At 59.9% G+C, this 107618-nt stretch carries 143 protein-coding genes, 7 tRNA genes and 1 riboswitch (2 of these 151 only partly in view); of the genes, 122 read left to right on the forward strand and 28 right to left on the reverse strand.

What is annotated here, in order from left to right; genetic code table 11:
- The 6 genes from ACT7DV_RS13145 to ACT7DV_RS13170 all read left to right on the forward strand — a co-directional run.
- Positions 1 to 555: the 3' portion of a phosphotransferase gene (locus ACT7DV_RS13145; RefSeq protein WP_444663164.1), read on the forward strand. Its footprint begins 303 nt before the window's first position; only the last 555 of its 858 coding nucleotides appear in the window; its start codon lies off the left edge, out of view; the stop codon is at positions 553 to 555.
- Between the two features lie 164 nt (positions 556 to 719).
- Positions 720 to 2687, forward strand: a complete 1968-nt coding sequence (gene dxs, locus ACT7DV_RS13150) for a 1-deoxy-D-xylulose-5-phosphate synthase (protein WP_444663166.1) — start codon at positions 720 to 722, stop codon at positions 2685 to 2687.
- A complete protein-coding gene (locus ACT7DV_RS13155; protein WP_444663167.1) occupies positions 2684 to 3274 on the forward strand; it encodes a DUF402 domain-containing protein in 591 nt (196 codons plus the stop codon). The genes dxs and ACT7DV_RS13155 overlap by 4 nt, the downstream gene beginning before the upstream one ends.
- A gap of 44 nt (positions 3275 to 3318) precedes the next feature.
- Entirely contained in the window at positions 3319 to 3888 is a 570-nt protein-coding gene (locus ACT7DV_RS13160) for a hypothetical protein (protein ID WP_444663169.1), read from the forward strand.
- Positions 3889 to 3894: 6 nt separating this feature from the next.
- Positions 3895 to 4374 (forward strand): GNAT family N-acetyltransferase, encoded by a 480-nt coding sequence (locus ACT7DV_RS13165; protein ID WP_444663171.1) that lies wholly within the window; start codon positions 3895 to 3897, stop codon positions 4372 to 4374.
- Positions 4375 to 4396: 22 nt separating this feature from the next.
- Positions 4397 to 4732: a hypothetical protein gene (locus ACT7DV_RS13170; RefSeq protein WP_444663172.1), complete on the forward strand. Its 336-nt coding sequence runs from the start codon at positions 4397 to 4399 to the stop codon at positions 4730 to 4732.
- Positions 4733 to 5084: 352 nt separating this feature from the next.
- On the opposite strand, the gene argG is transcribed toward ACT7DV_RS13170, so the two are convergent.
- Positions 5085 to 6512 carry an argininosuccinate synthase gene (gene argG / locus ACT7DV_RS13175; RefSeq protein WP_444663173.1) on the reverse strand — a complete coding sequence of 476 codons (1428 nt, stop codon included), beginning with the start codon at positions 6510 to 6512 and terminating at the stop codon, positions 5085 to 5087.
- Between the two features lie 132 nt (positions 6513 to 6644).
- On the opposite strand from argG, the gene ACT7DV_RS13180 reads away from it, so the two are divergent.
- Entirely contained in the window at positions 6645 to 7619 is a 975-nt protein-coding gene (locus ACT7DV_RS13180) for an aldo/keto reductase (protein WP_444663174.1), read from the forward strand.
- Positions 7620 to 7697: 78 nt separating this feature from the next.
- On the opposite strand, the gene ACT7DV_RS13185 is transcribed toward ACT7DV_RS13180, so the two are convergent.
- The 9 genes from ACT7DV_RS13185 to msrB all read right to left on the reverse strand — a co-directional run bounded on the left by ACT7DV_RS13185 (position 7698) and on the right by msrB (position 17741).
- Positions 7698 to 8171 carry a QcrA and Rieske domain-containing protein gene (locus ACT7DV_RS13185; protein WP_444663176.1) on the reverse strand — a complete coding sequence of 158 codons (474 nt, stop codon included), beginning with the start codon at positions 8169 to 8171 and terminating at the stop codon, positions 7698 to 7700.
- Positions 8172 to 8357: 186 nt separating this feature from the next.
- On the reverse strand, positions 8358 to 10481 hold the full coding sequence (locus ACT7DV_RS13190) for a 3-hydroxyacyl-CoA dehydrogenase NAD-binding domain-containing protein (protein WP_444663178.1): 2124 nt from the start codon (positions 10479 to 10481) through the stop codon (positions 8358 to 8360).
- Positions 10482 to 10491: 10 nt separating this feature from the next.
- Positions 10492 to 11742: a thiolase family protein gene (locus ACT7DV_RS13195; protein WP_444663180.1), complete on the reverse strand. Its 1251-nt coding sequence runs from the start codon at positions 11740 to 11742 to the stop codon at positions 10492 to 10494.
- 157 nt (positions 11743 to 11899) lie between these two features.
- Complete coding sequence (locus tag ACT7DV_RS13200; protein ID WP_444663182.1) at positions 11900 to 13150, reverse strand: HRDC domain-containing protein; 1251 nt, start codon at positions 13148 to 13150, stop codon at positions 11900 to 11902.
- Positions 13151 to 13199: 49 nt separating this feature from the next.
- Positions 13200 to 13838, reverse strand: coding sequence for a DUF3000 domain-containing protein (locus tag ACT7DV_RS13205; RefSeq protein ID WP_444663183.1), 639 nt, complete (start codon positions 13836 to 13838; stop codon positions 13200 to 13202).
- A 61-nt stretch (positions 13839 to 13899) separates the two neighbouring features.
- The gene (locus tag ACT7DV_RS13210; protein ID WP_444663185.1) at positions 13900 to 14961 is read right to left on the reverse strand and encodes a threonine aldolase family protein; all 1062 of its coding nucleotides are present in this window, start codon (positions 14959 to 14961) and stop codon (positions 13900 to 13902) included.
- Positions 14962 to 15034: 73 nt separating this feature from the next.
- Positions 15035 to 15739, reverse strand: a complete 705-nt coding sequence (locus ACT7DV_RS13215; protein WP_444663187.1) for an SDR family NAD(P)-dependent oxidoreductase — start codon at positions 15737 to 15739, stop codon at positions 15035 to 15037.
- A gap of 24 nt (positions 15740 to 15763) precedes the next feature.
- Complete coding sequence (locus tag ACT7DV_RS13220; protein WP_444663189.1) at positions 15764 to 17149, reverse strand: DUF6421 family protein; 1386 nt, start codon at positions 17147 to 17149, stop codon at positions 15764 to 15766.
- A gap of 148 nt (positions 17150 to 17297) precedes the next feature.
- A complete protein-coding gene (gene msrB / locus ACT7DV_RS13225; protein ID WP_444663191.1) occupies positions 17298 to 17741 on the reverse strand; it encodes a peptide-methionine (R)-S-oxide reductase MsrB in 444 nt (147 codons plus the stop codon).
- 62 nt (positions 17742 to 17803) lie between these two features.
- Here msrB and ACT7DV_RS13230 point away from each other — a divergent pair, with 62 nt between their 5' ends.
- A complete protein-coding gene (locus ACT7DV_RS13230) occupies positions 17804 to 19036 on the forward strand; it encodes an alpha/beta hydrolase family protein (protein WP_444663193.1) in 1233 nt (410 codons plus the stop codon).
- A 49-nt stretch (positions 19037 to 19085) separates the two neighbouring features.
- On the opposite strand, the gene ybaK is transcribed toward ACT7DV_RS13230, so the two are convergent.
- From ybaK to ACT7DV_RS13245, 3 genes are read right to left on the reverse strand one after another with little or no spacing between them, the layout of a single operon-like run.
- Positions 19086 to 19586, reverse strand: coding sequence for a Cys-tRNA(Pro) deacylase (gene ybaK / locus ACT7DV_RS13235; protein ID WP_444663195.1), 501 nt, complete (start codon positions 19584 to 19586; stop codon positions 19086 to 19088).
- Positions 19587 to 19634: 48 nt separating this feature from the next.
- Complete coding sequence (locus ACT7DV_RS13240) at positions 19635 to 20075, reverse strand: SufE family protein (protein WP_444663197.1); 441 nt, start codon at positions 20073 to 20075, stop codon at positions 19635 to 19637.
- Complete coding sequence (locus tag ACT7DV_RS13245; protein ID WP_444663199.1) at positions 20072 to 20986, reverse strand: sulfurtransferase; 915 nt, start codon at positions 20984 to 20986, stop codon at positions 20072 to 20074. Before ACT7DV_RS13245 ends, ACT7DV_RS13240 begins: the two co-directional genes overlap by 4 nt.
- 214 nt (positions 20987 to 21200) lie before the next feature.
- Between ACT7DV_RS13245 and zapE the strand changes: the two genes are divergently transcribed.
- Positions 21201 to 22241: a cell division protein ZapE gene (zapE, locus tag ACT7DV_RS13250; protein WP_444663201.1), complete on the forward strand. Its 1041-nt coding sequence runs from the start codon at positions 21201 to 21203 to the stop codon at positions 22239 to 22241.
- A 24-nt stretch (positions 22242 to 22265) separates the two neighbouring features.
- Here zapE and ACT7DV_RS13255 read toward each other — a convergent pair whose 3' ends face one another.
- From ACT7DV_RS13255 to ACT7DV_RS13295, 9 genes are all read right to left on the reverse strand, one after another.
- A complete protein-coding gene (locus tag ACT7DV_RS13255) occupies positions 22266 to 23450 on the reverse strand; it encodes a benzoate/H(+) symporter BenE family transporter (protein WP_444663202.1) in 1185 nt (394 codons plus the stop codon).
- 133 nt (positions 23451 to 23583) lie between these two features.
- Complete coding sequence (locus ACT7DV_RS13260) at positions 23584 to 23805, reverse strand: antitoxin (RefSeq protein ID WP_146275339.1); 222 nt, start codon at positions 23803 to 23805, stop codon at positions 23584 to 23586.
- 162 nt (positions 23806 to 23967) lie between these two features.
- Positions 23968 to 24043: transfer RNA gene (locus tag ACT7DV_RS13265), tRNA-Gly, on the reverse strand.
- Between the two features lie 18 nt (positions 24044 to 24061).
- Positions 24062 to 24137 (reverse strand) — tRNA-Gly (locus ACT7DV_RS13270).
- Between the two features lie 23 nt (positions 24138 to 24160).
- A tRNA-Val gene (locus ACT7DV_RS13275) sits at positions 24161 to 24232 on the reverse strand.
- 53 nt (positions 24233 to 24285) lie between these two features.
- Positions 24286 to 24358 (reverse strand) — tRNA-Gly (locus ACT7DV_RS13280).
- Positions 24359 to 24406: 48 nt separating this feature from the next.
- Positions 24407 to 24478: transfer RNA gene (locus tag ACT7DV_RS13285), tRNA-Val, on the reverse strand.
- A gap of 26 nt (positions 24479 to 24504) precedes the next feature.
- Positions 24505 to 24575, reverse strand: a tRNA-Cys gene (locus ACT7DV_RS13290).
- A gap of 54 nt (positions 24576 to 24629) precedes the next feature.
- A tRNA-Gly gene (locus tag ACT7DV_RS13295) sits at positions 24630 to 24702 on the reverse strand.
- A gap of 192 nt (positions 24703 to 24894) precedes the next feature.
- On the opposite strand from ACT7DV_RS13295, the gene ACT7DV_RS13300 reads away from it, so the two are divergent.
- The 13 genes from ACT7DV_RS13300 (at position 24895) to hisF (ending at position 36136) form a co-directional block, all read left to right on the forward strand.
- Positions 24895 to 25737: a PD-(D/E)XK nuclease family protein gene (locus tag ACT7DV_RS13300; protein WP_444663204.1), complete on the forward strand. Its 843-nt coding sequence runs from the start codon at positions 24895 to 24897 to the stop codon at positions 25735 to 25737.
- Between the two features lie 94 nt (positions 25738 to 25831).
- Entirely contained in the window at positions 25832 to 26395 is a 564-nt protein-coding gene (gene def / locus ACT7DV_RS13305) for a peptide deformylase (RefSeq protein WP_444663206.1), read from the forward strand.
- A gap of 3 nt (positions 26396 to 26398) precedes the next feature.
- The gene (gene fmt / locus ACT7DV_RS13310) at positions 26399 to 27331 is read left to right on the forward strand and encodes a methionyl-tRNA formyltransferase (RefSeq protein WP_444663207.1); all 933 of its coding nucleotides are present in this window, start codon (positions 26399 to 26401) and stop codon (positions 27329 to 27331) included.
- Positions 27328 to 28854, forward strand: coding sequence for an RsmB/NOP family class I SAM-dependent RNA methyltransferase (locus ACT7DV_RS13315; RefSeq protein ID WP_444663209.1), 1527 nt, complete (start codon positions 27328 to 27330; stop codon positions 28852 to 28854). Before fmt ends, ACT7DV_RS13315 begins: the two co-directional genes overlap by 4 nt.
- A 28-nt stretch (positions 28855 to 28882) precedes the next feature.
- Positions 28883 to 29545 (forward strand): ribulose-phosphate 3-epimerase, encoded by a 663-nt coding sequence (gene rpe / locus ACT7DV_RS13320; protein ID WP_444663210.1) that lies wholly within the window; start codon positions 28883 to 28885, stop codon positions 29543 to 29545.
- Positions 29546 to 29587: 42 nt separating this feature from the next.
- A riboswitch (FMN riboswitch) is annotated at positions 29588 to 29725 on the forward strand.
- A gap of 115 nt (positions 29726 to 29840) precedes the next feature.
- On the forward strand, positions 29841 to 30542 hold the full coding sequence (gene pnuC / locus ACT7DV_RS13325) for a nicotinamide riboside transporter PnuC (protein WP_444664857.1): 702 nt from the start codon (positions 29841 to 29843) through the stop codon (positions 30540 to 30542).
- 14 nt (positions 30543 to 30556) lie between these two features.
- Complete coding sequence (gene ribD, locus ACT7DV_RS13330) at positions 30557 to 31594, forward strand: bifunctional diaminohydroxyphosphoribosylaminopyrimidine deaminase/5-amino-6-(5-phosphoribosylamino)uracil reductase RibD (RefSeq protein WP_444663212.1); 1038 nt, start codon at positions 30557 to 30559, stop codon at positions 31592 to 31594.
- 34 nt (positions 31595 to 31628) lie between these two features.
- The gene (locus ACT7DV_RS13335; RefSeq protein WP_444663214.1) at positions 31629 to 32252 is read left to right on the forward strand and encodes a riboflavin synthase; all 624 of its coding nucleotides are present in this window, start codon (positions 31629 to 31631) and stop codon (positions 32250 to 32252) included.
- The gene (ribB, locus tag ACT7DV_RS13340; RefSeq protein ID WP_444663215.1) at positions 32252 to 33502 is read left to right on the forward strand and encodes a 3,4-dihydroxy-2-butanone-4-phosphate synthase; all 1251 of its coding nucleotides are present in this window, start codon (positions 32252 to 32254) and stop codon (positions 33500 to 33502) included. The genes ACT7DV_RS13335 and ribB overlap by 1 nt, the downstream gene beginning before the upstream one ends.
- A gap of 27 nt (positions 33503 to 33529) precedes the next feature.
- A complete protein-coding gene (ribH, locus tag ACT7DV_RS13345; protein WP_444663217.1) occupies positions 33530 to 34021 on the forward strand; it encodes a 6,7-dimethyl-8-ribityllumazine synthase in 492 nt (163 codons plus the stop codon).
- 72 nt (positions 34022 to 34093) lie between these two features.
- Complete coding sequence (locus ACT7DV_RS13350) at positions 34094 to 34357, forward strand: phosphoribosyl-ATP diphosphatase (protein WP_058254586.1); 264 nt, start codon at positions 34094 to 34096, stop codon at positions 34355 to 34357.
- Positions 34358 to 34495: 138 nt separating this feature from the next.
- Positions 34496 to 35344, forward strand: coding sequence for an ATP phosphoribosyltransferase (gene hisG, locus ACT7DV_RS13355; protein ID WP_444663219.1), 849 nt, complete (start codon positions 34496 to 34498; stop codon positions 35342 to 35344).
- Positions 35345 to 35365: 21 nt separating this feature from the next.
- Positions 35366 to 36136: an imidazole glycerol phosphate synthase subunit HisF gene (gene hisF / locus ACT7DV_RS13360; protein WP_444663221.1), complete on the forward strand. Its 771-nt coding sequence runs from the start codon at positions 35366 to 35368 to the stop codon at positions 36134 to 36136.
- Positions 36137 to 36188: 52 nt separating this feature from the next.
- Here hisF and ACT7DV_RS13365 read toward each other — a convergent pair whose 3' ends face one another.
- From ACT7DV_RS13365 to ACT7DV_RS13375, 3 genes are all read right to left on the reverse strand, one after another.
- Entirely contained in the window at positions 36189 to 37118 is a 930-nt protein-coding gene (locus tag ACT7DV_RS13365; RefSeq protein WP_444663223.1) for a hypothetical protein, read from the reverse strand.
- A gap of 2 nt (positions 37119 to 37120) precedes the next feature.
- Positions 37121 to 37750 carry a DUF6318 family protein gene (locus ACT7DV_RS13370; protein WP_444663225.1) on the reverse strand — a complete coding sequence of 210 codons (630 nt, stop codon included), beginning with the start codon at positions 37748 to 37750 and terminating at the stop codon, positions 37121 to 37123.
- A 215-nt stretch (positions 37751 to 37965) separates the two neighbouring features.
- Positions 37966 to 38607: a TIGR03085 family metal-binding protein gene (locus ACT7DV_RS13375; protein WP_075972476.1), complete on the reverse strand. Its 642-nt coding sequence runs from the start codon at positions 38605 to 38607 to the stop codon at positions 37966 to 37968.
- A 134-nt stretch (positions 38608 to 38741) separates the two neighbouring features.
- Between ACT7DV_RS13375 and hisI the strand changes: the two genes are divergently transcribed.
- The 11 genes from hisI (at position 38742) to pyk (ending at position 54110) form a co-directional block, all read left to right on the forward strand.
- A complete protein-coding gene (gene hisI, locus ACT7DV_RS13380; protein WP_444663227.1) occupies positions 38742 to 39143 on the forward strand; it encodes a phosphoribosyl-AMP cyclohydrolase in 402 nt (133 codons plus the stop codon).
- 100 nt (positions 39144 to 39243) lie between these two features.
- Positions 39244 to 40815, forward strand: coding sequence for an anthranilate synthase component I (locus ACT7DV_RS13385; RefSeq protein ID WP_444663229.1), 1572 nt, complete (start codon positions 39244 to 39246; stop codon positions 40813 to 40815).
- Positions 40812 to 41402 carry a Trp biosynthesis-associated membrane protein gene (locus ACT7DV_RS13390; protein ID WP_444663231.1) on the forward strand — a complete coding sequence of 197 codons (591 nt, stop codon included), beginning with the start codon at positions 40812 to 40814 and terminating at the stop codon, positions 41400 to 41402. Before ACT7DV_RS13385 ends, ACT7DV_RS13390 begins: the two co-directional genes overlap by 4 nt.
- A gap of 156 nt (positions 41403 to 41558) precedes the next feature.
- Positions 41559 to 41807: an HGxxPAAW family protein gene (locus tag ACT7DV_RS13395; RefSeq protein ID WP_444663233.1), complete on the forward strand. Its 249-nt coding sequence runs from the start codon at positions 41559 to 41561 to the stop codon at positions 41805 to 41807.
- Position 41808: 1 nt separating this feature from the next.
- On the forward strand, positions 41809 to 42633 hold the full coding sequence (gene trpC, locus ACT7DV_RS13400; protein ID WP_444663234.1) for an indole-3-glycerol phosphate synthase TrpC: 825 nt from the start codon (positions 41809 to 41811) through the stop codon (positions 42631 to 42633).
- Between the two features lie 111 nt (positions 42634 to 42744).
- The gene (gene trpB / locus ACT7DV_RS13405; RefSeq protein WP_171919220.1) at positions 42745 to 44061 is read left to right on the forward strand and encodes a tryptophan synthase subunit beta; all 1317 of its coding nucleotides are present in this window, start codon (positions 42745 to 42747) and stop codon (positions 44059 to 44061) included.
- Entirely contained in the window at positions 44062 to 44844 is a 783-nt protein-coding gene (gene trpA, locus ACT7DV_RS13410; protein WP_444663237.1) for a tryptophan synthase subunit alpha, read from the forward strand.
- Entirely contained in the window at positions 44844 to 45833 is a 990-nt protein-coding gene (gene lgt, locus ACT7DV_RS13415) for a prolipoprotein diacylglyceryl transferase (RefSeq protein ID WP_444663239.1), read from the forward strand. The genes trpA and lgt overlap by 1 nt, the downstream gene beginning before the upstream one ends.
- Positions 45834 to 46430: 597 nt before the next feature.
- Positions 46431 to 51050: a glutamate synthase large subunit gene (gene gltB, locus ACT7DV_RS13420; protein ID WP_444663241.1), complete on the forward strand. Its 4620-nt coding sequence runs from the start codon at positions 46431 to 46433 to the stop codon at positions 51048 to 51050.
- The gene (locus ACT7DV_RS13425) at positions 51043 to 52512 is read left to right on the forward strand and encodes a glutamate synthase subunit beta (RefSeq protein WP_444663242.1); all 1470 of its coding nucleotides are present in this window, start codon (positions 51043 to 51045) and stop codon (positions 52510 to 52512) included. The genes gltB and ACT7DV_RS13425 overlap by 8 nt, the downstream gene beginning before the upstream one ends.
- An 86-nt stretch (positions 52513 to 52598) precedes the next feature.
- Positions 52599 to 54110 carry a pyruvate kinase gene (gene pyk, locus ACT7DV_RS13430; protein ID WP_444663244.1) on the forward strand — a complete coding sequence of 504 codons (1512 nt, stop codon included), beginning with the start codon at positions 52599 to 52601 and terminating at the stop codon, positions 54108 to 54110.
- A 344-nt stretch (positions 54111 to 54454) separates the two neighbouring features.
- On the opposite strand, the gene ACT7DV_RS13435 is transcribed toward pyk, so the two are convergent.
- Together ACT7DV_RS13435 and ACT7DV_RS13440 are read right to left on the reverse strand one after the other, a co-directional pair.
- On the reverse strand, positions 54455 to 54856 hold the full coding sequence (locus ACT7DV_RS13435) for a hypothetical protein (protein ID WP_444663246.1): 402 nt from the start codon (positions 54854 to 54856) through the stop codon (positions 54455 to 54457).
- Positions 54857 to 54858: 2 nt separating this feature from the next.
- On the reverse strand, positions 54859 to 55212 hold the full coding sequence (locus ACT7DV_RS13440; RefSeq protein WP_444663247.1) for a hypothetical protein: 354 nt from the start codon (positions 55210 to 55212) through the stop codon (positions 54859 to 54861).
- A 271-nt stretch (positions 55213 to 55483) separates the two neighbouring features.
- On the opposite strand from ACT7DV_RS13440, the gene ACT7DV_RS13445 reads away from it, so the two are divergent.
- From ACT7DV_RS13445 to ACT7DV_RS13665, 45 genes are all read left to right on the forward strand, one after another.
- Complete coding sequence (locus ACT7DV_RS13445; RefSeq protein WP_444663249.1) at positions 55484 to 55726, forward strand: helix-turn-helix domain-containing protein; 243 nt, start codon at positions 55484 to 55486, stop codon at positions 55724 to 55726.
- A gap of 652 nt (positions 55727 to 56378) precedes the next feature.
- Positions 56379 to 56519, forward strand: a complete 141-nt coding sequence (locus tag ACT7DV_RS13450) for a hypothetical protein (protein WP_444663251.1) — start codon at positions 56379 to 56381, stop codon at positions 56517 to 56519.
- Positions 56519 to 57574: a YqaJ viral recombinase family nuclease gene (locus ACT7DV_RS13455; protein WP_444663252.1), complete on the forward strand. Its 1056-nt coding sequence runs from the start codon at positions 56519 to 56521 to the stop codon at positions 57572 to 57574. The genes ACT7DV_RS13450 and ACT7DV_RS13455 overlap by 1 nt, the downstream gene beginning before the upstream one ends.
- 2 nt (positions 57575 to 57576) lie before the next feature.
- On the forward strand, positions 57577 to 58530 hold the full coding sequence (locus tag ACT7DV_RS13460; RefSeq protein ID WP_444663254.1) for a recombinase RecT: 954 nt from the start codon (positions 57577 to 57579) through the stop codon (positions 58528 to 58530).
- A gap of 6 nt (positions 58531 to 58536) precedes the next feature.
- Complete coding sequence (locus ACT7DV_RS13465) at positions 58537 to 58761, forward strand: hypothetical protein (protein ID WP_444663255.1); 225 nt, start codon at positions 58537 to 58539, stop codon at positions 58759 to 58761.
- A gap of 212 nt (positions 58762 to 58973) precedes the next feature.
- Positions 58974 to 59348: a phage antirepressor N-terminal domain-containing protein gene (locus ACT7DV_RS13470; RefSeq protein ID WP_444663257.1), complete on the forward strand. Its 375-nt coding sequence runs from the start codon at positions 58974 to 58976 to the stop codon at positions 59346 to 59348.
- A 35-nt stretch (positions 59349 to 59383) separates the two neighbouring features.
- The gene (locus tag ACT7DV_RS13475; protein ID WP_444663259.1) at positions 59384 to 60289 is read left to right on the forward strand and encodes a Rha family transcriptional regulator; all 906 of its coding nucleotides are present in this window, start codon (positions 59384 to 59386) and stop codon (positions 60287 to 60289) included.
- A gap of 69 nt (positions 60290 to 60358) precedes the next feature.
- Positions 60359 to 60757: a hypothetical protein gene (locus ACT7DV_RS13480; RefSeq protein ID WP_444663261.1), complete on the forward strand. Its 399-nt coding sequence runs from the start codon at positions 60359 to 60361 to the stop codon at positions 60755 to 60757.
- A gap of 3 nt (positions 60758 to 60760) precedes the next feature.
- Positions 60761 to 61276, forward strand: coding sequence for a single-stranded DNA-binding protein (locus ACT7DV_RS13485; RefSeq protein ID WP_444663263.1), 516 nt, complete (start codon positions 60761 to 60763; stop codon positions 61274 to 61276).
- 80 nt (positions 61277 to 61356) lie between these two features.
- A complete protein-coding gene (locus ACT7DV_RS13490; protein ID WP_444663265.1) occupies positions 61357 to 61515 on the forward strand; it encodes a hypothetical protein in 159 nt (52 codons plus the stop codon).
- Between the two features lie 259 nt (positions 61516 to 61774).
- Positions 61775 to 61969, forward strand: a complete 195-nt coding sequence (locus ACT7DV_RS13495; protein WP_444663266.1) for a hypothetical protein — start codon at positions 61775 to 61777, stop codon at positions 61967 to 61969.
- 123 nt (positions 61970 to 62092) lie between these two features.
- On the forward strand, positions 62093 to 62533 hold the full coding sequence (locus ACT7DV_RS13500; RefSeq protein WP_444663268.1) for a hypothetical protein: 441 nt from the start codon (positions 62093 to 62095) through the stop codon (positions 62531 to 62533).
- 289 nt (positions 62534 to 62822) lie between these two features.
- Positions 62823 to 63347 (forward strand): hypothetical protein, encoded by a 525-nt coding sequence (locus ACT7DV_RS13505; protein WP_444663270.1) that lies wholly within the window; start codon positions 62823 to 62825, stop codon positions 63345 to 63347.
- A gap of 154 nt (positions 63348 to 63501) precedes the next feature.
- The gene (locus ACT7DV_RS13510) at positions 63502 to 63945 is read left to right on the forward strand and encodes a hypothetical protein (protein ID WP_444663271.1); all 444 of its coding nucleotides are present in this window, start codon (positions 63502 to 63504) and stop codon (positions 63943 to 63945) included.
- On the forward strand, positions 63938 to 64333 hold the full coding sequence (locus ACT7DV_RS13515; RefSeq protein ID WP_444663272.1) for a hypothetical protein: 396 nt from the start codon (positions 63938 to 63940) through the stop codon (positions 64331 to 64333). The genes ACT7DV_RS13510 and ACT7DV_RS13515 overlap by 8 nt, the downstream gene beginning before the upstream one ends.
- A 105-nt stretch (positions 64334 to 64438) precedes the next feature.
- Positions 64439 to 64870 (forward strand): hypothetical protein, encoded by a 432-nt coding sequence (locus ACT7DV_RS13520; protein ID WP_444663274.1) that lies wholly within the window; start codon positions 64439 to 64441, stop codon positions 64868 to 64870.
- A 66-nt stretch (positions 64871 to 64936) separates the two neighbouring features.
- Positions 64937 to 65857 carry a hypothetical protein gene (locus tag ACT7DV_RS13525; protein WP_444663276.1) on the forward strand — a complete coding sequence of 307 codons (921 nt, stop codon included), beginning with the start codon at positions 64937 to 64939 and terminating at the stop codon, positions 65855 to 65857.
- A 9-nt stretch (positions 65858 to 65866) separates the two neighbouring features.
- Complete coding sequence (locus tag ACT7DV_RS13530; protein ID WP_444663278.1) at positions 65867 to 66151, forward strand: hypothetical protein; 285 nt, start codon at positions 65867 to 65869, stop codon at positions 66149 to 66151.
- Entirely contained in the window at positions 66138 to 66806 is a 669-nt protein-coding gene (locus tag ACT7DV_RS13535; protein WP_444663280.1) for a hypothetical protein, read from the forward strand. The genes ACT7DV_RS13530 and ACT7DV_RS13535 overlap by 14 nt, the downstream gene beginning before the upstream one ends.
- A gap of 124 nt (positions 66807 to 66930) precedes the next feature.
- The gene (locus ACT7DV_RS13540) at positions 66931 to 67239 is read left to right on the forward strand and encodes a hypothetical protein (RefSeq protein ID WP_444663282.1); all 309 of its coding nucleotides are present in this window, start codon (positions 66931 to 66933) and stop codon (positions 67237 to 67239) included.
- Between the two features lie 3 nt (positions 67240 to 67242).
- Positions 67243 to 67692, forward strand: coding sequence for a hypothetical protein (locus ACT7DV_RS13545; RefSeq protein ID WP_444663284.1), 450 nt, complete (start codon positions 67243 to 67245; stop codon positions 67690 to 67692).
- Positions 67685 to 67978, forward strand: coding sequence for a hypothetical protein (locus tag ACT7DV_RS13550; RefSeq protein WP_444663286.1), 294 nt, complete (start codon positions 67685 to 67687; stop codon positions 67976 to 67978). Before ACT7DV_RS13545 ends, ACT7DV_RS13550 begins: the two co-directional genes overlap by 8 nt.
- Positions 67975 to 68259: a hypothetical protein gene (locus ACT7DV_RS13555; protein ID WP_444663287.1), complete on the forward strand. Its 285-nt coding sequence runs from the start codon at positions 67975 to 67977 to the stop codon at positions 68257 to 68259. Before ACT7DV_RS13550 ends, ACT7DV_RS13555 begins: the two co-directional genes overlap by 4 nt.
- Before the next feature lie 2 nt (positions 68260 to 68261).
- Positions 68262 to 68627 carry a hypothetical protein gene (locus tag ACT7DV_RS13560; RefSeq protein WP_444663289.1) on the forward strand — a complete coding sequence of 122 codons (366 nt, stop codon included), beginning with the start codon at positions 68262 to 68264 and terminating at the stop codon, positions 68625 to 68627.
- 33 nt (positions 68628 to 68660) lie between these two features.
- Positions 68661 to 68933 carry a hypothetical protein gene (locus ACT7DV_RS13565; RefSeq protein WP_444663291.1) on the forward strand — a complete coding sequence of 91 codons (273 nt, stop codon included), beginning with the start codon at positions 68661 to 68663 and terminating at the stop codon, positions 68931 to 68933.
- Positions 68930 to 69256, forward strand: a complete 327-nt coding sequence (locus ACT7DV_RS13570; protein WP_444663293.1) for a hypothetical protein — start codon at positions 68930 to 68932, stop codon at positions 69254 to 69256. Before ACT7DV_RS13565 ends, ACT7DV_RS13570 begins: the two co-directional genes overlap by 4 nt.
- Entirely contained in the window at positions 69246 to 69455 is a 210-nt protein-coding gene (locus tag ACT7DV_RS13575) for a hypothetical protein (protein ID WP_444663294.1), read from the forward strand. The genes ACT7DV_RS13570 and ACT7DV_RS13575 overlap by 11 nt, the downstream gene beginning before the upstream one ends.
- Positions 69456 to 69633: 178 nt before the next feature.
- The gene (locus ACT7DV_RS13580; protein ID WP_444663296.1) at positions 69634 to 69972 is read left to right on the forward strand and encodes a hypothetical protein; all 339 of its coding nucleotides are present in this window, start codon (positions 69634 to 69636) and stop codon (positions 69970 to 69972) included.
- Complete coding sequence (locus ACT7DV_RS13585; protein WP_444663298.1) at positions 69972 to 70190, forward strand: hypothetical protein; 219 nt, start codon at positions 69972 to 69974, stop codon at positions 70188 to 70190. The genes ACT7DV_RS13580 and ACT7DV_RS13585 overlap by 1 nt, the downstream gene beginning before the upstream one ends.
- Complete coding sequence (locus ACT7DV_RS13590) at positions 70183 to 70587, forward strand: hypothetical protein (protein WP_444663300.1); 405 nt, start codon at positions 70183 to 70185, stop codon at positions 70585 to 70587. The genes ACT7DV_RS13585 and ACT7DV_RS13590 overlap by 8 nt, the downstream gene beginning before the upstream one ends.
- Complete coding sequence (locus tag ACT7DV_RS13595; RefSeq protein ID WP_444663302.1) at positions 70587 to 70967, forward strand: hypothetical protein; 381 nt, start codon at positions 70587 to 70589, stop codon at positions 70965 to 70967. The genes ACT7DV_RS13590 and ACT7DV_RS13595 overlap by 1 nt, the downstream gene beginning before the upstream one ends.
- A 124-nt stretch (positions 70968 to 71091) precedes the next feature.
- On the forward strand, positions 71092 to 71214 hold the full coding sequence (locus ACT7DV_RS13600) for a hypothetical protein (protein WP_444663303.1): 123 nt from the start codon (positions 71092 to 71094) through the stop codon (positions 71212 to 71214).
- A gap of 196 nt (positions 71215 to 71410) precedes the next feature.
- Entirely contained in the window at positions 71411 to 71752 is a 342-nt protein-coding gene (locus ACT7DV_RS13605) for a hypothetical protein (protein WP_444663305.1), read from the forward strand.
- A complete protein-coding gene (locus tag ACT7DV_RS13610) occupies positions 71749 to 72171 on the forward strand; it encodes a hypothetical protein (protein ID WP_444663306.1) in 423 nt (140 codons plus the stop codon). The genes ACT7DV_RS13605 and ACT7DV_RS13610 overlap by 4 nt, the downstream gene beginning before the upstream one ends.
- Positions 72164 to 73081 carry a hypothetical protein gene (locus ACT7DV_RS13615; protein ID WP_444663307.1) on the forward strand — a complete coding sequence of 306 codons (918 nt, stop codon included), beginning with the start codon at positions 72164 to 72166 and terminating at the stop codon, positions 73079 to 73081. The genes ACT7DV_RS13610 and ACT7DV_RS13615 overlap by 8 nt, the downstream gene beginning before the upstream one ends.
- Positions 73082 to 73146: 65 nt before the next feature.
- Positions 73147 to 73449, forward strand: a complete 303-nt coding sequence (locus tag ACT7DV_RS13620) for a hypothetical protein (protein WP_444663309.1) — start codon at positions 73147 to 73149, stop codon at positions 73447 to 73449.
- Positions 73446 to 73859 carry a hypothetical protein gene (locus tag ACT7DV_RS13625; protein ID WP_444663311.1) on the forward strand — a complete coding sequence of 138 codons (414 nt, stop codon included), beginning with the start codon at positions 73446 to 73448 and terminating at the stop codon, positions 73857 to 73859. Before ACT7DV_RS13620 ends, ACT7DV_RS13625 begins: the two co-directional genes overlap by 4 nt.
- A 38-nt stretch (positions 73860 to 73897) precedes the next feature.
- Positions 73898 to 74077, forward strand: coding sequence for a hypothetical protein (locus ACT7DV_RS13630; protein WP_444663313.1), 180 nt, complete (start codon positions 73898 to 73900; stop codon positions 74075 to 74077).
- Positions 74074 to 74301 (forward strand): hypothetical protein, encoded by a 228-nt coding sequence (locus ACT7DV_RS13635; protein ID WP_444663314.1) that lies wholly within the window; start codon positions 74074 to 74076, stop codon positions 74299 to 74301. Before ACT7DV_RS13630 ends, ACT7DV_RS13635 begins: the two co-directional genes overlap by 4 nt.
- A complete protein-coding gene (locus tag ACT7DV_RS13640; protein ID WP_444663316.1) occupies positions 74298 to 74690 on the forward strand; it encodes a hypothetical protein in 393 nt (130 codons plus the stop codon). Before ACT7DV_RS13635 ends, ACT7DV_RS13640 begins: the two co-directional genes overlap by 4 nt.
- Positions 74691 to 74748: 58 nt before the next feature.
- The gene (locus ACT7DV_RS13645; RefSeq protein WP_444663318.1) at positions 74749 to 75060 is read left to right on the forward strand and encodes a hypothetical protein; all 312 of its coding nucleotides are present in this window, start codon (positions 74749 to 74751) and stop codon (positions 75058 to 75060) included.
- A 4-nt stretch (positions 75061 to 75064) separates the two neighbouring features.
- Entirely contained in the window at positions 75065 to 75208 is a 144-nt protein-coding gene (locus ACT7DV_RS13650; protein WP_444663320.1) for a hypothetical protein, read from the forward strand.
- Between the two features lie 83 nt (positions 75209 to 75291).
- Complete coding sequence (locus ACT7DV_RS13655; protein WP_444663321.1) at positions 75292 to 75966, forward strand: hypothetical protein; 675 nt, start codon at positions 75292 to 75294, stop codon at positions 75964 to 75966.
- Between the two features lie 152 nt (positions 75967 to 76118).
- Complete coding sequence (locus ACT7DV_RS13660) at positions 76119 to 76523, forward strand: hypothetical protein (protein ID WP_444663323.1); 405 nt, start codon at positions 76119 to 76121, stop codon at positions 76521 to 76523.
- A 74-nt stretch (positions 76524 to 76597) separates the two neighbouring features.
- Positions 76598 to 77854, forward strand: coding sequence for a DNA methyltransferase (locus tag ACT7DV_RS13665; protein ID WP_444663325.1), 1257 nt, complete (start codon positions 76598 to 76600; stop codon positions 77852 to 77854).
- On the opposite strand, the gene ACT7DV_RS13670 is transcribed toward ACT7DV_RS13665, so the two are convergent.
- Positions 77851 to 78117 (reverse strand): hypothetical protein, encoded by a 267-nt coding sequence (locus ACT7DV_RS13670; RefSeq protein WP_444663327.1) that lies wholly within the window; start codon positions 78115 to 78117, stop codon positions 77851 to 77853. The two genes, ACT7DV_RS13665 and ACT7DV_RS13670, sit on opposite strands and share 4 nt — an antisense overlap.
- 146 nt (positions 78118 to 78263) lie before the next feature.
- On the opposite strand from ACT7DV_RS13670, the gene ACT7DV_RS13675 reads away from it, so the two are divergent.
- The 44 genes from ACT7DV_RS13675 to ACT7DV_RS13890 all read left to right on the forward strand — a co-directional run.
- Complete coding sequence (locus tag ACT7DV_RS13675; protein WP_444663329.1) at positions 78264 to 78698, forward strand: hypothetical protein; 435 nt, start codon at positions 78264 to 78266, stop codon at positions 78696 to 78698.
- Positions 78695 to 80143, forward strand: coding sequence for a terminase large subunit domain-containing protein (locus tag ACT7DV_RS13680; protein WP_444663330.1), 1449 nt, complete (start codon positions 78695 to 78697; stop codon positions 80141 to 80143). Before ACT7DV_RS13675 ends, ACT7DV_RS13680 begins: the two co-directional genes overlap by 4 nt.
- Before the next feature lie 104 nt (positions 80144 to 80247).
- Positions 80248 to 80568, forward strand: a complete 321-nt coding sequence (locus ACT7DV_RS13685; protein WP_444663332.1) for a hypothetical protein — start codon at positions 80248 to 80250, stop codon at positions 80566 to 80568.
- A gap of 52 nt (positions 80569 to 80620) precedes the next feature.
- Entirely contained in the window at positions 80621 to 80914 is a 294-nt protein-coding gene (locus tag ACT7DV_RS13690) for a hypothetical protein (RefSeq protein WP_444663333.1), read from the forward strand.
- Positions 80915 to 81103: 189 nt separating this feature from the next.
- Positions 81104 to 81292 (forward strand): hypothetical protein, encoded by a 189-nt coding sequence (locus tag ACT7DV_RS13695; RefSeq protein ID WP_444663335.1) that lies wholly within the window; start codon positions 81104 to 81106, stop codon positions 81290 to 81292.
- Complete coding sequence (locus ACT7DV_RS13700; protein WP_444663337.1) at positions 81289 to 82221, forward strand: hypothetical protein; 933 nt, start codon at positions 81289 to 81291, stop codon at positions 82219 to 82221. The genes ACT7DV_RS13695 and ACT7DV_RS13700 overlap by 4 nt, the downstream gene beginning before the upstream one ends.
- A complete protein-coding gene (locus tag ACT7DV_RS13705; RefSeq protein WP_444663339.1) occupies positions 82218 to 82757 on the forward strand; it encodes a hypothetical protein in 540 nt (179 codons plus the stop codon). Before ACT7DV_RS13700 ends, ACT7DV_RS13705 begins: the two co-directional genes overlap by 4 nt.
- A gap of 237 nt (positions 82758 to 82994) precedes the next feature.
- Positions 82995 to 83342, forward strand: a complete 348-nt coding sequence (locus ACT7DV_RS13710) for a hypothetical protein (RefSeq protein WP_444663341.1) — start codon at positions 82995 to 82997, stop codon at positions 83340 to 83342.
- Between the two features lie 33 nt (positions 83343 to 83375).
- The gene (locus ACT7DV_RS13715; protein ID WP_444663342.1) at positions 83376 to 83645 is read left to right on the forward strand and encodes a hypothetical protein; all 270 of its coding nucleotides are present in this window, start codon (positions 83376 to 83378) and stop codon (positions 83643 to 83645) included.
- Positions 83646 to 84034: 389 nt separating this feature from the next.
- Positions 84035 to 84280: a hypothetical protein gene (locus ACT7DV_RS13720; RefSeq protein WP_444663344.1), complete on the forward strand. Its 246-nt coding sequence runs from the start codon at positions 84035 to 84037 to the stop codon at positions 84278 to 84280.
- A gap of 260 nt (positions 84281 to 84540) precedes the next feature.
- On the forward strand, positions 84541 to 84726 hold the full coding sequence (locus ACT7DV_RS13725) for a hypothetical protein (RefSeq protein WP_444663346.1): 186 nt from the start codon (positions 84541 to 84543) through the stop codon (positions 84724 to 84726).
- Entirely contained in the window at positions 84713 to 85048 is a 336-nt protein-coding gene (locus ACT7DV_RS13730; RefSeq protein WP_444663348.1) for a hypothetical protein, read from the forward strand. Before ACT7DV_RS13725 ends, ACT7DV_RS13730 begins: the two co-directional genes overlap by 14 nt.
- On the forward strand, positions 85041 to 85346 hold the full coding sequence (locus tag ACT7DV_RS13735; protein WP_444663350.1) for a DUF4326 domain-containing protein: 306 nt from the start codon (positions 85041 to 85043) through the stop codon (positions 85344 to 85346). Before ACT7DV_RS13730 ends, ACT7DV_RS13735 begins: the two co-directional genes overlap by 8 nt.
- 593 nt (positions 85347 to 85939) lie before the next feature.
- A complete protein-coding gene (locus tag ACT7DV_RS13740) occupies positions 85940 to 86185 on the forward strand; it encodes a hypothetical protein (protein ID WP_444663352.1) in 246 nt (81 codons plus the stop codon).
- Positions 86182 to 86403, forward strand: a complete 222-nt coding sequence (locus ACT7DV_RS13745; RefSeq protein ID WP_444663354.1) for a hypothetical protein — start codon at positions 86182 to 86184, stop codon at positions 86401 to 86403. Before ACT7DV_RS13740 ends, ACT7DV_RS13745 begins: the two co-directional genes overlap by 4 nt.
- The gene (locus tag ACT7DV_RS13750) at positions 86400 to 87083 is read left to right on the forward strand and encodes a hypothetical protein (RefSeq protein WP_444663356.1); all 684 of its coding nucleotides are present in this window, start codon (positions 86400 to 86402) and stop codon (positions 87081 to 87083) included. Before ACT7DV_RS13745 ends, ACT7DV_RS13750 begins: the two co-directional genes overlap by 4 nt.
- Positions 87080 to 87286, forward strand: coding sequence for a hypothetical protein (locus ACT7DV_RS13755; protein WP_444663360.1), 207 nt, complete (start codon positions 87080 to 87082; stop codon positions 87284 to 87286). Before ACT7DV_RS13750 ends, ACT7DV_RS13755 begins: the two co-directional genes overlap by 4 nt.
- The gene (locus ACT7DV_RS13760) at positions 87283 to 87621 is read left to right on the forward strand and encodes a hypothetical protein (RefSeq protein ID WP_444663362.1); all 339 of its coding nucleotides are present in this window, start codon (positions 87283 to 87285) and stop codon (positions 87619 to 87621) included. Before ACT7DV_RS13755 ends, ACT7DV_RS13760 begins: the two co-directional genes overlap by 4 nt.
- A complete protein-coding gene (locus ACT7DV_RS13765; RefSeq protein WP_444663363.1) occupies positions 87618 to 87830 on the forward strand; it encodes a hypothetical protein in 213 nt (70 codons plus the stop codon). Before ACT7DV_RS13760 ends, ACT7DV_RS13765 begins: the two co-directional genes overlap by 4 nt.
- On the forward strand, positions 87823 to 88203 hold the full coding sequence (locus ACT7DV_RS13770) for a hypothetical protein (RefSeq protein ID WP_444663365.1): 381 nt from the start codon (positions 87823 to 87825) through the stop codon (positions 88201 to 88203). Before ACT7DV_RS13765 ends, ACT7DV_RS13770 begins: the two co-directional genes overlap by 8 nt.
- Before the next feature lie 194 nt (positions 88204 to 88397).
- Positions 88398 to 88604: a hypothetical protein gene (locus tag ACT7DV_RS13775; RefSeq protein ID WP_444663366.1), complete on the forward strand. Its 207-nt coding sequence runs from the start codon at positions 88398 to 88400 to the stop codon at positions 88602 to 88604.
- Positions 88595 to 88912 (forward strand): hypothetical protein, encoded by a 318-nt coding sequence (locus ACT7DV_RS13780; protein WP_444663368.1) that lies wholly within the window; start codon positions 88595 to 88597, stop codon positions 88910 to 88912. The genes ACT7DV_RS13775 and ACT7DV_RS13780 overlap by 10 nt, the downstream gene beginning before the upstream one ends.
- A complete protein-coding gene (locus ACT7DV_RS13785; RefSeq protein WP_444663370.1) occupies positions 88905 to 89162 on the forward strand; it encodes a hypothetical protein in 258 nt (85 codons plus the stop codon). The genes ACT7DV_RS13780 and ACT7DV_RS13785 overlap by 8 nt, the downstream gene beginning before the upstream one ends.
- A gap of 216 nt (positions 89163 to 89378) precedes the next feature.
- Positions 89379 to 89633: a hypothetical protein gene (locus ACT7DV_RS13790; protein ID WP_444663372.1), complete on the forward strand. Its 255-nt coding sequence runs from the start codon at positions 89379 to 89381 to the stop codon at positions 89631 to 89633.
- Between the two features lie 363 nt (positions 89634 to 89996).
- A complete protein-coding gene (locus tag ACT7DV_RS13795; protein WP_444663374.1) occupies positions 89997 to 90500 on the forward strand; it encodes an HAD domain-containing protein in 504 nt (167 codons plus the stop codon).
- Between the two features lie 300 nt (positions 90501 to 90800).
- On the forward strand, positions 90801 to 91508 hold the full coding sequence (locus ACT7DV_RS13800; protein ID WP_444663376.1) for a hypothetical protein: 708 nt from the start codon (positions 90801 to 90803) through the stop codon (positions 91506 to 91508).
- 15 nt (positions 91509 to 91523) lie between these two features.
- Positions 91524 to 92906 (forward strand): phage portal protein family protein, encoded by a 1383-nt coding sequence (locus tag ACT7DV_RS13805; protein WP_444663378.1) that lies wholly within the window; start codon positions 91524 to 91526, stop codon positions 92904 to 92906.
- Positions 92890 to 94254, forward strand: a complete 1365-nt coding sequence (locus ACT7DV_RS13810; protein WP_444663380.1) for a hypothetical protein — start codon at positions 92890 to 92892, stop codon at positions 94252 to 94254. Before ACT7DV_RS13805 ends, ACT7DV_RS13810 begins: the two co-directional genes overlap by 17 nt.
- 2 nt (positions 94255 to 94256) lie before the next feature.
- Positions 94257 to 94562, forward strand: coding sequence for a hypothetical protein (locus ACT7DV_RS13815; protein ID WP_444663382.1), 306 nt, complete (start codon positions 94257 to 94259; stop codon positions 94560 to 94562).
- A complete protein-coding gene (locus tag ACT7DV_RS13820; RefSeq protein ID WP_444663384.1) occupies positions 94559 to 95239 on the forward strand; it encodes a hypothetical protein in 681 nt (226 codons plus the stop codon). The genes ACT7DV_RS13815 and ACT7DV_RS13820 overlap by 4 nt, the downstream gene beginning before the upstream one ends.
- A gap of 86 nt (positions 95240 to 95325) precedes the next feature.
- The gene (locus tag ACT7DV_RS13825; protein ID WP_444663385.1) at positions 95326 to 96810 is read left to right on the forward strand and encodes a hypothetical protein; all 1485 of its coding nucleotides are present in this window, start codon (positions 95326 to 95328) and stop codon (positions 96808 to 96810) included.
- Complete coding sequence (locus ACT7DV_RS13830) at positions 96810 to 97181, forward strand: hypothetical protein (RefSeq protein ID WP_444663387.1); 372 nt, start codon at positions 96810 to 96812, stop codon at positions 97179 to 97181. Before ACT7DV_RS13825 ends, ACT7DV_RS13830 begins: the two co-directional genes overlap by 1 nt.
- A gap of 20 nt (positions 97182 to 97201) precedes the next feature.
- On the forward strand, positions 97202 to 98080 hold the full coding sequence (locus ACT7DV_RS13835; RefSeq protein ID WP_444663389.1) for a hypothetical protein: 879 nt from the start codon (positions 97202 to 97204) through the stop codon (positions 98078 to 98080).
- Between the two features lie 8 nt (positions 98081 to 98088).
- Positions 98089 to 98556, forward strand: coding sequence for a hypothetical protein (locus tag ACT7DV_RS13840; RefSeq protein WP_444663391.1), 468 nt, complete (start codon positions 98089 to 98091; stop codon positions 98554 to 98556).
- A gap of 38 nt (positions 98557 to 98594) precedes the next feature.
- Positions 98595 to 99077, forward strand: a complete 483-nt coding sequence (locus ACT7DV_RS13845; protein WP_444663393.1) for a hypothetical protein — start codon at positions 98595 to 98597, stop codon at positions 99075 to 99077.
- A 3-nt stretch (positions 99078 to 99080) separates the two neighbouring features.
- Positions 99081 to 99539, forward strand: coding sequence for a phage virion morphogenesis protein (locus tag ACT7DV_RS13850; RefSeq protein WP_444663395.1), 459 nt, complete (start codon positions 99081 to 99083; stop codon positions 99537 to 99539).
- Positions 99540 to 100178 (forward strand): hypothetical protein, encoded by a 639-nt coding sequence (locus ACT7DV_RS13855; RefSeq protein ID WP_444663397.1) that lies wholly within the window; start codon positions 99540 to 99542, stop codon positions 100176 to 100178. It begins immediately after the preceding gene.
- 4 nt (positions 100179 to 100182) lie between these two features.
- The gene (locus tag ACT7DV_RS13860; protein ID WP_444663399.1) at positions 100183 to 100416 is read left to right on the forward strand and encodes a hypothetical protein; all 234 of its coding nucleotides are present in this window, start codon (positions 100183 to 100185) and stop codon (positions 100414 to 100416) included.
- On the forward strand, positions 100409 to 101866 hold the full coding sequence (locus ACT7DV_RS13865; protein ID WP_444663401.1) for a hypothetical protein: 1458 nt from the start codon (positions 100409 to 100411) through the stop codon (positions 101864 to 101866). The genes ACT7DV_RS13860 and ACT7DV_RS13865 overlap by 8 nt, the downstream gene beginning before the upstream one ends.
- Positions 101867 to 101889: 23 nt before the next feature.
- On the forward strand, positions 101890 to 102297 hold the full coding sequence (locus ACT7DV_RS13870) for a hypothetical protein (RefSeq protein WP_444663403.1): 408 nt from the start codon (positions 101890 to 101892) through the stop codon (positions 102295 to 102297).
- Positions 102298 to 102383: 86 nt separating this feature from the next.
- The gene (locus ACT7DV_RS13875) at positions 102384 to 102959 is read left to right on the forward strand and encodes a hypothetical protein (RefSeq protein ID WP_444663405.1); all 576 of its coding nucleotides are present in this window, start codon (positions 102384 to 102386) and stop codon (positions 102957 to 102959) included.
- Positions 102960 to 103157: 198 nt separating this feature from the next.
- Positions 103158 to 106724: a phage tail tape measure protein gene (locus tag ACT7DV_RS13880; protein ID WP_444663407.1), complete on the forward strand. Its 3567-nt coding sequence runs from the start codon at positions 103158 to 103160 to the stop codon at positions 106722 to 106724.
- Positions 106724 to 107419, forward strand: a complete 696-nt coding sequence (locus ACT7DV_RS13885) for a LysM peptidoglycan-binding domain-containing protein (protein WP_444663409.1) — start codon at positions 106724 to 106726, stop codon at positions 107417 to 107419. Before ACT7DV_RS13880 ends, ACT7DV_RS13885 begins: the two co-directional genes overlap by 1 nt.
- A 12-nt stretch (positions 107420 to 107431) precedes the next feature.
- A protein-coding gene (locus ACT7DV_RS13890; RefSeq protein WP_444663411.1) for a CHAP domain-containing protein crosses the window boundary here: on the forward strand, positions 107432 to 107618 show its beginning. The gene runs 1229 nt beyond the window's last position; 187 of the gene's 1416 nt are visible here — the first part of the coding sequence; its start codon is at positions 107432 to 107434; its stop codon lies off the right edge, out of view.

The raw sequence follows: 107618 nt of genomic DNA on the forward strand, positions 1-107618 counted from the left end.
GGCACGCTCTGCGCGGGAACGGGCGACGAATTTAGTCCAGATATCCACCGTCAGGCCGGTGCCGCGCTAAAGGCCTTCCATTCCCAGGCTCACCGGCTTGACCCGGACTACGAATCCCGATTGCTCGTAAAGTTCCGTCGATTATTGTCCTCGGAACATCGAATCAGCGTGGGCCAATGCAAGGAGATCGAACGGATCTTGACCGCGCAAGAGCCCCGAGATGCGGTGCTTGTTCCAACTCATGGTGACTGGCAGCCACGCAATTGGCTGGTGGATCAAGGCCAATTGCGAGCCATAGATTTTGGCAGGTTCGAGTTTCGACCAGCTGCCAGCGATCTGGCCAGATTGGGCAGCCAGCAATTCAAAGGGCACCCGGAGCTGGAGTCCGCCTTCATCGAAGGCTACGGTGAGGATCCCCGCCACGAGCCATCATGGCGTCTCATGCTCCTGCGAGAAGCCATCGGAACGGCCATCTGGGCATATCAAGTGGGCGACGCCGAATTTGAGGCGCAAGGACACCGGATGATTCAGGACGCGCTGGCGAGGTTCGAATAAGCATCCGCTGTTCACCATTGCAGGACGAGGTATTGAACGTCATTGCCTGGAAATTCGCGCTATCCGGAGCAGTGGCGGATAATAGGAGAAGCTTCCAACGCGGTAGACTAAGTATTTCGCATGGGCTCACGGCCACCACGGGCGAATTTGTAAAGGGGACGAGCGTGTCTTTGCTGAAGACCATCAAGAAACCAAGCGATCTGCGGGCGCTGACCCTGGAACAACTTCACGAGCTCGCGGATGAAATTCGTACTTTTCTCATCGATAACGTTGCTCGCACCGGCGGCCACTTGGGCCCTAACCTCGGCGTCGTCGAACTGACTCTGGGCATCCACCGAGTCTTTGACTCGCCACAAGACTCCGTCGTCTTTGACACCGGACACCAGTCGTATGTTCATAAGCTCGTGACCGGGCGCCAGAACTTTGAGACCTTGCGCCAGCAGGGCGGCTTGTCCGGCTACCCCGACCGGGCCGAATCAGAACATGACGTGGTCGAGTCCTCCCACGCTTCCTCCTCGCTTTCGTGGATTGATGGCATTTCCCGTGCCAATAAGCTGATGCGCAACAATGAGCGCTATGCCGTGGCCCTCGTCGGCGACGGTGCCTTGACCGGTGGCATGGCCTGGGAAGCTGTAAATAACATCGCGGCCGATAAGGACCGCAAAGCCGTGATTGTGGTCAACGATAACGGCCGTTCGTACGCCCCGACTATTGGCGGCTTGGCTAATCAGCTCTCGGGACTTCGGCAGCAACTGGATAAGTTCCGCACCCATCCCGCGTACGAAACCGCGATGGAAAAGCTCAAGGACAAGCTCAAGGGCGCAGGACCCGTAGGTGGATTCACCTACAAGTCCCTTCACGCAACCAAAAAGGGAATCAAGGACTGGTGGGCTCCGCAGGGGCTTTTTGAAGATCTCGGGCTGAAATACATTGGCCCGATTGATGGGCACAACCAGCGCGCAGTCGAAGAAGCGCTGCAGCAGGCCAAGCAATATTCCGGTCCAGTGCTTGTCCATGCCTTGACCGAAAAGGGGCACGGCTACGCGCCAGCCCGCGCCGATGAAGCTGACCAGTTCCATGCGGTGGGCATCATCGACCCGGTGACCGGCCTGCCCGTATCCAAGTCCAGCGCGCAAAGCTGGACCAGCGTCTTCGGCGAAGAAATCGCCAAGGTGGCCAAGGAACGCGACGATATTGTCGCGATCACCGGCGCAATGCTGCAACCGGTGGGCCTCAAGAAAATGGCTCAGGAGCATCCCGAGCGCGTGATCGATGTCGGCATCGCAGAACAGCATGCCATGACCACCGCAGCCGGATTGGCTTTCGGCGGACTGCACCCAGTGGTCTGCGTTTATGCGACATTCCTGAACCGTGCCTTCGACCAATTGCTCATGGACGTCGCCTTGCACAAGGCCGGGGTCACCATCGTTCTTGACCGTGCCGGCGTTACAGGCCCGGATGGTGCAAGCCACCATGGCATGTGGGACATGGCGCTGACCCAAATTGTCCCGAACCTGCATTTGGCAGCACCACGCGACGCATCCCGCCTGCGTGAAGAACTGCGTGAGGCATTGGACATCAACGATGCACCGAGCGTTGTTCGCTTCTCCAAGGGCTCCGTTGGCGAACCCATTGAAGCAATCGACCGCTTGCCAGATGGCGTAGATGTATTGGCCCGCCTGGGTGACAAGGCTGCGCCAGACGTCCTGATCGTTTCGGTCGGCGCCATGAGCGAGTTGTCCCTTGACGTTGCCCAGCGGCTCAATAGCCAAGGTGTCTCGGTTACCGTGGTGGATCCTCGTTGGGTCCTGCCGATGCCGAAGTCGGTAATTTCATTGGCTGCTCGCCACCGCATCGTGGTGTGCATCGAAGATGGAGTCCGGGCTGGCGGTGTTGGCTCCCGTCTGCGTACCGAAATGCGTGCAGCTGGTGTCGACACTGCACTGAACGAAGTCGGCTTGCCTACCGAATTTCTTGCCCACGGTTCACGAGCCGAAGTTCTTGATCGGGTCGGCTTGACCGCCCAGCAGGTGGCAAGGGACACGCTCGCCCAAGTGCTTGGCACCAAGGTTCCGTTTGCCCGTCCACTGCCAGGCCAGGATCTGCCCACAGGACAGATTCCCAAGCTATGAGTGCACTGCACAGCTTCCCCGTTGATTTGCCGCGCAACCCTGAAAGCATCGATTTCGGCGCCTTGGTGGTAGCCCGCGCCTGGAAATACAACGGCCAGCCGCATTGGGTGGTTCCGGGGTTCTACCTCGGAAAAGATGCGCACGGGCACTGGTTGTTCCAACCCGCTGGCTCACTGGTCGCAAGGCCTGGCGCCGCCCACTTGGCTCAAACAAATGCTCTGTGCCTGATTCCTCACGCGGGGTCATGGATCGCCACGCTGTATGCGGATCCTGCCGAGGATTTTGATGTCTACATCGATCTCTCCGATGCCATCGGATGGCGTCCGCTGCAGCATGGCGGCTGGGAAGTGAATTCGGTGGACCTTGACCTCGACGTCATCCGGTCGCGAAGCCGCGGTACTTTCCTCGACGACGAAGACGAATTCGAGGAACATGGGCGGTCAATGGACTACCCCGAGGTACTCAAGAACGAGATACGCGCAGCCAGCACGAAACTCCTCGATGCGGTTCAACGGGATGAAGTACCCTTCAACCACTCGCACCGCCAAGGCTGGCTTGAAAAGGCCGACCAGCTTCACAACTTATAACCACAAGCACTTCATTGATCTACTGACCTTGTAAAGGGAAACCAATGGCGATTATTCGCACCTATCGTTTGGACGAGAAAAACGTACTGCACTTCCGCGAAGCGTGGTTCCAGCAATTCGAGGACGAAGAAGTAGGCCAGTTCGTCATTAACCATGGCAGCGTGGGCCACATGTCCACCACCAGCAATGTCCAGGACGTAGATAACGATCGTGCCGATGAGCTGTTCGCTGGATTCTTGCAGACTTGCGCCGATGAAGGCTACGCCGAAATCAGCGAGGAAGATCAGTCTTGGGTCATCGTGCAATACGCGTTGAAGTCGGCCACCGGCACCGAGCGTGACCACTACTTGGAAAAGAAGGCCAAGGAAGCTTTGACCGGACACCTGGCATGGCGTGGATTGGGCACCGTGGAGTCCAGCGACTTTGCACCTCGGAAGATCAACATCCGTATTCTCACCCCGGCGCCTAAACTGGCAGTCGCAGCGATCAAGACGTGCATCCGTGAAGCGAAGCTGGACTTCACCAAAATGAGCATTGGCACCGCGGAATACGCAACGCCCGAGAAGCTCAAGAGCGTGCACCCAATGCCGCCGAAGCCAATGACCCTCGACTAGAGAACCATGTCTGCTCTTCAGCCCGAAGCCATGCAGGCTTCCGACCACGAAGCCATACGGAAACTGTCGCGGTCCCTGGGGCGTTCTTCAGAACCCTCCCGCTTTGGCGATAATGAATGCCAGTTGGTGCTGAAGGATCCGCAAGGCCAGCTTGTCGGGTGGGCGAGAGCTGGCTGGTGGGATCCAAGCGATCAGCTTGCTCCGGCTGGCTACTACCTCTCCGGTGTCGAAATTTCGCGAGAGCATCAGCATCGTGGATTCGCCTCGATACTGACTGTTGTGCGGCTGAAGTGGGTCGCCGAGCGGGACACTACCGCATGGTGCATCGTCAATGCACGGAATACCAGCTCGCTTGCCTTGCAGGCATCTTTCGGCTTCAAAGAAATAGCGAGGGCTTCCCACTTCGGGGCAGTGTCGTTCAGCGGAGGCTGTGGTCTATTGCTTCGCAAAGAACTCAGCGAAGACGCCATGATCCTCTCGGCTTGATTGTTATAGGAAATTAGGAGATATGATTCCTCAGGAAGATCGGGATGAGACTCCCGGTGCCCCTCGTAAGTCGCCGCAGATGGGCGCTACCCGCGTGCCCCTTCATCTGGTATTCCAAGCATTCGTCGGCGCCATTATTGGAATTGGAATTGTTTCGCTTCTCAGCGAGGTAGCTCCTGCGCAATTGGCTCTGGCCGGCGTCTTGGTGACGATCGTGGCCTGGATTATCGAGCACGGGTTCAACCTTCCAGCACCTAATTCCAAGCAAGGTGCCCGCGTGCGCTTGATCCTGCGGATGGTCTCGCTCATTGGCTTCACGCTGGCTCTCAGCCCGCTGCTGGCATTGCTGGAAGCCTAGGTTCGAGTGGACTTCGCAGCCGCGGTGCAAACGGTTGCTGGATTTGTCATCGGGCCGGAAACGGGCAAGTCGATGACCCTGCCTAACGAGCAAGCGGCCTTGTTCGGTACCTAAATCACCCTCGGGACCTGCTTGGGCTATGTAGCGTTCAAGTTCATGGCGAAGTGCAGCAAGGCCAAGGCAATTATTCATGGATCTCTGCGGCTATTGGCCCTGGGTGGTTCCATCATGGAGTTGCAGTTCCTCGCAGCTGTCAATGGATTGTTCTGCTGGGAACCAAGGTAAAAACAAAGACGGATCAGGGCTTCTCTTCAAGAGAAGCCCTGATCCGTTTTTGACTAGCGGCTAGCCTTTAGTCGGTACCAGCGTCGAAAGCAGCCGATTCAATGGCGCGATCGGTAGCCAGATCGTCGCTGTCCACAGCTGTGGCGTTGACGATATCATTGGCGCCACCGGCTTCCAGCGAACCAACGAGTTCTGCGGTGGTTCCACCGACCAGGCCCATGTTGGCGTACTGCTCCAGGCGGCCGCGCGAGTCGGCGATGTCCAGGTTGCGCATGGTCAGCTGGCCGATGCGGTCAACTGGACCGAAGGCTGCGTCGCCCACGCGTTCCATCGACAGCTTGTCCGGGTGGTAGCTGAGGTTATCGCCCTCGGTGTTCACGATCGTGTAGTCGTCGCCGCGGCGCAGGCGGATGGTGACGGTACCGGTGATGGCCGAGCCGACCCAGCGCTGCAGCGATTCGCGCAGCATCAGGGCCTGTGGGTCCAGCCAGCGGCCTTCGTACATCAGGCGGCCCAGGCGGCGGCCCTCGTTGTGGTAGCTGGCCACGGTGTCTTCGTTGTGGATGGCGTTGACCAGGCGCTCGTACGCGATGTACAGCAGAGCCATGGCAGGCGCTTCGTAGATGCCGCGCGACTTGGCCTCGATGATGCGGTTCTCGATCTGGTCGCTCATGCCCAGACCGTGGCGTCCACCAATGATGTTGGCTTCATTCACGAGAGCCACAGCGTCGGTGTATTCCTTGCCGTTGATGGCTACCGGGCGGCCGGCAACGAAGGAAACCGAGACGTCTTCGGTCTTGATCTCAACGTTCTCGTCCCAGTACTTCACACCCATGATCGGCTCAACGGTCTCAATCGAGCTGTTGAGCAGTTCCAGGGTCTTGGCTTCGTGGGTTGCGCCCCAGATGTTGGCGTCGGTCGAGTAGGCCTTTTCGGCCGAGTCACGGTATGGGAAGCCGTGCTCCTGCAGCCACTCCGACATTTCCTGGCGACCGCCGAGCTCAGCGACGAAGTTCGGGTCAAGCCATGGCTTGTAGATGCGCAGCTTCGGGTTGGCCATCAGGCCGTAGCGGTAGAAGCGCTCGATGTCGTTGCCCTTGTAGGTCGAACCATCGCCCCAGACATCCACACCGTCTTCGCGCATGGCACGTACCAGCAGCGTGCCGGTGACGGCGCGGCCCAGTGGGGTGGTGTTGAAGTAGGTTTTGCCACCGGTGCGGATATGGAAGGCGCCGCAGGCAAGAGCTGCAAAGCCTTCCTCGGCGAGTGCCGGCTTGCAATCGACCAGACGGGAGTTCTCGGCGCCGTACTCCAGTGCACGGCCAGGAACGGCGTCAATATCTGGTTCGTCGTACTGGCCGAGATCGCCAGTGTAGGTGTAAGGAATGGCGCCCTTGTCGCGCATCCAAGCTACTGCCACCGACGTGTCGAGGCCACCGGAGAACGCGATTCCGACGCGTTCGCCTACAGGAAGATTGGTAAGAACTTTAGACATGTTTCCATCCTAATGGATAAATATGCAATGCAGTGAATTGTGTCGTGAACTCTTCGGTTACAGCACCTACCCGATAGCCTATGGGTATAAGGTCGCGCAGAAAAGCGGCGAAGGAAAAACAGCGAGGTGTGCATGGAATTCCGTCAACTAGGACACAGTGGCTTGAGCGTGTCCGTCGTGGGTTTGGGCTGCAACAATTTGGGCCGAACCGGTACCGCTACCGAGTCCCAGGAAGGCTCGGACGCAGTAGTTCACGCCGCCTTGGACGCCGGTATCACGTTCTTCGACGTCGCGGACAACTACGGAAAAACTGCAGGATTATCCGAGCAGCGCCTGGGCAAGGCCCTGGGCAAGAACCGCGAGAACATTGTCCTGGCCACCAAATTCGGCATGGATGTCAGTGGGGCCAACGGGCCGGACTTCAATGCCCGCGGTTCTCGCCGGTACATCATGAAGGCAGTGGAAGCTTCCCTGAAGCGCCTTGGCACGGATCATATCGATCTGTACCAATTCCACACGCCAGATGCCAATACCCCGATCGACGAGACGCTGCGCGCCTTGGACGATCTGGTCACCAGCGGAAAGGTCCAATATATTGGCCATTCCAACCGCGCAGGGTGGCAGATCGCCCAGGCAGAGTATGTGGCCCGCGAGCTGGGCACCGAGCGATTCATCTCAGCACAGAACCATTACAATCTCATTGACCGTCGCGCAGAGCTGGAAGTGCTGCCTGCTGCGCGCGAGTTTGGACTCGGCGTTCTTCCGTACTTCCCGCTAGCCAACGGATTGCTGACCGGAAAGTATTCCAAGGGATACGCCCCTGATGGCAGCCGCCTTACTCATGCTCGTCAGCAGCTGGTTGAAACCTCTGATTTTGAGCAGCTTGATCGTTTTGCGCAGTTTGCCGCAGATCGCGATCTGGCGCCAATCGAGCTTGCTTTCTCCTGGCTGGCAGCGCAGCTACCCGTGTCATCGGTCATCGCTGGAGCTACCCGCCCCGAGCAAATCCAGATGAACGCCAAGGCAGTACGCTGGGTTCCGTCGGATGCCGAGCGTGCCGAACTGGATTCCATCTTCCCAGCTCCGCAGAAGGTGGCACTTTTCTAATTGCCGGTTGCGCACAAAGCGGAATGTTGCAACACGCCAGGGGTTGCGGCATTCCGCTTTTCTGCAAAATTTCTCGACTTATTTGGAGTCGGTGATAAAGACGATGACCTTGTCGTCCTTGATCTCCGTCGCGTAGCGCGCCAGGGGAGCGATCGCCGGTCCATCGGTCACCGTGCCGTCCGATGGTTGAAAGCGTGATCCGTGGCAGGCGCAGAAAAAGTCGTCTTTCGTGGATTTTGTTGTGACCACACAGCCCTGGTGCGTGCAGACACTGGAGTAGGCGAGGACAGATTTCTCGTCCGGCCGGAAAAGCAGCACCGGAATTTCAGCCCCCGTGGGATGCTTGGCTTGCACAGTGGCTCTCGCCCCAACCGCCAATTCGGCGAGGTCGATCACTGCCTGGCCTTCACCGGTAGGTGACGGAACTGGCGAGGCCTCCGGAACTTGCGCTTCAGAATGTCCGTCGCCACATGCAGTCAGAAGAGCTGCGGAACCGAGGGCGGCGGAGGCGCACATGACGGTGCGGCGGGCTGGTTGAGCGATGTCAGTCATGGAATTATTCTGACAGAACACCCTGTGGCGGTGCTAAGAGCTAAGCCAAACTTTCATTAGCAGTTCAGCCTTGCGAACCAGCTATCGCTAACGGCCCGGTCTCGTTTCCGCTGTGGGCGGCCGAGCGCGCCAGAAAAATTTGGGCTCCAACCCGCAAGGGATGGAGCCCAAATTTTCAGCCGGATGCTAGCTGTTGAATTTCTTGCCGTTTACGCGCTCGGAAGCGCCGACCTGGTCGAGGTACGGGGTGATCCCGCCCAAGTGCATGGGCCAGCCGGCACCAGTGATCATGCACAGATCGACATCCGCTGCTTCGGCGACGACGCCTTCAGCAAGGAGCAAGCCGATTTCTTCCGCAAGCGCATCTTGCACGCGGAGAAGAATCTCCTCGCTGGTAGATGGGTTCGAACCCTGAACCAGCAGCTCTTCGGCCAAGGGGTTGAGTACTTGTGCTCCTTGTTCGTTCTTAACCCACAGGGCAGTGATCTTTGCATCGATCAGCTTTTGAAGGTTCTCGGAAACCACGAAGCGGTCACCGAAAGCGGCATTCAGGGACTCGTTGACGTGCTGTGCCACCGGCAGCCCCACCATGGACAGCAGCGTGAATGGGCTCATCGGAAGCCCCATCGGAGTCAAGGCAGAATCGGCAGTAGCTGCGACAGTGCCCTCATCGAAGGCTGCCTGCACTTCACTCATCAGGCGCAGCAAGACCCGGTTCACGACAAATGCCGCCGCGTCCTGGGTTTTGACGGTTGTCTTCTTCAGCTTCTTGCCAAGCACAAAAGCGGTGGACAGCGAGGATTCATTGGTCCATTGCGTCGCAGCGATTTCCAGCAGCGGCATCACTGCTACCGGGTTGAAGAAGTGGAAGCCAACGAGGCGTTCCGGGTGCTTGAGGTCGCGTCCCATCTCGGTCACCGACAGCGAAGAGGTATTGGTTGCGAGAATACACTCGGGGGAGACGACGGCTTCGACTTCGGCGAAGACCTGCTTCTTGACGTTGAGCTCTTCGAAGACTGCCTCGATGACAAAATCGGCATCGGCAAAGGCATCCTTGGTGACCGAACCGGTGACCAGGGACTTGGCGCGGTTCACCGCGTCTTGGCTCATGCGGCCTTTGCTGTGCAGCTTGTCGATTTCACCGCTGATGTAGGCCAGGCCCTTATCCACGCGTGACTGATCCAGGTCGGTGATCACCACGGGCACACCCAAGCGGCGCACAAAGAGCAACGCCAGCTGGCTGGCCATCAGCCCGGCGCCGACAACGCCGACCTTCGAGACGGGGCGGGCGAGCTTTGCATCCGGTGCGCCGGCTGGACGCTTGCCACGCTTTTGCACCAAATCCAAAAAGGCATACACGGTGTTCTGGAATTGATTGGTGCGCATCAGGCCGGTCAGGGCTTCAACTTCAAGTTGCGCAGATTCAGGCTGGGTCAGGCTCATTCCCTTGCGGAAGACCTCCAAGACCTTGTACGGGGCGGGCGCTGCGCCAGAGAGCTTGGCATCGACAAATTTTTCAGCCTGGTCAGCTGCGTCGAGCCAGCGGCGAGCCACCTCGGGATCGCTGGGATCAACAGCGTTGGGGCGTTGAACTTCAGTTTCTCCGGACAAGACGGCGCCAACAAATTTGGTGGAGTGCTCGATGAAATCTGCCGCTTCGAACAGCGCGTCGGCAACGCCCATCTTGAAGGCAGCTGGGCCGGACAGAGTCCGGTTGTTGTTCAGCGGGTTTTCGATCATTACCTTCAAGGCGTTCTCCGGGCCTACCAGCCGTGGCAGGCGGTAGACACCGGCCCAACCAGGGATCAGGCCAAGGAAGGATTCAGGCAGTCCGAGGGCCCCGGCCGCGGTGCTCACCGTGCGGTAATTGCACGCCAGGGCGATTTCCAGCCCGCCACCGAGCGCCAGCCCGTTGATGAATGCGAAGGTGGGAACTCCGAGATCGGCAAGCAGTTCATAGGTGTAATGGCCAAGCGAAGCCATGGCGGTGCCCTGGTCCGGGGCGCTGAGGCGGGTGACCGCCGACAGGTCTGCGCCGGCAATCAGGAAGTATGGCTTCCCGGTGATGGCCAGGGCGTCAATCTCGCCGGCCTTGGCACGTGCCGCTTGGGTTTCAAGGGCCGAGCGCAGCTCCAGCAGTCCGTTAGGACCCAGTGTAGTTGGCTTCTTGTGGTCCAGGCCGTTGTCCAGGGTCATCAGGGCCAGGGTCTTGCCTCCGGGCAGGGCCACATCGCTGACGTAGGAGTGGGTTACGGTTTCGTCCTGCATGAGCTCGGCGACAGCCGAGTAGGAAGTGGTGGTTGCAGTCATGGTCTTTTCCTTACGCCTTGCTGCCGAAATCTGGATGATTGGGGTTTTCCCAAATGACGGTGCCACCCATTCCCAGGCCAATGCACATGGTGGTGATGCCGTATCGCACGGAGTGGTCTTCGGAAAACTGGCGGGCCAGCTGGGTCATCAGGCGAACGCCCGAGGAAGCCAGCGGGTGGCCGATCGCAATGGCGCCACCGTAGCGGTTGACCCGATCGTCATCCTGATCGATGCCGTAGTAGTCCAGGAAGGAAAGCACCTGGACGGCGAACGCCTCGTTGATCTCGAACAGGCCAATGTCCTCGATGTCCAATCCGGCCTTGGCCAGCGCCTTTTCGGTGGCAGGAACTGGCCCGTAGCCCATGACATCTGGTTCAACACCGGCAAAGGCGAACGAGACCATGCGCATCTTGGGCTCCAGCCCCAATTCCCGAACTGCTTGGCCGCTGGCGAGCAGGGCTGCGGAGGCACCGTCGTTGAGGCCCGCGGCGTTGCCGGCGCTGACGCGTCCATGAGCACGGAACGGCGTGCGCAGCTGCGCCAGCGATTCCATGGTGGTGCCCGGGCGAGGCGGCTCGTCGCGGGTATTCACGGCCCACCCTTCGCCCGGGCGCTTGGCGGCCACGGGAATCAGGTCAGGCTGGATCTGCTGGTTCTCGTAGGCCTTGGCAAGCTTGGACTGCGAAGCCACTGCGTAGCGGTCGGCGCGCTCCTTGGTGATGGCGGGGAACCGGTCGTGTAGGTTCTCCGCGGTATTGCCCATGTTCAGGGCCTGCGGGTCCACGATCCTTTCCGAGAGGAAACGCGGGTTGGGGTCGGCCCCTGCGCCCATCGGGTGGTTTCCCATATGTTCCACGCCGCCGGCGACAACTACGTCATAGGCACCAAAGGCAATGCCGCCTGCAGTTGCGGTGACAGCGGTCATCGCACCGGCGCACATGCGGTCGATGGCAAAGCCGGGAACCGACTTCGGGATGCCGGACAGCAGTCCCACGGTGCGGCCCAGCGTCAGTCCCTGGTCTCCGGACTGCGTGGTGGCGGCGATGGAGATTTCGTCGATCTTCTCGGCAGGAACTTTTTGGTTGCGTTCAAGCAGTCCGCGGACCGCTTTGACGGCCAGATCATCGGCACGGGTTCCATGGTAGATTCCCTTTTCGCCTGCTTTGCCGAAAGGGGTGCGCACTCCATCAATGAACACGACGTCGCGATCGTCCAGGGAGGGATGCGCGGTATGGGGCGCGGTCGAAGCGTTGGCACTCACCGTAAGGCTCCTTGAGGTTGATTCATGCTGCCCGGGAGTGGGCAGTGGCCAGCATCACTGTGACCTAAACCATAGGTTACTCAGGAGTAACTTGAAGTGCAAGTGCAGCACATCACAAGACGCCATGTCCTGGGCGCCTGGAAGCGGGCAAGAGGCCCTAGCTGCTGGCGAACGCCTGGGCCAACCCTGCCGAGAGCAGCTCTTGCTGCCACGGGCGGGCGCCCATCGAATCCAGCTTTTCAGCCACGGTCTCGACGCTGATCAGCACCGGCGGGTTCCAGCACAGCTCCCGCAGGTATTTGGGCGTCAGCAGATTCTCCGCCGGGATGTTCCAGTATTCGCCCACTTCGCCGAGCACGGCCTTTGCGGCGTCGAGCCGGGCCGCTGCCGCCGGGTTCTTCTCCGCCCATGACCGGGGATGGGGCAGGCCAGCTTTGCTTGAGCGCAGTTCAGGCAAATCGAGGGTATTGCGCCCACGCTGAATCGCATCCATCCATCGCGGAGCATCGCGCTTGGCATTTCTGGTGTGGAACCCAGGGATCTGCAGCAGCGCCGGGACGCTGGCCGCCCGCTGCTCAATGGCCGCCATGATGGCGCGATCGGGCAGCAGCCGTCCGGGGGCAACATCCTGGGTGCGAGCCAGGGTTTCGCGCGAGAGCCACAGCTCGCGGGCGATGGCCAGATTGCGCCGTCCCTTGAGCTTGTGGATCCCGGAGAGCTTGCGCCATGGTTCTTCGGCCGGCTGCGGGTCAGGCAGGTTCCGCTCGTACTCGAATTCCTGGAGGGCAAAGTCCATCTTGCCCTGCTTTTCGAGGACCTTGGTGATTTCCTGGCGCAGCTCTTCGAGGACCTCAACGTCCAGCGCGGCGTAGTTCAACCAGGATTCGGGCAAGGGGCGGGTGGACCAATCTACCGCCGAATGCTCCTTGGCCAGCTGCAATCCCAGCAATTCGCCGACCATCGTTCCAAGGGAGACCCGGGGGAAACCAGCCAGCCGGCCTGCCAATTCGGTGTCGAACAAGGCGGTAGGCGACATGCCCAATTCATGGAGGCAGGGCAGATCCTGGGTTGCTGCGTGAAGAATCCATGGCCGCTGGTTCACAAAGCTGCGCAACTCGCCAAGGTCATCCAAAACCTCGGGGTCGATGAGCCAGGTGCCGGCGCCTTCGCGGCGAATCTGCAGCAGGAAAGCGCGCTGCCCGTAGCGGAAACCGCTGGCTCGCTCGGTATCAACAGCAAGATCGCCGGTTCCAGCGCTCAGTTCGCGCACCGCGCGGGACAGGGCCGCTTGGGTATTGATGACCTCGGGAATGCCATCACGTGGATGGGTGAGCGGGGTCAGCACCGGTTGATTGGGCTCAAGGCCGGCGGCGGATGATGCGGAAGCGGTGGCGTCAGAATTCGGCATGATGCTTCCATTCTAGGTCCAACCGGCATCTCCCGCGGGGAACAGGCGGTTAACTCAGCCGGCGATGCGGCAGCTGCTGCACGCCCTCGGGCAGCGGTGGCAACCCGGCGAAGGTGCACACCAGGTCCGCCCAAGCGCTCAAATGGGGTCCGAGGTGCGCCGAATCGGGGGACCAGGATGCCCGCAGCTCGATGTCGATATGGTCTTGTTCCCCGGCGAGATCGCCAAAGGACTCGGAGATCACGCGCGTCGCGGTGCCCCCGGCCGAGTGGTGGAATGCCTCGCGTTCGCGCAGGGAATCTTCCAACCACGACCAAGCCACCGAGGCGAGCATGGCATCTTGGCCCATGTCGTGGTCCAAGCGCGCCCGGATGTAGGTGACAATGCGGAACTGTCCATTCCACAATTCCTGTCCAGCCGGGTCATAGAGGAGGATGAATCGTCCGGTGGCCAATTGCTCCTGGGGCTGCAGGAATGGCGTGCGGCCAATCTCTTGCCCGTGCGGACCGTGGTCGGGAGGAACAACGTCGATCACGTCGCCGCTGAGCGCCAGAGCAAAGGGAGCCAGCCGGCCCGGCGCCGGAATTTCGGTGAACTTCAGTTCCTTGCGCACCTTGGCATGCGACAACTCATCGAGGGCCTTCGCGAAGGCGCTCGGGATGGCGGAAGCAGGGCGATCGTAGGTCACAATTTGAGTCTAAACGTGCCGTACCCGAGGTGCGGCACGGCACGCCGACCCATCCTGCAAGCTACGCGGCCCGATGCGCGGACATCAGCTCGCGCAGTTTGGCGATGAAGGCCGCCACGTCTTGTTCGGTGGTGTCGAAGGAGCACATCCAGCGCACCTCGCCGGCCGCGCGATCCCAGTCGTAGAAGCGGAAATGCTTGCGCAGTTCGTCGCTGACCTCGGTTGGCAGCTGCGCGAAGACGCCGTTGGCCTGTGTCGGGTAGACCAGCTCAACGCCGTCGATCTGCTCCACTGCCTCGGAGAGCTTGGCTGCCATCAGATTCGAGTGGCTGGCAAGTTCGCGCCATAGCCCGGTGCCGTAAAGCTCGATCAGCTGGGCTGAGATGAAGCGCATTTTGCTGCCCAGCTGCATGTTCATCTTGCGCAGGTACTTCATATCCTCGGCAAGTTCCTTGCGCAGGGTCAAGATTCCTTCGCCCAGCAGGATGCCGTTCTTGGTTCCGCCCAGCGAGACGATATCGACGCCGGCATCGGTGGTCAGCGCGCGCAAATCAACGCCCAGGGAAGCTGCCGCATTCGACAAGCGCGAACCATCGAGGTGAACCTTCATGCCCAGCTTGTGCGCATGCTCGGTGATCGCCTTGATCTCTTCGGGGGAGTACAGGGTTCCGAGCTCGGTGGCCTGGGTGATGGAGACCGCCAGCGGCTGGGCGCGGTGCTCGTCGCCGAAGCCCCAGGCTTCCTGGTCGATCAGTTCCGGGGTGAGCTTGCCATCAGGCGTTGCCACCTGGAGCAGCTTGAATCCGCCGACCCGTTCGGGGGCGCCATTTTCATCGACGTTGATATGCGCTGTGGTAGCGCAGATGACCGCGCCCCAGCGCGGCAGGAGCGACTGCAGTGCGGTGACGTTCGCACCGGTGCCATTGAAGACCGGGAAGATCGCTGCATCCTCGCCAAAGACATCGTGCGCGACCTGGCCCAATGCTTCGGTGTACTGGTCTTCACCATAGGAAATCTGGTGCCCGCCATTGGCCCGTGCGATCGCATCGAGGATTCGTGGATGAACGCCAGAGTAGTTATCTGAAGCAAAACCCCGCACAGCGGTGTCATGAAGTGTGGTCATCGTTATGTGGTCCTTAAAAGGGTTAAGAGAAAACTAGGTCACTGCGGGAGCGGGCTGCCATTGCGCGGCAGGCTCAGGCTTGGGGCAGGGCAACCCTGGTGCCGTTGAGCGCTACCGACTGATCGGAAAGCAATTCGAGTGCCGCCTCGGCGAGCCACGCCACCGGAGTATGCCCCGGAGCAGCTTCTCCCGGCGCCGAGTCGCTGAGCGCTTTGACCACCCAGCTGATTGCGGAGGCATTTTCGGCGTTCTTGCTGAACAGCCGTGCGATCGCGTTGACCCAGTGCTCAGCCGCGGCCTTTGCGGCCCCGTAGTTGGCATTGGAGGGAGTCGGGTTCTGCACCGCTTCGGCGCTGACGATCGCCAGGCGACCGGATGGCGACGCTAGCAGATCGTCGGCAAAGACTCGCGTGGTGTTGCGCAGGGTGGTCAATATGCTGCGGTGCAGGAAATCCCAGTCCTCATCGCTTTGGCCGACAATGGACTTGCCTCCGCGCCAGCCGCCGACCAGGTGGATCAGCCCATCAATCGGCCCGTAAGCCGCGTGGATGCATTCGGCCAGTTCGCGCACTGCCGCAAAATCCGCGAGGTCGCAGGCGAAGCGGGCCTCGGCAAAGGGCAGGCGTTCATCTAATCGGGCTTGATTGCTGCCGACGGCAAGCACCCGTACTCCGGCATCGCTCAACGCTTGGGCGCAGGCGATGCCGGAGGCCGAGGTGGCACCGGCGATGAGCACTAATCGTGGTGTTTGGTTCAAGAAGAAACTTTCTTTGCTCACGCTTCCTAGCCTAAGGCAGAAGTGCTAGATTTCGGTGGCGCCGGTCATGCCCTTGGTGGATTCGATAACGCTGGACATCTTCTTGTTCAGTGCTTCGTAGAACATCGACAGCGGGAATTCATCGTCCATCACCTGGTCGGTGATTTCCCGCAGTGGCGCGGTCAGGGGCAGCGCCTCCGGGCCCTTGGCCCACTGCGAGGCAGGGTTGGGGGTGACCGTTGCCGAAACCAGCTCGTAGGCGGCCAGCCAGTGGGCCAGCTTCGGGCGATCGATGGACTTCCAGTACAGTTCGTCGATCGCATCTCCCAAGGAGGCAACCACCTCGGGAACCTGGTCCCAATCAATGCTCAACTTGGTGTCTGTCCAGTGCAGTACGTGGTGCTGGTGCATCCACGCGAAGAGCAGCTGGCCACCGAGTCCATCGTAGTTTCGAACGCGCGAGCCGGTGATGGCAAAACGGAAGATCCGATCGAAGATCACCGCATACTGGACCAGCTTGGCCATCTTGGCGGTTTTCTCATCGGTCTTCGGGTTGCCCGCAATCTTCATGGACTCGCGGAAGGCGGTCAGATCGCAGCGCAGCTCTTCGAGGGAGTAGAGGAAGAACGGCATGCGCTGCTTGATCATGAACGGGTCGAAGGGAAGATCGCCGCGCATGTGGGTGCGGTCGTGGATCAGATCCCACATGATGAAGGTTTCTTCGGTCAGGTGCTGATCTGCCAGCAGCTCGGCCGCGTCGTCAGGCAACTGCAAATTGGTGATGGAAGCGGCCTCTTGCAGCACCTTGCGGAACCGGGCTGCTTCGCGATCCTGGAAGATCGCGCCCCAGGTGAACGAGGGGGTCTCTCGAATGGCTACGGATTCCGGAAACAGCACCGCTGAATTGGTGTCGTAGCCGTCGGTGAAGTCGACAAAGCGCAGTGGAACGAACAGCGCGTTCGTGTAGTCGGTGCCCTCCAGATTCGCAATGAACTCTGGCCACATGACCTGGACCAGAACGGCTTCCAAATGGCGGCTGGTCGAACCATTCTGCGTGTACATCGGGAAGAGCACCAGGTGCATCAAGCCATCGATGCGCTGGGCCTGTGGCTGGAACTGGACCAGTGAATCCAGGAAATCAGGCACCCCAAACCCGGCATCCGACCACTTTCGCAAATCGGCAACGAGCTGTTCGAGGTATTCAGCGTCGTGCTCGAAATGGACTTGGAGGCTCTGGATGGAGGCGATGGCGGTTTCAATGAGCTCCGTGGCCCGAGGCGCGGCGGCCGAATCCGCGAGCGACCCGTCTTTGGCCTGCAGGCCCTGGAATTCTACAGTGGCAGCCTTCAGGGACAGCCATGCGTCGGAGTTCGCGATCTGCAGTACTTCAGCATCGCTGGCCGGCATTGGCTTGGCGGAAATCTGGGTCATTTCAGTACACCTTCTTTTCGTGTTCGGGGGCGCTCATGTGCTTGATATGAACGCTACGCCCAAACAATAGAAAAGTTGATGCTAAGTCACTCATGAATAAGCAACTCTAACTCTAAGTGTGATCCCCACCGCGTCGCAGGCAAAGACTTTATTCAGAGGCGCTGCGCAGCGACAAACTCAACGAGTTCATGCAAAAGCGCAGATCGGTAGGCGTACCGAATCCTTCGCCCTCAAAAACGTGCCCCATGTGCGAATCGCAGTTTGCACAGCGCACTTCCACGCGCTTCATGCCCATCGATTCGTCGGTGATATAGCGCACCCGGTCCTCGGCCAGCGGCGCATAGAAGGACGGCCAACCGCAGCCCGCATCAAATTTCGTGGTACTGGCGAACAACTCAGTACCGCAAGCGCGGCACGAGTAAACGCCCTCGGTTGTCGTATCCCAGTACTCGCCCGTAAACGGGCGTTCCGTTCCAGCCTGGCGCAGCACATGGAATTCTTCGGGAGTCAGGATTTCCTGCCACTGCACCTCGGTACGCGCCGAAGTGTTCTCGCCAGATGGAGTTATATCGTTAAAGGATTCATTGCTCATACACATGGAAACGTTCGGACCCGGCAGATGATTCCCGTGCGACAACATGGAAAGATGAAAATATGGCTCGGAATATCGTAGATACCCTGCAACCGCGAAAAACCATCCCCGCGACATTGCTGGGCGTGGGATTGGGAGTTGGCGCCGGCTCGTTGTTGGCGGCCAGCGTATCAGCGCTCGCCGGATACTTCGCCCGACGCGTGGTGACTCCCGAAGAGCGGCGTATCGGCAACAGCATGATTCGTGAAGTTGTCACCGATGGCGAAGGAAAGCTCTGGTTGCACTTCGTCAAGGACGCGGATACCAGCCAGCCTGGCCCGTGCATGTTCCTCACCGAGTTCGACGCCTGCGCACTGCGGCTCTCGGCTCCCATCGAGGTTCCGGGCAAGCCACGGCGGGTCGCTCGAAAAATCGAGCATGTTTACCGGGGGAGCCTGGAAGGGGTCCGGCGCGGATACCTCTCTGGTGCGGTTTACGAGCACCCCGAGGATCTCGGATTCACCGCCGAAGACGTGGTCGTGCCCTTGGAAGGCGGGGATGGGCCGGCATGGCTGGTTCGAGGCACCACCAGCAAAGACGTGTGGGTGATTGGAGTCCATGGGCGCGGAGCCCGCCGCAACGAAACCATTCGCGCGCTCCCGGCGCTTGCATCCATGGGTGTCACAGCCCTGCTCATGAGCTACCGCAATGACGGGCTCGCGCCCAATGCGCCCGACGGACGCTACGGTCTTGGCGATACCGAATGGCTTGATGTCCAAGCGGGGATACAGTTCGCCCTGGATCACGGTGCCGAGCAAATCATCTTGCTCGGCTGGTCGATGGGCGGCGCGATCAGCTTGCAGACCGCCGACCGCAGTGAATTGGCCGATCGCATCGATTCGCTGATGCTGGTTGGGCCGGTGATCAACTGGGTTGATGTCCTCTCCCACCAGGCCCGGGCCAATAAGATCCCGCAATCGGTCGGCCGATTTGCCCAGTGGCTGCTATCCAACAAGGCCGGCCGATGGGTCACCGGGCAAGCCGCACCGGTGAACCTCCGGCGGCTGAATTGGGTTGACCGCGCCAGCGAACTGAAGCATCCAACGCTGATCATGCACAGCCGCGACGACGAATTTGTTCCGAACGGGCCGAGCCTCAAGCTGGCCGCCTTGCGCCCGGATCTGGTGACGCTGCGAACCTTCACCAAGGCCGGGCATACCCGCGAACCCAACGTGGATCCCCAAGGCTTCGCCCAGGCGGTCACCAGCTTCTTGAGCAAGCGCATCGCAGCCCGGGCAGCAGCGGCACAAAGCTGAAAGGACCCTGCGCCGGTGCGGCGCAGGGTCCTGGCTCGGCCTGGAAGAGCTAGCTGGTGATCGGCGCCCACAGTGCGCCAGTGGCCGCGGCGGCATCCTCTGGGGCGATCTCCAGGCTGAAACCCCGTCGGCCGCCGGAAATGAACACCGTCTGGAATTGCTGTGCGCTGCTGTCAATCACGGTAGTGGCGTGCTGGCGCTGCCCGAAGGGCGAGATGCCGCCGAGAACATAGCCACTGCGGCGTTGCGCAGCAGCCTTGTCAGCCATCTGGGCCCGCTTCTTGCCCAGCGCAGCACCAACCGCTTTCAGATCGAGCATCGCCACCACCGGAATGACGGCCACCGCGAGATCCTCGGCGGCATTGGCACCCGTGGAAACCATGAGCGTCTTGAAGACCCGATCGCCGCTGACCCCCAATTGCTCGGCGGCCTCGGCGCCGTAGCTTTCAGCCGAATCGCTGTGCGCATAGCTATGTGCAACATAGCTGATGCCGGCCGCGTCCAGGGCCGCTGTGGCCGTCGTGGAAGCGGACTGCTTTTTCTTGCCCAATGCCCTTAATCCCCTTGGCTCATTCGAGTGGCAGCAGACACCGGGCAGCTAGGCGGCAAGCTGCTCGGAGACCTGGCGCTTGATCCGCCCGAGCATTGCCGTCATGCCACGCATGCGAAGCGGCGAGAGTGCCCGGGTGAGCCCCAGCTGCTGCGGCATGTCATCAGGCACGTCCAAAACGGAGCGCGCATCGATGCCGTCCAGCCCTGCCGCGAGCACCGAAGCGAAGCCGCGCGTGGTGGGCGCCTCTGGCGGTGCGGAGAAGAACAGATTAACTGTGCGATCCGCATCCTCGGCCACTTCCACAACCAGGAACAACGGGGACTGGCACTCCACCACTTGCTCAAAAAGCTCGGGGTGGTCCGCCAGCCGCGCGGGCAGTTGTGGAAGCTCTCGTGAATATTCGAGCAGCAGCTCCAGGCGGTCCGCTTCAGGAACTTCGGTGAATTCCTCGACGATCCCCTTGAGCTCAGCAGGCAACTGGCTCATGCGCGAACCCCGCGCTGTGCAGGTACTTCGCCCTTGGCTTCGCCGCGAACGATCGGCACGCCCACGGCGTTGCCCCATTCGGTCCATGAACCGTCGTAGTTGCGCACATTTTCAAATCCCAGCAGGTGCTTGAGCACAAACCAGGTGTGGCTGGAGCGTTCACCGATGCGGCAGTAGGCCACCACATCATCGCCGGGTTCCAGGCCAGCGCCATCCAGATAGATGGCTTCCAGCTCTTGGCGCGACCGGAAGGTGCCATCCTCGGCAGCCGCCTTGGCCCATGGCACCGAGGCCGCGCTGGGAATGTGGCCTCCGCGCAGTGCGCCTTCTTCCGGGTAATTGGGCATATGCGTCCGCTCGCCGGTGTACTCTTCAGGCGAGCGAACGTCGATCAGCGGGTGGCCCAGATGCGCCAGGACCTGCGGAAGGAACGCGCGAATTTCAGCATCGGCACGGTCGATGATTGGGTACTCGGTGCTGGCAACCTCGGGTTTAACGGTGCTCAGTTCACGGCCTTCGGCAATCCACTTGTCGCGGCCGCCGTCCATCAGGCGCACATCCTCGTGGCCAAAGAGGGCGAAGACCCACAGGGCATAAGCTGCCCACCAGTTGGACTTGTCCCCGTAAATGACCACGGTGCTCTCGCGAGTGATGCCCTTGGCCGCCATCAACGCGGAAAAGCCAGCTCCATCCACGTAGTCGCGGGTGACCTCGTCGTTCAGCTCGGTATGCCAATCAATCTTCAGCGCGCCAGGTACATGGCCGGTGGAATACAGCAAGATGTCCTCGTCCGATTCCAGCACGACCAGGTTCTCCTCGCCCAGATGCTCGGCAACCCATTGGGTGGAGACGAGCCGTTCCGGGTGGGCATAGGAGGCGTACTTCTCGTTGGAGTCAACAGGCAATGGCATTGATGATCACGATCCTTGCAGTTCTTGGTACTGGGCCACGCTGAAATCAGCTGGCGCCGGGCTTCACATCTAGCCTAGTCCCGAACCGCAGCGATGACGGTGTGGGATACGACATTTTAGGCAATCAACGCCGCCATCCAAGGTAAACTGGCCGATGGGCTTGCCATGGCAGCCCGGATCATCTGAGCAATCAACTGAAGGACTCCCACAGCCAATGGCGACAATCACCCACCTGAGCGAGACCAAGCCGAATCTTTCAATCGAGGAATTGCTGGCCGGTTTCCACCCGTCCTACCGCTTTGGTGAAGTGTCCTTCAATACCTACCGGCCCGATCCGACGCAGCCCTCGCAGACCGAGGCCGTCAACAAGCTCAAGGCCTTTGCTGAAACCGTCGGCAAGAACGACTCGGGTTCTTTCCTCTCCAAGCTTTTTGGCAAGAAAAAAGAAACCAAGAACGGCATCTACCTTGATGGCGGATTCGGTGTTGGCAAGACGCACCTGCTGGCTTCGCTGTGGCACGCCGCGCCGGGCCGCAAGGCCTTTGGCACCTTCGTCGAATACACCAACCTTGTCGGTGCCCTCTCCTTCCGCCAGACCGTTGAAGTGCTCAGCCAGTACTCGCTGGTCTGCATCGACGAATTCGAGCTGGATGACCCGGGGGACACCGTGCTGATGTCCCGCCTGATGCGCGAGCTCTCCGACGCCGGCGTGAAGCTTGCCGCCACCTCCAACACCTTGCCGGGTGCTTTGGGCGAAGGCCGCTTCGCTGCCGTGGACTTCCAGCGCGAGATCAAAACCCTGTCCGAGCAGTTCGACGTGCACCGTGTTGAAGGCGAAGACTTCCGCCACCGTGGCCTGCCAGATGCTCCTGAGCCCCTGGACGATGAGCAGATCGAAAGCTTCGCGCAGCAGCGCTACCCGGACAAGACCCTTGCCGTGGACGATTTCGATCAGCTCGTTGCCCACCTGTCCCAGGTCCACCCCTCGCGCTACCGCCAGCTGCTGTCCGAAACCGATGTCCTGGTATTGCACAATGTGGACACCATTACGGACCAGGCCATCGCCCTGCGCTTCGTGGTCCTCGCTGACCGCCTGTATGACAAGGACGTGCCGATCGTGGCTTCGGGCAAGCCGTTCAGCGAGCTGTTCACACCGGAGATGATGTCCGGCGGCTACCAGAAGAAGTACTACCGCGCGGTCTCGCGCTTGACAGCCTTGGCCCGCGAAGGCCAGATCGGCGAACCAGCGATCTAGGCCAGATCCCTACTATTCGTTTCTTCATCGCCGGGCACTGCGCTCGGCGATGAAGTGCGTTAACAGCCCTGCCACCAGCGCCCAGAATGCACCGCCAATGCCGAAGAGCGTGAGATTTCCGGCGGCGACCAGGACCGTGACCAGCGCGCTCAAGCGCCACGTGGCATCGCCCATCGCGCCCACCAGCGAACTTCCCAGCGTGGCCAACAAGGCCAAGCCCGCAGCCGCCTGAAAGAGCCCTTCGGGCGAGGTATTGGCCACCGAGACGATCAGGGCGCTGAACGTTCCGAACAACAGGTAGAAAATTCCTGAGCTTGCCGCGGCCCGCCAACGTAGATTCGGATTCTCACCCGCCTGTTCTCCGGCAGCCAGTGCTGCGGTAATGGCCGCAAGATTGATCGCATGGCCGCCGAATAGGGCACCGGCTGCGGAACCGATGCCGGTGAGGACCATTGAAAGGCGCCACGGCAACTGATATCCGAATGAATTGAGCACGGCCACTCCCGGAATGTTTTGCGAGGCCATGGTCACGATAAATAGCGGCACGCTGATGCTGGCCACCGCCTGCCATGAAAACTCTGGCACCACGAATTCGAGTTGCGGCACTACCTGTAGCTGTTCCCACGCCTGATTCTGTCCAATATGCCAGAGCCCGAAGCCCACGGCGGCCAGCATGCTCACAGCCACCGCGAATTTTGGCAGTATCCGCAGCCCGATCAAGAAGACCAAGAGGATCCCAAGCGCTGGGACAGTTATGGTCCCCAGCGAGGTAAATGGCTTGATGCAGAGCGGGAGCAACACCCCGGCCAGCATGCCCTGGGCAATCTGCACCGGGATCCGCGTCAACAACTTGTGCAGCCCAGGCAGCAATCCCGTCAGCACGATCAGGACGCCGCTGATCATGAAGGCGCCGATCGCTTCTGCAAACGTGAACGCACCCGGCGCCAATGAGGCGAGCATGGCCGCGCCCGGCGTGGACCACGCAATGCTGATCGGCATCCGATGGCGCCACGACAGCACCATGGTGCATATGCCCACGCACACCGAAAGAGCCAACAGCCCCGAGGCGGCCTGCGCCGGTGAAGCCCCGACCTGAAATAGGCCAGCGAGTACAACAGCGAAGGAAGCGACAAAGCCAACTAATGTGGCGATCAATCCCGCAATGACGGCGTGGCCTAAACTATCTTCGATCGAGGAGCGTTGAACCATAAGTCATTTCTACATGCTCGCTCCGGCTAGGGGATAATCACATCCATTTGTGAAGTTAAACGGAAAAGGTACCGACCGCAGTCGGTACCTTTTCTGGATGCTCGGGCAAGCCGAGGGGAGACAAACGAAGGAATTAGCCTTCGTTGTTCTCGCCTTCGCCACCCTCAGCGCCTCCACCGAGTCCATTGAGGTAATCGTTGGCACCACCCTGGATGCCGTCAACCTGCTCAGCGAACTTGCCACCGGTCTTGTCGTCGATGAAATCGCCGACCTGATCGATGCCCTGGGAGACCTGGTCTGGGTTCTCTTTTGCGAATTCCTCTGCCTTGCCACGCAGATCATCAAATCCTGCCATGCTGCACCTCCATTCGTCTGTGGGAACCCCTTTAGCTCCACAACTGTTCTCCACCCTAGGGCGAAAAGCGCGATCAGGGAAGAGGATCAGAAAACTCGGGCGTGTCGAGTCACAAAAGTTAAAGCAAAAATGGGAACCACTTGGAGTGATTCCCATTTTATTTGGAGCGGTCAACGAGGTTCGAACTCGCGACCTCAACCTTGGCAAGGTTGCGCTCTACCAGCTGAGCTATGACCGCAAAAATTATATGAAGTTATGGAGCGGTCAACGAGGTTCGAACTCGCGACCTCAACCTTGGCAAGGTTGCGCTCTACCAGCTGAGCTATGACCGCATGAATATCACGAGGATACTCAGTGCGCGATACTGGGATCGAACCAGTGACCTCTTCCGTGTCAGGGAAGCGCGCTACCGCTGCGCCAATCGCGCCGAAGATTCACGAATGAATCTCGACAGAATCCAAATAGAATCTGAATTCTCAGAGCGGTCAACGAGGTTCGAACTCGCGACCTCAACCTTGGCAAGGTTGCGCTCTACCAGCTGAGCTATGACCGCATAATATTCAATTATTGTAGATTCATGGTCTGGTAAACCATAAGTCTGTGCGCGATACTGGGATCGAACCAGTGACCTCTTCCGTGTCAGGGAAGCGCGCTACCGCTGCGCCAATCGCGCTAAAAAGATCAGCAATCTTCATTGCGAGGTGGGGACGGGATTCGAACCCGCGTATACGGCTTTGCAGGCCGCTGCCTCGCCTCTCGGCCACCCCACCATACTGGCCGAAGCCAGAGTGACTAGTTTAACCTAGTCGGTGAATCTTTTTGCGAGCGGACAACGAGGTTCGAACTCGCGACCTCAACCTTGGCAAGGTTGCGCTCTACCAGCTGAGCTATGTCCGCAAAATGTGTTGTTATTTGAACGTTTCCGTTCTTTCCAACGAGTAAAAACTCTATACGAGTTTTCACATCCGAACAAATCGAAACGCTGAGATCTGGTTCACAACGCCCAAAAACCGCGAATCTACGCGGAAAATTCATATTTCCGCCTCCACTAGGAGCGAAGCGGGGTAGCTGCATGCCATGATCGTGTGCATGACGTCTCCAAAATTAGCGACACAGACCGGTTCGGGCCGCATGTACAGCCGAAAGGTCGGAGGTGAAGCGATTGTCCCATCCATCACCACAGTTATCGGCATGGACAATATGGATTTGTCAGGCTGGGCCGGATACATGGCCGCCAAGTCGCTCTCGGAAGACCATCGGCTGGCTCAGGCTTTGGGAGACGCGCGGCAACTGCGTTCGCTGGTGCGGGACTCGGCCAGTGCGGCTGAGGCCTACAGGGACCAGGCAGCCGCGCGTGGGGATCGCGTGCATAACTATGCCGAGGCTCGGGCATTGCAAGCGCTGGGGCAAGAACACGATCTCGCCGAGGCACGCGCCGCGCTTGAAGCAAATAACGAGTTGGCCTACGCACAGCACTTTGAAGCCTGGTGGACTGATTACAACGTTGAACCACTGGCCGCGGAAGTCACGGTTTGGAATGACAGCGTGGGATATGCCGGGACCATCGACCTTGTTGCAAAGATCGGGGGCCGAGCATGCATTGTGGATTACAAGACAAAGACCTCAGACCGCGATGGTGTCGTCAAGCGTCCGGATGACAAGGTCATCATGCAGTTGGCTGCGGCGTGCAAAGCCGAGGAGCAGATTGTCGACGCCGAATCTGGCGAATGGGAGCCATGGGAATTTGGAACGGACACCATGCTGCTGGCTGTGGCCCTGGGCGACACCGGAACAAGAACGTTCATGGCGCCTGCGCCGGCCTTGCCGGACTATTGGGCAAAGTTCTACGCCTTGCGCCGCAATTGGGAAGCCACGCATAAGATCTCCCAGGCACGAGCCACGCTGGCCGAGATCACGCCGCCAGCTCGATAAAGCCAAGCGCTGACCGCGTAGACTGGAACGGTTAGCTTTCAGCACGGCGAAACCTAATACCAACTGTCTACGGCAAAGAAGGTACCAGCGGATTATGGCGATTTTGGGAATTCGGATCATCGGAGACCCCGTTCTACGCACCCCAGCGCAGGAGGTGACCGACTTTGGCCCGGAGCTCCAGAAGCTCGTCGAAGATATGGATCAGACCATGGAAGACGTCCATGGCGCGGGTCTGGCAGCGCCGCAGGTGGGCGTTTCCCTGCGGGTGTTCACCTATCAAATCGGCGATGAACGTGGCCATATCGTCAACCCGGTTCTCGAATTGAGCGACGATTACCAAGAGGACCAGGTCGAAGGCTGCCTTTCCATTCCCGGGGTAGCCGCACCGGTGCCGCGTCGCCGCCATGTCAAAGCAACCGGTTTCGACAAGTTCGGCAATCCCGTTGCGTTGGAAGGCGCAGGCATGCTGGCCCGCTGCTTCCAGCATGAGACCGATCACCTGGACGGAATCCTCTTTCTGGATCGCCTCGCGCCCGAGGAGAAAAAAGCTGCCTGGCGCACACTGCGTTCAGCCAACTATTCTCAAACCGCCAACGCAACTGTGCAAAAACGCTCGGGCGCTCTCGGCTCCAGCTTCGGCGCAGGAATGGGGAAGTAGCTCATGAGGATCCTCTTTGCCGGCACGCCCCAAGTTGCCGTAACCTCCCTGGACTATCTGCATGAAGCAGGTTTTGAGATCGCGGCGGTGCTCACGCGCCCCGATGCGCCGCTGGGACGCAAGCGCGTGCTCACGCCCTCTCCCGTCGCTGCCCGGGCCGAAGAGCTGGGCCTGCCCATTATCAAGGCAGCGAAAATCACCGCCGAAACCACTGCGGAACTCCAGGCGCTGAACCTCGAAGCGGCGGCGATCGTCGCCTACGGCGGACTGGTTCCAGAAGCTGCATTGCAGGTACCCGCCCACGGGTGGATCAACCTGCATTTCTCGTTGCTGCCGGCCTGGCGTGGCGCCGCTCCGGTCCAGCAGTCGATCATCCACGGGGATGACATCACCGGCGCGGTGACCTTCCAGCTGGAAACCGGGCTGGACACCGGACCGGTTTTCGGGCAGGTCACCGAAAAGATCGGCGAGCTGGACACTGCTGGAATCATGTTGGAGCGCCTGAGCCATTCAGGTTCAACGCTGCTGGTCCAAACGCTGCAGGCATTGGATGCCGGGCAGGCCGTCGGCATCCCGCAGTCTGGTTCGCATACCTACGCCCCGAAGATTACCGATGCCGATGCGGAATTGGACTTCACCCGCCCTGCGACGGAAATCAGGCGTCGCGCCCATGGAACCACTCCGTTCCCTGGGGCCTGGGTGAAGGTCGAGGACCAGCGCTTCAAGTTCGGCCCGCTGCGTGAGTGCCGCGAGGCCAGCGATCTGGAACCTGGCGAAGTGCGAATCGAACCGGGCAAACAACCAAAGGTGCTGATCGGCACCGCAACCTGGGCGCTTGAACCCACAGAAATCCAGCCTCCGGGCAAAAAAATGATGAAGGCCTCCGACTGGGCACGTGGCGTGCTCACCCAGGGAACGAAAGTGAGCTTCGCATGAGCGGGCAGGAACCACGCGGTGGATACCGCGACAATGAGCCACGGCGCGATGCTCAGGGACGAACCCGCAATCGCGGCCAATCCGGTCCGCGCAAATATTCGCAATCGGCTCCCGGGCAGCGCAAGCGCCAAGCGGACCCAGCGCGACTGGTCGCCTTCAAGGTTCTGCGCGAAGTATCCGCTTCGGATGCCTACGCGAACCTGGTGCTGCCCAAGATGATTCGCGAGTTCCAGCTCGATCGGCGCGACGCCGGTTTTGCGACCGAACTGGCCTACGGGGCACTGCGTGGCCAGGGTTTTTACGACGCGATCCTGAGCACCTTGGTCGATCGTCCGCTGGCCGAGCTTGACCCGGCCATTTTGGATGCCCTGCGTTTGGGCGCCCACCAGCTGCTGGCCATGCGCGTGCCGAAGCATGCGGCCCTGGATGAGACGGTCTCCCTGGCTCGTGCCCAAATCGGCGCGGGACCCTCCGGCCTGATCAATGCGGTGCTGCGCCGAGTATCCGCACAAGAAGCTGAACAGTGGATCGCGCAGCTGGCTAACGCAGCCAGTTCGGAATCCGAGCGGCTCTCGATCGAGCATTCGCACCCGGACTGGATTGTTCGCGCCTTGCGTGGCGCGTTGATCGCCCATGGCCGCGATGGCGCGGAAATTGAAGCGCTGCTTCAAGCCGACAACTTGGCACCACTGGTAAACCTTGTCGCCCTCCCCGGTCTGGGCGATCTCACCGGGGCGTTGGAAGCAGGGGCCGAGCCAGGCACTCTTGTGGCCGATTCGGCCACCTATAAGCATGGCGATGTCGCTCGTGTTCCTGGTGTCAAAGAAGGCACGGTGCGGGTCCAGGATGCCGGCAGCCAGGTCATGGCCCGCGCCTTGGCCAACGTCCAGCTGCCCGACGCCGGCGAGGACCGCTACTGGTTGGACCTCTGTGCTGGTCCCGGCGGCAAAGCGGCCCTGCTCGGTGCCATCGCGGTACAGCGCGATGCACGGCTCACCGCCAACGAGCCAACCGCCCACCGTGCGCGCCTGGTCGCCAATTCCCTGGACGCGGTCCCGCACGACTACTGGATGCTCACCGAGGAAGACGGCCGAAAATTCGGTGGCGAAGACTACGCGGGGGACTACGATCGCATCATGGTCGATGCTCCCTGCTCGGGCCTGGGCGCGCTGCGCCGCCGTCCGGAGTCGCGCTGGCGCAAGGCCCCGCGTGACATCCCGGAACTCACGGCACTGCAGGGGGAATTGCTGGACGCGGCCTTTAATGCGGTGCGCGTGGGCGGGGTGGTCGGCTTCGTGACCTGTTCACCGCACCAGGCCGAAACCCGCCTGGTCGTCGAGGACTTCCTGAAGCGGCACGAGAACGCCGCGTTGCTGGACACCGGTGCCGCCGTGTCTAATGTGGTCTACCCGCAAACGCCAGCTGCGGGCCACGTTCTGGGCGAGGGCAGCACCGCACAGCTATGGCCGCATGTGCATGGCACCGATGCCATGTTCATGGCGATCCTGACCAAAAAAGCCTAGTCAAGCACGTATCTTCCAAGGAGCACCTATGCGCAATGCACGGATCCATCCTTCGATCCTGTCCGCCGACTTTGCCAACCTCGCCAGCGAGCTGGAGCGGATCCACACTGCCGATGGCGTGCATGTGGACGTCATGGACAACCACTTTGTCCCGAACCTGACGCTCGGGCTGCCCGTGGTTGAGGCCTTGCAGAAAGCCAGCAAGCTCCCCATCGACGTGCACCTCATGATTGAAAATGCCGATCGCTGGGCTCCTGAGTATGCGCAGCTTGGCGTGGACTCGGTGACTTTCCACGTAGAGGCCTCGGCTGCTCCGATCCGCTTGGCCCGCGAACTGCGTTCGGCCGGCGCCAAGGCCGCCATGGCATTGCGCCCAGCGACCCCGATCGAGCCCTACCTGGATATGCTCGGCGAACTGGACATGGTGTTGCTGATGACCGTCGAGCCCGGCTTCGGCGGCCAGAAGTTCCTGGATCTGGTGCTGCCCAAGATCCAGCGCGCCCGAGCGGCCATCGAAGGCAGCGGCAAGCCGATCGCGCTGCAGGTCGATGGCGGCATCTCGCGCGACACCATTCTGCGCGCAGCTGAAGCCGGTGCCGATGTGTTTGTGGCCGGATCGGCAGTGTACTCGGCTCCGGATCCATCTGTCGAGGTTGATGTATTACGCAATCTTGCACTCGGCGGTCATTAAACCCGGCCAAAGTGTGCCAGAATAATTTGTAGTAAACACGAATACGTGCTCCGGGGTCGGTGAAAGTCCGAACCGGCGGTGATAGTCCGCGACCCGCAGCCAAGGCCATAAGCCGAGGATGCGGTTGAACTGGTGAAATTCCGGTACCGACAGTTAAAGTCTGGATGGGAGAAGCACGAATTTGATTTGCCCATTGGCACCGCCGATGGCCCTGAACAGGGCTATCTTCTAGAGCGGAGCCACAGGCCCATCAAATGCACACCCCCGGAGCCGCCGCTTCGAGAAGGGTGAAATGATGGATTTCCTGCGGTGGCTCATTGAAGCTTTCAACTCGCAAATTGCGATCGGCTCGTCGGCACTTCTGGTGCGCGAAGTAGTTGGCAATATTTTCGGCCTCGCCAGTGCCGTCGGCGGCATGCGCCGCAAGGTCTGGGCCTGGCCGCTGGGCATCATCGGCAATCTCCTGCTGCTCACGGTATTCCTCGGCAGCATCTTTGATACCGGATACACCGCGAATCTCTGGGGCCAGGCCGGCCGCCAAATCATGTTCATCGCCGTATCGGTCTTTGGCTGGTACCGCTGGAAGCAGGCGAAAAACGGGACCGGTCATGCGGTCACCCCGCAGTGGGCCTCGAACAAAACCCGCCTGGCGCTGGCCGCTGTTCTGCTGCTGGGCACCGTGGCACTCACCCCGCTGTTCCGCGTGCTCGGATCCTATGAGCCGGTCTGGGCCGATGCCTGGACCTTCGTCGGCTCCCTGCTGGCCACCTATGGCATGGCCAAGGGATGGGTGGAGTTCTGGCTGATCTGGGTGGCCGTTGACGCGGTCGGCGTCCCGCTGCTCTTCTCCGCCGGCTACTACGCCAGCGCGTTCATGTACCTGTTCTATGGCGCCTTCACGCTGGTCGGATTCTTCGTCTGGGCCAAGTCCAAACGCGACGCGAAACCCCGGATCGAAATCGAACTGCCCGACCCGACGATCTCGCAGCAGCGTTAAGAGGTGAGCGAACAATGGTGACAACCCAACAACTGGACGCGGCGCTGGGCACCGCGCTGGAAACCGCCGGACGCGGGCATCGCGGGGCGAATCCGCTGGTCGGCGCCTGTATTTTGGACGACGACGGGAACTTGATCGCCACCGGATACCACCTCGGTGCCGGCCACCCGCATGCCGAGGTCGACGCCTTGCGCCGGCTGGGAAAATTGGATCCTGCCACCGCCGGCAAGCTGACCATGGTCGTCACCCTGGAGCCGTGCAACCACACCGGCCGCACCGGTCCGTGCGCCAAGGCGATCGCTGAGGCTGGAATCGGGCAGGTGCACTATGCGGTGAGCGACCGGACCGCCGCCAGCGGGGGAGCGGAGTACCTGCGAAGCCGCGGAATTCCTGCGACCCAGTTTGCCGATGATGCCGCAGCCCGGGTCCTGAACCATCGATGGTTCCTGTCCAAGGAGCAAAACCGCCCCTTCATCACGGTGAAGCTGGCTCAGTCCTTGGATGCGCGAATCAACGCCCCGGATGGCACCAGCCAGTGGATCACCTCCCCGGAATCCCGCAACCATGCCCATGGGCTGCGGGCCCGCGTGGACGGGATCCTGATCGGCACCAACACCGCAGTGATCGACAACCCCCGGCTCAGCGCCCGCACCCGCGATGGCCAGCTGCACAGCAAACAGCCCTATCGGCTGGTGATGGGGGAGCGCGAACTGCCCGAGTCCCTGGCGCTGGCAGTAGGCGATGGCTGGGAGCAAATCAACACCCACGACGTGCACGCGGTGATCAGCCGCGCGAACGAACTGGGGCTGGGCCACCTGCTGATTGAAGGCGGCGCCACGGTGGCCTCGGCGTTCATCGAAGCCGACCTTGCCGACGAGCTGTACTGCTATCAAGCCCCGTTGCTGATCGGCGCCGGCAGCTCTTCGGTCAACCTGCCCACCACGACCCTGGGCCAGGCCCATCGCTATCGGCTGGATTCCTCCAGCAACGAGTCGCTGGCCCGGCTCGGCGACGACATCATGCTGCATCTTGAACCACTGCCCAGCGCCTAGCGCGAACCCACCAAGAATTTATCGAGGAGAAACCATGTTTACCGGAATCGTTACCGGCCAGGGAATCATCGAGGGGATCGAAACCGTTCCCGATCAAGACCTGGCCGTACTGACCCTCAGCGCGCCAGGGCACACCGAGAACCTGGGCCTGGGCGGATCGCTGGCCGTGAACGGCGTCTGCCTGACCGCCACCGAGCTGCAGGGGGAGAAGCTCAGCGTCGACGTCATGGGCGAAACCCTGCGGCGGACCACCACCGGATCGCTGGCCGCCGGCGATCGCGTGAACCTGGAACGCTGCACCCAAGCCGGCGCCCGGCTCGACGGCCACGTCGTGCAAGGCCACGTGGATACGGTGGGCGAAGTGCTCGAACGGGTCGATCACGGTCAATGGACCACCTTCCGCATTTCGCTTGACGACCAGTACGCGCCGCTAGCCGCAGAAAAGGGCTCCATTGCACTGGACGGCATCTCGCTGACCATCACCGGTGTGTCGCCGGCCAGCGCCACCGGCTCGCACTGGGTAGAGGTGGGCATCATCCCGATCACCCTGGCCGAAACCACCATGGGCACCCGCCAGGTGGGAGACAAGATCAATATCGAGGTGGACGTGCTGGCCAAGTACGTCGCCCGCCTGAATGAATTCGGTGGTGCGCGGTAATGGGCTCCTCAACGCTTGATCCGATCCCGGTTGCGCTGGCCGCGCTGGCGGCGGGCCGCGCGGTCGTTGTCGTAGATGACGAGGATCGCGAAAACGAAGGCGATATCATTTTCGCCGCCCAGCATGCCACCAGTGCGCTGATGGCCTTCACCATTCGCTACACCTCCGGGGTCATCTGCGTTCCGCTTGAGGCCAAGCGTGCCGACGCGCTGGGGCTCAGCCCGATGGTCGGCATCAACCAGGACGCCAAGGGCACGGCCTTCACCATCACCTGCGATGCCGCCGAAGGCATCACCACCGGTATTTCCGCCGCTGACCGCGCGCTGACAACGCGCCTGCTGGCCGACCCTGCCACAGCGCCCGCCCAGCTTTCGCGCCCCGGGCACATCTTCCCGCTGCGCGCCGCCGCGGGGGGAGTCCTGCAGCGACGGGGGCACACCGAGGCCGCGGTGGACCTGTGCCGCGCTGCCGGCCTGGAACCGGCCGGCGTGATCGGCGAGATCACCAAGGACGACGGCGAGATGATGCGCCTGGACGACTTGCGGGTTTTCGCGGCCGAACATGATCTGCCGTTGATCTCCATCGACGATCTGGCCCGCTGGCGCCGCGTCAACGACGAGATCGAGCTGACGGATCCGATCAAATTGCCGACCGCTTTTGGCGACTTCACCGCCCGGGCCGCCACTGCCGAAGGCAACGAGCACATGGTGCTCAGCCACGAAGGCCCCGGCGGAAGCGCCCCGAGCAATCTGGTGCGCATCCACTCGGAGTGCCTGACCGGCGATATCTTCGGTTCCTACCGATGCGACTGCGGCGAGCAATTGCACGCTTCGATGGAGCAGATCGCGGCCGAAGGCGGGCATGTCATCTATATTCGCGGCCATGAAGGACGCGGCATAGGACTGGCCAACAAGCTGCGCGCCTACGCGCTGCAAGAATCCGGGATGGATACCCTGGACGCCAATTTGCACCTGGGCTTCCCCGCCGACGCACGGGAGTATTTCGCGGTGGCTGCGATCCTCAAGGCAATGGGGCTGGATACCATCCGCCTGCTGAGCAATAACCCGGATAAGCAGGAGCAGCTGACCAACGCGGGGATCACGGTTGACGAACTGGTAGGACTGCGCATTGCACCGCGCGAGCAAAACTCCGCCTACCTGCACACCAAGCAGGCGCGCTTCGGCCACCACCTCGATCTTCCCGACGAGCAGCTGTCCGATTTCGAAGCCGACGCCTACCACGGCGCCTAGAACCACCACTACACAGGGAGCAAATGCATGAGCAAGCACGGAGCGCCAACGGATGTTGCCGATCAGCTGGAATCACTGGCCGGCACTGGCAAGTTCAACGGACTCAAGGTTGCGATCGTTGCAGCCAGCTGGCATGAGGTCATCATGACCGGCCTGATTGATGGCGCGCAGCGCGCCGCCAAGGACGCTGGCCTGGAGGCGAATACCACGCTCATCCGGGTGCCGGGCACCTTTGAACTGCCGGTAGCCGCAGCCAATCTGGCCAGCGACTACGACGCGATCATCGCCTTGGGCGTGGTCATTCGCGGTGGAACCCCGCACTTCGACTACGTCTGCTTGGCGGCCACCAACGGCTTAACCAGTGTGAGTGTCGACACCAAAACCCCTATCGGCTTCGGCGTGCTCACTTGCGATAACGAGGAGCAGGGCCTTGACCGTGCTGGCTTGGAAAACTCCAGCGAAGACAAAGGCTATGAGGCCTATTCTGCGGCGGTCATGACCGTTGCTGCCTTGGCCTAGCCCATCAGGCGACCCGTCACAAAGGGCCACCTGAATGCAGGTGATGCCAAGAAAAACGCTAGGATTGATTCCGTGAAAACTTTTGACGAGCTCTTCAGCGAATTGTCGCTCAAGGCACAGCAACGCCCGGAAGGCTCTCGTACCGTCACCGAACTCGACTCTGGTGTCCATGGCATCGGTAAAAAAGTAGTCGAAGAAGCCGCCGAAGTTTGGATGGCTGCGGAGTACGAATCCGACGAGGCCGCAGCAGAGGAAATCTCCCAGCTGCTCTACCACCTTCAGGTTCTCATGATCGCCAAGGGCATGACCTTGGCCGACGTTTACAAGCATCTATAGCCGTCGCGACACTGCGCTCGGATCACGCACGATCCGGGCGCAGGCATCGCACGGCAGTAACAACGGCCAAAGAAAATAATCCTTGGCGCTTGTTTATGGCTGAACGCCGCAGCGCCACACTGACGAAATGAGTCAACAATGCTCCGCGTAGCCCTACCCAACAAGGGTGCCCTGTCAGAAATCGCTTCCACCATGTTCAAGGAAGCCGGCTACCTCCAGCGCCGCGATTCGCGCGAACTGGTCCTGGTCGACGAAGAGAACCAGGTTGAATTCTTCTATCTGCGCCCGCGCGACATCGCCGTCTATGTAGGCCGAGGCATTCTCGACGTGGGAATCACCGGTCGCGATCTCTACCTCGACGCCGACGTGGACGATGACGTTGAAGAGCAGCTGTCCCTGGGCATCGGCAAATCCGTCTTCCGCTTCGCTGCCCCGATCGGCGCGTTCAACGACGCCAAGCAGCTCAACGGCAAGCGCATTGCCACCAGCTACGACATCCTGCTGCGCCACTACCTCCAGAAGTCCGGCATCGAAGCTTCGATCGTCCGTCTTGATGGCGCCATCGAATCCTCCGTTCGACTAGGTGTAGCAGATGCCATCGCCGATGTCGTGGAAACCGGCAACACCATCAAGGCCGCCGGCATGGAGATCTTCGGTGATCCGCTGTTGCAGTCCGAAGCGGTATTGATTGGCCGCGTTGACCACAAGCCGGCCGGCCTCGACGTGTTGATCCGTCGCCTCAACGGCGTACTGGTCGCCCGACAGTACGTCATGCTCGACTACGATGTGCGTCGCGAACAAGCCGAAGAGGCTTGCGCCCTGACTCCAGGCCTGGAGTCGCCAACTGTTTCGGATCTTGCCAACTCGGACTGGGTTGCTGTCCGCGCGATGGTGAAGAAGTCGCAAACCAACAACATCATGGACGAACTTTACGACGTGGGTGCGCGAGCCATTCTGGTCAGCCAAATCCACGCCTGCCGTATCTAGTAGACAAGGAATCTACCTTCGATGAGCGTTGCTATTCGTGTTATTCCTTGTCTCGATGTTGATGCTGGCCGCGTCGTCAAGGGCGTCAACTTTGAGGGCCTTCGCGATGCCGGCGACCCGGTGGAACTGGCTCGCCGCTATAACGAAGCCGGTGCCGATGAACTGACCTTCCTGGACGTCACCGCATCAAGTGCCGACCGCGAAACGACCTACGAGGTTGTTCGGCAAACCGCAGAGGAAGTCTTCATCCCGCTGACCGTTGGCGGGGGAGTGCGAGCCGCAGAAGACGTTGATCGTTTGCTGCGCAACGGTGCTGACAAGGCATCGATCAATACCGCTGCGGTCACCCGTCCAGAGGTAATCAACGAAATCACCGAGCGCTTCGGTTCCCAGGTACTAGTGCTCTCGGTTGACGCTCGTCGCACCGCTGATCCGTCGATCGCATCAGGCTACGAAGTCACCACTCACGGCGGCCGGACCGGAACCGGCATGTGCGCCGTTGCTTGGGCCAAGGAAGCCGCCGAGCGTGGTGTAGGTGAAATCCTGCTCAACTCGATTGACGCCGATGGCACCAAGGACGGGTTCGATCTGGAGATGATTCGTGCGGTTCGCGCCTCCGTATCGGTACCGTTGATCGCCTCCGGTGGTGCTGGGAAGCCAGAAGATTTCCCTCCAGCGATTGCAGCTGGTGCGGATGCCGTTCTAGCGGCTTCCATTTTCCACTTTGGACCCAAGGACATGATCGCCCAGGTGAAGCAGGCGATCCGCGACGCCGGTTATCCGGTTCGCTAGTTCTTCAACAGAAATGGCTCGACACTTCGGTGTCGGGCCATTTCTGTTGAATTCAGTCATTGGCGATGAGTTCCTTCTCAGTTCGCCAGACGTCGATTGGCAGGTTATTGCTCGGAACTGCTGCCTGTCCTGGAATTGCTTGCCACGGTCCGCCATCAACGCTGAATTCGCCGCGGTACAAGGTCGTCACTTTGACACCGAATTTGCCTGTCTCTGAGTAAGAGTGACTGGTTGGGGTCTCGTCGTGCAGAGTATGCGACGGCATAGCCTCGCCGGGGAAGCTCAGATTTCTCGTGGCCCCGTCTCCGTAGTTCCAATTCCATTGGATCGGTATAGCCTTGATACGCACATCTGATCCGGACAAATTGGATTTGAATTCCTGGATTTCCTCGCTGGCCCAGAAGTGCGTGTGCCCGTTGCGTAAAGAAAACTTGTTCGGCGCACTCTGAATTGTGGACCCCTTGATTGGATAGGTTCGGAACTTTTCGATCGTTATGATAATTGGATCTCGTTCTACGAACATTTCTTTTGGAAGTTGAATTTTTGGAGGATCCCCTGGACAAAAAATATACTGGCGAATAACCCGGCCATTGTTTTGGCCTTCAGTGCCCAGTATTTGTCGAATCACAGGGAAACTACCGTCAGGGCAAGCCTTTACGTCTGGATTAGACGTGCAGCGGTTCACTTGTTCTCGCCCTGGCTGACACATATCAAGATCCTTAATCTTGAGACGTGGTTTCCGCTTTTCGACGTTTTGTGTCTTTGGTTCTTTTATCTTAGGGCTGGGTGATTTAGGAGTTGCGTATGGCTCGACACCATCAGGATCCGTAGAGCAGTCTCTGTTTGAGTGATTAAAGCTTTTATCGCCAAATTTGACGTTTTCGGAACAATCTTCATGTTTATTTGCAGTTGTAAAATTTGGGGTGACGGGTAGCAGCGGGATTGGTAAGACGAGAAGCGCGAGTGACATGAGGAATTTCATGATCAGTCCGAACCAACGAGAGCTGTGTATACGCGCCATTTCTTGTCATACTCAAGACCCAGCGACATTACTGTTGACTTTGTGGCCGTAAATTCTTCGGGAGTTTTACGAGACTTGTTATAAAGGTACCCACTATCGGAAGTGAAAGAAACAGTTACGACTGCTTTGTCATTGGCGGACATGTATGAATCCAAAATTGTAGCGTGGTGCAATCCGCCAACCCGCCATGTACCATTTCTCTTGGCTCGATCCGCAGGGTCTATCAGTGTGTTCCCGCAAACTTGACATTCACGGGTAGTAACGTTTTTCAGCGGTGTTGAGTCATTAGACTCAACAGTGAAATTGATGAGCTCGAAATAATACTTCGCAAACTCTGTGGCTCCGTCTTTGTTTCTATGTTTGGCCATACTGGGTAGGTCTGGTAGTGGAACATTCTGGGCAGGAGATTCTGAGTTGGCTGGCACATAAACCGCATCCGTAGTCGGAGAGCTCCGCGTCTCCGCTGTTGCACTGGTCGATTGGGAACTACTCGTTGATTCGGGAGCTCCAAGTTCGTCTTTCCCTGAAGAGGCTACACAACTAGACAACCCGATGATGAGTGTGGCCAAGAAGATCAGCTTAGTGAACCGCATCTCGTAACTCCGTCGCAAAGGGGACTCGATTGTCCGATATCCTATGCCCTTTGATGGTAGTTGTGGAGGTTCAGAGGGTAATTTGTGGATTGATTGAGGTGGGTGTGTGTTGAAATGCGTTCTGCGAGTTTTGGTTAGTAACACGCAAATTCTTCAAGGAGGTCTCTTATTTTTGGTTGGTAAGGCCTGAGAAGTAAGCCCCAAATAGGACAACGCTAGAACCCGGGCTTGAAGCCCTTGACGATTTCCAGGGCCGTCTCTCCGCCTTCAAAAAGCACGAGGCTCTGATCGATGCGCCCGAAACCGTAGAGCATCAATTCAGTGACCGGGCCGGTGATCGACACGGCGTTTGGTGCCTTTTTCGCTACGTGCCGCTGACCGTCCGGGCGGGTCAAGATGATTCCGACGGGAGCTTTTCGGAAGAGGACACGCGACATGCGAGTCAGGGACTGCCAGAGAAGCTCCGTATACTCCTTGTCCAAAACGCGCGGTGCCCACTGTGCTCGGGCACGCCGGACATCTTCGGTGTGGATGAAGTACTCGGAGAGGTTTGCTGCCTGATCGAACTTGTCGATGACAAACGGCGAGTACTTGGCCGGACCCGAGCGGAAAGTGCGGATGAGCGAGGCATAGCGTTCAGGGGACTGCGCCGCGTTGGCGAGTTCATTGACCTTGGCCTCGAGCTTCTTGGACAGGGGTTTGAAAACCACGCCCGCGGCAAGGATCGATCGCTCGCGCACAACAAGGTGCGCGGCAAGATGACGGGTTTGCCACCCGTCGCAAAGAGTGTCAGCGGTAGGACCTGCGGCAAGCAAGGTCTCGGCCAACGCGAGTCTGGAAGCCTGAACTAAGTGCATCACTTCTGAAAGTAGCACGGCGCGCGCACTGATTAGGGCAATGCGCCGGCAGTGTCGCCCATGTCCTGTGGGGCTTTGGCGAGCAGTGCGTCACAGGTCAATGAAACCGGGCTGAAACCAGTATGCTAAAGGGGATGTCTACTTCTAACGACGGCTCGAATTTGAGCCCCGAAACCCCAGGCCTGGATCCGGCCATTGCCGTTCGGCTCAAGCGTGATGGCAATGGGCTGGTCGCCGCGATCGCGCAGCAATACGACACAGGCAAGGTACTCATGCTCGGCTGGATGGATGACGAGGCGCTGCACCGCACCTTGACCACGGGACGGGTGACCTTCTACTCGCGCTCCCGGCAGGAATATTGGCGCAAGGGCGATACCTCTGGCCACTTCCAGTTCGTCAAGTCCGTCGCTTTGGACTGCGATGGCGACGCATTGCTGGTGCAGGTGGATCAGGTGGGGGCGGCATGCCACACCGGTACCGAGACCTGCTTTACCGATCGCCAGCTGCCCGCTGCGATCGGCAATCGCCCCGAATAGCACTTTCCAAATTTCTGGCCGCCAGGATGGACAGGCCGGAATTTGATGCTTCCTGCACGGGATTGACCGCGCGGGATCAACACGTAGAAGAAGAACACTGATGAAAACTCTCGGCAAGATTTCCCCATCGCGCGAGCACTTCGCCATCTTGGCGGCCGATCGCCGCGTTATCCCGGTAACGATCACGGTCCTCGCCGACTCGCTGACACCCATCGGGCTCTACCGGACTTTGGCCCAAGGGCGCCCCGGCACCTTCTTGATGGAATCGGCAGCCCCGGGCGGGGTGTGGAGCCGCTACTCGTTTGTCGGCGTGAATTCGCCGGCCACCTTGAGCACCCGCGGGGGAGAAGCCTACTGGCAGGGGCACGCGCCCGAAGGCCTTCCCGATGGCGGCATCGGCGTTGAGGTGCTGCGCGATACCGTGCGCACTTTGAAGACCGAGCCGGTGCCGGGCATGCCGCCGCTGACCGGCGGCATGGTCGGGTTCATCGGCTGGGAGTGCGTGCGCCACTGGGAAAAGCTGCCAAATCCACCGTTGGATGACCTGAACTTGCCAGAGTTGAGCATGAACCTGGTTGCCGATATGGCGGCCCATGATTCAGTTGAGGGCACGGTGACGCTGATCGCCAACGCCATTAACTTCAACGGCAGCGACGAGAATGTCGATGAAGCCTACGACGACGCGGTGGCGCGCTTGCAGGCGATGCTCGACCAGTTGTCCCGGCCGGTGGAAGCCGCCGCCTCGGTGCTCTCCGGAACCGACGTTCCGCGCGAAAAGCTCATGGACGAAGTCACCCACTCGTGGGCCGAAAACGAGTACCTTGAGGCGCTGGCCAAGTCAAAGACCGCGATCGTGGACGGCGAGGTGTTCCAGATCGTGGTCTCCCGGCGCTTCGAATTGGAGACCCAGGCCGACGCGCTGGATGTCTACCGGGTGCTGCGTGCCACCAACCCGAGCCCGTACATGTACCTGTTCAACTTCGTAAATGAAGATGGCGAGGCCTTTGAAATCGTCGGCTCCTCGCCCGAAGCGCTGGTGACGGTCAACGACTCGCATGTGGTCACCCACCCGATCGCCGGATCCCGTCCGCGTGGCGCGAATTACGAGGATGACCAGCTCTTCGAGAAGTCGCTGGTGAATGACGAGAAGGAACGGGCCGAGCACCTGATGCTGGTCGATCTGTCACGCAATGACCTGTCCCGGGTTTGCCAAGCCGGCACCGTGGAGGTCACCCAGTTCATGGAAGTCGAGCGCTTCAGCCACATCATGCATCTGGTGTCCAATGTCGTGGGCAAGACCCGCGAGGATGTTGACGCCTACGACGTGCTGGCCGCGACCTTCCCGGCTGGCACGCTCTCCGGGGCGCCGAAGCCGCGCGCCCTGCAGCTGCTCGACGAATATGAGCCTTACCGCCGTGGCATCTATGGCGGAGTCGTGGGCTACCTCGACTTTGCAGGCGATATGGATATGGCGATCGCCATCCGCTCCGCGCTGCTCAAGGGCGGACGCGCCTATGTGCAGGCCGGCGGCGGCATCGTGAACGATTCCAAGTTCGCCGATGAGGCATTGGAAACCGTGAACAAGGCGGCCGCGCCATTGCACGCCGTTTGGGCCGCGCAATCCATGCACGCAGCCCATACCATCAACACCGAACTAGGTGAACGCAAGTGAAGAAATTGACCAGTGCCCGCTACCTGGCCATGGTTGGCGTGCTCGGCGCCCTGTTGGGATTTTGGTCCGCGACCCAAACATGGATCACCGTGGACGTGGCCGCCAGCTCGGTGCAGATCCCGCAGATCGTGATCGACGGCGCGAGCGCTGCCGCATCGGTCACCGCCGTGTGCGTGGTTGTGCTCGCCGCGTCGCTGGCACTGCTCATTGCCGGAAAGATCGCCCGCTATATCATCGCGGCGCTGAGCCTGCTGGCCGGCGTGTCGGCAATTGCCGCGGGAGCCGGCGCGCTGGGCGATCCGCAGGCCGTGGCGGCCACCGCCGTGGCCGAGGCGACCGGGCTGGCCCAAAATGCGGGCGAGTACTCGGTGACCGCGTGGCCGGTGATCGCCATTGCGGCGGGCGCCCTGATGGCCCTCCAGGCGGTGCTGACATTTGCCTTCGCGCGCCACTGGCCAACCAAAGCCAGCAAGTACGACCGCCAGGCAGCCAAAAGCGCCAGCGTGCCCAAGGACGCCTCCTCGCGGAGCATCGCGAACTGGGAGCAGCTTTCGGCCGGCGAGGATCCTACCTCCGAAGCCAAATAGCAAGACCGGTGGTGATTCGCGCCACCGATTTGAAACGAAAGCCCGGGCAAATAGGATGTGACCGGGCACAGATGGCAGAATGGTTTCTGAAGAGCAGCGACGCCGGCCTGCATCCTGGGCCGCGGCGCATCAACAAACATAAGGAGAACGCGAGAAATGTCGCAGAACACCGAGATCGATCCGGTATACGCCGAAGAGATTGGCCACGGTAACTCCATCGCAGCCTGGAGCTGCGTGCTGATCATGACCGTAGGTTTCATCGTCGGCGGCATTGCCTTCGCGAACCTGGCTTGGTCCATCGTCTGGGTCGGCTGCGGCATTGTAGTTCTTGGCCTGATCGTTGGCGCCATCCTGAAGGCCGCCGGCTTTGGCGTCGGTGGCGCACGCAGTGGAGCATCGCACTAAATTGACTGTTCTTGATGACATCATCGCGGGCGTCCGGGAAGACCTGGGCGCCCGTCGCGCAACCACCAGCCTAGAGGCCATCAAGGCCGTTGCCGCTGAAGCTGCCCCGGCCCGCGACGCGTTTGCGGCCTTGGGCGGCCGCGACCAGCAGGGCACCCGGGATCACACACTGCGGGTGATCTCGGAGGTCAAGCGCAAGTCCCCGTCCAAGGGCGCGCTGGCGGAGATTGCCGAGCCTGCCGTTCTGGCCGCCGAATACGAGGCCGGAGGCGCCTCGGTGATTTCGGTGCTCACCGAAGCCCGCCGCTTTGGCGGTTCGCTGGCTGACCTGGATGCTGTGCGCGCGGCGGTGCAGATTCCGGTGCTCCGCAAGGACTTCACGGTCGATGAGTACCAGATTTACGAGGCACGTGCCCACGGCGCGGACCTCGTATTGCTCATTGTTGCGGCGCTGGATGACCAATTGCTGAAATCTTTCCTAGAATTAACGCATCAGCTGGGAATGAACGCCCTGGTCGAGACGCACACCGAGGAAGAAATCCAGCGTGCGCTGAAGGCCGGAGCGAAAATCATCGGGGTCAACGTGCGCAATTTGAAGACGCTCGACGTCGATCCTGCGACCTTCGGCAAGCTTGCCCCGCTGATCCCATCAGAAGCGGTGATCATCGCCGAATCCGGTGTTGAATCCACCGAGCAAGTCGCCCAATATGGTGCTGCCGGTGCCGATGCCATCCTGGTGGGTGAGGCCCTGGTGAAGCACGCGAATCCGCGAGCCACCGTCGCCGAATTCATCACCGCTGGAACCGAAGCCAAACCGCAGCGCTAGCCGCGGCGGAGCCAAGGAACCAGGTACAAACTTTCACGTGCCCCGCAGGAGCTTCCGGCGGGGCACGAGACATACCATGAATCAAGCTTCGTTTGAGAAAAGAGGGAATCGATGAGCACCCCGGAGAATTCCGCGCACGGCCAGTCGATCGATGCACAGTCGCTAAGGCACGCCAGTGGCCCTTATTTTGGCGCCTACGGTGGACGATGGATGCCCGAGTCCCTCATGGCGGCGATGGACGAGCTGAATGAGACCTTCGAAGCGGCCAAGAAGGACCCCGAGTTCGTCGCCCAGATCAAGGACCTGAACAAGAACTATTCGGGACGCCCCTCGCTGCTCACCGAGGCCAAGCGCTTCTCGCAGCAGTACTGCGGCGGGGTGCGGATCTTCCTCAAGCGCGAAGACTTGAACCACACCGGCAGCCACAAGATCAACAACGTGCTCGGCCAGGCATTGCTGGCCAAGCGCATGGGCAAGACCCGCATCATCGCTGAAACCGGTGCCGGCCAGCACGGTGTGGCCTCGGCCACCGCCGCGGCCCTGATGGGCCTGGAATGCGTGGTCTACATGGGCGCCGAGGATACCCGCCGGCAGGCGCTGAACGTGGCCCGGATGCGGCTGCTCGGCGCCACCGTCATCCCGGTGACCGTCGGCTCCCAGACGCTGAAGGACGCCATCAACGAAGCCCTGCGCGACTGGGTGGCGAATGTGGAGAACACCCACTACCTGCTGGGTACCGCCGCTGGCGGCGCTCCTTTCCCGGCCATGGTGCGCTACTTCCACGAGGTGATCGGCGACGAGGCACGCGAGCAGATCCTGGCCCAGGCCGGGCGCCTGCCCGATGCGGTCACCGCCTGCATCGGCGGCGGATCGAACGCGATCGGCATCTTCCACGGTTTCCTCGATGACCCAGAGGTCGAGATCTACGGCTTCGAAGCCGGCGGCGACGGCGTGGACACCGACCGCCACGCCGCCACCATCACCCTGGGCCGCCCGGGCGTGCTGCACGGCGCGAAGTCCTACCTGATGCAGGACGACGACGGCCAGACCATCGAGTCGCACTCCATTTCCGCGGGGCTTGACTATCCGGGCGTCGGCCCGGAGCACGCCTACTTGGCCGACATCGGCCGTGTCAGCTACGAACCGGTCACCGACACCGAGGCCATGGATGCGTTCAAGGCGCTATGCCGCACCGAGGGCATCCTGCCGGCGATCGAGTCCGCGCACGCCCTGGCCGGCACCATCCGGCTGGCCCAGCGCAAGGTCGCCGAGGGAGTCGTGCCGCAGGAGACCATCATCATCGCGAACCTCTCGGGCCGCGGGGACAAGGACGTGGGCACCGCAGCCGCCTGGTTCAACATGATCGACGAAAAAGATGCCGAAGCCGAAATCAACGCGGCCAACTCGCAGAACTCCGAGGAGAAGTAGATGACCCGCGTGACTAGTGCTGAAAAAATCGCTGCCGCCCGTGCCGAGGGCCGCCCCGCATTGATCGGCTACCTGCCAGCTGGTTTCCCGGACGTCCCGACGAGTATTGAAGCCGCCGTGGCGCTGGCCGAAAATGGCGTGGACATCATCGAAATCGGCATCCCCTATTCCGACCCGGTCATGGATGGTCTGGTCATCCAGGAAGCCACGGTGCAGTCGCTGTCCAACGGCTTCAAGGTGCCGCAGATTTTTGATATCGTGCGCGGCATCACCGAACGTACCGATGCGGCCGTGATGGTCATGACCTACTGGAATCCGGTGCTCCGCCTGGGCGTGGACGAGTTCTCCCGCCGTTTCGCCGAAGCTGGCGGCGCCGGCCTGATCACCCCGGATCTGGTCCCGGATGAAGCCGAGGAGTGGATCGAGGCGAGCACCAAGCACGATCTGGAGCGCGTCTTCCTGATCGCCCCATCCTCCACCGAAGAGCGCGTGCAGCGCACCGTGGATGCCTCCAGCGGATTCATCTACTGCGTATCGCTGATGGGCGTCACCGGCGCGCGCAGCGAAGTCTCCTCGGCCGCCGAAGCCGTGGTAGCCGCCGCGCACGCCGCCGGCGCAGCCAACGCCTGCGTTGGCCTTGGCGTCTCGCGCCGCGAGCACGTGGAAGAAATCGGTGCCTACGCTGACGGCGTGATTGTCGGTACCGCCCTGGTGGCCGCCTTGCGCGACGGGGGAGTGCCAGCCGTTGGCCGCCTCGCGGCAGAACTGAGCGGACGAGCCTGATGGGCATCAGCACCCAGCTGGCCCTGGCCCTGCCAGCCTCCATTCCCTCCCCGCCATCGGAGCTGTCCAAATTCAGCATCGGGCCGCTGACCATCCATGCCTACGCACTATGCATCCTGGCCGGCATCCTGCTGGCGCTATGGCTGACCAATAAGCGGATGCAGGCCCGCGGCGGCAATTCCGACATGCTCTGGGACATCGCGATCTGGGCGATCCCCTTTGGCATTATCGGCGGCCGGCTCTACCACGTGCTGATCACCGACCCGATGTACTACTTCGGGCTGGCCGGGCAGCAGGCGCACTGGGCCGAGATACCCCAGCTGTGGCTGGGCGGGCTGGGAATCATGGGTGCGGTATCCCTCGGTGCCCTGGGTGCCTGGATCGGCTGCCGCAAGACGGGCATCCGGCTCTCGGCATTTGCCGACGCGGCTGTGCCGGGGCTGCTGCTGGCCCAGGCCATCGGACGCTGGGGCAACTGGTTCAACCAGGAGCTCTTCGGCGCACCGACCACCCTGCCCTGGGGATTGGAAATCGACCCCAACAGCTACAATTTCCCAACTGGCCTGCCTGCCGACACGCTCTTCCACCCGACCTTCCTTTACGAGTCGCTGTGGAACGTGCTCGGCGCGCTGGTGCTGATCGGGCTGGACCGCAAGTTCAAGCTGCGCCGCGGAGCGATGTTCTGCTGCTACATGATCTGGTACGGCATCGGCCGCACCTTCACCGAGTCCCTGCGCCTGGACCCGGCGGAAATCATCACCATCGGGCCGCTGGGCCTTAGGGTGCACCAGTGGCTGGCCATCGCCCTGGTGATCGCCGGAGCCATCGCCTTGTTCCTGGTCCTGAAGCGAACCCGCAGCCAGGATGCCGATCCGTTCTTCCTGCCAGGGCGCAAGCCGGAAGCGGCGGCCGAGGGCGCAAACCCGGCCGGAACCGACGCATCGGCCGAAGCCGCAGGCGAAGGGCCGCAGGAAAAAAATATCGAATAGCGAAGGTGCCAGGTTTTCGACCCTGGCTCCGGACAAGTGCTGATCGGCCGACAAGTATGCCAACTTGTCGGCCGCAGCTGTCTTACCACCCTCGCCAGCGGCCCGATGCCGCTTACATGACGCGCGACCGGCCAAGTATGGCGAAACCTGTCGAAAAAATCGGAAATAATTTCTCGCGGCCCACGATAAGTCTCCGCAACATTCCTGAAACATGAAAAAGCCTCAGAAACAGGTAGACAAAACCGTTTTTCAGGGTTTTGACCTCACGGGGCCATGCTGAAGCAGCAGTGCGCGGACCCTGTTTTTAACATTTCTGAAACACAAACAGTCGCACTGGAGAAACAAAAATTGCGTAACGTGTGATGTTGGCATCGCGATGGGCCCTCAACCCCTGGAGCGGACCTGCGATGCAGTACCACAACGAGGTGGGAAATGTTCGTCCCCGAAACCTCGATACGCAGGCACACCCCGCTTGGCACTGTCGATACGTTTCAAGTCGATGAGACATTCAGGCGGCCGGTCGCCCTTGCAAGAAATATACTCTTTGCCTAAGGGGTCGGCGCGCCTATCCTGCATGAACCACAGAAAGGCACGCTCATGAGCATGACCGGAGTCCAAATGAACGCCTCGCCAGGCTCTGGCGAGGACGTTGCCTCGCCATACACCCGCTTCGCGGCGCTGCCCGGCGCGCAGGGGCTGTATGACCCAGCGGCTGAAAAGGACGCCTGCGGTCTGGCAATGATTGCGTCCCTGAAAAACGAATCCAGCCACGATATCGTCGTGCACGCGCTGACCGCTTTGCGCCGCCTGGAACACCGCGGCGCCATCGGCGCTGACGAAGGCACCGGTGACGGTGCAGGCATCCTGCTGCACATGCCCGACGCGTTCTTGCGCAGCGCCACGAGTTTCCCGCTCCCCCAGGCCGGATCGTACGCCGTGGGCATGGGCTTTTTGCCAGCGGAAACCAAGGAGCGCGAATACGCGCAGTCCGAACTTGAAAGCCTCGCCGCCGAAGAGAACCTGTCGGTACTGGGCTGGCGCGAAGTGCCGGTCGATGCCTCGGTCCTGGGTGCTTCGGCTCGCAAGGTCATGCCCTACATCACCCAGTTCTTTGTCGCCTCGCCTGCCGGAGCACCGGCCTTGAGCAGCCGCGAACTCGATGCAGCGGCCTGGCGCATCCGCCGCCGCGCGCACAACAAGATGGGCGTCTACTTCGCCTCCTTCTCCGCGCAGTCCATCGTCTACAAGGGCATGGTCTCCACCGCGCAGCTCGAGCCGTTCTACCCGGACCTGTCCGAGGCGAGCTTCACCAGCCGCTGCGCGATCGTGCACTCGCGCTTCTCCACCAACACCTTCCCTTCGTGGCCGCTGGCCCAGCCGTTCCGCACCATCGCGCACAACGGCGAGATCAACACGGTCAAGGGCAACCGCAACTGGATGCGCGCCCGCCAGTCCACCCTGGACTCCACGCTGCTGGGCGAAGTGCCTGAAGAGCTGTTCCCGATCTGCACCCCGGGTGCCTCGGACTCGGCCAGCTTCGATGAAGTGGCCGAAATGCTCATGCTCTCGGGCCGCAACGTGACCGAAGCGATCATGATGATGATCCCTCAGCCGTGGGAAAACGACACCCAGATGGATGAGGACCTGCGCGCCTTCTACCAGTACCACTCGATGCTGATCGAGCCATGGGATGGCCCGGCAGCAGTGTGCTTCACCGACGGCCAGATGGCCGGCGCCGTGCTGGACCGCAATGGCCTGCGCCCGGCCCGCTGGTGGGTCACCGATGACGATCTGGTCGTGCTGGCCAGCGAGGTCGGCGTGATCGACGTGGCAGAAGAGCACATTGTCTCCAAGGGCCGTGTCGCCCCGGGCAAGATGTTCGCCGTCGACCTGAATGCCGGCCGCATCGTTGAAGATTCCGAAATCAAGGCCGAGGTTGCCGCGGCCAAGCCATGGCGCGAATGGGTCTCGCACAATATGAAGACCCTGGCCGACTTCCCGGACCTGGAGCACGTGCGTCACAACTCGGCTTCCGTGCTGCTGCGCCAGCTGACCTTCGGTTACACCACCGAAGAACTGCGGGTGCTGCTCGCCCCGATGGCCACCGCCGGCGCTGAGCCGCTGGCCGCCATGGGCACCGATACCCCGATCGCCGCCCTGGCCGACCGCCAGCGCCTGCTCTTCGACTACTTCACCCAGTCCTTTGCGCAGGTCACCAACCCGCCGCTGGATGCCATCCGCGAAGAGCTGGTCACCTCGATGCGCACCACCATCGGGCCCGACGGCAACCTGCTGAGCCTGGATAAGGTTCCGCAGACCCAGATCGCCTTGGACTACCCGGTGTTGACCAATGACCAGCTGGCCAAGATCGTGAACCTGCGCGACGAATCCGGATCCAAGCTCTCGCTGAAGGTCCGCGGGCTCTACCGCCCGGCCGGCGGCGAATCGGAACTGCGCGCCCGCCTGCAGGAAATCTGCGAGAAGGTCTCCGCTGCGGTGAACCGCGGCGTGCGCTACATCGTGCTCTCCGACCGCGATTCCTCCGCGGCCTGGGCTCCGATCCCGTCCTTGCTGCTGACTTCGGCGGTCCACCACCACCTGCTCAAGAGCTCGAACCGCACCCGCGCCTCGCTGATCATCGAATCCGGCGACGCCCGCGAAGTGCACCACATTGCGGTGCTGATCGGCTACGGCGCTGCCGCGATCAACCCGTACCTGGCGCTGGAATCGGTGGAGCAGATGGCTGAAGAGGGCGAACTGCCAGGCGTTGACGGTCCGACCGCCAACTCGAACCTGATCAAGGCCCTGGGCAAGGGCGTGCTGAAGATCATGTCCAAAATGGGCATTTCCACGGTCTCCAGCTACTGCGGCGCGCAGACCTTCGAAGCCGTGGGCCTGTCCCAGCGCGTGGTCGACCAGTACTTCACCGGCACCACTACCAAGCTCTCGGGCATCGAACTCGATGTGGTGGCCGCCGAGGCCGCTGCCCGCCATACCCGCGCCTACCCGGAAATCGACGGTGCGTCCCAGGCCAACGAGCTTGAGGTCGGAGGCGAATACCAGTGGCGCCGCGAGGGCCCGCCGCACCTGTTCGACCCGCAGACCGTCTTCCGCCTGCAGCACTCCACCCGAACCCGCCGCTACGACGTGTTCAAGGAGTACACCAAGGCAGTGGACGACCAGGCCGCGCAGCTCAAGACCCTGCGCGGGCTGCTGAAGCTGAAGACCGAGGGCATCACCCCGATCGACATCGACGAGGTGGAGCCGGTCTCCGAAATCGTGAAGCGCTTCGCCACCGGTGCGATGAGCTACGGCTCGATCTCCGCCGAAGCCCACGAAACCCTTGCCATCGCCATGAACCGCTTGGGCGGCAAGTCCAACACCGGCGAAGGCGGCGAGGACCCTGAGCGCCTGCTTGACCCCGAGCGGCGCAGCGCGGTCAAGCAGATCGCCTCGGGCCGTTTCGGCGTGACCAGCTTGTACCTGACCAACGCGGATGACATCCAGATCAAGATGGCCCAGGGCGCCAAGCCGGGCGAGGGCGGCCAGCTGATGAGCCAGAAGCTCTACCCCTGGATCGCCAAAACCCGCCACTCCACCCCGGGTGTCGGGCTAATCTCCCCGCCACCGCACCACGACATCTACTCGATCGAGGACCTGGCCCAGCTGATCCACGATGCCAAGTGCTCCAACCCTTCGGCGCGCGTGCACGTGAAGCTGGTCTCCGAGTCCGGCATCGGCACCGTGGCCGCCGGCGTGGCCAAGGCCAAGGCCGACGTGGTGCTGATTTCCGGGCATGACGGTGGCACCGGCGCTTCGCCGATGAACTCGCTGAAGCATGCGGGCACCCCATGGGAACTCGGCCTGGCCGAAGCCCAGCAGACGCTGATCCTCAACGGCTTGCGCGATCGCGTAACCGTACAGGTCGACGGCCAGCTCAAGACCGGCCGCGACGTGCTGATCGGTGCCCTGCTGGGTGCCGAGGAGTTCGGTTTCGCCACCGCGCCGCTGGTGGTTTCGGGCTGCATCATGATGCGCGTCTGCCACCTGGACACCTGCCCGGTGGGCGTGGCGACACAGAACCCTGTGCTGCGCGAGCGCTTCAACGGCAAGGCCGAATTCGTGGTGAACTTCTTCGAGTTCATCGCCCAGGAAGTCCGCGAACTGCTCGCTTCCCTGGGTGCGCGCACCCTGGACGAAGTGATCGGCCGCGTGGAATTGCTGGAAACCGACGCCGAGCAGCTGGGCGCGCACCGCAAGGTCACCGGCCTGGCGCTGGAGGCAATCACCCACCAGCCTGCCGTTGAACTTGCTGCCCGCCGTCGCCGCATTGGCCAGGACCACGGGTTGGACAACCACCTGGACCAGCGCCTGCTGGCTGCCGCGACCCCGGCTTTGTCCGATCGCATTCCGGTGACCATCGAGTCGCCGATCGTGAACACCGACCGTTCGGTGGGCACGCTGCTGGGCCACTATGTCACCAAGACCTTCGGGCTGGAGACCCTGGACGATGACACCATCACGGTGAACCTTGCCGGGCGTGCCGGCCAGTCGCTCGGTGCCTTCCTGCCCGCCGGTGTCACCCTGTCCCTGGACGGCGACGCCAATGACTACGTGGGCAAGGGCCTGTCCGGCGGCAAGATCGTCATCCACCCGCCAGCGAGCACCACTTCCGCACCGGAAGAACAGGTGATCGCCGGCAACGTGGTGGGCTACGGCGCCACCAGCGGCTCGATGTTCATCAACGGCATGGTCGGCGAACGCTTCGCTGTCCGTAACTCCGGGGCGAGCATCGTCACCGAGGGCATTGGCGAACACGGTTGCGAGTACATGACCGGCGGCGAGGTGCTGATCCTGGGGGAGACCGGCCGCAACTTCGGCGCGGGCTTCTCCGGCGGTGTCGCCTGGGTCGTCGATTTCGACGAAGCCAAGCTCAACCCGCTGGCAGCCAGCCAGGGCGACCTGCTGATCACCCCGATCACCGACCAGGAGGCCGAGCGCATCCACGAGCTGCTCACCGAGCACATCGCCCAGACCGCATCGCCATTGGCACAGCGCCTGGTGCTGAATTGGGAAGAAACCCGCAACCGCATCACCAGCATCACCCCGCGCGACTTCGCAGCCGTGCAGCAGGTGCGCAGCGATGCCGAAGCCAACGGGCAGAACCCTGATTCGCCACAGGTATGGAACAAGATTTTGGAGGTGACCCGTGGCTGATCCACGCGGATTCCTGAAGGTGACCGAGCGAGTCACCCAACCTAAGCGCCCCGTACCGGTGCGCCTGATGGACTACAAGGAAGTTGTCGAACGGCAGAAGGACGGCACCCTGCAGCAGCAGGCGTCGCGCTGCATGGACTGCGGCATTCCTTTCTGCCACCAGGGCTGCCCGCTGGGCAACCTGATTCCGGAGTTCAACGACCTGACCTACAAGGGCCGCTTGGATGATGCGGCAGCCCGGCTGCTGTCCACCAACAACTTCCCGGAACTGACCGGCAAGCTCTGCCCTGCACCATGCGAGTCCTCCTGCGTGCTCGGGATCAACCAGCCTGCGGTGACCATCAAGCAGGTGGAGGCCGAACTGGCCGAGCACCTGATGGATGCCGGGGACTTTGTCCCACAGCCGCCAGCGCGCCACACCGAGCACCGTGTGGCCATCGTGGGTTCCGGCCCTGCCGGACTGGCCGCCGCCCAGCAGCTGACCCGTGCCGGGCACACCGTGGCCGTGTACGAACGCGATGAGGCCATCGGCGGGCTGCTGCGCTTCGGCATTCCGGACTTCAAGCTGGAAAAGCAGATCATCGATCGCCGCCTGGACCAGATGCGCGAGGAGGGCACGATCTTCCGCACCGGCATCGAAATCGGCAAGGACATCACCTGGAAGCAGCTGCAGCGCGACTACGACGCGGTGATAGTTGCCACCGGTGCCACCGTGCCACGCGAGCTTCCGGTACCCGGCCACAAGCTTGATGGCGTGCACCATGCCATGGAATTCCTCACCGATAACAACCGCGTTGTTGCCGGTACCAGCAGCGAGCGCAAAATCGATGCCAAGGGCAAGCACGTGATCATCCTCGGCGGCGGCGACACCGGCTCGGACTGCATCGGCACCGCTTTGCGCCAGGGCGCGGCCAGTGTTACGACGCTGGCCATCGGCAAGCAGCCGGGCACCGAACGCAGCGAAAACCAGCCGTGGCCAATGATGCCAGTGCTCTTCGAGGTGCAGTCCTCGCACGAAGAAGGCGGCGAACGCAGCTACCTTGCGTCGACTGTGAACTTCGTCGCCGGCGAGGGAACTGAGCAGAACAAGGTGATCGGTGTTACAGTTGCAGAGACAGAATTTGTTGCTGGCAAGCGCCTCCCGAAGCCTGGAACCGAACGCGTCATCACTGCGGATTTGGTTTTGCTTGCCCTCGGGTTCACCGGGCCTGAAGTTTCAGGGCTGGACGAACAGGTCAGTATCGAATTCGACAACCGGGGCAACGTCGCCCGAGATGGCTACTACAAGACGAACACCGAATCGGTCTTCGTCGCCGGAGACGCCGGTCGGGGACAGTCGCTGATCGTGTGGGCTATCGCCGAAGGCCGCGCTTGCGCAGCTTCGGTCGATCAGTTCCTCATGGGCTCGACCACCCTTCCTGCACCGGTAGCTCCAACCGATAGGGCCATCAGCATCATTTGAGTGTCATAGGCTTGAATGCGGCGCATCCGATTTCCGGGTGGGCCGCATTTTGCCTATGTGAACATGAAAGGCATTTGGCTGACGGAATGAGACGCGCAAAGATTGTGGCAACCTGGGGTCCAGCCCTGGCGAGCTATGAAAACACTGTAGCGGTACTAAAAGCAGGCGTGGATGTAGCACGCTTGAACATGAGCCATGGAGACCACTCCATGCACGCGCAATCGCTGGCGAATGTGCGCAACGCGGCATCGGAGATCGGCCGTGCGGTCGGCATCTTCGCCGACCTGCAAGGCCCGAAGATCCGTTTGGGCCGCTTCAAGGACAACGCGAAGTACATCCTCGAAGCTGGCGAGGAATTCACCATCACCATTGACGATGTGGAAGGCACCCGAAACCTGTGCTCGACCACCTTTAAGGGTCTTCCGCACGATGTGAAGCCAGGGGACTTCCTGCTGGTCAACGACGGCAAGGTCAAGCTCAAGGCTATTGCGGTTGACGCGACCTCGGTGCGCTCCGAGGTCATCGTCGGCGGCGAAGTGTCCAATAACAAGGGCATCAACCTGCCAGGCGTCGCAGTGAACGTACCTGCATTGAGCGAAAAGGACGAGGACGACCTGCGATGGGCACTGCGTGCCGGCGTCGACATGGTCGCGCTGTCCTTCGTGCGCAACGCCGAAGACATTTCGCGCGTGCACGAAATCATGGACGAAGAAGGCCGCCGCGTACCGGTGATCGCCAAGATCGAGAAGCCGCAGGCCGTAGCAGCGCTGGAAGAGATCATCAACGCGTTCGACGCCATCATGGTGGCCCGTGGCGACCTCGGCGTGGAATTGCCGCTGGAAGAAGTTCCCGTGGTGCAGAAGCGCGCTGTTGAGCTCGCGCGCCGTTGGGCCAAGCCGGTCATCGTTGCCACCCAGGTGCTCGAATCGATGATCGAGTCGCCAACTCCGACCCGCGCCGAAGCTTCGGACTGCGCCAACGCAGTGCTCGATGGCGCGGACGCAGTGATGCTGTCGGGGGAGACCTCGGTGGGTGCCTACCCGGTCGAAACCGTGGAAACCATGTCCCGCATCATCTCTTCTACCGAAGAGCACGGCCTGGATCGCATCCCGCGCCTGGGCTCCAAGCCCAAGACCCGCGGCGGCGCCATCACCCGTGCTGCTGTAGAGATCTCGGATCAGCTCGATGCGAAGTACATTGTGGCCTTCACCCAGTCCGGCGACTCGGCACGCCGTCTCTCGCGTTTGCGCCCGAAGAAGCCTGTGCTGGCGTTCACCCCGCTGCAGCAGACCTACAACATCATGACCCTGATGTGGGGCATCCAGGCCCGCCTGGTGGCTTACGCGGACCATACCGATAAGATGACCGCCCAGGTGGACGAGGCGCTGCTCTCTGAGGGCTTGGCTGAGATCAACGATCTGGTCTGCATTGCTGCCGGTTCCCCTCCAGGCCAGGCAGGATCCACCAACTCGCTTCGCGTGCACAAGATCGGCGATCTGGCAGACGCAGGCCAGCTGGTTGACGGCAAGCCAATGCCGGCCCGAGAGAAGGTCGGCCCTTGGGCAGCGGAGAATGTTTCGACTCCTGAGTCCCTGTAGCAGCGGCTTTTTACGCTGAGACCTTAAAAGTTCCGCTGCCCGACGCCACATGGCTTCGGGCAGCGGAACTTTTTTGCTTGGCTGGGACAAAAATCCACTGATGTGGATTCGGTCACAGCGGCATTGATTTTGGGCACAAAAAAACCGTTGAACCAGAGAAAATCTCCAGTCCAACGGCTGCTTCGCTGTGCCCAAGGTGGGACTCGAACCCGCTTGACCTGCTCTTTTAGCAGTCATCTTTTATTTTTTTCGTGTGGTTCCGTGGGGAACCGTTGGGAAGTGTAGCGTTCAATTTCCCAATTTGTTGACCGCGTCAACATGCTTTTGGGGCATGCCTTCGTGGCTCAAACGTGTTTGTTCATGATCTTGCTGAGGCGTGCCCGGACGCGTTCGCGGTCGGTCCTTGGGCCGCGCTCCTCTGGCCAAGCTTCTAGCCAGTCAGAGAGCAGCTTGATGGCCTTATCCGGCTGCTTGAGGCGCAGGTAGATCGTGGCGGCTTTCATCGGCCAGTAGGGCTGTGGCTCGCGCTTGTCGTATTGGGCCAGCCGGTGAGTGATCGGGATGATTTCTTCATAGAGCTCCAGGAGCTTGTCCCATTGCTTATCTTCTTCCCACTCGATCATTTGCTGGAAGTGGTCGTTGATGTCTTTTCCGCGGACCTGTCGCGCTTCCCAGATGTACTCGCCGTTGATCTGGTTGATCAACTCGTCGACGTCGTCATGGCTTGATCCGGAGATGTCAGCCATGGCTAGCTCGCCAGTTTGTTGGCGGTAATGAACTCCCTCACGATGCTTACGACGAGGGCCTTCTGGCTGTCTGTTAGCTTCTCGGCGCCATTGGGCAGTGCAATTGCCTGGCGGGTGATTCCTTCTTGAAGGAACCCTAAGGAGACGGAGCAGGCGTCGACAATGTCCTGTTCTGTGACTGATAGGCCCTTGGCGAGACCCCTGATGCTGTTCATGGCGGGGTAGCTCTCTATTCCCTCCTTGACCATTGCTGAAAGCCGGCCGGTGCTGGGGATTCCGTCGCAGTCGTCTGAGAGCTCTTTGTACGTTCGTCTGCCGCGCAGTTCCGTGATGAGCTGCTCAATAGGCTTTGCCATAGCTTGTTACTCCAATGAGGATGATGGTGCGGGTTGGGTCCTATCAGGGTTTGATTCTTTCAATACCAATAGTGAACCGTCTAGCGACACGCCCTATTTTTCTTGCTGAACAGGATGTGTCACATGGCCAAAAGCAATAGTAGTTAGTCATTAAATTCTTGTTCGAGTAACGAGATATTCTTGTCGAAGAGTTGCGATGTTGCCGTTGATTCTCATAGAATTTCTGGTAGCAATGCGTGGACTTGGGCCACTGAACTCGAAGGTCAAATGAATGAAACTACGTAATCCGCAGGTGCTGCGTGAGCTGACCAAAACGGGAACCGATAGGCACATCACCATTTCCCAGCTGGCGCGGAAATCCGAGGTCTCCGAGGGGATGATCTACCACTTGCTCAACCGGCGGCACGAAGTCACGGTGCCCGTTGCGCAAAGGATCGCCAGCGCGGCAGGTGTCAGGTATGAGGTTCTCTTCCTGTGTGATCCCATGAATTCGAAGGTGGGCATGAGCGAATGAGCGTCCTGGATCTGTATTCCCCAGAGGAGGCTTCGGGGCTGATGCGCAATCAGGTTTCACCCCACACGCTCAGACGTCTGGCTAGGGAGAACAAGATAGATTGCGTTCGCGGTGAGCGTTCCAAGATTCTTTTCACGGAGGCGCACTTGGAAGGGCTGATTGAAACCTGGACGCAGCGTGCAGAGTCGCCGCAGGTTAAAGCCCCTGGGCTCGAATTAGCGTTCCAAGGTACGTCCAGATCGCGCAAGGCGAGGGGCGCCTAGATAAGCGAAAAGCGGCAAGAGGTCACCCGAACAAGGTTTGCTTGCCGCTTTTCTGCGCATCCAGTAACCAGCTGTATTGCGCGGTGCGCCACGCGGCGGGAAGACGGAGATCAACCCTCGCGATAGGCGCGGGCAGGTTGGAGAACCATCCCCACCTGCCCTTCAAGATTATCAGTGCCGTGAACCGGTTTTTGGTGAGTGGCGTAAACAGTGGGGTTACTCCATTTATTGACTCTTGGCAGAAATTAATGATTTCTTGCCAAACGGGAATTGTCTGTGTAGAGTTCTTGTTGCGGGCAACAAGATAACCAACCGCAAACCCGAACAAGGACCAAGGGCTTCACCAGCCCGAACCGCCCAACCAGCGGTACCCAAGAATGGAGAACCACATGTCGCATCTGCGGCTTAAGGCCAAGTACACCCAAAATCAGATTCACGCTCGGCGTGAACGGGTCAGGCACTTCCTCATCGGCGCACTGATCCTCGCCGCCTTCATCGCCACCGGACTCATCGAGGGTGGTGCTCTGTAATGACTTCACAGGTACACACGCCACAGGAAACCGCTGAACGTGCCAACTATGCCTGCCCAGGGGCAAACCTGATACTGCGAGCTGATGCAGACGAAAGCGAATGGCTGGAAGTCCGCAAGCAAGGGATAGGCGGTTCGGATGTTTCTTCCATCGTCGGCCTGAATCGGTGGGGCAGTGCCTACGAAACCTGGTCCGTCAAGCGCGGCTATTCCGACGGGCCTGCCTACAACCACGCAATGCGCATGGGGCACCTACTGGAACCAGTAATCCGCACCCTGTTCGTAGAAGACACAGGCATCAAGGTGCGCCAAGCCGGTCTGATGCGTTCCAAGGAACACCCCTTCATGCAGTGCACCGTCGATGGGCTCACCCCAGACGGCGGAATTTTCGAAGCCAAATCCTCCACCGGCTGGTTGCGCGAGGAGTGGGAGGACGGCCAGGTGCCGGACCACGCGGAACTGCAGGTCATGCACAACCTTGCCGTTACAGGGCGATCCCACGGCTGGATATCGGGCCTCCTGGACGGCCGCGAGTTCTTCACCCGGCGCATTGAACGCAACGAGGAGCTGATCGCGGAACTGATCGAAATCGAGCGCCGGTTCTGGGAACAGAACGTGCTCGCCGACGTCGCGCCACAGGTCACGCACATCACCCTTCCTCATCTGAAGGACACCTTCGCCCAGGCGGCGGATACCGTAACCCTGCAGCCCCGCGAACTGGTGGTGGAACTGCGCGAGCGGCTGGCCAAGGCCAAGGCTGACATTAAGAACTCAGAGAAGGAAAAAGAACAGGTGGAAGCCGAGTTCCGTCTCCTGTTCGGCGAGCACAGTGCGATCAAGGATGAATCGGACGGTGCAACGACCTTGGCCACACTCAATCAGAACGGCAACTTCGCGCCTAAGAAGTTCCAGGAATCCGAGCCGGAACTGTTTGAGCAGCTGCAGGTCGAAGCGCTGGTCTTGGACATGGACCGCCTGAAGGCCGAACATTCGGAAACCTACAACAAGTATCGAGCCCGGGTGCTTCGCACCCCGGCCATCAAGGAAGGAAAGTAACCATGGGCAGCAACCTCGCACAACGGGTCAAGCAGCAGAATCAGCAGGTCCAGGAGCGCCAGCCGGAGGGCAACACGCTGGAGCAGCAAGTTCGATCCATGGAAGCCCAGTTCAAGCTGGCCATGCCACGTGGCGCCGACGCAGCGCAGCTGGTGCGGGACACCATCACCGTCCTGCGCCAGAACCCCAAGCTGATGCAGTGCGAACCGACCAGCTTCCTCGGCGCGATCATGCAGTGCGCCCAGCTAGGCTTGCGTCCAGGGATCGGGGCCCTGCAGCAGGCGCACATCCTTCCGTTTTGGAATAGCCGCGAACGTCGCTTCGACGCACAGTTCATCATCGGCTACCAAGGCATGTTGGACCTCGCTAACCGCAGCGGCGAAATCGACTATGTGACCGCGCAGCTGGTCTGCCGCAACGACGAGTTCATTCCAGACCCCATGACGGGTAAGCACAAGCACACTTACCCGGCGTCAGGGCCCCGGGGTGACGTGATTGGCTACTACTGCGTGTTCTTCCGCAAGGATTCCGACCGCGGCCAGATGATGTACATGTCCAAGGAGGATATGGAGAATCATCGTGACCTGCACGCCAAAGCGCGCAACAAGCAGAAGGAGATTTTCGGCCCGTGGGTGGATAACTTTGACGCGATGGCGCTGAAGACGACTATCCGTCTGAACTTCAAGTACATGCCGAAGTCCACTCAGATCGAAAACGCCCTGGTCGCCGATGAGTCAGTCCGCTACGACCTCACCCCGCAGAGCGACCTGGTACAGGTGTCCGAGCAGCCGAATTTCTCGGAACCTCCAACACAGATCAACGGTCAATTGGCGGAAGAGCCGCCGGCGAACGTGAACACTGACACCGGAGAAGTGACCGGGGATCCGTGGAAGGACAATGCGCCATCGCCGGAGGAGCAAGAAGCGATCTTCGCGGCCGAGCGCGAGGGCAGGTAGCTGGTCGTGGACATCGATGCGTTGTTGAACGAAGCCGAGGACAAGCTGCGCTTGGCCGGCGACATGGTGCGGAACCGGCAGGATCCGGCGGTGATCACCGCGCTGTCTACCTATGCCGGAGCTTGTGCCACGTTGGCCGGGGCGAGGATCAATGGCCCCGAGGTGTCACAAGCTTCTGCGGAGCGAATCGTCCAGGAAACACTCGACGGAGAAGCTCTGCCGCGCGAGTAGCCTCCAAAGCAAAAGTGGAGTGCGTGGCGGGGAAATCACCCGAAACCCGCCACGCACTCCACTTGTATATTTCGGCTTCAAACTCCAAGGGGAACCACCCGGCTTGGAGCACCGATCAGCAACAGACTTTCATATTCAGCCAGGCAGGAGTGGGACAACCGGCTCGAACGAGCACCCGCACGCCTGCTCATACCCCTAATGGAGAACCAACTTTGAGAAACATCGATCCTTCAGGAAAGAACCCCACCATCGACTTCGCCGGAGTAAAGATACCCGTCGTTTACGACGAAGGCCGTCCACGCATCCTCATGCGCAACGTCATCGAGGACCTGGGCATGAACGCCTCCGGCCAGTTGAAGAACCTCAAAGAACGTCGCGAGTGGGCTGACCTCAAACCATTGAAGGCGCACGCAAAAGGCGACCAGTACCGGACGATGATGACCGCCTCGCCGGCGACTTTGGTCTTGTGGCTCAACGAAATTCGATTCGTCGGCCCCGACCACGAAGACAAGCTCCGCCAGTACAAGCGGACTATCCAGAACTCGCTCGTCAACTTCTCAATCATCGCATTCCCACGCAGCCGATAACCAGCGGCTTCAGATCCAGAAAGGTCACCCGAACAATGACTATCCAAGGCCTTCCTCAAACGCCGGAACAGGCAGAGTCCGAAGCTCGTGCGCTGCTGCCTGTCATCGAGACAAGCACGAACGGGCTGGTTGTCAGCTCGGAGCAAATCGCGCGAGGCGCGGACGTGGAACACCGAGCAGTGTTGCAGATGATCACCAAGCATCAGCTCAAGATCGAGCGCTTCGGAACTCTCGCATTTGAAATGCGGAAGTCGGGCGGACAGCCAACCCGCATTGCCTTGCTCAATGAGCAGCAAGCGACGTTACTCATGTCATTCATGCGGAACACCGATCAGGTCATCGATTTCAAAGTGAATATGGTCGATGCGTTCTTTGCTATGGCTGAGCAACTGAAAACGCAGCAGTTTGACCCGGCCAATCTCTCGCGAATCGATATTCTTCAGTTGGCCATGGCGGCCGAGCAGGAGAACCAGGCGCTGCGTGCGCAAGCTGAACTTGACGCGCCTAAGGTGGGCTACTTCGACTCGATGGTCGCTGACAACGACTTCCACTTGCTGCGCAGTGTTGCGAGCAATCTGGCGGTCGGTGAACGCGACCTGCGGCTTGCTTTGAAGTATGCAGGCTGGATCTACTCGGATTCCTACCGCCGGCGCACCAGCAAGGGCGAAATTGTCACCGAATACCAATGGTCCGAGTACGCGGACAAGAAACCGTACTTCCATCGGGTCATGAATCACGATGCTCCACTGTTCAAAGGCAATGTCCCTTACACATTGAAGGTGACCACGGCGGGTGCCGCCGCGATTACCCGTCTGGTAGCTCGCCTCAACGCCAAGTACGGATCGTTGAAGGAAGCGTTGCCGGCCCTCGAAATTGAGTACAAGCAGCGTAAGACGAAGAACACCGAGCAGAACGCCGCGGAATCATCGGGGCTTTGGTAGCCGCGAGCACCGCCCCTGGAAATTCAACATTCATGTCGATTAGGAATCGACGCTACGAAGGAGAGAACCATGATTGATATCAGCATCGGATCAACCGCACGACTGGGCAAGTCCAAGACCTCAACGCTGTGGGAAGTGATCAAGGTCGAGGCCGGCACCGGAATGGTCAGCTTGTCGAAGCTCGGGGGAGACGGCTATGTGAACAAGTATGCGCACGTCGACGAGCTGCGCGATGTTGGAGAACGCCTTCTTGAAGTGACGCTCGCAGACTGCCTGGCATTGCAGACCAGCGTGCAGAACTGGGGGCGCACCATTACCGACCGTGCCAGGTTCTTCTCCAATAGCGGCGAGGTCCATGACACCGTAGCGAAGGTCGCTGATACTTCGAAGCGCTGGCACCAAGCCGTTCAGGACTACGAGGCAGGCGTGGCACAGCACTACCCGCACATCGTCAAGAAGGAGAAGTAACCCGTGGCAGGCGAGACTGTTATTACTGTTATCGGAAATTTGACCGCGGATCCGGAGCTGCGTTTCACGCCTTCCGGTTCAGCCGTAGCGAACTTCACGATCGCTTCGACTCCTCGCACCTTTGACCGCCAGTCCAATGAGTGGAAGGACGGGGAAGCCCTGTTCTTGCGCGCATCGGTGTGGCGCGAGGCTGCAGAGAACGTTGCTGAAACGCTGACCAAGGGCATGCGCGTCATCGCCCAGGGTCGTTTGCGTTCACGTTCCTACGACACCAAGGAAGGCGAACGTCGCACCGTGATGGAGCTTGAGGTCGATGAAATCGGCCCATCCCTCCGCTATGCATCGGCCAAGGTCACCCGCACGGCCCGCGGCAATGGGGAAGGAGCTGGTGGACGCGGGAACAACGGCTTCGGAAACAGCGCTCCGCAAAACCAGCCGGGGAATGACCCATGGAGCCCTGGCGGTAACGCAGGAGGCGGGGGCTGGGGCACCTCAGATGATGGCCAGCCGCCGTTCTAGAACGCGCTTCCCACACCAAGAGCCCAATCCGGAGTGTCCTAATGAGCACCAGCTCGCACTCACACGACTAGGACACTGAATTGGACAAGACCTTCACCATCCCGCGCTTCCCTGGCCGGCGCAATGGAACGCAGCCGACGCACAAGATCAAAGCACGCCAACGCCGTAGCATGCGCACCAAACTAGCCCGTGCCGCCCAGCAACGCCACGACAAGTACCAGCTGAAAGGAATCATCTAACCATGGGGTCCAATATCCCAACACTCGCACTTATCCCACCCAAGCCACCCCTCACACCAGTCCGGCCAAAGGGGAAAAACATCTGTGATTCGTGTGGTCGGCTCATCCTGCCTACCGGTGAATGCGGAGGCTGTACCGAATAGTCGGGACCATGCTTCACACTTGTATGGGGCCCAGCATTCTTGGGCCCCATTCCCCACCCCCACGGACGCATGTCCAACCACAAGTGCGCCCAAAATTCGAGAAAGAAATCACCGACATGACCCAGGCCGACAGTGCTCCAAAAGCCGACCTCAATCTTGTAGACCTCTTGGTCAGCAGCATGCAGTTCCTCGCACCACACGTCCCGTTCAAGACAGCCACCCAGCTGCTTGAGAAAGCCAGCCTCACGCGAAGCAATATGGACCTGTACGCAGTCGCCTACCTCATTGTTATCGGGCAAGTCGAACCATAATTCTTGAAGACCTTGAAGCCCTCGGAGCCTCACCAACCCCGAGGGCCAATAGACGAACGAAGCGCAACGTAACTAGTAACCAGCTATCACCCGGACAAGCAGTAAAAAATCGGAGAACCAATCATGGACCACCAGGGGATCGAGCGTGTTCCACTCGACAAGCGGCCGTACTTCACGGTGACCAATGAACTTTTCAGGCATCCCAAATTCGTGCGCCTCACAGACAAGGCCAAAGTGCTTCTGCTGGAGCTCTGGGGATACTGCAACGAGTACACGACCAACGGGATCGTTCACGAGTCAATCCTCAATGGCAAAGGCGCCGCCACAGCGAAACTTTTGATCGAAATCGGATGGGTCGAGCACACCGCCGCCAAGGGCGAGTTCTACATGCACGATTACCTTGAACATCAGAAGTCGAAACAGCGCATCGAAGAAGAGAAAACAATCAAGCAGACAGCGGGCAGCGTCGGCGGCCAAAAGTCCAACCATTCCCGGAATCACGCGGCTAAAGGCGTATACGAAGCTTCTTGCCAATGGTGCCAGGAAGACCGAAAAACCCGCTGAAACGCTCAAGCAGAATCCAACCACCTGCTTGAAATGTGCTTGAACTCTGCTTGAAGAAAACTCAAGCAAAACCCAACCGGATGCTCAAGCGAAATCCAACCACCATTAACCATTAACCACTTAACCAACTTACGTAAGCAGTACTACTTACGTTCCAGAGCAATCCTGTTAAAAAATCCCGAACAAAAAAGCAGCAAATCGTTCAGAACTTAAACGCGCGAACGCGCCCAACGAATTGCTGCTCCACCAAAATCCAAAATTTCTCCTAACCACAGAAATGGACGCCACAATGATCCTCACCAAATCCCAAGGCGAACGCCTCACCGCCGTCCTCCACGCCGCACGCCCAGAATGGGCCACCGCCAGCATCGCCAAGATCCTGCAAACCGCAAACCAAAACGAAGGCCTCCCCGCCATCGACTTCAACCACGCTCTGCGCGCCGCCATCGCCTACGCCACGGCATGCACCCCAGAAGGAAACTTCGTAAAGCAAACCCCAGGATTCATCGCTGAGCCCTCGCGCTTCTGGGAAATCACCACACCACCCGAAGCACCACAGCCAGAACGGCCACGCTGCCAAGAACATCACTGGGAGCCAATCCCATGCCGGGTATGCCAAGACGAAATCAACCTCGGCGACCGGACCCCAGAAATGCTCAACAAACGCAAACCAGGACTCCCGCTCCCGCCCGAGCAAGTCGCCCTCAAAGCACAACGAGCACGCCAAGCAATCCGACAAGCCCAGACCATCGGGCAAGCAGACAATGCCACCAGCGAGGCCGAACACCGCTCAGGAACCGCGAACACGCCCTAGTTGGGCAATCACCCCGCCCGCCAAAAAACAAGCCCGCAAAACGAAGCACAGCCAGATCGCATATCCTGAACAGCAAGAATAGAATCACGTTCAACAAAATCTCGGCAGTACCACCAAAAAAGACCACTCAAAGCCATAACCACAGGAGCCAGCAATGACCACGGTCAAAACCGCCAAGGCAACATTCATTCTCACCGGCCTCACCTTCGCCACTATCGGCGTGATTCTCGCGGCCCTGCTTCTGCCGTCGCCCTGGGGGCAAATCGTCACATTGGTGTTGCTCGCTTGTGCCGCTATCTGTGCCCTGCTGGAGAGGCATTGGTTCCAGCTCGCCTGCTGGGCGGTGCTGGCGGCAGGGATCGGGGGCAGCGTGCTGATGGCCGACCCCCGGTTGCCGGCGCTCGTGCAGCTGCTCGGAATTCTCGGGCTCGTGGTGAACATGAGCTATCGGTTCGGGTTCAGGAAGGGGGCTGCCGGGAAAAAGGTGGTCGTCGGGTTTGATTCCATGATGAACCTGGTCGCGGCCGACTCGCTGCCGCTCACGGGGCACCCGGATGTTGACGAGGCGTTGCGTCGTGCAGGGGTGGTGCGTGGCTGAGTCGGGGCGGAATCTGGTGGGGGAGTTTCGGATCCCGGTGACGAAGGATCAGTGGAAAGCGCAGCATTTGAATGCGAATCAGCGGTTGCATCACCAGGCTCGGAATAAGAAGACGCAGTGGTGGCGTGCTTTGGCTGCGATCCAGTGTCGGAACGCGCGCATTCCTGGTCTTGACCGGGCTCATATCGAGATTTGGTTCCGGTTTCCGGACAACACTCGGCGCGAGGTTGCGAACCTGCAGCCGACGTCGAAGGCGATCGTGGATGGTCTTGTTGATGCTGGTTTGCTGCCGGATGACAAGGATGAGTGGTGTGTCGGTCCCGATAATCGGAGGACCTGGCCGAATGGGCCTCATGAGGTGGTGGTGCGGGTATTCTCGTGGGATTAGTTTTTCTTGTTTGACTGGATTGGTGTCTTGCTTAACATGAATTTGGTTGATATGCTGAGGTTATCAACTTGGACTAACCACCCAAATGAAATAGACGGAGCCCCGATGACCTACCTCATCAAGTCGAACCACCACGACGCCACACCCATCAAATTCTCGGAAATACAGGCCGGCGACACCATCGCCCGACCAGCCAAAGACACCTACACCGTAGGAATCGCACACCACAAGGGCCTGCGCAAATGGGTCACCGAGCACGGCGAAGTGATCGCCACACCCAGCCAGCGCGGAATCTTCCGGCTCAACAACAACACGCCGCAGCCAGACCCCGAAGAGAACCCGCTGATCATCGCCTACAGGGTCACCGCCGGCACCAACAACGCCGGCATCACCAGCCAAGCCGGATGGCAGCTCCGTTGGAGCCCAGACGGCGGGTACTACCCAGTCGACGGAACACCAATCGAAGGGGAGGAGTACTTCCTCCCAACAGAAATCCACGACTGGGTGCCAGCCCAGATCAAACCAGCCAACGGCTAACCACCCGAGGCATTCCCAAGGGGCCCAACCAGCCCATCAAAAAATAGAAAGAGTCACCCGAACACCATGAGTCACTTCAAGCTCCTCGTCATTGGCGAAAACATCGAAGAACAGCTCGCGCCATACGATGAAAACCTGACGGTCGAACCACATGTGGACCCCGACTGGGACTACTTATCGGACCTGAAGCACGCGCGTAAGTTCTACGCCGAACACCCGGAGCGCCTGCCGAAGAAGCCTAACGGCGATGCTCACACGCTCTTCACGATCAACGACCTCGCTCTCCTCCGCGACTACAACGAAGGCGAGGACATTCGAGAAGAGAACCGCAAGTACGTTCGATACACCACCTACAATCCCAAATCCAAGTGGGACTACTGGACGATCGGTGGCCGGTACTCCGGGACTTTCCGCATCAAAGACGGCGCAAACGCCGAAGACTACACCGCTTCGGCAGGACACTGGTCCGATGAATTCCAGACCGACAAGCCAAACTACGCAGGGCGGGCAGACGCAGCCCGGAAGCGAGCCATTGACTTCGACGCAATGGAAACTCACGCCCGCGCCGAAGGGCTGAAGAACTGGTTGACGTTGCAGGAAGCGACCGAGGGGATCACCCCGCCACAGCGGGATTGGGCAGCAACCCTGGCAGCCCACAAGGATGACGCTAACGCTGCCCGCGAGGAATGGCATTCGCACCCCTGGAATAAGGCCGCAAATGACGCTCGCCTCTGGGATGCATACGAACTATTCCACATGGGCGCAGACGATCCCATGCAGTCCTACCTCGAAGAACGCGTCGCGTTTGCTCGGGGAGGTTTCTACGCCGTCGTCCAAAACGGAGAATGGCAGGCCCAAGGCAAAATGGGCTGGTTCGGATTCTCCAACGACGAATTCGAGTCCGGCGACTGGTATAAGCAAGTCGCCCAAATCATCAGCGACCTTCCACACGGCACTCTCCTGACCGTCGTCGATTGCCACATCTAGGCGCCGGCCATGAGCGACCACACCCCAGAGGTCGAGCTTTACGGAGCCACCGCCCAGCTCTACATCTCAGACCTGGACAACACCCTCGTCGCACAAATTGACACCTTCGGAGTGCCGGCCGGCGCCAAGATCCGGGTCAATCTCAACGACGGCCCCATATGGGACGCAGACCCCGAACAGCACCACCACACCGAATGCACCTGCATCAACGGCCCGGCAGACAATCCGCTGCCGGCCCCGGTGCCGGCCATCGCTCACACCAGCCTCCAGGAGACCCGGAATGCACGTCCTTGACCATTTCCCAGAAGCCCACCTGATTGAGTCCAAGGACCTGCGCGAGGGCGACGTGATCGCCTACACCCCAGCAGGGCAAGCTAACAGTTTTTGTGTTGCCGTGTACGACCATTGCGGCCCTGGAGGGCAGAAGTACACCAGTGACGGGTCCATCATTGGCCCCACCGCCAGCGGGTTCCACCTCATCGACCGACCTAAACCTGCCGCCCCAACCATCCCAGGCTCGATGATCCGCATTACCGATAGCGTCAACTACCCGTCGAACATTGACGGCGAAGTCCTCACCTGCAACTCCTTCGGCGACTTCATCGGCCCGCACACCAGGCTCGGCCGGCACTCCATCAAAGCGTACAAAATCGCCTGGGAACAGGTCTGGTACACGCTGGCAGACCCTGACGACGTCGTGGACGCCCAGGTAATTGACGACGAGACACCACAAGTGCCCCTGCCAGTCGCTCCCGGCGTGCTCGTCCACATCTTGAATGGAGCGTATAGGGGCGCTCTTATGCGCTGCGAACTGGGAGGCGAGTACTTCCACGGTGTTCTGGCAGACGGAGGAATCTGCGGGATGCCCCGAAACGAACTAGAGAAATACGACTGGGAAGCAGTAAAGCACCTCCGCAACCAGGCGTTCCACGCCGACCCGGCGTTCTAAACCACCCGCACAGTGCGTTGCCCCTTGCCTTGGGGGACAGAGGCAACGCACAAAACCGGGTGTGCGCGGCAGGTAAATCTCGCAACCAACCGCGCACGCCCACCCCACGAACAGGAGAACCAAAATGAGCACCCGAACCAACTTCATCAAGCTGCAGCCCGACTACAACCACAACGGCGCCGGCCACATCCCATACCCCTACTGGATCAACCCAGAAACAGGCAACGTCGAACGCCAGGACGTCTGGAAAGGCGAACCAGCCAAGCTCCTCGGCTTCGCCACACCTGACGAACAGTTCGACGTCGCACTCAGCTGGCACGAATGGATAGAAAACCCAGACCGAGGCACCGGACTCCTGCCCGTGTTCATGAAAGCCGACGGCGGAATCTACACCCTGGACCACCCAACCCGAGGACCGGAAAAGGACAACTAAGTCATGGATCAGACCAAGCACCTGTGGGAATACGACCACCCCTACTACGCCAACGAAGGCTGCTTCTACACACCCGGGACCCAGTACCACGACGTCCACACCAACTGGGACAGCTGGGAAGACTTCAAAGCCGAATGGGGCGACAACGACCCCGACCTCAACCTGATCTACCGCTGGGACTGGTACCGATCAGACCCCAGCGACTACGAATACGAGCGTGAGGAAAATCCCGACTTCGAGATGCCAGGGGACACGCTGAAGCTGTTCTTCATGCTGCAGCGCAATGCAAAGCCGCACAGCCACCGCATCAAGGTCACCGAGGCCGACGAGCCCGACGTGCGCGCCTGGCTCACGCAACGCGCGGAGACGATCCGGGCGATCTGGGAGCCAATCATCGCGGCGAAGAACTCGCCTACCCCGCCAACAACTACTAAGGAACACCGCCATGACTGACCTCTTCCCAAAGCCAGGAGAGAAACCCTGGAACCTCGACGCGTTCGGGCAACCCTGTTGGCAAGAACCAAAAGTGCGGAGGGTGCTCGTCGAACGCCGGCCAGAAAACTTGGAACTGGAACTAACCCGGTTCGATGCCTTCCACGAACGACTCGCAACCCAACTGCGAGAGCTGGACAAGACCCACGTCATAGATCCCACAAGCCTCGTCATTGAAACCACTAGGCACGAAGGCAACCCGGTCTACCGGGCCACCTACACAGCGAAACCAAGGACACCGAAATGAGCAAGGCACCGAACCTGCATGACGCCGTACCGCGGACGCACAAGAAAGACTGCCGCCACGCCGAGTTCCTGGTGAATCGGCCAGGGGACGTGCGCGAGTGCGAGCACGGCAAAATCCAGGTCGTCGACCAACCCGCCGCGCACACGCCAGGACACCTGATCTGGGAAGACCTGCACCCGTTCTGGAACCGCGGCCCATACAAGCTGGCCAAAGAACTGATGGCTCTACGGAGTGCCCGACCATTTCTGCACGACCCCTCCCACCTGCCAACGGAAGCCTGAACATGACCACCTTGCATCGCCTCACTGAGAAGGACACTCAGTACACCGATTCCCCGAAGCACCTAGCCAAGTTCAACGGTGATACCGAGAACCACCAGATGAGCATCTTGCACGACGAAGGCCTATACCGCCACCTGCGGTTCAAGAACCCTGAGAACGGCTTCTACTGGTTCGACCTGATCACCTGGCCCGGCTACCTCACCATCACCGGCGACATGGGAACCTACACATTCCTCCGCGTGCAGGACATGTTCGAGTTCTTCACTGGGCACATCAACAACTCGTATTGGGCAGAAAAGCTGCAGAACGGCAACACCGGCGGCCGCCGTGAGGTGCGTGCTCACAACGAGGACGAATTCAAGAAGTAGCTGGTAGAGGACTTCTGGCAGGCATCCCGCGACATGAGCACCAGACAAACGAAGGACTGGTGGCTGGAACTTTGTGGGCAGTTCTTGGACAAGTACCCGGAAGTGAACACCGAGGACGCTAAAAGCGTGATCGAAGCGCTAACGCAGATAAACCCCAGTGATGCTGTGACGAACCATTACAGCGACGTCTGGGAAGCATCCGAATCCTGGGAGAAATACGACCTGCACTTCGAATGGTGCCTCGCCGCAATCGTCACAGGCATCCGCACCTACAAAGCAAACAAGGACCAGGAGCCGACAGCATGAGCAACCTTTTCGACCCAACACCCGGACAAGACTATGGATTGTGCTTGACCTGCAACAAGCCGATCCCTAACGAGAGCGACAAAGCCAAGCACTGGAACGGCGACGGCAAGGGCCACTCGATCAGAGTCTTGAATGAGTCACGTGCGGAAAGGATCGAGTCGCACATAACGCGTGAAGTAGAAGACGCATTGCAGTCCGCGTTCTCCTCGATTGATGACTACATCGCACGCGGCCACTTCACCGAGGAAGAAGTCACGGTAGCTCTGCGAACGGTCCACGTTGAAGTTGACGACGAATGGAAGGAATACAGCAATGGCAACTAACCAGAAACCACATGATCCCGAGTCGATCGTGCAGCAGTCCTCGACCCTCATGGATGCCGTGTTTGCGGGCATGAAAAAGGGAGCGAAGACCGATGCGGAGGCGAACCGAAATTACCGTGCTTCGCGAGACTGCATCGTGGCGGCGCTGCCGGAGCTGCGGGCGCATTTCATGCAAGAGGGCAGAGAGGCCGGCAATTGATTGTCTGCACGTCCTCTCGCCCTGGGTTTGATGGCCAGGCTTACCGGATCCCCTATGTCGAATCCGTCGAGGGGTATGGTCACGCGTACTCAACGAGCGAAGGCATCAGGTGGACACGCACGCCGAACCACCCGCAAGACCCACGGTGCCCAGGGTGCAACACAGGAGGAAAGAACTAATGGGATACGGATTCTATACGCTGCCCGACGGTCGCGAAGCCGGATACAACGTGGAAGCGGAATGCGACAAGGACGCCTGCGAAACCAAGATTGACCGCGGCCTTGGCTATCTCTGCGGGGAGAACCCAGACGGCTGGCGCGACGCGGACGAACCGGGCTGCGGGAATTACTACTGCGAAGCGCACCGGTACGACGATCACGAATGCACCAACGTTCAATGCGGCAAATACTCCGCTGACGAATCTCTCTGCTGTTCCAAGGCAAAAGGCCATGAAGCCTCGCACTGGGACAAGCACGAGCAGGCCGAATTCACCGAGACCGAGGAGGCGGGGCAGTGATGGCAATTAACCGGACCGACCACACAATAATCAGCATGGGCGAATGGTCGATATCCCGCCGCGTAGGGACCACTGATGCGAAGTTTGACGGCAAAGCTATCGGGCTATGGCTAAACGGCACAGGCGACGAACTCGAAGGAGATGACTTCCTTACCCGCGAAGAAGCTCTAGAGCTGCGTGACTACATAGACAAGCACCTAGGAGGCACTGATGCCTGAGAAGAATCTACACCCAGACGCTCTAGAGGCCATGTCTCGCGTGATGAACCCACCTGCCTGGGGCATGATCGACCGATACCCAGAAGATGAACTGGTGATCATGACCAAGGAAACTGAGTTGTCCAAGGCCGAGAAGCTTGCTGCAGCTTACTTGTCCGCTTTGCCTGCCCAGCCTGACACGGTCACCATCTCTCTGAACAGTGAGCAACTGGATGCACTGGACTGGCTGACCTATTACGGCATCGACGGCATGAGAAAAGCAGTTAGCCAGGCCAACGAAGATTCGGGCGAAAGCAGCATGGCGTGGGGTCACTCAATGCGAATGGACGCACGGTTTGAGCACGCCACAACGCTACGAAATCTGATACATGGCCACGCAATTCAAAAGGGACTGTGATGACTAACCAACCGCTAAACCCGGACGCGCTCGAAGCGGGCGCGAAAGCGTTGTTCATGCGTGAACGGAAGTACCACACGCCCACGCTGGAATGCCCTGAACCGCCGAACTGGGAAGACCTCACGGAAACCAGCCTGGAACACTACCGGGGCAACGCACGCGCCGTCCTCGCCGTCGCCCAGCCGGAAGTGAACAGCGTGGACGAATTGCCGATCGGAACGGTCTTCTTCGATTCGTGCAAAGACTTCGCTTACCAGATCATCTCCAACGGCGAGCAAGGCCCAGAAGGCAGGGAAATCGTCAGTGTCGGAATTGAGGAACGATACGAGCCGACCGAACTGGACTATCCGCTCACCGTGCTCCAGGGACCGGTGAAGTGATGCTGAGCATTCTCTACCCCTTCTGCTTAGCCATGGGCCACGAGTGGATCTTCATGCGCCGCAGTCGGTTCTTCAACCACTACCAATGCCGGTGGTGCGACCGCAGAAAGAAGGAAGACCGCTGATGCCAACTCAGGGAGTTATTGATGCGGCGTGGGGCTGGGCAATCGCAATGGTCGTTCTCACGTGGCTGACCATCCTCGTCCTCACCGTCATGTATTGCGCGAAGAAATGGAGCCGGTACTAATGCCAAGGGAACCCCGTTACATGGACCGAAAGTATATGGAGCCGAACCACTCGCAGCTACTCAACTGGGAGCGGAAGGGGGATCGTCGAGAGTTCTCTGATTACCTCGCCTACACGGGTATCCGTTACCACGGGCATTCAGCGTTCGTCATCCGCAATCCGCGCATGAAACCACTTCTACACCGAGGAAGGAAGCCATGAGCGCTGACTGGTTCACCGAGGACATGCGCGATAGAGACGCAGGCTACGCGCTCGGCCGCCCACGCCAGAAGTTCCACGTCTTCCACTACAGGATCGCCGGGCCAGGAGCCGTGCGCCGCACCGCGTTGTGCCACGGAGTGCAAGGCGTGGTCATCGTCAGTAGTGGGCTCGACCTGGCTAACGAAGCCGAGTGCATGGCATGGCTCAACGGGGAAACCGGCATCTTCCGAGGACGCAGATTCCCGGCAGGTGAAGACCTCAAAGACAAGCTCACCGAATATCAGTATGAAACCGCGTGCGAGCGATGCAAGGCCAGCTACGAAAGGAAGAAACGATGAGCCAGGACTTTTGGTTAGGGATACTCACCATCCCACTACTTACAGCAGCAGGCTACGGGATTCTCCTCGCAGTCATCGGGTTCAAGTACGTGGCCGGGAAAGCGTTCAGCAGGATGATCATGATCTTCCCGGCAATCCGTGAAGGTGGTGATGTCGGCGCGAACTTCCCATTGCGAACGCTCACCGACTTTGGTCACCGATCAGCATTCGCAGCTATCGCGTTGAGCGCCCGAAAAATGATTCTGTTCGAACCGTTCGGTGGACTGGGATTCTTCATCATGATCGGCAGCCCATTCAGCAACAACAAGCAAGCTCGCAGGGCGCGACGAGCGATTGAAGAAGCCTACGACAAGATCCTTGAGCAAGACCAAGAGGGCGAAACCAATTCCCACCCAGACAAGGAACCAACCCATGAGTGAACGGGCCAAGACTCTTCACACGGCATCGACGGTTATCCAGGCGCTGAAGCATGACCTGTTCCGCGATGACCATTTCCCCGGCGGGCTGTTCTACGCCGAGCTGCAGGCACCCAGCGCTGACAGGCGCATCGACGCCCTGTGGGTGGAGAAGTTCAGCGGCAAAGTTATCGGATACGAAATCAAGGTGACGCGGCAAGACCTCTTGGCTGAGCTGGCGCAGCCGGAGAAGTGCGACCCGTGGAAGCGTTATTGCGACCATTGGTGGCTGGCCGTGGGTGACCCGTCCCTGGCGATAGGGCTGGAAGATCAGATTCCGGAGGACTGGGGGATTTGCACCCCGCCGACGGCTGCGAACCGGCGCAAGATGACGGTCCTTCGCCCAGCCCGGAAGCTGACCCCCGTGGACAAGACCCCGCTGCTGGGGAAGATTGCGGGAGTGGTTGGCCGGGACGTGGCCGAAGCACACATGCGGAAACGCAATGCTGAATCCCATGAGGAACGTTTACGTGCCGAAATTCGGCAACTGCAGGCCTCCTTGAGGCAAGCCGGCGCTACCAAGGAAAGCATGAACATTGGCGACCTGGTGCGCCGCGCCCTGGACATAGCCAACGACAAACTACTTCACCCCAGCCTCTTCAACAGCTACATCCTGTCCAGCGAGGAGGGCATGGCAGAAGAAGCGGAGAATCTGGCACAAGTACTGATGCATGCCCACCTGGCCATCGAGCTGGACAAGGACTTGCTCCGAGAAGCCCAGTACCGCGCTGAAGCTATTGAGCGAGCATTGAAAGCAGCGGTGAAGCCACTGCGAGATGACTGGCGCGCAGGCAGCTTGCTGAAGAAGGTGGACGCACTGCTGGCAGAGCGCCCCGCACCAGTCGAAGGAACGTTGTTCGAGGTGGAAGCGTGAGCCGGTCAGATAACCGTCCATCCGAAATGGAGATCATTGAAGTGCCACATCAACACAGTTTCCGGATGGGCGACGCAGCCTGCTGTGACTGCGGGGCGTTCATTGACGTGGAAACTACTCGTGCCGCGCAGGTCGCAGCGTTTGCCAACTTGATCGAAGATGGCACTGGTGCGCTCACCGCGGAGGAACTCGAAGCTCTTCCGAACGACTCGGTTGTCCTCACTGTGGGTCCAGTAGGAATGCACTCTTGGGTCCTGTCTAAGAAGGAGAATGGCCTATTGCTTCCCTTCGAAGAGTTCATAGATGAAATGAGCATTGCTGAAATGGTGGGGTATAAGACCTTCCTGCTGCAGAGGGGCGAATCATGATGCGCGCACCGGTTTGGGCCACCCCGCTGCCGGCAGCGATCGACAGCCTCGGTAAGGCATCGGAAGCTTTGGAGCTGCTGTTCGGTGAAGGGCTCACGTTCGGGCAATCTGGCCAGTACCTGATCGTCTACACGCCGGGGGAGGCCTGCGGATGCCTCGCCTGCAACCGAGACGTCTACCGGGTGCGCGCGGTCGCAGGGGAAGACAGCATGTTCGAGCACGATCAGATGATGTTCCTTTGCCCCGACTGCGGGGACAAGAACTGCTCCCAAGCCAAGAACCACAGGCAACTGTGCGACAAAGACGCCGAAGAGCTATTGGCGCCCAAAGAACTCCGTCCTGGAGTCTCGGCCACCACAACACCCGAAGCAATCGAACGCCTCGAATCAAACTATGGAGAGGACGACTGACAATGGCCATTGAAGAAACTACAAAGACACTGGACGAGATGGTGAAGTTCGTAGAGAGCCTGCAGCTGACCCGAGCCCAGATCGAGGCGAAGTACCAAGAAGCTACCCAACAAGGTTGCGGGCTGTACGTGGTGAAAGGCCGGCCCAACACACTGGACGTGGCACCCGGCGCCGTAGCCGGTGAGCTGCTCATCGTCGACCCATCGGCAATCTCGTGAGCATCACCAGAGCAGCCAAGTACCTCGCAGCAGTCGACCTCGGCAAAACCATCACCGTCACCGACACCGACACCGACAAGACCGTCACCGGCGAGCTGCAGAGCATCGAAGCCACCGACTGCAGCGACATCCAGCTCAGCATCATCGCCGGCAAGTACAGCGGACGCTACCACCTGGAACCCGACGACGTAGTAACGATTACCGGGACGCTGAAGAAGCCGTGAACCTCAGCTACAAGTCCCTTCTCGATGTGACCCGCTGGTTATCCATGGGCGAACGCGGCACATCCAGCGAAGCGATCGTGTCCTACCTCGTCCACGGATACGTTCCAGCACGGGATGCGCTACCGAAAAACATGCAGGACTTCCGTCGCTGCGAGCTGCTGCTGCAGCAAGTGCCCGCGCTGCGCAGCATTTTTGAGCGCATGGGCTCGATATCGCCAGAATGGGCTCGGCTGGCCGAGCACTGGGACGAAATCAAGTCCACGCTTGAACACGAAGTACCAGGCATCTGGGACCCGAAACCCGATGGCCACGCACCACGAGCCACGGCCCTCATTAGAGCGTTAGTGTCGGCCAACAACGGTAAGATTGAAACAACCAACCGGGCCTAACCAGCCTAGAACCAGCGGCCTAACCAGCCGCCCATATCGACGAAAGGTCACCCGAACAATGACTGCCATAGCCGCGCACCCTGCTGCACCCGAAGCCAAGCCCGCGCCGGTTCATCACCAAGACACTTGGTTCGGCGACTTCGGCGCCCAGCGCACCACTGAAGCATCCGAAGTCACCTGCCGGGCCTGCCTCGAAATGCTGCGTGACCGCAAGTACGCGCCCTGCCAGCACCAGCTCACCCCAGACACCCAATGGGAACAAGGCGAGCCGTGCGACAACCCAGCCCTTCCGAGTGCCGAGTACTGCGAGCACCACGCTGCAGCGCACGGCGACACCGAGGCCCTCGCCCAGTGGGAAGAAGCGATCTAGAAGCATGGCCGGCGATATCATCTACCTGCTCAATCTCGGCGTGACCATCGAGGAAATCGCCGAGCGAGCAGGCCGCACCCCAACCGCGATCCAGGCGGAACTGGATGCCTACTCTGAGAAGCAACGGCAAGAAAACAGCAATCAATAATTCTTGGCAAGCAAGAATAGATTCTTGTTGAACTATAGTTATAGGTGGACTAACCAACCACCAACCCGAAGGGGTGCTCAGCCTTGCGGAAACTGTGCCCTGCCTGCCTCGCGCGCCTCGAACACGTCGTCCACCCGGACTGCGTCGTTTGCGCCGGAACAGGCTACCTAGCCCTCAACGAGGGCGCAGTAGCGTTGTACCGGACAGAAGTGGTCTCCAAGACCGTCGAGCTCTGCCTGGAAGCGGCAGCGCGCATCTCCGACATGACGCGCACCCTTTCCGACGACCGCACCCAGCGAGTTAGCTCAGTGATCGAGAAACTCCAGGCGGTCGGATTGTTGGTGGCCGAAGAATCTCCGTACATCAACACAGCTTGGTGGGCGGAGAAAAAGAAGTCCAAGCAGCCGCGCGGCGAGGATGGCAAGTTCGCGCCATTCCTCGACGCTGGCGAACTCACCGAACAGGTAATCCAGGAGCCACTCGTTCCCCTGGACATGGTCCTCTCAGCAGCGGCCCCATACCAATATGAGCGGACCGAGAGGCCCGGCGCGCGGGGGCTGCCAGTGCTCTCGGACAACGGCTACCCATCCCACCTCGCACGGGTCGCCGACCCAATGGAACCAGGACGGTCAACCATGGACTGGATCCAAGCACGCAACGCCGACCAGCGCGAAGCCTCCGTCCTTGTCGAAGCAGTTGACTTAGCAGCAGCCAAGAAGAGACGGCGCCTAGCAAAGCAAGCGGCAATCCAAAACTGAAAAAACGTGTGGTCGTCGGTTAGGTAAGAGTTCCCAGGGTCCAGATAGTAGCCCGCATTGACACCGATAACAGTGGAGACGCCACACCCAAGGAGCGCCTGACTTTTACCTGTCTGGCGCTCCACCCATTCCACCAGAAAGGCCAGACGGTCATGATCGAACTATCCGCTGTAGCTCATTCGGGCTGGATCGCGCTCATTGTTATGCTTGTCGTCATTTGTGCTGGGCTTATCATCCAGCAACGCATGGAAAAGTTCGCCGATCTGATCCCTCAAGTCCTCCTGTACATCGAAATTCTCAGTGATGCACAGAAGCAGGCCTTCGAAGCAGAGAACCGCGGCAAAGGCCTAAGGCTACGCTTGCTCACTGGTGATGCTGCCAAAGCATATGACGATTGGGAAGAAGCCGATGACGCAGCAATGCTTTCCTGCTGGAAGTTCCTCCTGGGAAGAGACCCTCATGGCGAAGCCTGGAACCTTCGAATTAACGCCTACAAAGCTCGCGCAGCAGCGGACAGGCTGAAAGTTGCTGTCGCTGACGGGCAATACGCTGAGTAGTTCAGCGTTCCCACACTGAAATAGGTAGTGAGGTCATACTTTGTGCGGTCACAATCGAACAAAGGAAAACTGCCTTGCCCATACCGGCACTCAATATCGAGCAAACCACCGTCCCGATCGACAGCGTTCGCCCTTACGGCAGCAACGCCCGGCTCAGCGACATGGACAGCATCCGCGAAAGCCTCGGCGCACACGGCATCTACAAGTCCATCGTTGTCCGCAAAGCAACCATGGAAATCCTTGCCGGAAATCACACCTGGCTCGCAGCCAAGGAACTCGGCGCCACCGAAATCCCCGTCGGCATCATCGACGTCGACGAAGACCAAGCCCGCCGCATCGTGCTCGTGGACAACCGCTCCAACGACCTGGCCTCCTACGATGATCAAGCATTAGCGGAGCTGTTGGCGTCCTTGGAAGGGGACTTTGCCGGCACTGGCTTCGCGCTCGATGACTACGATGAACTGATCGACGCGCTCAACGACGCCGACCTTGCTAACCAGGACACCGAGCTTGACGGCGACCCGGATGATGCTCCTGAACCGCCAGTCGAGCCGTTGAGCAAGCTGGGCGACGTGTTCCAGCTTGGCCGGCACCGCGTTATCTGCGCGGACTCAACCAGCCCCGAAGCCTTGGCCAACTTGATCGGCAACGAGCCGGCGGACGTGCTGTGGACCGACCCACCCTACGGCGTTGACTACGTCGGTGGCACTGCAGACGCGCTGACCATCCAGAACGATGGGGCCGGGGAACTCGACGACCTGCTGCAGGCCGCATTCAAGAACGCGCTCAACGGACTCAAGCCTGGTGCGCCCTGCTACGTCGCGCACTCCGACACCCGGCGCATCAGCTTCGAAACAGCAATGCTCGACAACGGCTATCTGGTCCGCCAGAACCTGATCTGGGTCAAGAACACCCTCGTGATGGGCCGATCCGATTACCACTACCAGCACGAGCCGATCCTTTACGGATTCACCCCTGGCGGGCAAGGACGCCTCGGCCGCGGCGGTGAACGATGGTACGGCGATCACAAGCAAACCACCATCATTGAGATTGACAAGCCGCTGCGCAACGGGCTGCACCCGACAATGAAGCCAACCGACCTCATCCTTGCCAACCTGGTCAACAGCCTGAAGCCCGGCGGAATTGTCCTGGATCTGTTTGGCGGTTCCGGATCCACGCTCATCGCTGCTCATCAGCACGGCTCATCGGCGCGGCTGATTGAACTGGACCCACGTTACGTCGATGTGATCTGCCTGCGATACCAGCAGCTTACTGGCGACCTGCCAACGCTCAAGGGCGAACCTGTGGACTTCGTCGCCCATCACGCCTAGCGGTTCTTGCGGTTGCGGCGGCCCGGGTCTGGACGGGTCGCCTGCCACCGTTCAATCGTGGCTCGTTCCCAGATGGGTTTGCGATCCAACACAAGCTCCGGCTCAGGAATTTCACCAGGCTTAGGGGAATCGTCCAGGCCGTTGGCGCGGGCATCATTGATGCGCTTTTGCTGTCGCGAACGTTGCGTCGTCACATACCGAGCAGAGACACCCATAATTTCCGCGACGTCTTTCGTCGTGATCGGGTCAGTCAGGTTCGTCAAGGCAAAAATCACTCCCAAGTAGATACGTCCATGCTATCAAGCGACGCCGCCAGTTTCCCGGGCATCATCCCACAAAATCCGCGCACTACTAGGCACTCTGAGTAGCCAGAGTCCAGAACATCAGGAGGCCAATTGTGGCGCAAGCGGTGAGCCCACGAGATGCCGAAAAGCATGCGCGGCGCGTCAAAGCGCTGCAAATGCGCGCCGCCCGCTTCACCTACCAGGCAATAGCTGACCGGCTATACAACGGAGACCGGTCCAACTGCCACAAAGACATTAAGAAAGCGATCGAGGAACGGGAAAAAGAAGCTGTCGACGAAGTCGTCGCCCAGGAAATTATTCTCTTGGACCAGCTCTCCCGGCCACAGATCAAGAAAGCCCTGGAAGGGGACGAGAAAGCCGTCACCGTCCTGCTGCGCATCATGGAACGCCGCGCCAAATTCCTCGGGCTCGACGCACCAACGCAAATTGAGCAGACCGGCGCCGGCGGTTTCACCCTCTTGGTCAATCCTGATCTGCTCCCTGACGGCGCGATTCTCAACGACGCTCCTGCCTCGGACGAAGCTGATGCGGCACCGTGACCATCACCAAAGTCTGGCAATACCCGTTTAGCCCGCTGCCGAAGCAGAAGGTCGCGCTGACTGGCCCTGCGGATGAAGTGCTCTATGGGGGAGCGGTCGGCTCCGGCAAATCTGAAGTGCTCCTCGCAGCATGCGTCACCGTGTGCACGCTAGTGGGCGGAGCCAAGGCCCTGTTGATCCGCCGTACCTACGGGGAGCTGTCCGAGCTGGCCAAGCGCCTGCGCGAACGCATCCCCTCCGAGGTAGCGAAGTACAACAAAGCCGATCACGTGTTCTACTTCGCCAACGGCGCGGAGCTGCACCTTGGCTATTGCGACCGGCCGGAGCACGCCACCAAGTACCAGGGCCACGAGTACGTGCTGGTCTGCTTCGACGAGCTGACCCACTACGACAAAGAGTCTTACACGCTCCTGCAGTCGCGCCTGCGCGCCACCGGCGCCATAGCCGAACGCATGCGCCGGCTACGCCTACCCTTGCGCACCCTGTCCGCGTCCAACCCCGGCGGCAAGGGACACAACTGGGTGAAGGCCCACTTCATTGACCCGGCACCGCCAGAAACATTCTTTGAAGCCGAGCTGGACACCAAAGGCCTGTCCAAGAAGAAGATCACCACCACCCGCGTATTCCTGCCGGCCAGCCTCTACGACAATCCGTATCTGGATCATGACGCCTACCTGGCGAAGCTGGGCAACCTCGATCCCGAGCTGTTCCAGGCGCTGGTTGAGGGTGACTGGAATGTCATTTCCGGCACCAGGTTCAATCAATGGCGCGCATCCAAGCACATCATCAAACCTGAACAGCTGCCGATCCCTCTGCTGACCGGCAAAAAGGTCATCGCAGTCGACTACGGGTTCAGCGCGCCATTCTCAGCGGTCTGGATGTGCCTCCTGCATGACGGTCTCGTTGTCGTGTACCGGGAGGAGTACGCCACTGAGCTGACCGCGCGGCAGCAGGCCGAGCGGATCCTCGAACTGTCCCGACTCGAAGAAGAAGCGACGGGGGAGAAGATCCCCATCGTGATGGATCCGGCCATGTGGCGGCGCAACGACGCGTCGGCGCATAAGACCTTGAGCCGGGACATGCCGCCGGTAGGGTCGCCGGCACACGACTACATGAAAGTACTAGACCGGGTGCCGGTAAAAGGCGTGAATGCGCGCACCCATGGTTGGAGTTTGCTGGACGAAAAGCTGCGCATCCAGAAAGATGGGCTGCCCAGATTCCTGGTGTACGACACCTGCCGGGACCTGATTCGAACCTTGCCTTCAGCGCCACGAGACAAGAAAAACCCCGAAGACATCGACACCCACAGCGAGGACCACAACCTTGACAGCACGCGCTACGGGCTCATGTATTTGGCGGGCAAGCGAGTGGGAAGCAAGAACGAGAAGCAGAGCGCGATCGTGCCGAGCGCAGTGGGGTCGGGTCTGCGTAAGCGCGATTTCTGAAATTCTTGGCAAAATAGATTTGGTTCTTGCTTAACAGGAAATAGGTTGATATGCTGAGGTCATCAACAAGGGAATAACCAACCCTGCAAAAGACGGAGAAACCAATGATCACCACCGCAGACCTCGACCAAATGACCACCCGCGAGGATTGGCTGGGATTCGGCTACCTGGGCGAGCGCCGCAACATGCAGCTCGATGACGAAACCGAGAATTTCACCCCTGAGGAGGCCCGCGCTCTCGTCGCCAAGGCCGACACCATGGTCCTGGACCGCGCGAACGAACTTGAAATGACCGCCGACCAGCTCTTCGACCAGTGGGCCAACCAGAGGGTCGGACGCTGGTACGCCGACTGCTGGTTCGGCGCCGACGGCAAGCACGCAGAGGGCTACCTGCCCTACTACAACGCGGCAAACCTCACCCGCTAGTCCACCCGGCCCGGGGTTAACCACCCTGGGCTACACAGGAAGTCACCCGAACATGAGCACCGCAATCAGTGCCGCCGACCGTAGCGGATCAATCAACAGAACCCTCGAATGGGAAGACTGCGAAGGCGCGGTCAACGCCTATGACGAAAACGGCGACCACGTTATCGAAATCAACGCCCTGCAAGACCGCGACAAGTGCCTGAAGTGGAACGAAAAGTACACGCCAGGCCGCGAATGGTTCGTGATGGAAATGAACAACGTGGTGGCCAAGGGCCATGCACCTAATCTCCGAGTAGCCAAGAAGGAAGCCCTCGCTGCGCTGGTTGCTCACCGATGTAACTCCTAACCAGCTCGCGGGCTACCCCGACCCAGGGTGTATAGGCAAGCGCACAGGGTAAAACACCACCCCCTTGAGTCTTAGGTCGCATACCCGCTGCGCACCCAGTTCGAATCTGGGACACCCACTCAAACCAGCACCGGCTAACCACCGGTCAGAACCACCTCCGAGAAAGGTCACCCGAACACCATGTACGCCATGATCACTGGCACCCGGATTCTTCCGGAGCGCTCGCTAACCATCTGCCAGCGGTGCGGAATCGAACACACGCCAGGCCACTCCATCGAAGGAAGCCGCGCCGACTACTGCACGGACTGCCGACCAATCGCCACCGAGCTTGGCTGGTGCAATCCCAAGACCCGACGCAAGCAAGCGGTCGCGGCATGAGCGAATGCACCGTCACCTGCGATTGCAAAGTTGCACGCCACGAACACGGCCAACGCATCATGTACGTCGTTCACAAATGCCGTGGCTCCGCCTGCCGGGAGGCTGCGCGGGTGTACGAGGCCAAGCGCCAGCGCCAGCGCCTCTACGGCATTGAAGCTGACCGTGTGGACGCACAACCAGTACGGGAACACGTGCTTTATTTGAAAGAGCACGGCGTATCCTACAAGGCTCTGGCCAAAGCCTCTGGAGTTTCCTCCTCGGCGATCACCGCCATGCTCTTCGGACGGGCTGAACGAGGCCACGCACCCTACAGCAGGGTTACACGCGAGACCGCGGTGAAGATCCTGGCCGTAAATCCGACGATGGACAACATGTCTGCCGGACGGCCAATTGACGCGACAGGAACACACCGTCGGCTGCAAGCTCTGGTCGCCATTGGCTACAGCATCGCCAGCCTGGGTGACCGCCTGGATATCACTTCCAGCAACATGACGTCCCTCATGCATCGCGACCGCGTCGTTGTGTCCACCGCACGCAAAGTGCGTTCACTGTACTCGGAGCTGTGGGACAAACCCAACGCGGCCTCCGAATGGCGCCAACTCAGTGCGGCCAACCGGGCCCGAAACTTTGCCACCATCCACGGCTGGCTCCCGCCCATGGCGTGGGATGACGACCAGATCGACGACCCCGACCACCAGCCTGTCATGAACGTACCTAAAGGCAACAAGGTCGAGGCCAATCGTGAGGCATTCGTGGAGGAAGTTGAATTCTTCGCTGACTGTGGCGACGGGATTGAATCAATCGCCACCACCCTGGATGTGTCCCCGGATGCGGTGGAGAAGCGGCTGGTCCGGTACGAGCGCACCGACCTACTGGACAAGATCGGACGGGCACCCAAGCGCCCATATGAACGGAGGGCAGCATCATGACCCTGATCATCGAAGGGCAAACTGACGCACTGGCCCTGTTGGCGGAGATGAACCGGCCATCACCCCGCGCCGACGCGGTGCGCAGGTCAAGTGCTGCGGCTCGGGAGTTTGTCCCTACGCCTGAGAATCCGGTGCATTGCGCGATGTGCGGCGCGAAGCTGGCCTCTTACTTCGACAGCTCAGTGAGTCATTCTCCGATGGGATGGATGGCTGGCCAGCGGATGTGCACGGCAATGAACCTGACCAGGAACCACGTGAAGTATGCGGTCGTCCAGATCACGAAAGCGCTAGCAGGGGAACAGCCTGGCCAGTGTTGCTGGGACAAGCGCGGCCTGCATGGCAAGGCAATTAGGAAGCCTAACGTCGTGCAGCTGGCTGACCACCTGCGCTGGCAGATCGACCACTCACGCACCGCCTGGGGTGTCCGCGCCGGTCTATTCGACGAATGGGTAGGTGCTTACCTGCTAGACCACGGGGTGCTCAAGTATTCGCTCGACCCGGACGAGTACCCCTGGGAATTCGTGGACACGATATGAGTACCCGGTTTGAGGCCCAGCATCCACGGTGCGCCTATTGCGGGGCGTGGGGGAAGCGGCGGGGAGACAAGGTGCACTGCAACAGCCCGCGTTGCGCCCGGGTCAGCGCCTACACCGGGCCACCCGAATCCATCATTCCTGATACCGGGTACCGGCTTCCCAAGCCGAGGCGCCGGCCCAAGCCGGTCAAGAATTACCCACCTATGCAGGACGAGTTCGATTTGGAAGGAGACCAGGATGGCCGGCTATAAGCACCGGGCACCAGAGCGTGTGCGCCGAACAGAAGCAGTGAAGTCACAAGCCGAATACAACCAGGCCGTCCAGCAAGCAGGGCTGCTCCTGTCGCAAGCGAGGGAACAGGCACACCAGATCCGGCAAGCTGCCCTCATGGAAGCCGAGCGAGACGCGAAAGCAATCCGCGAAGCAGCGTATGCAGAGGGCCGCGCCATGGCCAACCCCGAATACTCGGCCACCGAAGAAGAACAACGCGCCATCGGACGGCTGCGTCTACGACAAGCCACCAACGAAATTTATGGGCTTCAGGCCCCACCACCAAAGGACAGCAGCCATGAGCTTTATGACTGAAGCCGAGGCCGCGAAAGCGCAGGAGAAAGAATCATGAGCGACGAACTAAGCATTGATGAAATGCGCGCAGAGGTCAATGAGCACGGTGTCCTAGACATTGATCAAGCGGAGGAATTGCTGTCCCGCCTCGAACAGGCTGAACAGGCCGTAGCAAGGGTGCGGGAGAAGCATTCCCCAGTGCCGGCCAGGTACTACGGAACCGACCTGAACCCGCATCGAAAATTCGACTGCGACGGATGCGGAGAAGGCAGTCCGTGGCCATGCTCGAATATCCGCGCCCTAGACGGTGATACCCGTGGCTGAGCACGTAGTCACCTGCACTGACGAGACGGTACGTGGTAGCCGTGGAACCGTCGCCCGGTGCGCGTGCGGGTGGTCCGATGCGTGGGCTATCCAAGGCGGGAACGCGGAAGCATCAGCCCATGATCACATGATCGCCAATGACCCGGAGTACAGGGAAGCAGCCAGGGTGCAGCGTGAAACATGGGAGGCTGAGCGACTCGAACGAGAAGCACAACGCCAGGCAGAGCTTGAAGAATTCTGGAAAACGGAACCGCTCGGCCCGAAGCGCAAACCTATCGAACCCCACGACCACGGGTGCGCGTGCTTCATAGACCCACCGTGCAATGCGTGTGTGAACTGCGCACACCACGACGTAGACGACTGCCCCAACGACTGCCAAGAATGCGAGGTTGAGCACGATGCCTGATAACGCCGAGTTCATGGAAGATCTGTTGAATCGCCAGCCTGCCGATCCGTTGCGTGCCGCGTTGGTAGCGATCCAAGAACTGCACGAGTGCGTCGAAGCGCTTATGAATCCTGGACGGCATGAGCGCCTGGTCAAAGTCTGCACTGGCTGTGGAACCGACGACGGCAACTGGCAGCGCTGGCCTTGCCCAACCCGCAAGCTGGCCGACGAAGGGTTAGGAGAAGAATGATGTTCGTATGCGACCGCCACGAAGTCTTGGACTGCAAACGGTGCTTACCAGCGCTGACAGAAAGCCATGCCCAAATCTGCAAGGACTGCGAAGGCGACGGTGAACTGTACGAGTACGACGAGCACGACAACATCACTGAGGACATGGAGTGTCCCACTTGTAAAGGGCCAGGCATCATCGAACGCACCGGCCCTTATCGTCTCGCGGACGGCACCTGGTCAGACGGAATCGACCGAAGCGAGCCTATGGGGGAGCGAGACGTGGCCATGCGTCGGTGGGAAGTCTGGCGCGATAGAGGCGATACCGGCGAGTGGACTGCCGGATTCGACCCCGACGAATGGGTGGGAGCGTCCGAGGAAAACTTCCCCACCCACGCCGAAGCTATCGCTTACGCCGACGCGCAAGCCCGCACCACCAAGAACGGAGACACTAATGGGAATGTTTGACAGCCTCTACGACTCGGACGAACGAGAGTGGCAGACGAAAGCGTATGAGAACCAGCTTGCTGCATATCGGCAGGGCGATGTCCTCCCGGAGTTAGAGCACCACCCAGACATTACCGATTACCAAGTGGAAATCCTGAGCGGCAAGGACGTCGTTGAGAACGGCGAGCTGAAGCATATGTACCTGGACTCGTTCGCCACGGTCATCGGCAACAAGTTAATCAGCATCCATGATCCACGAAACAGGAATTTACCGCGCATTAGCTACTCCGGTGACCTGTACGTGTCGGGTGCCGAAGACGCATTGGAGGGCGACCTTGGCTAAGCGAATCCAGCGCCAGCGCACCAAAGGCTGGCGTAAGCCAGAAGGTGCCGTGTACGTGGGCCGGGGCAGCAGGTGGGGCAACCCCTATCGCGTCAGCGGAGAAACGACCGCCCAGGGAGCTGTGGCGCTTTTCCGTGACTTCATTCAGCGAGCACCGCTCGATAACAACGGGCAGCGTGTCGAAGCGACAATCAGGGCCGAGCTGGCCGGCAAGGACCTCATGTGCTGGTGCCCCATCGATCAGCCCTGCCACGCAGACGTGCTGCTCGAACTAGCGAACGGAGAAACCAGTGGCTGAAAAAGGAAAATCCAGAAAAACTCCCAGAATTCAGACTTGTTTGGATTGTCATGGCGGCGGCGTGATCGTCCCTGAAGTGGATATGAAAGCACTGAGGATCAGTAGTTTTCCGGACTGTGGCACCTGTAAGGGTTCTGGCCTGATCTGCCGTTCTGGTCCATACAAGCTAATGAACGGTAAGTGGTCTGACGGAGTGGACCGTACAGCTCCTATTTCGATGCTCGGTTTCGGTATCGCGAATCCGGACCGCGTGCGAGTCATAGTTTGCTACGGCTGCTTCGAAAAGCCGGGCGCTACAGTCCTGCGACAGGTCACAGCAACGTCAGTAGAGAAGTGCTTCTCCACCCACGCTGAAGCTATGGCCCACGCCGACAAGACTGCGAGGGGCGAGACGTCATGACCACGATTCGACTCACTTTCTGCTGCCAGCATGACCACTGCGACAAGGCGAGCACAGATAGCACCGAATTCAAGACGGTCCACTACGAAGATGGTCCGCTGAAATTCTCCTACCTGCTATGCAACGAGCACGCAAACGCCCTGGTCCAAAGGCATGCGGAAAGTATGGAACGAACCAACCAAGGAGACGCGCGATGATTCCCCGCGGACTGCTGCCCGGTACGCCTATCGCATTCGATGACGTGCAGGAGGACGACGTGATCGACTCGTACAGCCCAGACCGGGAGGAGCGCAGCCGGTTCCACAAGCGCATGAATCAGACCGTCCAGCGGAACGGGGTCTACTCCTGCGACCTCTATACCGACTACGACATGATCTGCCGGCACTTAGGACTCTGGATCCAGCTGCGGCATCGAACCAACCAAGGAGAAACCCAATGAGCAACCTACCCGGCAACCCGCACGCCGAATCATGGAAAGACGAGTCAGACGGACAGTGGGGAATGACGCAAGCGACCCTAGCCCTGGCATACGAGCAGCGCTTGGCCACCTTGGCAACGCTGTTCAATATCCCGGATGACAGCGCGATTCAGGGCGTGGACTACGCCGAAGCTGCCCGACAGCTTTCTGAAGGACTGGGAATGAGGGCAGAGAAGTGAGCTACTACGACGAGGACTATTACCAGGAGCCATCTGAGTTTGACGAGATGGTTGGCGAGTTCAAAGCGAAGCTTGCTGAAGCGGTCAAGGAAGAAACTAAGTCTGAACTGGCGCGGCTCCGTACCGAGAACGAGGAACTGCGCGGCAAGGTTCAGAACCTGACCAAACTGGAACGCGATGCCGTGCAAGCCAAGAACAAGGCTGAGATGGAAGTCGGCATGGCTAAGGAGAACGCACGCCAAGAGTTCCGTAAAGCACGCGCAATGGAAATCTTGGCCGAGCTTACCGAACCGCGCTGGCGACTGCACCATAAGCCGCACCAGCAGCCGAAGTGCGATCAGTGCGACAACAATCGCTACTTCCACTACAAAACCCCGCAGGGGCGTGATGCAAGCGAGCGGTGTGAATGCTTCACCTACACGTACACGTGGGAGGTCGAAGAAGTAGCGGTCAAGGAAGTAGCTAAGCGCAACGGAAGCATGCTGTTTTGGTACATGGCGACCCGCGCATGGGAAGACTCACGCGACTGTGACCGGGGTGAATATTTCAGTTCTGATGTGCTCAAGCCGGCCGACCGGGCATCGGACGAGGAAATTATCGACAACCCCAGTAGCTACGGTTTCACCGACATAGAACGCTGCCAGCGCATAGCCGACAAGCTCAAGGAGGCAGAGAAATGAGTTTAGTAGAGCGTCGAACCAAAGAAACCATCCGTCACGAGTACTTGATCCCCAACGGATCCCCGTGGGCAGAACTTGGCAAAGCTTACGCGATGGCCAAGCGCGAGATGGAAGACGCTGGGAAAGACACTAGCTACGACGATGCCGCATTCATCACCAGCGACGACGAGCACACCATCATCTACTGGGAGGAGACAAAGTGAGTGACTACCAGCTGGGTGACCGTGTGACCATGACCGGCACCGTAAAGAAAGACCACATCGAGCTTCCCGGCGTCGATAGCGGATTCAAAACTACCTATGCAGATGACACCTTGCCACGTTGCTATGACGTGGACGGCGGCATCGACTACACGGAGGGGATCATCGTCGGCAGGCGCTTCCTTCAAGAGGGAGTGACTAAGCGCCTCGACGACTACGGAACCCACGCGTTCAAGCAGTCTGGCACGACTCACCGCGTCTGGATCATCTCGTACGACCTGCGTCGAAAGCCAGTCATGTGCTTTGACCACCAAATCAGCAAGGAGGAAGAGAAATGAGTGCATTCAAGACCAAACCAGCCGGTGAGCTTGTCCCCGGAGACTGGATGATCGTTCGTGGAGTGCCCCGTCAAGTGAAGTACGCGTCCGAGTCACTCACTACGCCCGGATTCATCCTTATCGGCTATGTGCGAGAGGACGGAGGCGTAGTGCATGGGAAAGCATCAGCAACCACGCTCATCGAATACGAGGAGAGGGACAATGACTAGCCAGCCCATACCAAACCCGGACGCCCTCGAAGCTGGTGCGAAAGCCCTGTTCCTGCGTGAACGGAAGTACCACACGCCGACCCTGGAATGCCCTGAACCGCCGAACTGGGAAGACCTCACAGACACCAGTCAGGAGCACTACCGAGACAACGCACGCGCCGTCCTCGCCGCCGCCCAGCCGGTAGTGAACAGCGTAGAAGAACTCGCCGCGCTGCCTATCGGGTCGATTGTTCAGGACTTACTTGAGGGATGGTCGCACCGCAAAGATACTCCCACCACATGGCTAGGGTTTGGGGATGAAAACGGGTTCCTGGCACATGACATCCTCCTCCCCGCCCGTGTCCTGTACCGCCCGGAGGTGAACGATGCCTAGGTTGCGATATGAGTTTCAGAGAGCCAGCGAGTTCGGTAACTGGTCAAAGAATCGGAACACGAACCGAGCGGCAGAACAGCGCATGATGCGGAACCATGGCCGTTGCCGTTACCACGACTTGCTAGACATTCGCGATTACGCCGTCATCCGCAACCAACGCATGAAACCACTACTACGCCAAGGGAGGAAGAACCGTGGCTAAGTACACCGTGCGCCTGATCTACCCATCCGGCACGACCAAGGACGTTCTCCATACCGACAGCAGAGATGAAGCCGAGGGTTACATCAAAGCATCCAAGGAGCTACGGCCACGCGTCCGGCACCAGCTTGGCACCGCACAGCCATCCACTGAGGGCTGGGGGCACGTCTGCCGCCGTTCAGACATGGGGCTATGGGCATGACCATCCAAGAAATCCTGGAAGCGCATGAGACCTATAACGCGTATATCACCGAGGGGTATGGGGTAGGTGTCGATTGCAAGTGCGGCGCGAATGTCCGCCGTGCAGGAATAAAGGTCGTAGAATCCCACCGCGCTCATGTTGCCGAGGTGCTTGAAAAGCAAATGCGGGACCGAGAAGCGGAGGCGTGGGAGCTTGGTGCCGCCACTGCTTGGCAGCGTTCCAGCCCCAAAGTCAACGGTTCGAATTACCACTGGCGCCATGAAGGTGAACCAATCACCCCCTATCGAAACGACGCAAGCAATGAGTGAATACACGCCTAATACAGAGTCCGTTTGCGAACGGTGGATGCATGACCGCTACGAGCTGGATGGGGTGCGAACCATCGAATCACAGGCCGAGTTCAACCGTTGGCTCGAAACGGTCCGAGCCGAAGCGAAATCAGAAGCGCTAGAAGAAGCCGCTAGTGCTTACCCCGTGATGCTCCGCGACATGGTCTCCCGCCCTTCAGTCGCGGCCTGGCTCCGCAATCGCGCCGACAAGTGCAAGGAGGGAAAGTGAGCGCTGCGAGGAAGCTTAGGAGGCTAGTTGCGAAAACCTGCACGATAACCACGCGGGCAAAGATTAGTGACCGATACGAGTACTTCCACGAAATGCGGCATGTGGATTGCCTCCGGCTAACCGACCGCAAAGGGCCCCTTAGTCGGGCACGATTCATACGTGAGCGGCAAGTGCGCCGGCGGCCCAGAATGAAGCCGCTACTCAAAAGGCGGCGACGTGGCTAAACCCAACGGGCACCCGGGAAGGGCAGAAGACAAAGCCAAGCAGCTCGAACGCCGCGTGAACGACCTCATGCGGCAGGCCGTGAAGCTCAACCAGGATATGCAAACGAACCACGGAGACCTGCATCCAGATATCCAGGTGCATGCACAGTCCGCAGCACTGAACCTCATGGCGATCTATTCGCATCTCACCGGGCTGCCGGCCCCGTGGGATGCCCGCGCCGAGGCCATGGGATGGAACCGAGTATGAACCACGCCCACGACTTACCGCCATCGTGGGACGGCGTAGCTGTTGAATGGGGCGGATGGACTGCCCAGCAGATCACGATCTGTCCGCCCCTGCCCGTCGAACACCGTTGCTGCACACGATGCGGGGCAATCACTGACGGAACGACGGGTAGCGCCATGAACTGGGGCCGTCGCCAATACCCGGAACGCCCAATCAGGGATCTCGTGGCCTTCCGCTGCCAGCACTGCCACCAAGACCATGTCTGGGACAAACGAACCGACGAATGGTGGGACTTAGACGAGTCCGACTACACCGGCGCAGGTTCCTATCTTCCGAGCATAAATTCCCACAATCAAGCCCCAACTTTGTTCTAGAAAGAGAAGCATGACGAACTACCTTTTCCTCGACATTGACGGGGTACTCAATGCGGTCGGTGCTCTGCTCGATGATGTGCGCAATCATCAGGCATGGCCAGATTACGAGCTCGTGACAGGTGAGCGCTGGGGTGAGACCGTCTCGCCCCAAATGATCACGGAACTCAACCACATCCTCAACTCGCATGAAGTCCAGCTGGTCTGGCTCACTACCTGGGAACGCGCAGCCCCGGCCTTCGGACACAAGATCGGAATCGATCGTGCGCTGGACGCTCCGTGGCTATCCGTTGAAGACGCACATGGAGAGTGGGGAAAACTAGTGAGCGTCCGCGCATTCCTCACCCAGCACCACAAACGCGGCGACAAAGCAGCCTGGTTCGATGATGACCTGGCCAGCGAACACGACGCCGCCCTATGGGCTGCACGCCAGGGAATATTAGCGATCCCGCCAGCAGCTCGGCACGGCATCACACCAGCCCACCTGCACCAGCTATCAGGGCACTACACCAGGTGACGTCATGGGCAAATGGAGGAAAGGCAAACAATGGGCCGCGAAAGAACTCGCCTTCACCTTCGCGGGAGTCTGCGATGAAACCGGCAAGGTGATCTTCCCAAGCCGTAAAGCTGCCAAGAAAAATCGGGAACATTATCGCGACGACTCGGCAGTATACACATGCGAACACTGCGGCGGAATCCACCTCGGACACGCTCACGGATATGACCGGCAACAACACCGAGAATGGAACCACGCCAATTAGATAATGTCAGCGGAACTATTCTTTCGAATTGTTCCGCTGACATTATCGTTTAACTCATGACCCTCGCTGAGAAACTGACCTGCGCATTCCCAGATACTGAAGACATTCAAATAATTTGTGAGATTCCTGCACAATTTGACTGGATTGCTTTTGGCTCGATGGTGGCAACACTAGTGGCAACATTTGCTGCGTTAGCTTTCGGCGTCAAAGGAATGCATGATGCCCGACAAGCTCAGGTTAAAGAGAAGAACGCCCAACGGTCATTGAGATTGGAAAAGAGCTCGCGGAAAATTCTCACGCTCCTAGATCGGATGATTGAAGAGCACCCCGAAATCGATAGGAGCCTTCATCTTCAGTTGAGTTCAACTTCAGTACGTCTCACACTTGACGCACGGGGCTATTACGTGACACAGATTGCTGCCGTCGTGCACGCCCAGCAACAAAAACTGAGCGAGTCAGCTTTGAAAATCCGTGCTTTTAGAGAAGCAGATTCAGACCGTAAACGCCCAGACGATGAAATCGCTCTTGACGAGCAGTACGTGGACGAAACTTACCTGTACATGTTGAATTCTGCACGTAGTGACTTGGGCGCCCTACTAGACAGCATCGATCTGCCCATTGATCATGAGAGCGCCAAGAGCGTCATAAGGGCCGTAAATTCTGAACCTGAGAGAATCACAACCGCTCAAGAGTACATATCTACCGTAATAGACCGGATGTACAAGGACGGACCAGAGCCGTCCCACACTATAAAGCGCTCGTAGTTCATCCTGTGGGGTATGGCTGAGACAAAGATTGGCAAGGAAACCGGATCCCCGGGCGGGATGGTTGCTGGCGAGAAAAAAGGGCAGTACATCTCCGACTCGATCGAGACGAACGGCGAGCTTGCTTTCCCGAACTCGGTTGCCGTTTATGACCGTGTGCGCACGGACGCGCAGGTCGAGTCCGTCCTCAACGCGCTGAGCCTGCCGATCTTGTCCGCCAACTGGGATCTGAAAACCGAAGGTGTGGAAGCGAACGTTGTGCAGCTCGTGCGCACCGAACTCGGGCTGCCAGAGCCAGGCAAGGCCATGCAGGGCAGGCAGCGCCGGCAAGGCATCTCGTGGTTTGAGCATCTCGAAGAAGTGCTCAACATGCTCTGGGCTGGCTTCATGTGTTTCGAGCAGGTCTATGAAGTAGCGCCGGCACGACCGGACCAGGAAGATATCGGCCTGTCGGAGATCATCCATTTGCGGAAGCTGGCGCCGCGGCACCCGCGGACGATCACAGAGATTCAGGTCGAGGTCGATGGCGGCCTGAAGGGCATCATGCAGACAGGCCTCGACGATAAGCCCAAGTTCATTCCAGCCGAGAACCTCGTCATGTACGTGCACCGCAAGGAAGGCGCGGACTGGACGGGGCGCTCTGTCTTGCGCTCCGCGTACCGCCCGTATTTCCTGAAGGACCTATTTGTGCGCCTGGACGCGCAGGCCGCGGAGCGAGGGAGCATGGGCATCCCATTCGTGACCTATACCGACAATGCCGACCCGGAAGAAGCGAAGAACATCGCAACGAACCTCCGCGCCGGGGAAAACGCGGGAATCTGGGCCAAAGAAGGAACGATCAAAGTCGAGATTCTTGGCGTCAAGGGCACCGTCGTGGACCTCACCCCGAGAATCAATTACCACGACCAGCAGATCGCCAAATCAGCGCTGGCCATGTTCCTGGACCTCGGGCACGATTCCGGCGCCCGCTCATTGGGCGAGACCCACCTGAAGATCTTCATCCGGTACGTGCAACGATTCGCTGACAAGATCGCAGAGACCGTGACGGAGCACATCATCCGCGACCTGGTCGAGCTGAACTTCGAACCGGGCACACCCTACCCGGTATTGACGCCTGGGAACCTTGCTTCAAATGAGGGCATCACCACCGAAGCCCTAGCCCAGCTGGTGACCGCGGGGGTCATCGTGCCAGACGAGGTCTTGGAAGATCACCTTCGCAGCAGCCACGCGCTGCCCAAGGCTGATGCGGCTACCCGCCGTGAGCCTGATGGTGCGAAAACGCCGGATCAGCTGGCCAAGTCGGCAATCCACGACAACAAAGTGATGCAGCTGGTCAATCAGATCACCGCGAACCGTTCCTTCATGGGTCGAAGTGATGGCCATGTGCCAGGCGTGTGATGAACTGACCCTACTTCTGGCCAAGGAGACCCTTGAGTCGGAGCTCATGGGATTGCAGCGGGATGCCGGGATTTTGCCAGCATCGGCGGTGCGCCCGCTCATGGTTCATGAGACCACCGCGCAGGCATGGTTCACGGAGCTGGAAGACGACCTGGACCGGGGAGTCGCCGAAGCTGTGCACGCGGTCGAGAGTGCCCATGTCGAGCTTGCCGCCGTCATATCCGGACGGCTGGTCGTTGGCGGGCAGACTGATATTTCGCCGCAGCAGTTGATTGAGCGGCTGAAGAAGTTGCAAGCTGAAAAGTTGCCAAAGCAGGTCGAGGTGATCATCGATCGAGCTGTCAAGAATCTTGAGCAGGCATTGACGAGGGTCTACCAGTATGCGGCGCTGCGCGTTATTCAAGAGCGCGCACGGCAGACAGGGGACACGGCTGAATACGCCTTGCCGACGATGGGGCCGCGGGCCCGGGATTTGGCTAAACCGGCAGTCGAACGGTCGTGGACGCAGCTGCTCAACAAGACACAGGAGCACCTTGCCGCCCCTGCTCTTGTCCTTCAAAATCAGGTCTCGGCTGAAAGCGTCAAGAAAGCTGTCGAATCCATCAGCGTGGCCGGCATCAGCGACCAGGCACGGCAAGGCGTGCATGCAGCCACCGGCCTGGGCCGCGTCGAAACCGCAATGGATCATGACGTCGACGAAATCTATGCGTCCGAGTTGCTGGATGGGAACACCTGCAGAGCTTGTGCGTCCGTCGACGGAACCAAGTACGAGGACATGGAACAAGCGACCAGCGACTACCCTGCGGGCTACTACCAAGGCTGCGCCGGCGGTGCTCGCTGCCGCGGCAGCCTGCTGTTCCTTTTCACCGGCGGAGACAAGAAGGGCACGCCGAGCATGCCTGACCCTGCCATGCCCTCAGCGATGGACCCGTCATCCTTCCCGGAGCCGACAAAACGAGTCGACCGGAAGATGATGGAGCACATTGCGGGGCTGGACAAGCGCGGACGCGGCGGGCACGTTTTCGGGCACGTGCGCGAAGGAAAAACCGTATTCCCCGCCGACTGGGACATGGCGAAAATCGTAGCGGCCGCCGAGCGGGTGATCACCCATGGTGGCGTGACAAAGGACCTGCGCCGTAGCATCAGGCGCGAACTTGATATCGACGGTGTGAGAGTCGTCGCTCGTGGCATGCTGAACGCCAAGGGCGAGGCGATTTTCCACACGGCCTATCCCGAGTTCGGCCCAGGGGTCTACGGCACCATCAACGGTGTCTATACTCCACTTCCGGATGCAGCCGCACGTCGTGACTACTTGACCGAAGTGTCCGGGCTCGGCGGTAAGGTTTAACTATGAGTTTTGACCCTGATGGCTGGATTCCCCTTAGCCGGGAATTGTTCGAACGGTACGGGCCGTTCGTCAGCGAATCTTGCCTCGCCTCGGCAGAGAGCGCCACCTGGTCCGGTGAACCGCACTGGGGGGCCATTGACGTGCTCGGAAACATCGCAGACAGCACCGACGGGCCGGTCGTGGACACCGAGTTTCTCGATCGGTTCGAAGCCTGGTTCCTGAATGAAGCCGACGCCTCGGATGATGTGGACCAAACTCTAGTGAAGATTATCGGCCAACTAAGGGATCGAGCGGACAAGGCCTCATGATGTCGGCTGAGAGTTTCGAATGCAGGATTCCTTCTACTGACGCGATCAAGGACGCCGTAATAAACTGTTCCGCTCGCCCGACCAACGGTTGGGAGATTGCTGATTTCGTATTGAGCCTCGTCGTGGCCGCCGCGACCGTTTGGGCAGTCCTAGTTGCACTCCGAAGCAACCGTCAGGCTCTAAAGCAGGCAGAGGAAGATCGCGCTTTGAGGATTGCCGCTGAACGCAAGGCGGCATTCGTGGAGGCTTCGGATGATGTCATCCGGGAATTTGCTGAGGCCGCTAGAGTGGGTCATGTTGGAACGCAGCTTGAGCACGAGCGGGCCATGGACGTGGTCAACGCTTTAGCACTGGTCGAGGATCCAGTATCGCCAACGCTCATGGAGCTATATTATGCTCTCGATCTGTTGCGTCGAGGAACATTAGAGAAGTCCTTTACGCACTATCGGCGCGTTCTACTCGTCGAAATGAATGAGGATGACTGGCGAAGCAATGAGAACGAGCGCAAGAAAGTGCTTGGCTTTGTCGCAGACGAAGTGCGACAGGTATTGACGCAGTACCGAAGGTCTGCCAGTGAATCGTACAAGGCGACGATCGTGAAAAACTTCGCTGAATCGTCGCGATGGCGCGTGAGCCAGTACGAGACCAACACGGCTCCGAGAGAGCTGCCCTCCTAGGAATCACGCTCCGCAGTAATCTCAGAAAGCCAATCTAGAACCCGCGCATCCCACACAGGGGGCGCGGGTTTTTCCATGCTCCGGGTATGGCAAAGACAGAGACCCAAAAAACGTACACGACGGTCACGGACGTGCCGATCTTCCGTGTCGGTCAATGGCACCCGGTCCAGGGCGACGGCACGGTCACCATGGAAATGCTGGAGCAGATCCTTGCGGCCGCCAACGACGACCGCCTCGACCCAGGCGTTATCAAGATCGGGCACTTCGATGACCGGTTCGACAACCCAGACTATTTCGAAAAAGACGGAGAGCCCGCCTACGGCCAGGTGACCAACCTTCGCATCACCGACGATGAAGGCGGCACGCTCTACGGGGATTTCATCAATATCCCCGAGGAGCTGGCTACCGTCATGGCCAGCGCCTACCCCTACCGTTCCGTGGAGATCACCCCTGAGGTTTTCCTTCAAGACGCCGAAGGCAACGTCGTAGCGGAATTCCCATTCGTGCTGACTGGTATCGCCCTGCTTGGCTCGGTGCAGCCAGCGGTTTCCGGTCTTGGCGCCGTCCACGAGGCGTTCTCCGGAAAAGGCAAGCGGAAAGTCCTGGTGGGTGTCGTTGACTCTGCCGGACATTTTGCCCTGGCAGGCGGGCACACTTTCGAATCGTTGCGCGGACAGCTGCGCACTGCGTTGGAGACCCGCATCCAGCCAACCGAGTATCTCTGGGTCAATGACCTCGATGACTCGATGGTCATTTACGAGCACGAGACTGCCAATGGAACCCAGTTCATGCGTGAGTCCTTCACGATCAATGCTGATGGAACTGTAGCGCTCTCGGGCCAGCCTGAAGCCGTGGTTCGCCGCACCGTTTTCGAGCCGGTTGCACAAAACGCTTCCATCCCACACTTCAAATCGGGCAGCAAGCAGTCTGTGCGTGTACACAAGCCGGCAGTCATGGCGGCAAAGCATGCAACTCAAAGCAAGGAGGACATCGTGACCCCAGAGCAGATCAAGGCACTGCGCGAACAGGGCCTGATTTCCGCAGAAGTCACCGATGAAGCCGTACTGGCTGCCGTGGCACCAGCACCAGCAGCGGAAGAGGCTGGCGAGTCCGGCAACCAGACCGCGGGCGACGAAACCGCCGGCGCGGAAACGGCAGCGGACGCTGGCGCCGGCGAGCAGCTCGCCGCCAGCAAGGCAGCGCCAGCACCAGCAGCACCAGAAACCGTGCAGATGAGCGCCGCTCAATTCGCGAACATGCAGAAGCGGCTCAGTGCCGCCGAGGCCACGATCCTGGCAGCGCAGAAGGCGGAAACCCAGCGACGCCACGACGAGATCATTGCCGGCGCAAAGCGCGAAGGCCGGATCCATCCTCAGGACGAAGCGAATTACCGTGCGCTGCTGTGCGCCAACGAGGAACAGACCACGACCCTTCTGGCCGGCCTGCAGCCGGTCATCCACACCCGTGAAATCGGAGCCGAATCCGCTGCATTTGCTGTGGGCACCGATGAAGCGGCACTCAAGGCGCAGATGCAGATCGACGCCGAATTCCTGAACGGAGGTAGCAAGTAATGCCTATCGCACGCCCACTCTTCGTAGATCCAGACCACGTCACCGGCAAGGTGACTGGCGCACCCGTTGTTGGCAAGCGCTTTGTGAAGTACGCAGCCGGTTCCACCATGTCCCTGCTGAATGTGGCCACCGCCGGCGCAGGCGACACTCCTGCTGGCGTCGCTGGCCAAGACGGTGCTGTTGGCGAAGTGATCCACCTGATCACCCACTCCCACGTTCCAGTTGTGGCAGCTGTCGATTTGATCGTTGGCGACCTGGTGAAGGTCGCCGCCGAAGGCAAGGCCGACAAGATCGGTGCCGGTGAGCGCCCCGTAGGCATCGTCGCAGTCGCCGCAGCCGCCGGCGCCGACGCAGGCATTTTTCTCTACTAGGAAGGAGGGACATACCCACCATGTACCCAGACCAGCCGATTGACCCGAACTACCTCAAGGGCCTGATCACCAACGTCACCCGCTTGAAGAACCTTTTCAAGCCGAACATCGACGGCAAGACCCTGGCAGACTACGCGCTGGACTCCGGCGACGCCAAGGGCGGCGCAGTCATCTACAACCGCGTGACCGGGCAGCATGAACCGCTGGACGGGCGTTCGGTAGAGGAAGTCGCCTACGGTGCTTCGTTCCCGATCCTCGACTTCGGTGAAGGCGCGGACCTGTTGGAGAAGGTCAAGCAGCGCGGTGCAGCGATCGAAATGACCGATGCTGCGATCCGTCGCAACGAGACCAACACCTTCAAGGAAAAGACTGCTTACCTTGAAGCTGCTTGCCGTCGCAAGAACACCCAGGTCGCCCTCAACGCGATCGTCAACGACCCTGATATCAACGAATTCTCTCCGACCACCCCTTGGGCTGCCGGCGATGACAAGATCGGCGATATCTACACCGGCGTATCGCTGATCAACGACACGTTCGAAGAGCTCGGCTACGTGGCGAACTCGGTGCTGATCAACCCGCTGGACGCGCTAGAGCACTTCCTGCGTGACAAGTCGATCCGCGAGCAGTTCCCACGCGAGTCGAAGGAGCTGAACCCGGTTCTTTCCGGTGACATGGACGGCATTGCCGGCCTGTCCTGGATCAAGAACTCCAAGGTGAAGCGTGGCGAGATGTACATCTTCCAGTCGAAGATCATCGGTTCGCTGCGCGACGAAATGGGCGGCCTGCAGGTCAAGTCCTACGCGGTGGATGAGCGCAACGTGCAGCGCGTCCAGGCGTGGTACGAAAACGTTCCTGTCATCACCAATCCGAAGGCAATCACGAAGCTCGTCTTCGCGTAGGAGGAATCGTGGCAACCGCAAAGGGAAGCACGGCTGGCCGTGCAAAGAGTGCCAACACTGCGCCTGTGGCGTCTACCGAGGTCAAGGACACTGGTGGCGTTGAGGCTGACCTGCTGAAGTTCGTTGACCCGGAAGCTGCCAAGGCCGCCGAGGCGTCCAAGGCAGCTGAAAAGGAACCGGCAGATGCCGTGCCTGCTGGGCCGGAATCTGAGCCTGAAGTTCCGGCTGTTGCTGGGGCTGAGGGCCAGGATGGGGGCAACGCCGCGCCGGAGGCCGAAGCGGAAGCAGAAGCAAGCGCGGAAGCACCCGAGGCAGATGCGACTAGCACCGTAGGCCCGGCAGGACGGGACTACCTTGTGCTGGCCACCGCACTGGCTGCCCCTGATGGCACTCTGCACAGCCGCGGCCAGGTCATTGAGCTCACTGCCGACAAGGCAGAATGGCTGCTTGACCGCGGCATGGTGAAGCCAGCCTAATGGCGAACTTCGAGTGGGGGGTTCGAGCCGAAGATGTCTTGGCTCGGGCCCTCCACGTTACTATCGCCCCGGCCCCCTCGACGGATCCTGTACCGCCGACCGGGGGAGTGTGGAATAAAGAACGCGCGATCGACGCGCAGGTGACCATGGCCGACGTCGAGTCGTTCATCGAGACCGTCGGCGACGATGTCCACGGCCGGCTCGTTCGCCGCCTCTACATCAAGAACGAGGCCGCGCTCACTGCGATCAACGGGGCCGCCAAGGCACTCGTCATCACTGGTGCGGCAGCAACGACCATTTCAGCGACGTTCCCTGCGAAATCGGGAACGAACGACCAATCATCGTATTCGGCAGAGCTATGGGGCCAGTTCAATGCGGGACTCGATGACCTGGCGAGGTTAATTGACCAGGCTATCGATGACCAGCAGAACCCCGACACCGGCGGGCCGACCGAGCCCACCGCGGGGTTAGTCGGATCAATGTTCCGGGAAGCGACCGTCAAAGACATTCAGGTGTGGTGACCCATGGGCTCAGGCCTCGTATTCCATGGTGAAGGCTTCGATGCGTTCGGGATGGTGCTCGATCGTTTCTCACACCGGCTCAGAGACCCTGTGCCGGTGTGGGAGAAGATCGCTGATCGTTTCGTTGACCTTCAGGCCGCCAACTTCGCCAGCCAGGGCAAGACCATGTCTGGCGGATGGTCGGCGCTGTCGGTGAACTACGGCAGTTGGAAAGCCAAGCATTATCCCGGGCGCGGGATTCTGGTGCGTTCTGGCGAATTGCGTGAATCGTTGGCTGAGAAGCTCGGCATCAGGGAAATGAACAAGCAGAGCATGACCGTCGGCACGCAACTGCCACACGCGCGGTTCCACCAGTACGGCACCTCGAACATGCCGGCCCGACCACTGATTGGCAAAGTCCCGGTGCAGGAACAACGCGAGTGGGCAAAGATTCTGCAGCGGCATCTAGTTGAAGGGCTCTAAATGATTGGCCACGAAGTAATCACGGCGACGCTCACTGAAACCTTGAATGAACGGGTGCCGGCGATCATGCAACGCCGGATGGCTGGCGAAGCTCCGGCGCTGTCGGTTGATATTCCGAAGCCTGAGCACATTTACCCGCATCCTATTCCGACGCAGTCCATCGAGGGGTACCCGTACCTTGCCGTGGAGGAGATGAACACCGGGCCGCGGTTCACGACCCAGAAAGTCGGCGGCACCGGCGCCGTAGAGGTCTTCGAAACCAGATACGTCTTCCGTGTCTGGTGCCTCGTGCGCGGCTCGGACTACAGCAGCACTTCCTACCGGCAGAAGTACCTGGCCACCTGCTTGCGAGCAGCGTTGCTGACGCGCCGGTGCTTCCTGGATGTTGGCGAAGAGCAGATCAAGCTCGACCCCCAAACATTCGTCGAGTCCTTCAGCGATGTGGCCAACGACGAGGAGAACAGCAAGTTCATTGCCGGGCACTATGCCGAATTCGAGTTGCTCGTCACCGAGACCACGGAGTTCCCGGGTGCCAACCCTGAACTGCCGGCAAACATCAAGTTGCGGCTGGGGCTCATGTACCAGAACAGCGCAGAACCGATCCCTCCCACACTCACCGACGTCGACATTGCAGGGTGATGCCATGAGCGAATTGACCCGCATCCACAATCCGCAGGCCGAGCCGGTGATCTACACCCAGGACGGCAAGCAGCTGGACGGATTCACCTCCGTCACCACTGACATCACGGACCCGATCACTGCCGCGCTGCTCGAATGCGGCCGGCTGATCATCCCCAAGGCGCCGACCGGCCCACCGAGCTTCCCTAAGCCAAAGGCTGCGAAGACTACCACTAAGGAGGAAACCGCCAATGAGTAAGATCGGCGTTGAAGCATCCACGACCATCCGTTCCGGTCCCATCAATCCGGGGCCGGTATCCGGACGATTCCAGATTCCAGCGATCACCAGCTCCGGTCCTGCAGACCGGGCGGTCCTGATCCGTTCCATCGCAGAATACGAGTCGACCTTCGGCCCGCGCGCGGCGTTCTCCGCCAACGGATACGACACCGCCCGAATGTTCTTCGAAGAAGGCGGATCTGAGCTGATCGTTTCGCGTGTTGTCGGCCCTGCGGCAACCTACGACAAGCTGACCTTGATGGACAGCATGGCAGCAGAGACGTTGCTGGTCGAAGCACGCAACCCGGGCTCGCACACCACTCCAATCAAGGCCGCGGTCGCCACCACTGGTGCACAGTGCACGATCACCATTTCCCAGGGCGACGAAACTCTCGCCGTGCTGAACGGTGGGTCGCCTGCCGACCTGGTGGCTGCAGCGTCGAAGTCGCCGGTGGTGCGGATTTCCGATCTGGGTTCGGCCACCGTGGCTCCGGGAAACCTTCCGGTGACCGCGGCTGCGACTGAACTTATCGGAGGTGCGGACGACCGCTCTTCGATCACCGTTCCGCATGTTATCGGCGCGCTGGCCCGCGCGGGTGAACTCGGTGAAGGCGGCGCCGTAGCGGCACCGGGCTACCCTGCCAGCGTCATTGGGACCGCGCTCGTCGATTATGCGAAGTCCAACGGGCGTATCGCCCTGCTGGCTCCGGCAGTGACTGACACCGCTGATGCGGTGATCGCTGCCGCGCCTGACCTTCTCGGCGGAGCAGGGGATCACGCCGGATTGTTCTTCCCGCATCTGACGATTCCCGACGGCTCAGCAACTCGCGTGATCAGCCCTGAAGGCTACGTCGCTGCGATGCGCACCCGCGCTCACCAGTCCGTTGGCTACTGGCGCAAGCCATTCGGCGACATTGCCCAGACACGCTGGGTCGTGGGCACCGTCGTACCCGTCAACACCGAGCTGAACAACCGACTCTCCGACGCTCAGGTCAATGGCATCGTCACGACCGGCACGAAGGTCCGCCTGTACAACTGGGTCTCGCTGTCGAACAACAGCGAAATGCGCGCACTATCGGCCCGCGACGTCCTGAACAACCTTTCGCGTGACGTCAAGAACGTCCTGGAACCATTCGTCGGTGAAACTGTCGACGATAACGGTCACCTGACCGCGCAGCTCGGTGCAGAAGTCGAAGGCCTATTGTCGCCGATCGCTGACGCCGGTGGATTCTTCGGACTGAGCCGGGAAACCGGCGACGGCGAGCAGGAAGAAATCGATCCTGGCTACCAGATCACTGTCGACAGCACGAATAACCCGTTGTCTTCGCTGGAGCAGAACGTACTCAACGTGACGGTTCTCGTTCGCCTGTCGCCGACTGCGGACTTGATCCGCGTCGAAATCATCAAGGTTCCGCTGCAGAGCGCCTTCTAAATCAAGAAAGGAATAGCTAAGAAATGACTAACTCCACACAGAACCAGTTCCTCACGACTGCCGGCGGAATCCCGCGTACCTGGGAAACGATGACCGGCGGCCAGGTCTCCGGTGAGCAGGTGAAATACCGCAATGGTGGCTCCATCAAGGAAGAAGTCGTGGGTACGCCTCCTACCTGGTCTGACATTGTTCTGACTCGCGGTTTCGACATCGCTGATTTGGAGATGTTGCGGAAGCTCGCCAAGAACTGCAACAAGACCCGCCACACGATCACCAAGCAGCCTCTGGACGCAAACATGATCCGCAAGGGCAAGCCGCTGGTCTACCCATACTGCTTGCTCAAGGGCGTGGATTTCCCCGATACGAACTCCAACTCCACTTCGGATCGAGGAATGGTCACTTTGACCTTCGCGACCAACGGCCTCGCCTGACGTTCGCAAGCTTCATCCCACATCGGCACCCTCACCACGCACATGGTGAGGGTGTCTTATTTTCACCCACGACATTAGGGGCCACCTTGGGTAGCAACAACTACGACATCGACGAAGAATTTCCGCTCCACGCGTCTGCCGGAGCCAGCTCCGAGCGTATCGATCGCCGGCAGGCCGAAGAGTCCGGCAACGGCGACTATGACTTGCTCGGCGAGTTCCTCGAAGCGGCGAAGGACGAAACCACCAAGACCGTTCGTTTCCCCGTCCCTGGTCGCAAGGGCGATTGGATCCTAGAGATCGATGTCGTCATCTCCGAGTCCGAATTGAAGCGCTACAACGAGAACGCTCTGATCGGAAAGGCCCGACAGGGCAAGCCACGCAAGATCAGCCAGGCGAACATGTTCGCTCAGATGATCGCCGAGAAGAATGTCGGCATTTACAAGGGTGATGGCGCGGATCCTGCCCAGGTGATGGATTCAGACGATGAGCCGTTGGTGCTGGTTAGCGAGCAGTTCCTGGAAAGCGTTGGCGAGCCGAACGACGTGCGCGCCGCTGTCCGCAAGTTCCTGGGCGACGCAGGCGTCGGTGCTTTGGGCGCAGCCATCCTGCTCGAAGCTGGCTGGTCGGAGGATCTGACTCCGCTGGACCCTACCGAGCGCTAGTCACTTTTCTGCGCAGTAATGACAGGTTCAAGTACTACACGAACCTAGCCGAGATCCTCTCCATTGATCCGGCAGTCATTCTCACAGAAAAAGACTGGCGGGTAAACGCCACCCGTGAAGCCGCTGCGCTCATTATGCACGACCAGCGGCGGCAAGCAGCTGAACAGAACAACACCTGACGATAGGGGGTAGACGCCCGTGAACCAAGGCTCCAAGATCACACTGACGGCAGAGCTGAAGGACCAGGCGTCTGCCCCTCTCGACAACCTCAAGAAGAAGGCCGTAGGAGCTTCGGAGGAAGTCGCTGCGGCAAACAAGCGGCAGGCAGCGAGCGCCGATGCATCCTCGGCAGTGTACGAGAAGGCCATGGCCCGCGCCGCCGGATCCACCGAAGTTCTTGAAAAGGCTCTTGGGCGAGCTGGCGCCAAGCAGTCGGACGCTCTGCACAAGTTTGACCAGGCATCCCAAGGGGTGACCATTGCAGAGCGTCGCCTCGAAGAGGTCCGCAAGCGAACCGAAGCAGGTTCAACCGCCCGGCTGACAGCGGAGAAGAGCCTTACCGACGCCCGGTACCGGCAAGAAAAAGCACTAAATGCTGTTGCTGCCGCTACCGGTGAGCTGGAAGATGCCCAGGCATCCCTTCTGGCGCAAAACGGCGAACTGGAAAGCATGCCGGAACCTCGGGAACGGATGTCGCGCCAGGAAGTAGGCCAGACTCTCGGCCCAGCGGTCACAGCTGTTGGCGGGGCAATGACGCTTGGATTCGGCAAGGCGCTGACAACCTATGCCGATTTCGACAAGGCCATGTCCCAGGTGAAGGCATTCACCCAGGAATCCGATGAGAACATGGCACTGCTGCGCGACTCAGCCATTAAGTACGGTGCCGACACCGCCTACTCGGCCGCCGAGGCCGCCGGTGCGATCAACGAGCTGGGCAAGGCGGGCGTCTCCACCCAGGACATTCTTGCTGGCGGATTGAAAGGCGCGCTGTCACTCGCTGCCGCCGGTGAGCTGGACGTTTCCAAAGCTGCCGAAATCGCCGCCGCTACGTTGGTGCAGTTCAAACTTTCGGGCGATCAGATCCCTCACCTGGCCGACCTCCTGGCTGCTGGCGCCGGCAAGGCCCAAGGGTCGGTTGAGGACTTGGGTACGGCTTTGAATCAGGCAGGCTTGGTAGCTTCCGCGACCGGACTAAACGTTGAGGAAACCACGGGAACGCTTGCCGCGTTTGCTTCCAATGGACTGCTTGGCTCCGACGCTGGCACGAGCTTCAAGACCATGCTCCAGCGGCTCACCCCGCAGTCGAAAGAAGCTGCTCAGGAAATGGAACGCCTCAAGATCAGCGCCTACGATGCCAACGGCGAGTTCATTGGCATGTCCAACTTTGCAGGCGTCCTTCGTGACGGGATGAAGGACCTCACCGACGAACAGCGCATGGCATCGATGGGAATCATCTTTGGTTCCGACGCGGTCCGTGCTGCGAATGTTCTGTATGAGCAGGGCGCCGATGGCATCGCCGACTGGACCGACAAGGTCAGTGACGCTGGATATGCTGCGAAGACCGCAGCAGACCTGCAAGATAACCTATCCGGCGACCTGGAAAAACTGGGTGGCTCCATCGACACCGTATTCCTCCAGTCAGGGTCCGGAATGAACGACATTCTGCGCGGCATGGTTCAAGGGCTAGAGGACGTTGTCGACTGGCTCGGAACGCTAGACCCCGAGGTGCTATCTACCATCGGAGTTCTGGGCGGCTTCACCGGTGCGGGCTTGTTGGCCGCCGGCGCATTCATCATGATCGTTCCCAAGATCCGCGACACCATGCATGCGCTCCAGGACTTCAACGCGCATGGCGGTAAAAGCGCGGGCGTCATTAACGGCATCGCGAAGGCTGCTGGCAAGCTTGCTGTTCTCGCTGCCGCGGGGCAGGCTCTGAAGGGGCTGACCAGCAACGAGGAAATTACGTCGGCTGAAGAGTACCGTAACGCGATCGTAGGTGTGACAACAGCCGGAGAAAACGCGAAATCATCCGACCTCGACAGCCTGTTCCAAAAATGGGACCTCGGCGCTGGTGCGGAAGGTGACGCCGAATCCGTGAATTCCCTGTCCGAGTCCATCAAAACACTATCGTCCCCAACCATGGGCAACCGGTTCCAGAACTTCATCAACCCCGTTACCAAGCTACTGGGGTTCACGGACGACGAAATCACTCAGGTTGAAGGCAAATTCAAGGACCTCGACTCCGCCATGGGCGATCTCGTCAGTAATGGTGGAGCGGAGTCCGCTGCTGATTCTTTCCGGCTGATCACCCAGGAGTTTGAAGCCAACGGGAAGAGTGCGCAGGATGCGCTGGACTATTTGCCTGGATATAAAGAGGCGCTGCTGCAACAAGCCAATGCAGCGAATGTGAGTCTGTCTGAGCAGGAGCTGCTGAACTGGGCGATGACGGGCATGGAACCGGCCGCGATTACTGCGGCAAGAGCCACCGAAGCCGCAGCCGAAGGTATGGATACCAGCGCTAAGGCAGCGGGAGGCATGTCCATCAGCGTGGAAGAAGCGACTGAATATCTGGCTGACTTCGGTGTCACCCTTGAAGGCGTTGTCAGCGACATGGAGAAGTACTTGGAGTTCCTGTTTGCGACGGGTCTCGCCGTCATGTCTTCCCGTGATGCCCAGGCGGGCTACCAGGACGCATTGCGCGCGGTCGGCGAAACCGTCGATGAGCTCATTGAGAAGAATGGCAATCTGTCGGGTGTTCTGAACAAGAACAAGACCGACTTTGACTTGACTACGGAAGCCGGCGCAACGGCCAATGCGGCATTCCAGGACCTAGCACGCGGCGGCATGGATCAAGTCAAGGCAATGGCGAATGAAGGGCTCGGGCAGGACGAACTCCAAGGCAAACTCACCGGCACCTACAACGACCTGATTGAAGCCGCGGACGCATTCGGCATTACCGGCCAAGCAGGTATCGATTTGACGCGCAAGATCATGGGAATACCGGACGGAGTCAAGATCGATTCGTGGATGTCCTCCGAAGCGAAACGAGTCGCGGAAGAAACGAAGGGCGTCGTTGACCAGCTCGACGGTTCGACTGCCCACGTGTGGGTCACGACGCACAAGCATTCCATTTACTCCGAGACACATCAAGCTGCCACGTACACGGGCTCGGACGGCATGCTCCGCAATGCTCCTGGCCGTGGCGGCCAAACCGTGAACTCCGGCGGTGGCGTCTACATGGACCTGCCAGCAGCAGCGGGCGGCGCGATCGTGCCCGGGTACGCTCCGGGCGTTGATTCCGAGATCATGCGGGTGTCGCCAGGCGAGGCGTTGTTGGTGCCAGAACTGGTGCGGGAAATTGGGCCATCGAACATTATGGCGCTGAACCACATCTATTCTGGCGGGCGGCCCGCCGGCGGCGGCCCAGCGCGCGCCTCCATGTCCACGGTAATGGAGCGGCTCTCACCGTTCACAGGGCAGCGGGCCGCGGCTGGTGGGGCAGTGCTGACAGCGCCACGAATTCCGGACACGGTGCCGGTCGAATGGGTGCGGGAGCAGCAGGCGCGGCAGGAAACTCCGACACTGGCGTCAGTGCCCGTCGAACCGTCCCGCAGCCCTGCGCCGTCGATCAAGCTCGACAGCGGGGCAGTCCAGGTCAACATTGACGGTTCAGGAATGTCACCGGCACAGATTCAGGCCATTGTCGAAGCAGCTGTCACGGAAGCCCTCGCGAAGAAGCAGCAGGAAATGGAGCAGTCCTACTAATGGTAAAAATTCGCATCGCCTACCTGCCCCAGGTCAAAGCCGAGCGCCGCATGACAGTGATCGGTTCCAAGGGATCGAAAGTCTCCATGTACTCCATGCCAGCGGAGTTCGATTTCGAGCATGTCCCTGAATACGGCGAGGTCGACCGAGAGGGGAAAACGACAATCACACGCCAGCTCAATCCTGGCTTGCGCGAATTGAGCTTCAAGCACACGGTGGCGAACTTGTCGTTCGAGCGAAACGTGCAGGGCCCGATTTGGGCATTGCAGAAGCTGGTCCGGTCTGGCCAGAAAGTCCGATTCGTTGGAGGATCGAGTTTCTTCTCCAACGGAGTCTGGTACCACGTCACTGGCTTCAAGATCGAGGCGCAGCAGCTTTCTGGCCATAACCAGATCAGCCGTGCCGTGCTGCATTGGACGCTTCGCCAGGCCGTTGATTCGCCGGCACTGGTGCGGAAGCGGCAGGCCAAGAAGAAGCCGCAGCGGCGCAAGTCATCCAAGAAGAAGCCTAAGAAGTCGGTTCGCCGCACATACAAAGTGAAACGCGGCGATTCCTACTACAAGATTGCCCAGAAATATTTGGGCACTGGCCGCCGGTGGCCGGAGATCTGGAAATTGAACAAGAAACGCGGGAAAAAATACCGCAACCCGAACTGGCTCATGCCGGGCTGGGTGCTGCACCTGCCGAAGAAGTAAAGGAGGCTCCTGATGTCGTCGACTCTTAGCGGCGCAAAGCTCAAGAACATCACCGTCTCCGGATCTTCAATCAAGAACATCACCGAGACCTGCATTTCAGCGAGCCTGAAGGTGTCCATTAGCCAAGTCTCGACGATGAACTTCACGTTCAATGACACTTTGACGCTTGGATTGTTCCGGTCCAATTCGTTCAAGGCGG

This window comes from Glutamicibacter sp. TV12E (genome assembly GCF_052441935.1).
Taxonomy (GTDB): domain Bacteria; phylum Actinomycetota; class Actinomycetes; order Actinomycetales; family Micrococcaceae; genus Glutamicibacter.

Coding starts and splice junctions, on each gene's coding strand:
- ACT7DV_RS13545 (WP_444663284.1), top strand. CDS start 67,243: ATGGATCAGACCAAGCACCTGTGGGAATACGACCACCCCTACTACGCC.
- ACT7DV_RS13165 (WP_444663171.1), top strand. CDS start 3,895: ATGTCTGCTCTTCAGCCCGAAGCCATGCAGGCTTCCGACCACGAAGCC.
- ACT7DV_RS13645 (WP_444663318.1), top strand. CDS start 74,749: ATGACTGCCATAGCCGCGCACCCTGCTGCACCCGAAGCCAAGCCCGCG.
- ACT7DV_RS13730 (WP_444663348.1), top strand. CDS start 84,713: ATGGGAATGTTTGACAGCCTCTACGACTCGGACGAACGAGAGTGGCAG.
- ACT7DV_RS13865 (WP_444663401.1), top strand. CDS start 100,409: ATGAGTAAGATCGGCGTTGAAGCATCCACGACCATCCGTTCCGGTCCC.
- ACT7DV_RS13820 (WP_444663384.1), top strand. CDS start 94,559: ATGATGTCGGCTGAGAGTTTCGAATGCAGGATTCCTTCTACTGACGCG.
- ACT7DV_RS13660 (WP_444663323.1), top strand. CDS start 76,119: ATGATCGAACTATCCGCTGTAGCTCATTCGGGCTGGATCGCGCTCATT.
- hisF (WP_444663221.1), top strand. CDS start 35,366: ATGAGCGTTGCTATTCGTGTTATTCCTTGTCTCGATGTTGATGCTGGC.
- ACT7DV_RS13650 (WP_444663320.1), top strand. CDS start 75,065: ATGGCCGGCGATATCATCTACCTGCTCAATCTCGGCGTGACCATCGAG.
- ACT7DV_RS13780 (WP_444663368.1), top strand. CDS start 88,595: ATGGGCATGACCATCCAAGAAATCCTGGAAGCGCATGAGACCTATAAC.
- ACT7DV_RS13815 (WP_444663382.1), top strand. CDS start 94,257: ATGAGTTTTGACCCTGATGGCTGGATTCCCCTTAGCCGGGAATTGTTC.
- ACT7DV_RS13885 (WP_444663409.1), top strand. CDS start 106,724: ATGGTAAAAATTCGCATCGCCTACCTGCCCCAGGTCAAAGCCGAGCGC.
- ACT7DV_RS13825 (WP_444663385.1), top strand. CDS start 95,326: ATGGCAAAGACAGAGACCCAAAAAACGTACACGACGGTCACGGACGTG.
- ACT7DV_RS13850 (WP_444663395.1), top strand. CDS start 99,081: ATGGGCTCAGGCCTCGTATTCCATGGTGAAGGCTTCGATGCGTTCGGG.
- ACT7DV_RS13525 (WP_444663276.1), top strand. CDS start 64,937: ATGAGTCACTTCAAGCTCCTCGTCATTGGCGAAAACATCGAAGAACAG.
- ACT7DV_RS13855 (WP_444663397.1), top strand. CDS start 99,540: ATGATTGGCCACGAAGTAATCACGGCGACGCTCACTGAAACCTTGAAT.
- ACT7DV_RS13505 (WP_444663270.1), top strand. CDS start 62,823: ATGATCCTCACCAAATCCCAAGGCGAACGCCTCACCGCCGTCCTCCAC.
- hisI (WP_444663227.1), top strand. CDS start 38,742: ATGTCTACTTCTAACGACGGCTCGAATTTGAGCCCCGAAACCCCAGGC.
- ACT7DV_RS13795 (WP_444663374.1), top strand. CDS start 89,997: ATGACGAACTACCTTTTCCTCGACATTGACGGGGTACTCAATGCGGTC.
- ACT7DV_RS13245 (WP_444663199.1), bottom strand. CDS start 20,986: ATGCCATTGCCTGTTGACTCCAACGAGAAGTACGCCTCCTATGCCCAC.
- ACT7DV_RS13200 (WP_444663182.1), bottom strand. CDS start 13,150: ATGCCGAATTCTGACGCCACCGCTTCCGCATCATCCGCCGCCGGCCTT.
- ACT7DV_RS13700 (WP_444663337.1), top strand. CDS start 81,289: ATGAGCGAATGCACCGTCACCTGCGATTGCAAAGTTGCACGCCACGAA.
- lgt (WP_444663239.1), top strand. CDS start 44,844: ATGGGCATCAGCACCCAGCTGGCCCTGGCCCTGCCAGCCTCCATTCCC.
- ACT7DV_RS13550 (WP_444663286.1), top strand. CDS start 67,685: ATGACTGACCTCTTCCCAAAGCCAGGAGAGAAACCCTGGAACCTCGAC.
- ACT7DV_RS13365 (WP_444663223.1), bottom strand. CDS start 37,118: ATGAAATTCCTCATGTCACTCGCGCTTCTCGTCTTACCAATCCCGCTG.
- ACT7DV_RS13580 (WP_444663296.1), top strand. CDS start 69,634: ATGGGATACGGATTCTATACGCTGCCCGACGGTCGCGAAGCCGGATAC.
- ACT7DV_RS13445 (WP_444663249.1), top strand. CDS start 55,484: ATGAAACTACGTAATCCGCAGGTGCTGCGTGAGCTGACCAAAACGGGA.
- fmt (WP_444663207.1), top strand. CDS start 26,399: ATGAGGATCCTCTTTGCCGGCACGCCCCAAGTTGCCGTAACCTCCCTG.
- ACT7DV_RS13755 (WP_444663360.1), top strand. CDS start 87,080: ATGAGTTTAGTAGAGCGTCGAACCAAAGAAACCATCCGTCACGAGTAC.
- ACT7DV_RS13860 (WP_444663399.1), top strand. CDS start 100,183: ATGAGCGAATTGACCCGCATCCACAATCCGCAGGCCGAGCCGGTGATC.
- ACT7DV_RS13610 (WP_444663306.1), top strand. CDS start 71,749: ATGAGCCAGGACTTTTGGTTAGGGATACTCACCATCCCACTACTTACA.
- ACT7DV_RS13155 (WP_444663167.1), top strand. CDS start 2,684: ATGAGTGCACTGCACAGCTTCCCCGTTGATTTGCCGCGCAACCCTGAA.
- ACT7DV_RS13615 (WP_444663307.1), top strand. CDS start 72,164: ATGAGTGAACGGGCCAAGACTCTTCACACGGCATCGACGGTTATCCAG.
- ACT7DV_RS13500 (WP_444663268.1), top strand. CDS start 62,093: ATGGACCACCAGGGGATCGAGCGTGTTCCACTCGACAAGCGGCCGTAC.
- ACT7DV_RS13510 (WP_444663271.1), top strand. CDS start 63,502: ATGACCACGGTCAAAACCGCCAAGGCAACATTCATTCTCACCGGCCTC.
- zapE (WP_444663201.1), top strand. CDS start 21,201: ATGGCGACAATCACCCACCTGAGCGAGACCAAGCCGAATCTTTCAATC.
- ribH (WP_444663217.1), top strand. CDS start 33,530: ATGAGCAAGCACGGAGCGCCAACGGATGTTGCCGATCAGCTGGAATCA.
- ACT7DV_RS13455 (WP_444663252.1), top strand. CDS start 56,519: ATGACTTCACAGGTACACACGCCACAGGAAACCGCTGAACGTGCCAAC.
- ACT7DV_RS13695 (WP_444663335.1), top strand. CDS start 81,104: ATGATCACTGGCACCCGGATTCTTCCGGAGCGCTCGCTAACCATCTGC.
- ACT7DV_RS13160 (WP_444663169.1), top strand. CDS start 3,319: ATGGCGATTATTCGCACCTATCGTTTGGACGAGAAAAACGTACTGCAC.
- ACT7DV_RS13740 (WP_444663352.1), top strand. CDS start 85,940: ATGATTCCCCGCGGACTGCTGCCCGGTACGCCTATCGCATTCGATGAC.
- ACT7DV_RS13220 (WP_444663189.1), bottom strand. CDS start 17,149: ATGACCCAGATTTCCGCCAAGCCAATGCCGGCCAGCGATGCTGAAGTA.
- ACT7DV_RS13440 (WP_444663247.1), bottom strand. CDS start 55,212: ATGGCAAAGCCTATTGAGCAGCTCATCACGGAACTGCGCGGCAGACGA.
- ACT7DV_RS13460 (WP_444663254.1), top strand. CDS start 57,577: ATGGGCAGCAACCTCGCACAACGGGTCAAGCAGCAGAATCAGCAGGTC.
- hisG (WP_444663219.1), top strand. CDS start 34,496: ATGCTCCGCGTAGCCCTACCCAACAAGGGTGCCCTGTCAGAAATCGCT.
- ACT7DV_RS13745 (WP_444663354.1), top strand. CDS start 86,182: ATGAGCAACCTACCCGGCAACCCGCACGCCGAATCATGGAAAGACGAG.
- gltB (WP_444663241.1), top strand. CDS start 46,431: ATGAGCATGACCGGAGTCCAAATGAACGCCTCGCCAGGCTCTGGCGAG.
- trpB (WP_171919220.1), top strand. CDS start 42,745: ATGAGCACCCCGGAGAATTCCGCGCACGGCCAGTCGATCGATGCACAG.
- ACT7DV_RS13180 (WP_444663174.1), top strand. CDS start 6,645: ATGGAATTCCGTCAACTAGGACACAGTGGCTTGAGCGTGTCCGTCGTG.
- ACT7DV_RS13830 (WP_444663387.1), top strand. CDS start 96,810: ATGCCTATCGCACGCCCACTCTTCGTAGATCCAGACCACGTCACCGGC.
- ACT7DV_RS13240 (WP_444663197.1), bottom strand. CDS start 20,075: ATGAGCCAGTTGCCTGCTGAGCTCAAGGGGATCGTCGAGGAATTCACC.
- ACT7DV_RS13475 (WP_444663259.1), top strand. CDS start 59,384: ATGACTATCCAAGGCCTTCCTCAAACGCCGGAACAGGCAGAGTCCGAA.
- ACT7DV_RS13605 (WP_444663305.1), top strand. CDS start 71,411: ATGAGCGCTGACTGGTTCACCGAGGACATGCGCGATAGAGACGCAGGC.
- ACT7DV_RS13495 (WP_444663266.1), top strand. CDS start 61,775: ATGACCCAGGCCGACAGTGCTCCAAAAGCCGACCTCAATCTTGTAGAC.
- ACT7DV_RS13765 (WP_444663363.1), top strand. CDS start 87,618: ATGAGTGCATTCAAGACCAAACCAGCCGGTGAGCTTGTCCCCGGAGAC.
- ACT7DV_RS13600 (WP_444663303.1), top strand. CDS start 71,092: ATGCCAACTCAGGGAGTTATTGATGCGGCGTGGGGCTGGGCAATCGCA.
- ACT7DV_RS13480 (WP_444663261.1), top strand. CDS start 60,359: ATGATTGATATCAGCATCGGATCAACCGCACGACTGGGCAAGTCCAAG.
- def (WP_444663206.1), top strand. CDS start 25,832: ATGGCGATTTTGGGAATTCGGATCATCGGAGACCCCGTTCTACGCACC.
- ACT7DV_RS13385 (WP_444663229.1), top strand. CDS start 39,244: ATGAAAACTCTCGGCAAGATTTCCCCATCGCGCGAGCACTTCGCCATC.
- ACT7DV_RS13540 (WP_444663282.1), top strand. CDS start 66,931: ATGAGCACCCGAACCAACTTCATCAAGCTGCAGCCCGACTACAACCAC.
- ACT7DV_RS13555 (WP_444663287.1), top strand. CDS start 67,975: ATGAGCAAGGCACCGAACCTGCATGACGCCGTACCGCGGACGCACAAG.
- ACT7DV_RS13170 (WP_444663172.1), top strand. CDS start 4,397: ATGATTCCTCAGGAAGATCGGGATGAGACTCCCGGTGCCCCTCGTAAG.
- ACT7DV_RS13260 (WP_146275339.1), bottom strand. CDS start 23,805: ATGGCAGGATTTGATGATCTGCGTGGCAAGGCAGAGGAATTCGCAAAA.
- ACT7DV_RS13435 (WP_444663246.1), bottom strand. CDS start 54,856: ATGGCTGACATCTCCGGATCAAGCCATGACGACGTCGACGAGTTGATC.
- ACT7DV_RS13375 (WP_075972476.1), bottom strand. CDS start 38,607: ATGCACTTAGTTCAGGCTTCCAGACTCGCGTTGGCCGAGACCTTGCTT.
- pyk (WP_444663244.1), top strand. CDS start 52,599: ATGAGACGCGCAAAGATTGTGGCAACCTGGGGTCCAGCCCTGGCGAGC.
- ACT7DV_RS13575 (WP_444663294.1), top strand. CDS start 69,246: ATGGCAACTAACCAGAAACCACATGATCCCGAGTCGATCGTGCAGCAG.
- ACT7DV_RS13190 (WP_444663178.1), bottom strand. CDS start 10,481: ATGACTGCAACCACCACTTCCTACTCGGCTGTCGCCGAGCTCATGCAG.
- ACT7DV_RS13370 (WP_444663225.1), bottom strand. CDS start 37,750: ATGCGGTTCACTAAGCTGATCTTCTTGGCCACACTCATCATCGGGTTG.
- ACT7DV_RS13785 (WP_444663370.1), top strand. CDS start 88,905: ATGAGTGAATACACGCCTAATACAGAGTCCGTTTGCGAACGGTGGATG.
- ACT7DV_RS13715 (WP_444663342.1), top strand. CDS start 83,376: ATGAGCGACGAACTAAGCATTGATGAAATGCGCGCAGAGGTCAATGAG.
- ribB (WP_444663215.1), top strand. CDS start 32,252: ATGGGCTCCTCAACGCTTGATCCGATCCCGGTTGCGCTGGCCGCGCTG.
- ACT7DV_RS13585 (WP_444663298.1), top strand. CDS start 69,972: ATGGCAATTAACCGGACCGACCACACAATAATCAGCATGGGCGAATGG.
- ACT7DV_RS13620 (WP_444663309.1), top strand. CDS start 73,147: ATGGGCGACGCAGCCTGCTGTGACTGCGGGGCGTTCATTGACGTGGAA.
- ACT7DV_RS13315 (WP_444663209.1), top strand. CDS start 27,328: ATGAGCGGGCAGGAACCACGCGGTGGATACCGCGACAATGAGCCACGG.
- ribD (WP_444663212.1), top strand. CDS start 30,557: ATGGTGACAACCCAACAACTGGACGCGGCGCTGGGCACCGCGCTGGAA.
- ACT7DV_RS13770 (WP_444663365.1), top strand. CDS start 87,823: ATGACTAGCCAGCCCATACCAAACCCGGACGCCCTCGAAGCTGGTGCG.
- ACT7DV_RS13805 (WP_444663378.1), top strand. CDS start 91,524: ATGGCTGAGACAAAGATTGGCAAGGAAACCGGATCCCCGGGCGGGATG.
- argG (WP_444663173.1), bottom strand. CDS start 6,512: ATGTCTAAAGTTCTTACCAATCTTCCTGTAGGCGAACGCGTCGGAATC.
- ACT7DV_RS13395 (WP_444663233.1), top strand. CDS start 41,559: ATGTCGCAGAACACCGAGATCGATCCGGTATACGCCGAAGAGATTGGC.
- ACT7DV_RS13210 (WP_444663185.1), bottom strand. CDS start 14,961: ATGACCACACTTCATGACACCGCTGTGCGGGGTTTTGCTTCAGATAAC.
- ACT7DV_RS13560 (WP_444663289.1), top strand. CDS start 68,262: ATGACCACCTTGCATCGCCTCACTGAGAAGGACACTCAGTACACCGAT.
- ACT7DV_RS13450 (WP_444663251.1), top strand. CDS start 56,379: ATGTCGCATCTGCGGCTTAAGGCCAAGTACACCCAAAATCAGATTCAC.
- ACT7DV_RS13705 (WP_444663339.1), top strand. CDS start 82,218: ATGACCCTGATCATCGAAGGGCAAACTGACGCACTGGCCCTGTTGGCG.
- ACT7DV_RS13565 (WP_444663291.1), top strand. CDS start 68,661: ATGAGCACCAGACAAACGAAGGACTGGTGGCTGGAACTTTGTGGGCAG.
- ACT7DV_RS13300 (WP_444663204.1), top strand. CDS start 24,895: ATGACGTCTCCAAAATTAGCGACACAGACCGGTTCGGGCCGCATGTAC.
- ACT7DV_RS13335 (WP_444663214.1), top strand. CDS start 31,629: ATGTTTACCGGAATCGTTACCGGCCAGGGAATCATCGAGGGGATCGAA.
- ACT7DV_RS13185 (WP_444663176.1), bottom strand. CDS start 8,171: ATGACTGACATCGCTCAACCAGCCCGCCGCACCGTCATGTGCGCCTCC.
- ACT7DV_RS13570 (WP_444663293.1), top strand. CDS start 68,930: ATGAGCAACCTTTTCGACCCAACACCCGGACAAGACTATGGATTGTGC.
- ACT7DV_RS13520 (WP_444663274.1), top strand. CDS start 64,439: ATGACCTACCTCATCAAGTCGAACCACCACGACGCCACACCCATCAAA.
- ACT7DV_RS13255 (WP_444663202.1), bottom strand. CDS start 23,450: ATGGTTCAACGCTCCTCGATCGAAGATAGTTTAGGCCACGCCGTCATT.
- ACT7DV_RS13595 (WP_444663302.1), top strand. CDS start 70,587: ATGACTAACCAACCGCTAAACCCGGACGCGCTCGAAGCGGGCGCGAAA.
- ACT7DV_RS13630 (WP_444663313.1), top strand. CDS start 73,898: ATGGTGAAGTTCGTAGAGAGCCTGCAGCTGACCCGAGCCCAGATCGAG.
- ACT7DV_RS13690 (WP_444663333.1), top strand. CDS start 80,621: ATGAGCACCGCAATCAGTGCCGCCGACCGTAGCGGATCAATCAACAGA.
- trpA (WP_444663237.1), top strand. CDS start 44,062: ATGACCCGCGTGACTAGTGCTGAAAAAATCGCTGCCGCCCGTGCCGAG.
- ACT7DV_RS13230 (WP_444663193.1), top strand. CDS start 17,804: ATGGCTCGGAATATCGTAGATACCCTGCAACCGCGAAAAACCATCCCC.
- ACT7DV_RS13625 (WP_444663311.1), top strand. CDS start 73,446: ATGATGCGCGCACCGGTTTGGGCCACCCCGCTGCCGGCAGCGATCGAC.
- ACT7DV_RS13710 (WP_444663341.1), top strand. CDS start 82,995: ATGGCCGGCTATAAGCACCGGGCACCAGAGCGTGTGCGCCGAACAGAA.
- ACT7DV_RS13685 (WP_444663332.1), top strand. CDS start 80,248: ATGATCACCACCGCAGACCTCGACCAAATGACCACCCGCGAGGATTGG.
- msrB (WP_444663191.1), bottom strand. CDS start 17,741: ATGAGCAATGAATCCTTTAACGATATAACTCCATCTGGCGAGAACACT.
- rpe (WP_444663210.1), top strand. CDS start 28,883: ATGCGCAATGCACGGATCCATCCTTCGATCCTGTCCGCCGACTTTGCC.
- ACT7DV_RS13870 (WP_444663403.1), top strand. CDS start 101,890: ATGACTAACTCCACACAGAACCAGTTCCTCACGACTGCCGGCGGAATC.
- ACT7DV_RS13810 (WP_444663380.1), top strand. CDS start 92,890: ATGTGCCAGGCGTGTGATGAACTGACCCTACTTCTGGCCAAGGAGACC.
- ACT7DV_RS13835 (WP_444663389.1), top strand. CDS start 97,202: ATGTACCCAGACCAGCCGATTGACCCGAACTACCTCAAGGGCCTGATC.
- ACT7DV_RS13535 (WP_444663280.1), top strand. CDS start 66,138: ATGCACGTCCTTGACCATTTCCCAGAAGCCCACCTGATTGAGTCCAAG.
- pnuC (WP_444664857.1), top strand. CDS start 29,841: ATGGATTTCCTGCGGTGGCTCATTGAAGCTTTCAACTCGCAAATTGCG.
- ACT7DV_RS13800 (WP_444663376.1), top strand. CDS start 90,801: ATGACCCTCGCTGAGAAACTGACCTGCGCATTCCCAGATACTGAAGAC.
- ACT7DV_RS13590 (WP_444663300.1), top strand. CDS start 70,183: ATGCCTGAGAAGAATCTACACCCAGACGCTCTAGAGGCCATGTCTCGC.
- ACT7DV_RS13530 (WP_444663278.1), top strand. CDS start 65,867: ATGAGCGACCACACCCCAGAGGTCGAGCTTTACGGAGCCACCGCCCAG.